Here is a 115,343-nt window from a genome sequence, read left to right on the forward strand (position 1 = left end):
ACCCGGTCGTACCGTCCGACGCGGACCGGGAGGCGTGAGCCGACCCGGGAAGGTGGCCCCGGCCCGGAGCGGCATCGTTCCCGGCCCCGCGACGGTGCGCCGGCCCGGGAAACGTAAAGGGAGAGGCCGCCACGGGGGGAGCGGCCTCTCCACGAGTTACGTTACTCCGTCCCGGGCTTCCTGTCCCCCCGGGACGGACGGATTTTCGCTTGACAGCGGAAAACTCGATGTTTCGCCATGGGTGTGGTGGGCCACCGGCACTGCGCCGGCTGGCCGGCGGCCCACCACCGCCCGACCGTGGGAATCGGGCGCCCCAGACGGACCGGGCCGCAGGTCCCCGTCGGCCCGGTCCGAGCCCGGCGGACGTGACACGTCACCGGGGTGACCGGTCGGGTGGACGTGGACACGCCCACCCGACCGGATCGGATCAGCCGTTCGGGAACAGGCGACCGTAGTCGGCGTACGCCATGGCCACGTCGACCTGCGCCCAGAACCGGTGGTAGGTGAACGTCGGCTCGGGACCGCCGTCCAGGTAGGCCTGGACCTTGGGCCAGTCCGGGTCGTTCTTGTAGAAGGAGCGGATGTCGAGGAAGCTCTTGCCCGGGGCGATGGTGTCACCGTTGGCCATCTTGCCGGTCCACCCCTGCGGGATGTAGAGGCCCTGACCGGTGCTGGCGTTGTAGACGTCGTCGAACCGCTGGTAGTCGCCGCGGGTCTCCGGCCGCGCCACGCCCTTGGCGTCGCTGGCCGCGTACAGCGCGTCCAGCAGGCCCTTGGCGGTGGTCTTCGCCGCCGCGTTGCCCGACTTGGCCGCGTAGGCGATCAGGGTCCGGGCGAGCGCGCCGGTGACGCCGACGTCCTGCCCCTTGCCGATCACCTCGACGTGCAGGTTGGTGTTCGGCTGCGGGCTGGTCGGGTTCCAGTTGGCCGGCTGTCCGGTCCACTTCAGCTCGGACGGGACGGACCAGTTGGCGCCCAGGGTGGTGTTGGCGATGGCCCACGGCACCCACTTGTCCAGCAGCGCCTTGGCTCGGGTGTTGCCGGTCTCCTGGTACAGCTCGGCGATCCGCTGCATCGACCAGACCTGCATGCCGAACCACTGGTTCGACGGCGGGTCGTTGTAGACCGGGTCGACGTCGTAGAACATGCCGTAGAAGGTGGCGGTGCCGGCCGGCGGGGTGCCGTAGTTGCCGCCCCAGCTGTTGGTGGCACCACCGGCGATGCCGCCCTCGGCGGACTGGAGCCAGGTGTAGAACTCCAGCTGCCGCTCGAAGCTCTTGGTCCAGTCGGCGACCGCGGTCGGCGACTTGGGCTTGAGCTCGTTGACGCTGGTCAGCGCCCAGGCCGCGAACGGGTTCTGGTAGCCGAAGTGGCTGTGGCTGGAGCCGATCCGCCACGACCAGTTCTGGTTGGCCTCGTACGCGCCACCCCAGGCGTAGTACCAGGACATCAGGTAGTGCGCGGAGTCCTTGCCGGTGGCGGCCGGGCAGGCGGTGGCCCCGACGCAGTTACCGATCTTCTTGAAGTACTTGTCGAACATGGCGTACCGCAGGTAGTCGCCCATCTTGGCGGCCTTGGCCACGGTGGCCGCCACGTCGGCCTGCTTGTTCTGGGCCTTGGCCCAGGTCAGCGCCCAGTAGGCGGCCTGCACGGCACGGGCGTCGGCGTCCGGCGCGTTGGTGTACTTCCACTGCTTGGCCGGGGCGTTGGCCTCCTTGACGAACAGGTCGAGGAAGCCGTTGGTGCCGCCGTGCTTGAAGGTGTCGCAGGACGGCTGCGGGACGGTCTCCCAGACCGACTCCTGGGTGCCGCGCTGGAAGGTGTTGATGTACGCCGGCCGGGTGGTGCCGTCGCCGCAGCGGCCGTAGCCGTAGACGTTGTCCACGTCGAGCAGCCAGTGCATGCCGTAGATGTCACCGGTGCCGTAGGTGGACTGGAGTTCGCTGCGCAGCGGGTCCTGGCCGACCGGCACGTTCGCGTCGAGCTGCGACGGGTACTGGCTGGGCAGGTCGTGCTCGGCGGCGTACTGCGGGGTGCCGGGCGCGCCGGCGGTGGCCTGGTCGGCGTGCGACGGGATGATGTACTTCTCCATCACCGTCCAGGCGTTGTTGAACGGGGCCCAGTTCTGGGTGGCCCGGCCGTAGGCGGCCTCCAGCCAGAGCCAGTAGCTGAACGCCTCGCTGGTGGTCTCGTGCCCGTGGTCGGGGGCCTCGACGATCAGCGTCTCGATGGAGTGGTACGGCACGCCCTCGGGGCTGAAGTACCCCGAGTTCTTGATCTTGCCGTAGAGCTCCAGGAAGCGGGCGTTCCAGACGTTGTCCCCGCCCGGGGTGTCGTTGTCCAGCTCGGTGGCGGTGATCGCCAGCGGCGCGTACCCGGTGGCCGACGCGGTGATGGTGGCAGTGCCACCGGCGGTGTCGGCGTCCTCGGCCGCGCTGACCGTGACGTTGACGCCGGTGTTCCAGTTGGTCGGCGTCAGCGTGACCGAGGTCGGGGCGACGGTGATGTCGGTGTCCCCGGTACGGGTCAGCGTCACCGGCACGTTGGCCGACGGCAGGCCGCTGAGCTTGAGGTTGAACGCGGAGCTGCCGCCCTCGGCGACGCTCACCGCGGACGGGGTGGCGACCAGCACCGGCCCGCTGGACGCGGAGACGGTGAACGCCTTCTCGGCGGTGGCGGTCAGGTTGGCGTTGTCGTACGCCTTGGCCTGCACCGTGTAGCTACCGGCCGGCAGGTCCTCGAGGGTGTACGCGTACGGCGCGCTGGTGTCGGTGTTGACCAGCAGGCCGTTGCGGTAGAACTCGACCTTGGCGATGGTGCCGTCCGGGTCGCTGGCGGTGGCGGTCAGCGGCACGTCCGCCGGGGCCTCGAACGGGCCGGCCGGCACGGACAGCGCGACCGTCGGCGGCTGCTGCGGGTTGGTGGTGCCGCCGCAGGTCACGCCGTTGACCGAGAAGGAGGTCGGCTTGGTGTTGGTGCCGGTGTGGCTGCCGTTGAAGCCGATCGTGGTGGACCCGCCGGTCGGGAGGGAGCCGTTGTAGGACTCGTTGACGGCGGTGACCTCGGTGCCGGACTGGCTCCACCTCGCCGACCAGCCCTGGACGAGCCGCTGGCCGGACGGGAAGTTGAACTTCAACGTCCAGCCGTTGACCGCGTCGCCCAGGTTCTTGATGGTGACGTTGGCGGTGAACCCGTTGCTCCAGTCGCTGGTCGCGTAGACCACGTCGCAGGCCGGGGCGGCCTGCGCGACGCCGGCCGGCAGGGCGACCCCGCCGATGGCCAGCGTGGTGGCGGCGAGCATCGCCAGTCGGCGACGTCTTGCCAGATGTCTCATGTGCGCGGTGTCTCCTCGGACCGGGCCGGGGCCGGTGGGCCCGCGGCGGGCGCCTCCACGCGACACGGCGCGGGGGGTTGGAGGCGCGGTGATGGGGTCGGCCCGCCTCAGGCGGGCTGCGGGTGACGACGACGAGCTGATGCCCGTCGGCCCGCTCGGGTGTGCCGTCCGGTCAGCGACCGGCTGCCCTCGGCGACCCGCACTCACGCGATCTGGCTCCGCGGTAGTCGCAGTGTGTCATGGGAGCGCTCCCGTAACAAGAGCGGGCGTGAACGCTACATGTCGGGCGCGTGTCGTCGCAGGTCAGAGCCCCGGAATGTTTCGATCTCATTTTGGGTCTTTCACAAACCCGTGACGGGCGTTACAGTCGGCAGCATCATCGATGGGAGCGCTTCCATCGATGATGCTCACGCAGTACTCGTCCACTCCGGATCGTCCTCCCGGAACGATCCGGCACACAGCCCGGAGGGCTGACGGCGGGCCAGCCCGGACTCCGCCGCCAGCCAGATCCCATCCACTGTGAAGGGAGGTGGAACCAGAGCCACTCGCGTGGCCCGGCTCCCGCGCGGCACGTACGACAGGACGCCCATTCCGCTCGTACGTGCACATGCACCAGATGTGGGGACGGGGGTTGCCCTCCCCGTCCCCACACACTAGACCTACACCCACCACGGGAAAAGAGGCCGACGGGACTGGCGTAACGCGCCTCCCGGCCGGCCTCGTTCGCTATCGGCACCCGGATTCGGCCCGGCCGAGCCGCCGACGGCAGCCGTCCCAGCCCCACCCCACCCCGCCGCGACCAGCCCCCGGAGCTGTCCGGGCGCAACGCGGCCGGCTCACCCTGCCCTATGCTGGGAGCGCTCCCGGCCGCCTGGTGGCGGGCCCCGCATCCACGAGGAGAACGTCCTATGTCGATAGTCACCCGGCGGCGCCTGCACCACCGCGCCGCCTCCGCCGGCGCCGCCACCACCGCCGGAGCCGACCTGACCGCGACCCCGGTCGCCCCGGCGGGCCCGGGCACCGCCCCGGACACCGCCGACCCGGCGGATCCGGCCAGCGCCACGGTCGACGACGCCGACCCCGACCGGCACAGCGACACCGACGGACGACTCGGACTGCGCTTCCCGCCCGACTTCGGCTGGGGCGCGGCGACCTCGGCCTACCAGGTCGAGGGCGCGGCCAAGGACGACGGGCGCGGCGAGTCCGTCTGGGACACCTTCAGCCGTACCCCCGGGCGCACCCACGGCGGCGACACCGGCGACGTGGCCGCCGACCACTACCACCGCTACCCCACCGACCTCGACCTGATGCGCGACATCGGGCTGCGCAGCTACCGCTTCTCCATCGCCTGGCCCCGGGTGCAGCCCGACGGCAGCGGCGCGCCGAACCAGCGCGGCCTGGACTTCTACCGCCGCCTGGTCGACGGCCTGCACGACCGCGGCATCACCCCGATGGCCACCCTGTTCCACTGGGACCTGCCGCAGGCCCTCCAGGACACCGGCGGCTGGGAGAACCGGGACACCGCGTACCGTTTCGCCGACTACGCCCGCGCCGTCTTCGACGCCCTCGGCGCGCAGGTGCCCGTCTGGCTCACCGTCAACGAACCCAAGACCGTGGTCCAGAACGGCTACATCATCGGCCACCACGCCCCCGGCCGGCAGGACCCGGACGCGGCGTACCTGGTCGCCCACCACCTGCATCTCGCCCACGGTCTCGCCGTCGCCCAACTGCGCGACACCGGCAGCACCAGCCGGATCGGCCCCGCCCTCAACCTGCACCCGTGCTACCCGGCCGACGACTCCCCCGCCAGCGTCGCCGCGGCCCGCCTCTACGACGGGTACGAGAACCGCCTCTACCTCGACCCGGTCTTCACCGGCAGCTACCCGGCCGACGTGCTGGCAGACCTCGGCCCGGACAGCCGCCTCGCCCGGGGCATCCACGACGGCGACCTGGAGACCATCTCCGCCCCGGTGGACCTGCTCGCGGTGCAGTACTACACCCCGATCTACGTCACCGCCACCGGCGGCACCGAGCGGCGCTGGCCCACCTCGGTCGCCACCTGGCAGCAGATCTTCCCGGAGGGGATGTACGACATCCTCACCCGGGTCACCCGCGACTACGGCCCGGTGCCGATCACCGTCACCGAGAACGGGCTGCCCACCCCCGACGCCCTCGCCGCCGACGGCACGGTCGACGACGCCGGCCGGGTCGCCTTCCTCCGCGACCACCTGGCCGCCGCGCACCGGGCGATCGCCGCCGGCGTGCCCCTGGAGAGCTACCACGTCTGGTCGCTGCTGGACAACTTCGAGTGGGAGCAGGGCTACGACCAGCGCTGGGGCCTCATCTACGTGGACTACCCCACCCAGCGGCGGGTGCTCAAGAGCAGCGCGCACTGGTACCGCCGGGTGATCGCCGACAACGCGATCTGAACGGCACGGTCGCGAACGGGCCCGGCGGAACACCGACGGGCCCGCTTCCGACCCGGCCACGCCACCTCGGCGGCGTGGCCGTCGGTCGGCACCGCCGCCTCAGCGCGGCAGCGCCTGCTGCAACTCCGCCCGCAACGCGGGGGTCAGCATCTCGCCGGCCTGCTTCGCCAACCGGGCCATCTCGTACCCGACCACGCCGATGTCCGCGTCGCCCGCCGCCAGGGTCGCCAGGATCGAGCCGTCGCGGATCTGCATGACGAGGAAGTAGCCCCGCCCCATCTCCACCACCGTCTGCTTGACGATGTCGCCGTCGAACATCTGCGCCGCACCGGCGGTGATGCTCATCAGCCCGGAGGTCACCGCGGCCAGCTTGTCCGCGTGATCGCGCGGCAGGTGGTCGGAGATCGCCACCAGCAGCCCGTCGGACGAGACCACGATGGCGTGCGCGACACCCGGTACCCGCTCGGTGAACGCGCTGACCAGCCAGCTCAGGTCCCGCGCCTCTTGACTCAGCGTCATCAATGTTTGTCCCCTTCGCTGCGCACCCCGGTCGGTGGCACGGGCATTTCCCTGGTGTCATCCGACAGGGAGATCTCCCTGGTGTCGTCCTCCGCCTCGGCGCGGCGCACCCCCCGGTAGAGCCGGGACAGCATGCCTCCGACGGCCTCCGGGTCCGGGTCGTGCCGGGGCGACGGCGCGGCCGGTCGCGCCGACTGGGTCACCGCCGCCAACTGCGCCATCGGCACCCGCACCGGCAGCCCGCGCTCGTTCACGCCCCCGGTGACCGGAGTGGCCGGCGGCGTCGGCGCGGCCGGCACCGGACCGGCCGCCGACGGCGACGGGCCCTTCCGCGACCACCAGGTGCTGCCCGCCGCGGCCGGCGGTTCCCCGGACGCCGGGGCGAGCACGTCCTCGGCCCGCGTCGGCACCGGTCGCGGTCCACCCGGCCGCCGACCGGCCACCGGCAGTCCCAGCGCACCGCCGTCCGGGGCCGGCGGGCCCACCGCACCGCCCGGACCCGGCCGGACCGTGGCACCCGCCGGACCCGGCCGTCCGGCCGGGCCGGCACCGTTCGGCACGCTTCCCGGGGCGGCACCGTCCGGCACCCCCGCCGGACCGGCGGCGGTCGACGGACGGACCGCCGCGGTCGACGGCGGACCCACCGGGGCGGTCGGCGAACCAGCCGGAACGGTGGGCGGGCCGGCCGGCGAACCACCACCGGCGCGGCGGGCCACCTGGGCGGTGCCGGTGGCCCCACCCCGGGATGCCACCGCGGCCCGACCGGCGGCACCGGCCAGCGCGGCGGTCAACATCCGCCGCGACGCCGGGGCCCGCAGCTCCCGCTCCGGGGCCGCCGCCAGCAGCGCCGCCGGCAGGGTCACCCGGGCCACCACCCCGTCCTGCCCGCCGTGCAGCCGCACCTCGATCGCGTGCCGGGCCGCCAGGTGCCCCACCACGAACAGACCCATCCGCTCGGACGCCGCCACGTCGGCAGCCGGCGGGCTCGCCAGCAACCGGTTGGTCTGCTCCAGTGCCGCGGGGCTCATCCCCAACCCCTGGTCGGCGATCTCGATGACCGCGCCACCGTCGGCCGCCCGGGCCGTCACCCGCACCACCGTGTCCGGCCGGGAGAAGGCGGTGGCGTTCTCCAGCAGCTCGGCCAGCAGGTGCACCAGCTCACCCACCGCGTGCCCGACGACGTACAGGTCGGCCACCGAGTCGTGCCGTACCCGCTGGTACTGCTCGATCTCGGCGCCGGCGGCGAGCAGCACCGAGGACAGGCCGATCGGCCGGTTCCACCGGCGGCTGGACTCCGAACCGGACAGCACCAGCAGGCTCTCGTCGTTGCGGCGCATCCGGGCGGCGAGGTGGTCCAGCTTGAACAGGTTCTCCAGCTGGTCCGGGTCGCTCTCGTCCCGCTCCAGGTCGTCCAGCAGCTCCAGCTGCCGCTCGACCAGCACCTGGCTGCGCCGGGCCAGGTTGACGAACATCAGGTTGACGTTGCGGCGCATCGTCGCCTGCTCCACCGCGACGCTGACCGCACTGCGGTGCACCGCGACGAACGCCTCGGCCAGCTCGCCGATCTCGTCCAGCGACCGGACCACCGCCGGCGCGACCTCGATCTCCGGAACCCCGCCGGTCACCGTACGGAGCCGGTCCAGGGTGTCGGGGAGTTCGAGTTGCGCGATCCGCAACGCCTGCCCGCGCAGCAGCCGCATCGACCGGGCGATCGACCGGCCGATCAGCACCGAGATCAGCAACGCCACCAGCAGCACCGCGACGATGCCGCCGACCACCAGCAGGGTCTGCCGCAGCTGCGCGCCCCGCGCCTGGTCGGCCTGGGTGACCGCGTCGGCGAGCACCCCCGCCTCGACCTGCCGCAGCAACTCGTGCCGCTGCTCGCTGGCCGCCCACCACTGGGTCGCGGGCAGCACCGCCGGCTCGGCCCCGCCCACCGGCAGGCTCTGCTCCTCCAGTTTGGTCGCCGACACGAACGCCGGGTCCACCGTGGTCCGGTCGTAGCGGCGGATCTGGTCGGCGGTGGCCGCGATCCGGAACGCGCCCAGGGCGGTCAACTGCTGCGCCCGCAGGTCGGTCAGCAGGACCTGGTCCTCCACCCCGTACCGGCCGGTGCGGGCGGCCACGTAGAGCTGGGCCCGGATCCGGGACGACAACTCCTTCACCCGGGCCAGCTGCACGTACCGCAGCACCGCGTCACTGAGCGCCGGCGCGTCCGGACCCGGGGACGGCTCGGCCAGCAGGTTGAGCAGCTCGTCGATGAGCCGGTGGTAGTTGGTCAGCACCGCGTCGCTGCTCAACACCCCCGGCCCGACCGCCGAACGGATGTAGACGACCTGGTCGTACGCCTCCAGCACCTCCGAGTACGACACCCGCCAGGCGGCGTCCGAGTCGGCCAGCGGCTCGGCCGCCTGCCGCAGCCGCTGCATCGCCTCGTCGGTGGCGGTCTGCAACGGCTTCAGCGCCACCACCGGGTCGGTCCGGACCGTCTCCCCGGACCCGGTACGCAGCCCGGCCAGTTCCCCGGCGGACCGGTCCCGTTCCTGCTGGAGCTGGTGCACCGCGGCGGTGATCTCCCGGCCGATCGCGACCTGCTGGGCGAAGTCGTTGAGCACCCCCGCCTGACCGACCAGCCCCCGGGCCTGCACGCCGGCCAGCACCAGGAACGCCACCGACGGGATGATCAGGACAGCCGCCAGCTTGGTCCGCATCCGCCAGTCCCGCAGCCGGAACGGGGACCGTCGGCGGTGCGGCACCACCCGGACGTCGAGCCGGCGCCGACGGTGCCCGGACACCGCGCCCCCCGATGGGTCCGGACCGGTCCCCACACACGCCTCCCAGGTGTCTCGCGTCCGCCGCGAGACCGGGGAGCGGAGTCCATCCAACCAGGCCAGAACATACTGTCAACGGGTCCGGCTGACGAGACGCTCAGGGGTGCGTTCCTCCTACCGGACCGGTGACCATCGATCAGCCGTCCGGCCGATGCCGGGTCACGCCCCCGCCCCGGCGGTCCTACCCAGCGCGACGAGCGCGGCACCCGTCGCACCGATCTCCGGGTTCGGCTGGTGCCGGACCGACCGGGGGGCCAGCGCCGCGGCGAACGCCCCCCGCCACCAGGCCGACGCGGTCACCGCTCCCCCACCGAGCACCACCTCCACCGGATGCGCCACGGTCGACTCGATCACGGCGAGATCGTCGGCCACCCGGGCGCAGACCCCGGCCATCAGCCCGGCCAGGATCTCCACCGCGGAGGTGGACAGGCTCAGCCCGTCCAGCCGTCCCGACCCGGCGGGCGCGCGGCCCGGCGGACGGTCCCCACCGAACCGGGGATCGGCCGGCACCCCGCCGTCCGGCGGCACCTCGGCCAGCGCGGCGTCCAGCTCCGCGCCCGACGGCAGCCGCAGCTCCCGGTTGGCCCAGGCGAACAGGTTGCCCCCGGAGGAGTACGCCGCTCCGGTCACCACGTGGTCGTGGTCGACCCGGTACCGCCACAGCCGCTGCGGCAGCGGCGGCAGCGGCGCGCCCGCCGGGGCCGGCTGGAGCAGCCGTACCGCCGAGGAGGTGCCGACGGTCACCGCGGCCCGGCGGGCGTCGACGCACCCCGAGCCGACGTTGGAGGCCGCGCCGTCGCCGATCGGGGCGGTCCACGCCGCCCCGGCCAGCCCCGGCCAGCGGCGGGCGAACTCCGGCAGCAGCCGGCCCCGCCAGTCGGGCGGGGCCAGCGCCGGCAGTTCCCCGGCCCGTACCCCGGCCAGCTCGCACGCCTCGGCGTCCCAGTCCAGGGTGCGCAGGTCGAGCAGGCCGGTACCGGACGCCTGGGACACCGACATCGGGACCGTGCCGAGCAGCGCGCCCAGCACGTACTCGGCCAGCCCGACGAACCGGGCCGCCGGCACCCGCGCCCGCAGCCAGGGTAGCCGCGCCGACCAGTAGCAGCGGTGCCACCAGGTGCCGGTGCGCTGGTGGAAGGCGTCCGGGTCGGCCGGGCCGGGATGGTCGTCGGACGGCTCGGGCCGGGTGTCCAGCCAGGTCAGCACCGGACCGAGCGGGGTACCGGCGGCGTCGACCGGCAGCACCGAGTGCCACTGGGCCGAGATGGCCACCAGCGTCACGTCCCGCAGGTGCCCGGCGGCGGCCAGCTCGTCCAGGCACTCGACGAGGCAGGCCAGGTAGCCGGGGCCGTCCAGGGTGCCGGCCCCGTCGTCACCGACCGCCAGCCGCATCTTGCGCCGGGCCAGGGCGCCGGGCAGCGGCACGGTCCGCTCGTCCAGCACCAGCCCACGCACCGACGAGGTGCCCAGGTCGAGAGCGAGAATCTTCATCGCCGGTCACCGTACCCGGCCGTCGGCGTGATCAAGCCCCGCACCGGGTCCCGCGTACCGGACGGTGCCTTCCGCGCTCCCCGGCCGGTGGGTAGGCTGCCGGTATGCCCACGCGCCCGTGCTTCTGGTGGCCCGCCGACCCGGCGGACCCCCTGCGCGTGTAGCTTCCCTGACGCGGCCGCCCATCGAGGCGGCCACCGGTCCCCGTACCGGCCGTGGACGCCCACCCGGCGGCCCTCGGCCCGAGGAGACCGCACCGATGACCGACCTGACCGCCCTGACCGCCGTGGTGTCCGCCGGCGGTGATCCCGGCCCGTTCGTGCTGCTGCGCCGCGAGGGCGCCGACCACCTGGAACTGTTCACCGGCCCGGTACGCCCGGTCGACCGGCTCGCCGACGTCCCGCTGCCGGCCGACGGTCCGGGTCCCCGCACGCTCGCCGTGGTGCCGTACCGGCAGGTGACCGAGCGCGGGTTCGCCTGCGTGGACGACGGGATGCCGCTGGAGTGCCTGGAGATCACCGGTCAGGGCCGGACCGGGCTGGCCGAGGCGTTACGGGTCCTGCCCGACACGTCGGTGGTGACCACCGGGGCGGCGTTCGACCTCGACGACGACGCGTACGCCGGAATCGTCGAACGGGTGCTGCGCGAGGAGATCGGCCGCGGCGCGGGCGCGAACTTCGTCATCCACCGCACCCTGCGGGCCCGGGTGCAGGGGTCGCCGCTGGCGGCGGCGCTGGCCGCGTTGCGCCGGCTGCTGGTCGCCGAGCGGGGCGCGTACTGGACGTTCTGCGTGCACACCGGCACCCGGACGCTGGTCGGGGCGAGCCCGGAACGGCACGTCAGCGTCGAGGACGGGCTGGTGATGATGAACCCGATCAGCGGTACGTTCCGGCACCCCGGCGGGCCCGCCGACCGGGACGCGCTGCTGCGGTTCCTGACCGACCCCAAGGAGATCGACGAGCTGTACATGGTGCTCGACGAGGAGCTGAAGATGATGGCCACCGTCGCCACCGCCGGCGGGCAGGTGGTCGGGCCGTACCTGAAGGAGATGTCCCAGCTCGCGCACACCGAGTACCTGCTGGCCGGGCGGAGCACCCGGGACGTCCGGGAGGTGCTGCGGGAGACGATGTTCGCGCCGACCGTCACCGGCAGCCCGATGGAGAACGCCTGCCGGGTCATCGCCCGGCACGAGCGCACCGGCCGCCGCTACTACGCCGGGGTGCTGGCGCTGCTGGGCCGGGACGCGGCGGGCCGGCAGACCCTGGACGCGCCGATCCTGATCCGCACCGCCGAGTTCACCCCCGACGGGGAGCTGCGGGTGCCGGTCGGGGCGACCCTGGTCCGGCACTCCACCACGGCCGGGGAGGTGGCCGAGACGCACGCCAAGGCCGCCGGGGTGCTCGCCGCGCTCGGGCTGCGCCCGGACGCGCCGCCGCCCGGCCCGGGGCCGGTGACCCGGCTCGCCGACGACCCGGACGTCCGCGCCGCGCTGGCCGCGCGCAACGACGGGCTGGCCCGGTTCTGGCTCGACCAGCGCCCGCCGGTACCGGCCGGCCCGCCCCGGCACCGGGCGCTGATCGTCGACGGGGAGGACACCTTCACCGGCATGCTCGCCCACCAGCTCGGCGCGCTGGGCCTGGGCGTGGACGTCCGGCCGTGGCACCGGCCCGGCCCGGTCGACCGGTACGACCTGGTGGTGGTCGGTCCCGGGCCCGGCGATCCGCGGGCCACCGACGACGCCAAGATGGTGGCCCTGCGCGGCCTGCTGCGGACCCTGCTGGCCGAGGGGCGACCGACGCTGGCGGTCTGTCTCGGTCACCAGCTCCTGGCCGGGCTGCTCGGGCTGCGGCTGCACCGACGGGACGCCCCGTACCAGGGGCTGCAACGGGACGTGCCGCTGTTCGGGGCCGTCCGGCGGGTCGGGTTCTACTCGACGTTCACCGCGTTGGCCGACACCGACGTCCTGGACAGCCGGTACGGCCCGGTGGAGGTGGCCCGCGACGGCGGGGACGCGACGGTGCACGCGCTGCGCGGGCCGGGTTTCGCCGGGGTGCAGTTCCACCCGGAGTCGGTGCTCAGCCGGGACGGGACGACGGTCCTGGCCGACCTGCTCGGGCACCTGCTGCCGGCGGCGGCCCGACCGGCGGATCCGACGGACCGGCCGGCCCACCAGGCAGCGGCGGCAGCGGCACAGCCGGCGGCAGCAGCGGCAGCGGGGCAGCCGGCGGCGGCCCGGGCGGAACGCCCGGCGACGGGTGCGCATACTTCCCCGGATCGGGGGTAGTGCAGCGGGCGACCGGTGGTCCGGACGGGTCGAGAGCCCCCGCCCGCACCACCGGTCACCCGTTCGTCACGCGGGGGCCGGGGCGCGCCGCAGCCGGCTGGCGAGCTGCACCGCCCGCTTGGCGGTCAGCGCGGTCGCGGCCAGCGCGACGTGGTCCGGGGCGATCTCCCCGTTGTTGCTGGTGTGCGAGGCGCCGTAGGGGTTACCGGCGACGAACTGGCTGGGGTCGGTGTAACCGGGGGTCACCACGATGCCACCCCAGTGATAGAAGACGGTGTACAGCGACAGCAGGGTGGCCTCCTGACCGCCGTGCGCGGTCGCCGTCGAGCAGAAGGCGGTGTAGACCTTGTCGGCCAGCGCGCCCTGCGCCCACAGTGGCCCGCTGCTGTCGATGAACTGCTTGAGCTGGGCGGAGATCATCCCGTACCGGGTGGGCGAACCCATGATGACCACGTCCGCCCAGGACAGGTCGTCCAGTTCCACCTCCGGGACGTCCTGGGTCTCCAGCACGTGCGCGTGCCAGCCGGAGTTGGACCGGATCGCCTCCTCGGGGGCCAGTTCGCGTACCTTGCGCAGCCGCACCTCCGCCCCGGCCTCCCCGGCGGCCTCGCAGGCGGCCTGCGCCATCTGGTAGGTGATGCCGGTCGCGCTGTAGTAGATCACCGCGACCTTGGTCCGATCGTCCATCGGCTGTTCCCCTCCCTTGATCGGTCAACTCAGGCGACTACCCGATGCTTGCGTCGGCAAACATCGGCGGGCTCCGGCCTCTGGCATGCTCGACGCCATGTTGATCAGAGACGCCGTAGCCGGGGACTGGGCGCGCATCTGGCCCTTCCTCCGCGGGATCGTCGCGGCCGGGGACACCTACACCTGGCCCCGGGACGTCGACGAGGAGCAGGCCAGAGGGCTGTGGCTGCCGCCGGCACCGGCCCGTACCGTCGTCGCGGTCGACCCGGACGGCACCGTGCTCGGTTCGGCGAAGCTGCTGCCCAACCAGGCCGGTCCGGGCGCGCACGTCGCCAACGCCAGCTTCATGGTCGCCCCGGCCGCCGCCGGGCGGGGCGTCGGCCGGGCCCTCGGGGCGCACGTGCTCGACCTGGCCCGCGCCGAGGGCTACCGGGCCATGCAGTTCAACGCGGTGGTGGAGACCAACACCCGGGCGGTCGGGCTGTGGCGGTCGCTCGGTTTCGAGGTCGTCGGACGGATCCCGGAGGGCTTCCGGCTCCCCGACGGCCGGTACGTCGACCTGCTGGTGATGTACCGGCGGCTCTGAGCACCGCCGGCCACGGATCGACAGCTTTGACCAGCATCGATGGATTTGTGCTCAAGTTTTCCGCAAGTTCCATCCCGCACGGCCACCGCCCCGCCGTCCCGGCGCGATGCTGCTCTCAGCGGCACCAGGTGGGGGTAAGCCACCGCCGACGAACCTGAACGGGGGATCGCGCTCCGCCGGCTGTCCCGCCGCCGGAGCGCGATCAGGGGGCAGAGCGGGCCGGAAGCCCGGCCGGCCGCCGGACCCGGTGGCCGTGGCGCGTCAGCTGTTCAGCTTGTCACGCAGGTCGGAGACCCGCCGTTCGAGCCGGTTCACCGCGTCCTCGTTGTTGACGAAGGTGCTGATCCCGGCGGCCAACGCCAGGCCGAGCAGCACGGCCAGGATGCTCAGCACCAGCCCGCCGATCGCCACCCCACGTCCGGTCACCCCGGGTCGGGCGGCCATCCGCAGCCCGACCACGGCCAGCACGATGCCGATGATGCCGAGCACCAGGCCGACCGAGGCCAGGATCGCGGTCAACACGCTGAGCAGGGCGGCCACCCCGAAGACCAGACCGAACGCGGCGGCGGCGCTGGTCTTGGCGGTGGCGGGTCGGGCGTGCAGCGGGTGGTCCGGTGACGCGGTGGAACCGGATCGCTTCGACGTGGTCATGGCGGTCCTCTCTCGGCTATCCACGGGTCTCTCGGCGGTCGGCATCCCCGTTGCGTCGGCACCCATGCCTCGCGGACGCCGCACCCCGGCCCGGCCGCCTCCGTCCGGGCCGGTACGCCGCAGGCCGACCGGGCCGTGCCGGTACGCCGCAGGCCGACCGGGCCGTGCCGGTACCACGCAGGCCGGACGGTGGGCACGGCGCGGAGCCCGCGTTCGGGCCGGGCGGGCCGGAACCGGGCGGCCCGCCGTCATCCGGCGGGCCCGGTGGGTGTGTGCCCCGGCCGGCCGGGTACCCGGGCCGTTGACACGCGGAAGGAGGACGACCAGTGAATCTCACCGAACAGCAGATCCGTTCGCTGTACGGCCAGGACGTCCAGGACCGGTCGGGTGCCCGGATCGGCAGCGTGGGCCAGGTGTGGGCCGACGCCGCCGGGGAGCCGACCTGGGTGAGCGTGAAGACGGGCGTGATGGGCCACCACGAGTCGATGGCACCGCTCACCACCGCCCGGATGCAGGAGGGCCGGCTGACGATGCCGTACGACAAGGCGACCGTCAAGAGCGCGCCCACCATCGACGCCGGCACCGACGAGCCGCTCGGCGCGGACCAGATCACCCAGCTGTACGCGCACTACGGCATGTCGCAGCAGCCGACGCCGAAGCCCGGCCCGCCGCCCGGTGGCCCGCGTCCGGGGCCGCGTCCCGGCCAGCAGGAGCGGCGTACCCCGCAGGACCAGCAGGAACTGGTGCGCTCCGAGGAGCGGCTGCGGGTCGGCACGCAGAGCGAGCCGGCGGGCACCGCCCGACTGCGCAAGTACGTGGTCACCGAGGACGTGCACACCACCGTGCCGGTCGAGCACGACGAGGTACGGGTGGAGCGTTCGCCCGTCACCTCCGCCGACGCCGGCGACGTCCGCCCGGACATCGGCGAGGCGGAGCGGGAGCTGACGCTGCGGCGTGAGCGTCCGGTGGTGCGCAAGGACCAGGTGCCGGTCGAGCGGGTCCGGCTGGCCCGCGACGAGGTGGTCGAGGACCAGCCCGTCGACGAGCGGGTCCGCCGGGAGCGGATCGACGCCGACGTGCCGGAGCCGAGCCGCCGCCGCGCCTGAGCCGACGGCGACACACCGAAGGGCACCCTGTCCACGCCCCGTGCGTGGGCAGGGTGCCCCTGCGGTCGCCCTCAGTCGGCCAGCGCGCCGGCCGCCCGGCCCTCGTGCAGGGTGAGGTTGCGCCCGTTCGACGGGTCGAACAGGTGGATCTTCTCCAGGTTGAACCAGACCCGCCGGTTCTCCCCCTCGGCCACGGTCGACTCGGCGGAGAGCCGGGTCACCAGGTTGCCGCCCGCCCCGGCGAAGTCCGCGCCGGTGTCGGCGGCCAGTTCCTCCAGCTCGGCGGCGCTGGCCCGCTCCCCCTCCACGGTGAAGTAGACGTACTTGTCCGATCCCATCGACTCGACGATGTCGACCGGCGCCTCGAACTCCATGCCCCGTCGGCGGGTGTCGTCGTCGACCAGTTCGGCGTCCTCGAAGTGCTCCGGCCGGATGCCGAGGATCAGTTCCCGGGGCGCGTCGCCGGCCTCCAGTTCGCGGCGCAGCCGGTCGCCGAGCGGCACGTCACCCAGGGCGGTCCGCAGGGTTCCGCCCTCGACGGCGGCGTGCAGGAAGTTCATCGACGGCGAGCCGATGAACCCGGCCACGAACAGGTTGCGCGGGTGGTCGTACAGCTCCTGCGGCGGGCCGACCTGCTGGATCGCGCCACCCCGCATGATCACCACCCGGTCGCCGAGGGTCATCGCCTCGGTCTGGTCGTGGGTGACGTAGACGGTGGTGGTGCCGAGCTGCTTCTGCAGGCGGGACACCACGGTACGCATCTGCACCCGCAGCTTGGCGTCCAGGTTGGACAGCGGCTCGTCCATCAGGAACGCCTTCGGCTGCCGGACGATGGCCCGTCCCATCGCCACCCTCTGCCGCTGACCGCCGGAGAGGTTGGCCGGTTTGCGGTCCAGCAGCGCGGTCAGCTCCAGAACCTTCGCCGCGTCGTCGACCTTCTTGTCGATGGTCGCCTTGTCCAGCTTCGCCAGCCGCAGCGGGAACGCCATGTTCTCCCGGACGGTCATGTTCGGGTACAGCGCGTACGACTGGAACACCATCGCGATGTCCCGGTCCCGGGGTGCCTTGTCGTTGACCCGCTGGCCGCCGATGCGCAGCTCACCGGAGCTGATGTCCTCCAGGCCGGCGATCATGTTGAGGGTGGTGGACTTCCCGCACCCGGACGGGCCGACCAGGATGACGAACTCGCCGTCGGCGATCTCCAGGTCGACCTCGGAGACGGCCACGGTGCCGTCGGGGAACTTCTTGCTCACCTTGTCGAGCACGATGTCTGCCACGAGAGTTCACCTATCCCTTGACGGCGCCGGAGGTCAGCCCGGACACGATGCGGCGCTGGAAGAAGAGGACGAAGAGGATGATCGGAATGGTGATCATCACGGCGGCGGCGCAGATCGCCCCGGTGGGGTCCTCGAACTGCGACTCGCCGGTGAAGAACGACAACGCGACCGGCACCGTGCGGGACCGCTCGGTGGAGGTCAGCGAGATGGCGAAGAGGAAGTCGTTCCAGCAGAAGATGAAGACCAGGATCGCCGTGGTGAACAGCCCCGGCGCGGCCAGCGGGGCGATGACCCGCCGGAACGCCTGGCCCTGGGTCGCGCCGTCCATCTTCGCCGCCTTCTCCAGGTCCCACGGGATCTGCTTGAAGAACGCCGACAGCGTGTAGATCGCGAGCGGCAGCGCGAACGTGATGTACGGCAGGATCAGCCCCGGCCAGGTGTCGAAGATGCCGAGCTGTCGCTCGATCTCGAACAGCGGCGACACCAGGGACACCTGCGGGAACATCGCGATCAGCAGGGAGACCCCGACCAGCAGCTTCTTGCCCGGGAAGTCCAGCCGGGAGATCGCGTACGCGGCCATCGCGCCGAGAACCACCGCGATGAACGTGGCGATCAGGGCGATCCCGATCGAGTTGACCAGGGCCCGGACGAACTGGTCGGTCTGGAAGATCGTCCGGTAGTTCTCCAGGGTCCACTCCCGGGGGATGAACTTCCCGTCGGTGAGCGTGGCCGGGGTCTTCAGCGACAGCGAGACGATCCACAGCACCGGGATCAGCGCGAAGACGACCACGATGACGTCCAGCAGGCCCCAGCGCAGCTTCGCGCGGGTGGTGGTTTCGGCCATCTCAGCGCCTCTCCCCATCGTCGCTGCCCGGGGCAGCGGTACCGAACAGCTTCACGAAGACGAAGGCGATGAGCGCCACGGTGAGGAAGATCAGCACCGACATCGTCGACCCGATGCCGAGGTTCAGGCCCCGGATCAGGTTGTTGTAGGCGAGCATCGACACCGACGACGTCTCGTTGCCCCCGGCGGTCAGCACGTAGATGTTGTCGAACACCCGGAACGCGTCCAGGGTGCGGAACAGCAGCGCCACCAGGATCGCCGGCTTCATCACCGGCAGCATCACCTTGGTGAACCGCTGCCAGGCGGTCGCCCCGTCGGTGGAGGCCGCCTTCAGCAGGTCCTCCGGCACCAGGGCCAGCCCGGCCATCAGCAGCAGCGCCATGAACGGGGTGGTCTTCCAGATCTCGGCGAGCATGATGATCGCCAGCGAGCTGGCCCGCTCGGTCAGCGGGGCCCCGTCGCTGAACAGGTTCGCCAGGTAGCCGGTGCCGGGCGTCCAGGCGTACCGCCAGGAGAACGCGGCGACCACCGTGACGATCCCGTACGGGATCAGCGCGGCGGTGCGGACGATGCCGCGACCGACCAGCGTCCGGTGCATGATGATCGCCAGTCCCATGCCGAGCACCAGCTCGACGGCGACCGTGACCACCGTGATCAGCATGGTCACCCCGAACGCCGTCCACCAGAACTCGTTGGTCAGCACGGTGGCGTAGTTCTCCAGGCCGACGAACTGCCGCTCGTCGGGGAACCGCAGGTCGAACCGCTGCAACGACAGCCAGACCGAGTAGATGATCGGGTACGCGGTCACCGCCAGCATGACCAGCGCGGCCGGCGCGCAGAGCAGCCAACCGAGCTTCCGTTCGGCCTTCTTGTTCTCGCTGAGCGGGGCCTTGCGCCCGCTCGGCCGGGACCGCTGGGCGGGCACCCCGGTCCGCCGGTCGTTCGCCTGCCCGGTCTGTTCGGCGGCGACGTCCGCCCCGGTGGGCGTGGCGTTGACGCTCATGCGGTCACCTCCCGGTTCCGGCCGGTGCGCTCGGTCACGGCAGGACCCCCTTCGACTCGAGGGCGTCGGAGATCGCCCCACGCAGTTCCTCCGCGGTCCGCTCCGGGTCGATGCCCGACGGCGGGGAGAGGATCGCCGACATCACCGTCGAGATGCTCTGGTACGCCGGGGTGAGCGGCCGGGTCGACGGCTCCTTCAGCTCCTCGAGGATCGTCTCCTTCATCGGGTACGCCTCGGTCATCTCCGGGTCGCCGTAGATCGCCTCGATGGTCGGCGGCACCCCGTCGTTGATCGCGGAGAACTTCTGGTTCTTCTCGTTGCGGATGCACTTCGCCGCGTCGAAGGACTCCTGCGGGTACTTCGAGTAGCTGCTGACCGCCATGTTGACCCCGCCGATGGTCGCCCGGCTCGGGGTGTCCGCGTCGACCGCCGGGTACCGGGCCCACTTGACCTGCTTGGCCAGCTCCGGGTCGGCCTCCTGCAGGGCCGGGTAGACGAACGGCCAGTTGACCTGGAAGGCGCCGTTGCCGGACTGGAACTCCAGCCGGACCGGATCCTCGGTGGCGTTGCTGAACGACGGGGAGACCACCCCGGACGTCGCCAGCCGCTTGAGCTGGTCGAGCGCCCGGACCGCGCCGTCGTCGACGGTGGCCTTCTCGCCGTCGGAGCTGACCAGCTCGCCGCCGGCGCTGGCGACCATCGCGTTGTACAGGACGACCAGGCCCTCGTACTGCGCGCCCATGGTGAGCACCTGGTGCGGCTTGCCCTGGTCCTTCAGCGCGCGGGCCTGCTCGATCATCTCGTCCCAGGTCACCGGCGGCTCGGGCACCAGGTCGGCGCGGTACCACAGCAGCTGCACGTTGGTGTTCTTCGGCGCGGCGTAGAGCTTGTCCTGGTAGCGGGCGGTCTCCAGCGGGCCCTCCAGGGTGCCCTGCTCGACCTCGGCGGCGTCCTCGCCGGTCCACTCCCGGATCCAGTCGGCGCTGGCGAACTCCTGGGTCCAGGTCACGTCCAGGCCGAGCACGTCCATGCCGGTGTCCTGCGCGGCGAGCCGACGGACCATCTGCACCCGCTGCTCGTCGGCCTGCCGGGGCAGCACCCGGTAGGCGATCCGGTACCGCCCCTGCGCCTGGGCGTTGCAGTCGTCGACCACCTTCTGCAGGTTCTGCTCCGGCGGGTAGTACAGGTTGATCGTCGGCGGTCCGTCGTCCCCACCCGAACTACACGCGGCGGTCGGTGCCAGCAGCGTCAACGCGGCAGCCACCGCCACCGCGCGGGCCCGTGGCCGACGCCGGACGCCGGCACCGTCTGGCTCGCTCATCGCCCCTCCCCTCTCCTACGGCGAACAACCGGGGAGGGGACCGCGCCCCGGCGCGCGGCGGAACGATGCGGGACGTCACCTGGTCGCGGATCAGGCGTGGTCCCGGGCGTTTCGTGGCCCCTCACTGCCCGTAACGTCCGACGGCGAAACCTGGCGCTGACCGGCCGGCCACGAACCGGACACCTGGGCACGGAATCCTCCCCGCTGCGAACCGGTCGGCAGGTGACTACGCTCGGTCGATGGATGTCACCTTCTTCTTCGATCCGGCCTGTCCGCACACCTGGCGCACCTCCCGCTGGCTGGTGACGGTCAGTCAGGCCAGGGGCCTGCGCGTCCAGTGGCGGGCGTTCAGTCTCGCCATCCTCAACGAGGGGCGGGTCGCGCCGGAGTTCGCCGACATGCTGGCCGCCTCCACCCGGGCGCTCCGGCTGGTCGAGGCGTTGCGCGCCGACGGCCGGGGGGACGACGCCGGCCGCTTCTACACCGAACTGGGTGTCCGCACCCACGACGCCGGCGACCCGCTGTCCGACAAGGCGGTCGACGCGGCCGTCGAGGCGACCGGCCTCGGCGACGCCGCGCCGGCCCTGGACGACGACCGCTGGGACGAGGCGGTACGCGGGTCGCACGCGCTGGCGTACGCCTCCGCCGGCCCGGACATCGGCTCCCCGGTGCTGATGGTCCCGGACGCCGAACGCGGCGTGCACGGGCCGATCGTCACCGAGGTGCCGGACCGCGACGACGCCCTGCTGCTCTGGGACTCCCTGCTGCCGCTGGTCCGGATGTCGACCTTCCACGAGGTCAAACGCGGCCGGCGCTGACCGCGCGGCGCACCGGTACGGCCGGCCGCCCGTACCGACGGAGGGCGTCACCATCGTCCGATGGTGGCGCTTTCCCACCTCATGGGGGAGCCGGGCGGCTACCGAGCGCAGCGGTTCTGCACTAGCGTTTCTTCCCACCGCCGCCGGGGTGTCGCCGTCGTCGTCGACCCGTCTCCGGCCGGTCCACCGTTGCGCCCGATCGGTGGGTTGTCGTGGGAACGCCTCACTTCCACGCGTCCGGTTGGGCAGCATCGACCCACGAGGAGGTGCCGTCGTGCAGGAGACCCGCGCTCTCGCCCTGACGTTCGAGGTGAGCGGCCTGCCCCCGGTCAAGACCGAAGCCCTGTCGATCTTCGCCGCCGGTCACCGGCAGGCCACCCGGGTACGCGCCCTGCTCCAGGCGGCGCTGGTCGCGGCGCAGCGTACCGGCTGGACCCCGCTGACCGGGCCGGTGGAGATCGACCTGACGCTGCGCTGTCCGCCCGGGCACCGCACCTCGGACGCCAGCACCCTGCTCGGCGGGATCTGCGCCGTCCTCGCGGACAAGAAGCGGGTCTCCACCATCGGCCTCGCCCACCTCGGCGTGCTCGTGGACGTGGCCCTCTACACCGACGACCGGCAGATCCGCCGCCTGTCGTACCTGGAGGAGCCAGCCGAGGAGTTCTCCTACCAGGTGCGGGTCGCGGAGGTGTCGACCGCGGTTTGACCGACGCCCGCGGTGGGGTACCGCGGACGCCGACGAAGGGAGCGCCGATGTCGGAACCACACGTCACCCTCGACCCGAGGGGACTGGACCCGGTACAGCAGAAACTACGCGGCCCGCTGGAGGACCAGCTCACCTCGGCGTTGCGGGCCGCCACCGACCGGGTCCGCGCCGACTACTCGGGCGAGCCGGTCGAGCAGGTCTGCCAGCGGCTGCTGGACGAGACCCGCTCGGGTCTGCATCCCGACATCGCCGCCGGTTTCACCCCCGACATGGACGAGTTCTGCCGGGTCGCCGTGGCCATCGTCCGCGGCGACGCCGGCTGACCCCGCGACCGCGGCGGGCCGTCGGCGTCAGCCCGCCCCCGGGTACGCCACCAGGGTCGCCTCGGCGCGCCGTCGCGGCCACCGCTGGCCGGGTGTGGCGGCCAGCTCGGCGGCGTAGTCGCGGACCAGGGGCGGCAGCACGTACCCGTCCGCCCCGGCCCGGCCGGCGAGGTGCCCGTCGACCAGTTCCTCCAGCGCCCGGCGGGCCGTGGCCGGCGCGACACCGAGCCGAGTCGCCGCCCGTTCCGGCGCCACCGGGCCGTCCGGCGTGCCGCCCAGCAGCACGAACAGCCGGGCGGCGACCTCGTCGGCGGCCCGCAGCGCGGCGTAGGAGTCGGCCAGCCGCTCCCGTACCGACAGGCCGTCGTAGGTCAGCCAGTCCAGCCGGTACCGGTCGTCGCGGAGCTGCTCGACCAGCGCGCCCACCGCGAGGCCGGGCCGGGCCGCCAGCCGCGACCCGACGATCCGTACCGCCAGCGGTGATCCGGCGCAGATCCCCAGCAGTTCGGCGGTCGCGGCCCGGTCCCGGGCCAGCCGGCCGTCGCCGACCAGCGCGGCGAGCAGGGCCAGCGACTCCTCCGGGCGCAGGCCCGGCACGGTCACCCGGGTAACGCCGTCCAGGCTGGGCAGGTGCCGTTGGGCGACCACCAGCAGGGCCGGGCCGGGGCCGGCGGGCAGCAGCGGGCGCACCTGCGCGGCGTGGGTGACCCCGTCGACGACCAGCAGGACCCGACGGTCGGCGAACAGGGAGCGCAGCCGCCCGGCCTGCTCGTCCACCTCCCTCGGCACCTCGGTCGACGGGACCCCGAGCGCCCGCAGCACCCGCCCGAGCACCTCGTCGGCACCGGCGGTCGGGTGGTATGCCAGGTCGACGAAGACCTGTCCGTCCGGGAAGTCGGCGGCCACCGTGTGCGCCGCGCGTACCGCCAGGGCCGATTTGCCGCAGCCGGTGGCCCCGGAGACGACCACGGCGGCGGGCGGCCCGCCGGTCACCGCGGCGGTCACGGCGGCCAGCTGCGGGGTGCGCGCGACGAAGGTGACCAGGTCGGCGGGGAGTTCCCGGGGCACCGACCGGCCCGCGCCGCCCGCTGGCCACCGACCGCCCGCCGGGACGGCCGGGCCGGGTGCCGGTACCGTCAGGCCGGGCGTCCGGTCCAGGATCTCCCGGTGCAGCGCCACCAGTTCGTCGCCCGGTTCGATGCCGAGCTGCTCGTCGAGGGCCGACCGGGCGTGCTGGTAGGCGGCCAGCGCCGCCGGGACGTCCCCGCACCGGTACAGCGCGAGCATCAGCTGGGACCAGCCGCGTTCCCGCAGCGGATGCGCGGACAGGTGCTGGCGCAGCCCGTCGAGCAGGTCACCGGACTCACCGAGGTCCAGTCGGGCCTGGGTCAGCTCCTCGAACACCTGCAACCGTTGCTCCTCCAGGCTCGCCCACCGGCCGTGGAGGATCGTCCCGGTGGGCAACCCGGACCCGGCCGGCCCCCGCCAGCAGGCGAGCGCCCCGGTGAGCGCCGGAACGGCGGCCGAGGCGTCACCCGCCGCCAGCAGGGCCCGCCCCTCCCCGGCGAGTCGCTGGAACTCGGTCACGTCCAGTTCGGGTGGCGCGATCCGCAGCTCGTAGGCGTGCAGATGGGCGACGATCCGGTCACCGACGGCGGCCCGGAGGGCGAACACGTGCGACCGCAGGTTCGCCACCGCCGAGGTGGGCGGCTGGGCGCCCCACACCATCCGGGCCAACCGGTCCAGCGGGACCGGTCGGTTGGCCTCCAGTGCCAGGCCCGCCAGCACCGCCCGCCGCTTGGCCGCTCCCACCGTGACCGGTTGGCCGTCGACGCTCAGCTCCACGGTGCCCAGCAGCTTGATCTGAAGTTGCACGTCACCGCTCCCCCGTTGAACCCCTGAGCGTGCACCTCAGGTTAGGCGGGTCGACAGAACGGAACAAGCGACCGGACAATATATGCATGTGACCAACATCTATCTGATTGGACGGCACGTCGAGGTAACGTATCCGCCCGGACGAACGCTGTCGACGACCCCGACCGGGCAATGGGAATGGTGGGCCGCTCGCTTTCCCACCTGGACGGGAGGCCGGTCAGGACCGGGTCCGCAACTCCCCGGTCCTGACCTCCAGCCGTCCGGCGTGGCAGCGGTTCTCACCGCCCGGACCCGCGAGCGTGGCACGTCGCCCGGTACCGGGTCCGCAGGTGGCGAGCCGGCCCGCATGCACTCAGCTCCACGGTGCTCCACCACCGGACTTTCGGTCGCGTCTGACGGTTCACCCCGACGAATCGTCAACGCCGGCCAAGGCTAAGCGCGTGTCGACCCGGCGGACAAGGCATTCCGCCATTCCGGAAAGGTGAGCAATCTCAACGCTGTTCCACGGCATGTCGGTGTAACACCGTGAACGCCGTCGACGCTGTTTCTCAGAAGTGGTGCAGCAGGTCCGGGAAGGCGCTGATCCGCAGCACCTGCGGATCGGTCGGGTCCAGTTCCTCGTGCTCCAGCACCCAGGTGTTGTCGTTCGGGATGAACACGGCGTTCATGCCGGCGGCCCGGGCCGGGAGGATGTCCGACTTCGGGGAGTTGCCGATCATCCAGGCCACCTCCGGGTCGAAGGCGTGCTCCCGGGCCAACCACCGGTAGGTGTCGGCGTTCTTCTCCATCACGATGTGCGCGGCCCGGAAGTGGTGCAGCAGCCCACAGGCGTCCAGCTTACGCTGCTGCTCCTCGCGGTCCCCCTTGGTGAGCAGCAGCAACCGGTGCCGGGTGGCCAGCAGGTCGAGGGTGTCGGCGACGCCGGGCATCAGCTCGACCCGGTGCTCGACCAGCGCCACCGCCAGGTCGTCGATCTCCCGGCGTTCCCGGGCGGTCGCCGGGCGTTCCCGCAGCTTCTCCAGGCACTCGCCGAGGCTACGCAGGAAGACCCGGCTGCCGTAGCCGTGCACCGCCGCGTTGGCCCGCTCGATGTCGTCGAGGATGGCCCGGATCTCGGCCCGGTCCAGGGTGGGATGGTCCAGCCAGCCCAGGAAGTCGTCGATCACCCGCTCGAACAGGACGTTGTTCTCCCAGAGCGTGTCGTCGGCGTCGAAGACCAGCACCCTGCCGTGCTGCCGTTGCCCCTGATCCACCGTGCCTGGCTCCTTCCTTGACGCGGACCGGCACACCGTACTGGGCGGGGGCGACGACGGCCCACTCCTTATCGGCGGGGTCAGCGGCGCAGGGTGAGGATCAGGTCGGCCACCAGCGCGGTCCAGCCGGTCTGGTGCCACGCGCCGAGCCCGGCCCCGTTGTCGCCGTGGAAGTACTCCGGGAACGCGATCAGGTCCCGCCAGTCCGGGTGGGTCTGGAAGAGCTGGCAGGCCCCGTAGATCGGCCGGCGACCCCAGCCGTCCCGGGTGAACAGGGCGATCAGCCGGGCGGAGAGGTCGTCGGCGATCCCGTCCAGGGTGCGCTTCACCCCGGACCGGGTCGGGTACTCCACCTGGAGGTCGTCACCGAAGAACGCCGCGTAGTCGCGCAGCGCGCTGATCAGCAGGAAGTTCGTCGGCATCCAGATCGGACCGCGCCAGTTGGAGTTGCCGCCGAACAGCCCGCTGGTCGACTCGGCCGGCTCGTAGCCGACGCTGAACTCCTGCCCGCCGAGGGTCACCGAGAACGGCCGGTCCAGGTGCGCGCGGGACAGCGTGCGCAGGCCGTACTCGGAGAGGAACTCGTCGGTGTCGAGCATCCGGGCCAGCAGCCGGACCACCTGCTCCGGGCCGACCATGGACAGCAGCCGCTGGTTGCGGCCGTCCGGGCCGATCCGGCGGGTGCCGACCACCCCGGCGTACTCGGGGCGGTGGGTGAGGAACCAGCGCAGCCGGGCGTTCAGCTCGGGCAGCCGGTGCAGGGTCCGCGCGGTGAGCCGGGTGGTCGCCGCCAGGGGCAGCAGCCCGACCACCGAGCGGACCTTCAGCGGCACCTTCGTGCCGTCGGCCAGCCGCAGCACGTCGTAGAAGAACGCGTCCTCGGTGTCCCACAGGCCCTGGTCGTACGCGGCGGCGGCGATGTACGCGAAGTGCTCGAAGAACTTGGTGGCGACGTCCACGTACGCCCGGTCCCGTTCGGCCAGCACGACCGCCATGTCCAGCAGGTTCAGCGCGTACATCGCCATCCAGCCGGTGCCGTCGGACTGCTCCAGCACCCCGGCCACCGGCAGCGCCGCCGACCGGTCGAACGGGCCGACGTTGTCCAGCCCGAGGAAGCCGCCCTCGAAGACGTTGTTGCCGCCGGTGTCCTTGCGGTTCACCCACCAGGTGAAGTTGAGCAGCAGCTTGTGCATCACCCGGGCGAGGAACTCGTGGTCCCGGCTGCCGTCGATCTCGAACACCTTCAGCGCCGCCCAGGCGTGCACCGGCGGGTTGACGTCCCCGAACGCCCACTCGTACGCCGGGATCTGCCCGTTGGGGTGCAGGTACCACTCGCGCAGCAGCAGCAGGATCTGCTCCTTGGCGAACCCGGGGTCGACCCGGGCGATGGTGACACAGTGGAACGCCAGGTCCCAGGCGGCGTACCAGGGGTACTCCCACGGGTCCGGCATGGAGATCACGTCGAAGCTGTTCATGTGCCACCAGGCGCTGTTGCGCCCGTGCCGCCGACCGGCCGGCGGGGGCGTCGACCCGGGGTCGCCGTCCAGCCAGCGCTGCACGTCGAAGTGGTAGAACTGCTTGCCCCACATCAGGCCGGCGATGGCCTGCCGGGCCACCAGCGCCTCGTCGTCGCTGGCGGCGGCCGGGATCACGTCGGCGAAGTAGCGGTCCGCCTCGTACCGGCGGGCCCGCAGCACCCCTTCCCAGCCGGCGGTCAGGTCGAGCGCGGGGGCGGGGGTGCCGCCGGGCGGCGGGGCGGTGCGGGTCAGCCGCAGCCGGATCTCGTACTCCCCGCCGGCCGGCACCTCGAGGACGTAGTGCAGGGCCCCCTTGGTGCCGACCCGGTCCGGGTTGACGGTGTCCGCCCCGGCCACCACGTGGTCGTTGATGCCGTCCTTCGGGTACGCCGACCGGCCGGGCAGCCCCCACAGCCGTTCGGCGTTGGTCTCGTTGTCGCAGAGCAGCGGGGTGGGGGTGCCGTCGCCCTCGAGGACGAGCTGGCCGAGCACCCGGTGCTCGCCGACCAGCCGGGTCGAACCGGCCTGCCGGCCGGAGCCGGACGGCCGGGCCGAGCCGTCCGGTCGGGTCTCCTCGCCGACCAGGGTCGGTACCCGGTCGCTGCCGGGCAGCCCCCACGACCAGGTGTTGCGGAACCACAGGGTGGGCAGCACGTGCAGGGTGGCCGGCTGGTCACCCCGGTTGGCGACGGTGATCCGCACACACAGGTCGGTCGGGGACGCCTTGGCGTAGTCGACGGTCACCGCCCAGTACCGGTCGTCGTCGAAGATCCCGGTGTCGACCAGCTCGTACTCGGTGTCGTCCCGACCGCGCAGCGCGTTCACGGCGACCAGTTCGTCGTACGGGAAGGCGGCCTGCGGGTAGTGGTAGCGCCAGGTCATCCAGGAGTGGGTGGGGGTGGAGTCCAGGTACCACCAGTAGTCCTTGGCGTCCTCGCCGTGGTTGCCGCCGTCGCCGCCGAGGCCGAACATCCGTTCCTTGAGGATCGGGTCGCGGCCGTTCCACAGCGCCAGCGCGAAGCAGAACGTCTGTCGGTCGTCGCACACGCCCGCCATGCCGTCCTCGCTCCACCGGTAGGCTCGGGACCGCGCGTGGTCGTGGGGGAAGTAGTCCCAGGCCGTGCCGTGTTCGCTGTAGTCCTCCCGTACCGTCCCCCACGCCCGTTCGGACAGATAGGGACCCCATGCACGCCAGTCCTGCTCCCCCGAGTCGGCTTGGGCGAGACGGATCCGCTCGGCGTCGGGAGCCGGCGCGATGGGAGGCGACACGTCAGTGATCACTCGCACATCTTTCACGCCGCGCGGTCACTTGACCACTGCGGCCACCGTCGTCGTGGCGTGTTGCACGTCGCTGCTGGAGGAGAGTTGATCGAGATCGGTTTCGGTCCGCAGGTCTGTGGCGAGCTCAGCGGCGGGGCGACCCGCGAGTGGCTGGTCCCCGACGGCCTGGGCGGGTACGCCATGGGCACCGTCAGCGGGCTGCGCACGCGCCGCTACCACGGGTTGCTGGTGGTGGCCGGCGAGACCCCGGCGACCCGCCGGGTGGGGCTGGCCAGCCTGGACCCGGCGGTGCTGTTGCCGTCCGGGGCCCAGGTCCGGCTCGGTGCCCACCAGTGGGCCTCCGGGGACCTCGACCCGCGCGGGTACGAGCTGCTGGAGCACTTCGCCATCATCGACGGTCTGCCGCGCTGGCGGTGGCGGATCGGCGACACCGTCATCGAGCGGGAACTGGCGATGCTGCCCGGCCGGTCCTGCGTGGCGGTGCTGCACCGGCTGGTCTCCGGTGGGCCGGTGACGCTGGAGCTGGCGGCGGTCTGCACCTGGCGGGACGCGCACGGGGAGCGGCGCGCGGACGGGCCGACGCCCCGGCTGGAGCCGGTCGACGGCGGGGCGGTGGTCGAGGGCGCGTTCCGGCTGGCCGGCCCGGACTGGACGCCCGAGGGGCAGTGGTGGCTGGGCGTGCACCACCGGGAGGAGGCGGCCCGTGGCCTGGCCGCCGAGGAGGACCTCTGGTACGCGGGACGCTTCACCGGCCGGCTGGAGCACCCCGGCGACACGGTGTCGGTGCGGGCCTGGGCCGGGCAGCTCGACCAGGAGCCGCCCCCGGCGACCGAGGTGGTGGCGACCGCCCGGCGGCGCAACCGGCAGGTGGTGGCCGCCGCGAAGCCGGCCGACCCGGTCGAGGCGACGCTGGCGCTGGCCGCCGACGCGTTCGTGGTACGCACCGCCGCCGGCCCGGACGTGGTGGCCGGGTACCCGTGGTTCGGCGCGTGGTCGCGGGACACGATGATCTCGTACGAGGGGTTGTTCCTCTGCACCAACCGCGCCGAGGAGGGGCGGGAGCTGCTGCGGTCGTACGCGGCGACGCTGTCGGAGGGGATGCTGGCGAACACCGCCGACACCGGCCGGGTGGAGTACAACACCGTCGACGGCACGCTGTGGTTCCTGCACGCGGTGAACCGGCACGTCACCGTCACCGGGGACACCGACCTCGGTGACGAGCTGGTGCCGGCGCTGCGCGCGGTGGTCGACGCGCACCTGGCCGGTACCCGGTACGGCATCGCGGTCGACCCGGCCGACGGGCTGCTCACCCAGGGTGGCACCCCGGGTGCCGCGCTGACCTGGATGGACGCCCGGGTGTACGGGGTGCCGGTGACGCCGCGTACCGGCAAGCCGGTGGAGGTCAACGCGCTGTGGGTCAACGGGTTGGCCGGGCTCGCCGAGCTGACCGAGCTGGCCGGTGGGGACGCCGCCGAGCTGTGGCGGCTGCACGGCCGGGCGGTCGGGTCGTTCCGGGAGCGTTTCCCGGCCCCGACGGGCTGGCTGTACGACGTGGTGGACGGGCCGGCCCCGGCGTACCCGCTGGGTGGCGCGCCGCACCACGACGACGACCTGCTCCGGCCGAACCAGCTGCTGGCCTGGTCGCTGCCGTACGCGCCGCTGGAGCCGGACGAGGCGACGCTGCGCCGGGTGGCCGCCGGGCTGCTCACCCCGCTCGGGCCGCGCAGCCTCTCCCCGGACTCCCCCGGTTTCGCCGGGCGGCACCGGGGCGGGCCGGCCGAGCGGGACAGCGGCTACCACCAGGGCACGGTGTGGCCGTGGCTGCTCGGCCCGTACGTGGACGCCTGCCGGCGGGGCAAGATTTCAGTTGATGAGCTGTTCAGGGGCATTGAAGCTCATTTGACCGAGTATGGCCTAGGGTCGGTCAGTGAGACGGCCGACGGCCTGCCGCCACACACGGCGACCGGATGCCCGTTCCAGGCGTGGTCCGTCGCCGAGCTACTCCGCTGCCGCCGGATCCGATAGGCCCGCTTTACACAGCCGCAACGGTGATGTCTCCGCCGGTTATCCCGGCGACGGCAGGATGGGCCCCGACCAGGGCGCGGCGGCGGGTATCCGGGGCAACGGGTGCCGGCCGCCGCGCGCAGGGGGACAACTCAAAGGGGGCCGCCGCATGTCACCGAACGCGGACGTGATCGACATCCACCCCGCCCGGAGCCAGCGGGTGCTGATGCTCTCGTGGGAGTACCCACCGGTGCTGGTGGGTGGGCTGGGCCGGCACGTACACGCCCTCTCCGTCGCCCTGGTCCGGGCCGGCCACCAGGTCACCGTGGTCACCCGGCACGCCGAGGGCGCGCCCCTGGAGGAGTACGCCGACGGGGTCCGGATCCTGCGCGCCCCCGAGGACCCGGTGGCCTTCCCCCTGGCCACCCCGGCCCTGCTCGCCTGGACGATGGCGTTCAACCACACGCTGACCCGGACCGCGCTGCGCGCCGCCGAGTCCGGCGAGTACGACGTGGTGCACGCCCACGACTGGCTGGTCGCGCACACCGCCGTCACCATCAGCGAGCACCTCGACCTGCCCCTGGTCACCACGATCCACGCCACCGAGGCCGGCCGGCACCAGGGCTGGCTGCCGGAGGAGATGAACCGCACCATCCACGGCGTCGAACACTGGCTGAGCAACGCCTCGACCCGGGTGATCACCTGCTCCGGGTACATGCGCGACCAGGTCGCCACCCTGTTCGACGTCTCCGCCGGCCGGGTCGACGTGGTCCCCAACGGGGTGGACGGCCGGGCCTGGCAGGCCCGCCCCCGTGCGGTCGCCGCCGCCCGCAACCGGTACGCCGCCGACGGCCCGCTGGTCGGCTTCGCCGGCCGGCTGGTCTACGAGAAGGGCGTCCAGCACCTCGTCCGGGCCGTGCCGTACCTGCGCCGCCGGCACCCCGACCTGCGGGTGGTGATCGCCGGCGACGGCCCGTACCGGCACGAGTTGCAGGACGAGATCCGCCGGCTCGACCTGGCCGACACCGTCCGGTTCACCGGTTTCCTCACCGAGTCGCAGCTCCCGGCGGTGCTCGGGGCGACCGACGCCACCGTCGTGCCCAGCCTGTACGAGCCGTTCGGCATGGTCGCCCTGGAGGCGGCGGCGGCCGGCGCTCCCCTCGCGGTCGCCGCCACCGGCGGCCTCGCCGAGATCGTCGAACCGGGCGTGACCGGGGTGACCTTCCCGCACAGCGACCCGGACGCCCTGGCGCACGCCGTCGACCGGCTCGTCGGCGACGAGGTGTTCGCCCGCCGGGTCGCCCGCCGGGCCCGCACGATGGTGGGCGAACGGTACGCCTGGGCCACCATCGCCGCGTCCACTGCCGCCAGCTACGCCACCGCCGGCCGCGACCACGTGCCGCACCGGGTACGCCGGGCCGCCGCGCCGACGACCGTCGTCCGCCAGAAGATCGCCATCCCGGACGGCAACCTGCTCGCCGTGTAGTGGCCCTCAACCCCTGCACGGGCGAGGTGAAGGCATGGCGGCCCCTTACCGCTTGGAAAGCCGGCGGTTGACCGCCCCGCCTTGCTCCCTGCTTGAGGGTCTGCTCAGCGAGTTGAGGCCCCAGTGGCGGGCACGGGACCGTGACCGGCCCGTCTTGCGGACACGCCGTCGCGGATCGGAGCAGGAGCCAAGCACCAGTTCGGGTTCGTTGATCGACTGCTCGCCACCCTGGTCCGTTGATGTCACGGGCTGACCCATGACGTCGTCGCCTGGTTCGGGGTTCATCGCTCGACGATCAGCCCGCTCTTGGCCGGCAACGGCTGCCGGGTGAACGACGGAGTCCGGCGCTGTACTCTCCCTATCGTCGAGCGTCATCGCCGCGCAGCCCGCAAACGGCACTCCCAGCGCATCCGCGAGGAGCATGCTTTCGGATACCTCGGGAACTGACGGACCCTCGGCCGCCACCACGGTTGAAGCGAGTCCTTGGGAACCACCGTCCGCCCGATCACCAGGCTCCTGTCCGATCACCAGCGGGCTGACCGCATCGAGCACAACACCCCGCGAAGCTGAGCCCTCCCCCGCCCGCCACACCTGTTCGACGAGCCGACGCTGCTCCAGCTATGCACGGGGCCGCAGGTAGCCACCTGTCACTCGTCGGCACCAAAGCCGGAACGACGCAGGTATATGCTCCCTGACCGCTGGGCTAAGCCTCTCAAGCGAGTTCACTCTTCTCGGCTACGGCCTGACGCAGCAGACCAAGCACCTCATCACGAAAATGGGGTGCCCCGTCAGGAGTGACGATGGTGAGTACCGAACAACCATCACCTAAGAGCAACGCATCGAACGGAGAGAATCCGTATTGAGGTTCTCGCCGGTACGGCTCCTCCTGCATGACGGTCTTGATCAGGCCCTTTTCGCAAGGCTCATAGTAGATGGCTAGCGGGCCCCGCCCTGTCCGATCGGTGAAGTATCCATGTTCATCCCATGCATCACGGAGCGCCGAGTCGCGCGCTACCATCACATCCCCCCGCGACTCCGGCAGCGCGCCAGCACCGGCTCGCCACCGGGAAAACTCGTGCTGCCGCTCGCCATCGTTGATCGACACCAGCATCGCTGGCCAACGCCTTTTCAGGGCGTCAAGCATCCGACCGACCACGGGTGCCAGGTCTGCTAGCCCTACGACGACAACCGTGTCCTCGCCGGTAATCATCTCTCATTCCCACTTACTGGTAAACCCGGAGAATCTGACCCGGGATCTCGGTACTTGAATTCCGCCGCGAATCTCGAAGACGTGCTGACCTCTTCCTCCACGTAGCCGCGTCAGAGAAGACTTCGGCACCAGAAACTCCATCACATACACAGTCTTTTCGGAGGTCAGACCGAGCTGACTCTTGAAGGCACCCCTTCCGGCAAGCTTGATGTCCGCCGGGCTCATATTGGTAAAGAAAGGACCCGCCCCGTTTTTGGAATCGCCGCTCTTAATGTGGTATGGGTTACCGGCCCTGATCCCGTTGTATCCCTTCTTGTGGGTGTAGTGGAACATCGTGACGAGGTCATCGTCGTCGCCGCAGTTGTGCACCAAGAGCGGGACGTCCTCGGCTAGCACATAGTACGTGTGGAGGTTGGCGACGGTGAGGTCGTGCATGGTGGCGACGCCGACGAAGTTGCGGACCTTGGCGATCGACACCACCTCGCCGGTCGCGGTCCTGAGCACCTCGGTCGGACGCAGCTCGCTGGCGTCGACCCACTCCTGACGGCTGTCGCTCCAGAACGGATGGTTCTGGGTGGTCTCGAGGGTGACGAACTCACCGTCCTCGGTCCGAACGGCCAGATCGGTCAGTTCGACGTCCTGGTTGACGTGCAGGTCGGTGACCGGCTCGACCCGGGATCGACCGGTCTCCGGGTCCTGCGCGACAACCTGGTCGCCCTCGGCAACCTCGTCGATGCGTCGACTGCTGCCGTCGGCCAGGAGCACCCCGGTCTCCAGCGCGAAGCTATGCTCGTAAGACTGGCCGCCCGAGATCTCGTCCTTGACGGTTTCCTTGATCTCCTCGCGGTGTAGGTTCAGCCGCGTTCGACATCAAGCCCTACCAGCTCTGGCCGCTTCTCATGTGCCCCCCACTCCAAGATCTCTCGAAGTTTCTCGGACAAGGTCACACGCTCGACTCCAGATTCCGTCAGCGCCACCTGGATGGGAGTAGCGACTCCAAGCGCATCCGCATCCTCGTCCACCAACTCGAGCGTCAGCCGCGACGCAGTGAGTTCCACTCTCCGCAGGCAACCATAGACAGTGAGGCCCCGTTCAGTTGAAACGCTGTACGAGTCCATCCCGGACCGGACTTCCTGATCGTCGGGCTCGTAGGTGGATCTCTGGACGGACAACGACCGATGAACGCCAGCATCATCGACGCCCGCTACTCCTACTTCTAGGACCTCTTCACCTTCGTAGTCCTCAAAGAATCCGATCTCAGTAGCAGCCAGTATCATTCTTGACGCCTCCTACCCGCCACCCAGGTTCCAGCGCCCTTGACTCCGGGCAGAGAGAATCTATCTGCGCGTGGTCACCAGGTCACGTCGGTTCAACGAACAGGAGAAGCAGAAGACCCACCACGGCCCGTGGTCGACATGCCGGGCCACGCCACGCCGTCGGTGCGGGTACGCCGGTGAGCGAGGGCGGAAGTCGTCGCCCCACCGCCCACCGATCGACACGGCACGCATCGCCGTTGATCACCCAAAGTGACATACATTGACGGTACTCGTTGAGCGATTGGTGATGTTTGTCGTGAGAGTCCGTTCGGTGATCGTGGCAGCGGTGACGATGGGCCCGGAGAGCGCTTGGGATGTGGTGCTGTCAGGCGTGCCGCACGACGGTGCGATCGAAACCTAGGCTCGGCCGGCAGACGAGTACAAAGACGGCGGCTCCCGTTGAGTTGACCGACATGTCTCAGCCGATCGGAGCCCGGGAGCGACAGGGCCTGCAACGGAATCGCGTAGCCGTTGTTCACTCTCCGCCACTAGACCGAGACCTCGCGACCGATGGCCTTTGCGTACTGTCTGGCCCAGCGCTTTGCAGAGCTCGCGATATCCACCTCTTGCCCCCCGGGCAAAAAAAGCGTACCGAACCTTAGCTTTTCCTGGATCTCCGCTTCAAGCTCGATCGAAACCCATATCGCGGGCAAGGATCAGTGCCTGGACAAGTCGTGCGGGATAGTTGGCTGCGGGAAGCCAGGTAGTCAAATCCCCCCGTCGCACGTCAGACTCTGACGCGAGCAACTGTGCAAGATCGAGACGGTCCACGACAAACCTTCGGGCAGCACCAATGCCACCACGCAAGAATTTCTCAATAGATCCCGCCGAGCCGCCCGCCCGTGGCCAATCAACCGCATCATCCACTAAAGGATCGATCGCGACCGACAGACCGCCAAAGCTGGACAATGCCGGACCGAGCTTTAGGTCGCCAACGAAAGCATGCCAGCCAAGCCAACCGTCGGGTCGCCGCTCCAGCATTGCCACCAGCGCAAGCTCACCCGAAGACCAGGCAGCACGGCCCTTACGATCCACCACCGCAGACTCTGGGATTACACCAAGATCCATGGCGATCTTGAAAACTTCACGTACCGAAATCTGCTTAACCATGCACACTTACCATTTCATCCATCGGAACGGACTCTTTGGCACCGCCGTAAGCCGGAAGGCAACATTCCCGCCACTGCCGATCTTGTAGGTCCACAACTCGCCGTAGCCTACACCCATCTGGTTCATGTAGCGCCTCAGTTGACGGGTGCCCGCGCGAATTCCACTTCTAGAATCCGGCTTCAGTTCAACAGGGAATCCGTTGTCGGTGAACCCATCAGGCACGTCACCACTGGCCAGCGGCCGTCCACGCCGATAGCCCAGCGCATAGCCTCATGCACTGCATCGAGCCGCCCTCGCCACGTCCAGCCGATCGAGTGACCACGCCACTGCGGCCACTGTCTACAGCTGCAACAACTGAGCCAGCGCGCCAAAGCTGGGCGCAACCTCGCGCCATCCGTCCAGCCCGAGGTAGATGACGCGAGGATTGTCTGGATTAGAGCGGTAGTCTAGCGCTATAGGCATGTCCGCACCCAGGTCTCCAATTACGACACACCAACCCGGATCAATATCCGATTGATTTCCGCCAACTAGGGCGGCGTAATCATCGGAATCCATTGCACGGAACAATTCATTCTGACGCACCATCGTCGCAAAGTCGTAGAAATGAGGATCATCGGGATCATCCATAAACACCTCCCGCAGCACTTGCTCTGCAGGCGGGAGCCAACTACCTCGCTCTACGATCTCGACAAGTTCGGGCGGGACCGCGAAACCGCCGATCGACAGATTTAGAGTAGCCATCTAACCAACCACCTTAAGTCCAGTGGCGCGCCTGATCGAATCCATGATCCGACCTCGCCAGACTTCCGGCGCCGCGCGCTGCCCGAAGTTTCGCACATTCACGCTAGCCGAGTTCCACCGCATATTGATGACTCCATCGCCACCCCTGATGGCGACGAATCCGATTGCATTACGCGACCCACCAAAGACCTCTCTGTTGATTTGCCCGTGGCCACCGGCGCGGCTGACTAGAGCACCATCGCCACCACTCTGCCGCGCATGGAACGTGTCCGTTGCTGGATCACAAAGCCCGCTAAATCCATTGTGGCCGTTCTCCTCGAATGCTGCAGCGTTATGGGCTCTCCCCTGGTCGCTGCTAGCAATTCGCGTATCGCAGTTGTGAACAAGAACCGGGGTGGTGCCGGCGAGCACATAGTACGTGTGGAGGTTGGTGACGGTGAGGTCGTGCATGGTGGCGACGCCGACGAAGTTGTGGACCTTGGCGACCGACACCACCTCGCCGGTCGCGGTCCTGAGCGCGAACCCGCCGCCCAGAGAACTCGTACCTCCCGGGCCACCGCCTCCGCCGCTACCGCCATGCTCGATGCGGCGCAGGCCGTCCGGGTCGGAGAACCGGACCGGGTTGTTGCCGGCGTACGCGTAGGCGTTCAGGCTCTGCGGGTCACCCGGGTCGACGAGCGGGTCCACGGAGAGGAACCGGCCGGTCGACGGGTCGTACTCGCGGGCCCCCAGGTGCGTATAGCCGGTCGGGTCGACGGTGCCGCCGACGAAACCCTTGTCGTCGGGCCACGGACCCGTACTGGTGGCCCGGTTCTCGCCGAACGGGGTGAGACGTCGGCGGGAGACACTCAGGTCACCGGAGTCGATGGCGAGCTGGGTGGTGCCGTGGTGGTTGGCGGCCATCCAGGTCAGACCGTCGGTGGTGGTCCGCACCGCGTTCGGGTAGTAACGGGTCGCGGTGACCTGGCCGGTGGTGTGACTGAGCCGGTACTCGCTCTCCCCCAGGTAGAGGATCTTCTCGGTGCCGGGGTTGTCGACGATGAGCCGCCCGCCGTCGGCGGCGTACAGGTAGGTGTGCACGGTGCTGCCGTTGGCGAGCTGCGCGAGCAGCCCCTCGGCGTCGTAGGTGAACGTCTGGCCGGGCGCCCCGGTGTGGGTGCGGGTCTGCTGGTAGCCGCCGTTGTCGTAGGTGAAGGTGCTGGTGGGTCCGCCACCGCTGGTGGTGATGCCGGTGACGGCGTGCGGGCGGGCCGAACCGGCCGCCGGGTAGCTGTAGGTGCGGGTGGTGTCGCCCCCGGCGGCGTGCCGCGTCTCGGTGGCCCGGTTACCGACCGCGTCGAAGGTGTACGAATGCCAGTACGGGTCGGCCCCGCCGACGACGGCCTGGCTGGGCGTGGCCTGGCAGGTACCGGCGGTGGTGGTCCACGCCTCGGTCAGCCGTTGCAGGTGGTCGTACCCGAAACACTGGTTCGCCACCACGGTCGCGCCGCTGGTCTCGGCGATGCCGGTGATGTTGCCGTCCGGGTCGTACGTGTACTGCTCGGTGAGCCGCTCGTCCCAGGTGCCGGGGGTGGTCTGGTTCTCGGTGTGCACCTCGGACCTGGTGAGCCGGCCGGTGGCGTCCTCGATGGTGGTGGTGATCCGGGCGCGCTTGGTGCCGGCCCCGATGGTCTGCTGCCTGAGCGCGCCGTGCCAGGAGTACTCGGCGCTGGCCAGGTAGGTGACCAGGCCGGTCACCCCGGACAGGTAGCCCTGGTTGGTGTAACTGGTGGTGACCGTCTCGGCGGCCAGGCCACCCTTGGCCGGCAGCGTGCTGCTGGCCGGGGTGCCGTCCGGGTGGTAGGTGTAGCCGGTGGTGTAGGTGCCGGCGAGCAGGCCCTGGCTGGTCGGGATGGTGTCGGTGACGCCGGTCGGCTGGTACCGGTCGGTGTAGCCGTTCACCTGCCGGACGTAGTCGCCGGTGGCGTGGTGCCGGGTCGCCGAGGTGGGCAGGCCGGCGGCCAGGGTGTCGTACAGCCAGGAGGCGCGCAGCGCGCCGGAGGCGTTGTCGTCGCGGAGCGCGGTCAGCCGGCCCAGCTCGTCGTACGTGCGGTGCAGCACCTCACCCCGGCCGTCGGTGGAGGTGACCACCTGGTCGTTGGCGTCGTACGTGTAGCCGCGCTGGCCGGCGTCGGGGTCGGTGGCGCTGGTGAGCCGGTCCAGCCGGTCGTAGGTGTGGGTCCAGGTGTTGCCGGCGTCGGTGACGGTGGTCAGCCGGTCCAGCCGGTCGTACCCGTAGCTGGTCTCGGTGTACGTGCCGGTCGGGCCGCTGCCCTGGTAGCGCCGCAGCGCGACGGTACGGCCGTTGGCGTCCTCGATCGTGGTGGTGGGGATGCCGCCGGCCGGGGGGTCGACGTTGACCCGGTCGCCGTCGTACGTGACCGCGGTGTGCCACTTCTCCCCGTTCAGCGACCACAGGGCGTCGCGGACCAGGTCCTCGGTGCCGTCGTAGACGTACCGCCGCTGGGCGGCCACGTCGGCGTCGGCGAAGGTGACCAGGGTGCCGGTCGGGCCGCTGGCGTTGTTGTAGAACGCCGACTCCTTGACGACCAGCCCCCGTGAGTCGTAGCGGACGTCGGCGATCACCCGTTTGCCGTCCGGTGCGGTGGCCTGGGTCTGCCGCAGCCGCAGGTGCCCGTCGTAGATCTCGAACGAGCTGATCTGGTTGCCGTTCGGTCCGATTGCCTTGGTCTGCACGTAGTTGGCGACGGTGTGGCTGTCGGTGCCGTAGACGTACTCGATGTCGGGGGTGCCGCTGGTGGGCGTACCCGGCTGCCACGACTTCAACGCCCGGCCGAGCGGGTCGTAGCTGCTGGTGGTGACCTTGCCGTTGGCGTCGGTGACGGTGACCGGGAGCCCGCGCAGGTTCAGGCTGGCCGTGGTGGTCTGCGACTTCGGGTTGGTCTCGCTGACGCTGGTGACGCGGCCACCCGCCGCCGGGGTGTACGCGAGCGTCGTGGTCTGGTCCAGGGCGTCGCTCTCGGTGAGCATGCGGCCCAGGGCGTCGTACGTGGCGGTGGAGCGCTTCAGGTAGCTGGGCGTGCTGCCGCTCGCGCCGGACATCTCGTCCGACCGGGTGGGCAGGCCCCGGCTCCCGATGGAGCCGAGGGTGGTGCTGCCGTCGTAGTAGATCCGGCTGCCGGAGAGGATGTCGGCCGGGCCGGGCGTGGCGGCGCAGTTGGTGGTGGTCGTCTCGGACGGGAAGTCGATCAGCCAGGCCGTGGGGTTCCGGGCGTACTCGATGGTGGTGCAGGTGTCGTCGGTGGTGACGGCGACGTCACCGAGGTCCTCGGTCCGGGTGAGGCTGCCGTACGTGGTCTCGTAGGTGTTGACGGCCCGGGTGGTCCGCCAGCTCGACGACGCGGCCAGCCAGGTCAGGTCCCGGGTGGTGGCCGATCCGGTGTAGTAGGCGTACGTGTTGGACGGTTGGGCGACGTCGGTGGTCGACTGCCGGTGCGCGGTCTGGTGCTGCCACGGCGTGGTGATCGACTTGTGGACCGGGATGCCGTCCGCGCCGTCGTACTCGATCTCCTCGTGCAGCATGCCCGCCAGGTGGGAGTGGTCCTCGGTGACCTCACCCAGCGAGTTTGTGATCTTGGCGTCGCGGAGGCCCTCACCGGCGTCGGTGCGGTCCTCGTCCATGCCCCGGAAGTACAGCGACCGGGTCTGGGACCGGGTCTGCCCGGCGACGCCGGTGGTGACGGTGACCGTGGGCCAGCCCCGGAAGTCCGACCAGGACCGCTTCTCCAGGGGGGTGGACCAGGTCGCCGCGCCGTCGTTGTGGTGCCACAACACGGTGGAGGACGACCCGCTGGTGGCGTAGGCGTAGCTCTCCTCGACGTCCGGGCTGCCGCCGACAAGATCCTTCTCGACGACCTTGGTCACCCGGTACTTGTTCCACCAGGACCAGCCCGGCGCGGGGGCCAGCGGCGGGTAGTAGTACTGCGGGAAGCACCGCTTGGGGTTCGCGGACGGAGCGGCCTGGGAGGAGACCGTGCAGTCGGAGCCCTCGTAGGTGACGGTGGTCTCGCCACCGTGCTCGTCGCTGACCCGGGTGATCCGGTAGCGGTTCACCAGCGGGACCCCGGTGGAGACGTTGTGGTCGGTCCGGTTGGCGTACCGGGTGCCGCCGAACTCGATGCGGGGCAGGGCCTTGCTGCCGCCGTCCTTTCCGGTCCGGACGATGTTCGCCAGCCAGAGGGCCGGGCTGACCGAGGTTTCACCGGTGGCCGGGAACTGGTGGGTGAGCACCCATTCGTCGATCGGGGTGTGGCTGCTGCCGTTCCACACCTGGGTGGTCACCTTGGCCAGCCTCTTCGTCGTGAAGAAGGACGGGCTGACGTTGCCGGCACAGGAGGTCGCGGTCGTGGCGCAGTGCAGGTCCCAGGGGGTGTCGGGCCAGTTCGCGGCGACCGGCGTCGACCCGGACCAGCACGAGGCCAGGCACCGGTCGGCGGGGTCGAACACCACCCGGGCCGCGGGCGTGCCGGTGATCTCCTGGCCGACGCGGAGGCCGTACTCGATCTGGGTGACGTAGCCGCCGCGTTCGTAGATCGCGGTGCTGCTGGCGTTGTTGGCCAGACCGGTGCGGGCCTGTTCCCTGGTGTACCAGTACGTCATGGCGTTCTGGTGCGGGTCGACGACGTGGTCGAGGTTCCAGCGCCAGGCCTGGACACAGCGGGAGGCGGTGAATCCGCTGCTGCGGTAGCAGGGCTCCCCGAAGCTGTTGCCGAAGACCGGCACGGTCCAGACCGAGTTGGTCTCCCGGTTGGTGGCGGCCCAGCCGGGCAGCCGGTCCCGGCCGAAGTAGTACTGCACGCCGTCGGGCGTGGTCAACCGCCAGTGCTCGCCGTTGTCGTCGCCGTTGTCGTGCCGCAGGGCGGTCGTGACGTCGGCCGAGGTGCCGTTCTTCCAGCCCCCGGTGCCGTTACCGGTCAGCAGGTAGAGGTCCTTGCTGCTGCCGTGCCGCCACAGCACGTCGGCCTTGCCGTCGCCGTCGTGGTCACCGCCGGAGAAGACCACGTCGGCGGGGGATGGCCCGGTGGCGATCTGGGTGCCGGCCCCCGACACCCAGCCGCTGGCACCGTTACCGGCGTACAGCCTCAGGTTCTTGGTGGTGGCGTCCCGGGTGATGACGTCGACGTGGCCGTCACCGTTGAAGTCACCCGGCGAGAGCAACTGGTCCTGGCTGTTGAAGCCGGTACCCACCTGGATGCTGCCGCTGGCCCAGCCGCCCGTGCCGTTGCCCTGCAACATGAACAGCACTCCGTCGGAGGCGCGACGCCACAGCACGTCGGCCTTACCGTCGCCGCTGAAGTCGCCCGGACCGAAGATGGCGTTGGCGGCGGCGATCGCCCCGATCTGCTCGGCGCTACCGGTGATCCACCCACCCGCGCCGTTACCGCGCAGCAGCCAGATGGTGCCGTCGGAACCGCGCCGGAACATGACGTCGGCGTTGCCGTCGCCGGTGAAGTCACCGGGCGACCAGACCAGGTCGGCGCTGGACATCGAGGCGATCCGGGTGGCCTGTCCGCCGTTGAGGAAGCCACCGGCGCCGTCGCCCCGGACGAGGTAGAGGTTGCCGTTGGACGCGTACCGGAGCAGGACGTCGCTGTGCCCGTCACCGTCGAAGTCCCCCGGCGAGAGGGCGTTGAGGACGTCGTTCCAGTCGGCGCCGTCCCGGAGAAGTTCGATGCGGCTGCCGTCGTCGTCGGCGAGCCGCCAGGTGGCGGTCGGCGTGTCACGTACCAGTTCGGTCGAACGACCGGCGAAGAAGAGAGTGGCGTTCTCCTGCCGCCAGCACAGGTCCCCCGTCGCGTTGGTGTGGGTCGGGACGGGAAGCTGGTCATCCTTGCACGACCGGTAGGACCGTTCGATGTAGCCGGGCTCGTGCCCCCAGCCCTCGCCGAGCCAGGAGGTCTGTCCGCTCTCCGCGTTGGTCCGGCCGTCCACCGCGCCGGACGAGTAACCGAAGGAGACCTCAGGTTCCAGTTCGCTGGGGGCCGGCGGCAGGTCCAGCGGGTACGAGTAGCTGAAGTCACCCGACGACTGTCCCGCCTGCCAGGCGGACGACTCGGTCAGAGATGTCTTCGCGAACGAGCCGGTCTCGGTGTCGGTGCCCGCCGACAGGGCGAGCATGGCATCGGCCACCGCCTCGTTGCCGCCCTCGTTCCGGGAGCTGAAACCGCCGGCTTCCAGTGGTGCGAGGTCGACGCTCGCCGACACGACACCGGACGCCACGTCGTTGGTCGACGGCAGAACGGCCTCGACGCCGCACGCGGCGGTGGCGGCCGCCTCGCCGCCCAGGCAGGGCTTCATCCGCACCAACCTGAGCCGCGCGGCCCAGTCCGCTCCGTAGGCCGCCCGGAAGCCCGAGTACTCGAGCTCGACGCGGACCCGGCTGCGGTCCAGACCGTCGTCCAGCCGGTCGAGTCGCAGGAGGACCGGAACCCCGGCTTCCCCGGCCTCGCTCTCACCGGCGACGCCGACCTCGAGCTGCTCGGGCGCCGGCAACGAGGAGGACGGGTCGGCGGTCAACCGAATCGGCAGGGTGCCCACCCGGGTCCGCTCCGCGTCGCCTCCGGGGGACGGGGTCTGGTCGACCGGCACGACAGCGGTTGCCTCCGTCGGCAGGGACGTCTGCTGCGTCGACCAGTGCTGGGTGTCGGAGGGGGACACTGCCCGCTGCTGCGGGGCCAGCCGGGTGACCGGCACCGTGCGGTCCTTCGCCGCCCCGGGCGAGGACGGTCGGGCCGCGGCCGGCAGCCCGGCTGGCAGCAGGGTCACCGTCAGCAGGAGCACCCAGAAGAGACACAGCCGCCGGATCGTCCCCGTCAGGGACGCGAACACCGACGACGCGCCTGAACCATCGACCACCTGAGGCCTCCCACCACGCGACACGTGATCGCGAACGTTAGAGATCAAGAGAACCCAAGGTCAATGATCGGTCACAGGTTGCTACCACAGAAGCCGCGAACGGCGTGGATGGCGGCGGCCCCACCACGGCCCGTGGTCGACACGCCGGGCTGCGCCACGCCGTCGGAGCCGGACACGCCAGCCGCCAGGGGCGGGAGCCGCCGAACCGGAGTGATCGCCACCGACACGGTACGCATCGATGTTGATCACCCAACGTGATATACATTGACGGAATTCGCTGAGTGATTGGTGGTGTTTGTCGTGAGAGTCCGTTCGGTGATCGTGACAGCGGTGACGGTGGGCCTGGTGGCCGCCGGCGGGGCGGTGCCCACCCCGGCCCAGGCGACGCAGGAAGCGCCGCAGCCACCTCCGGGCCCCGTGGCCCTCGGCGACTTCGACTTCACCCGGCCGCAGGTCGCGGCGAGCAACCTGACCGTGCCGTGGGGGATGGACTTCCTGCCCGACGGCTCCGCCCTGGTGGCGCTGCGCAACTCCGGCCAGGTGATCCAGGTACGCCCCGGCCAGGCGCCCACCACCGTCGCCCAGATCGCCGGGGTGAACGCCACCGGCGAGGGCGGGCTGCTCGGCCTGGCCGTCTCCCCCACGTACGCGCAGGACAGCTACGTCTACGTCTACCTGACCACCGCGACCGACAACCGGATCGTCCGGTTCCGGCTCAGCGCACCGCAGACCCAGACGCCGATCCTGACCGGGCTGGCCCGGTCCAGCATCCACAACGGCGGCCGGATCGCCTTCGGGCCGGACGGCATGCTCTACGCCGGGGTCGGCGACGCCGGACAGACGTCCACCTCGCAGAACCTCGCCAGCCGCAACGGCAAGATCCTGCGCATGCGGCCGGACGGCACCGTGCCGACCGGCAACCCGTTCGCCAACTCCCTGGTCTACAGCCTCGGCCACCGCAACGTGCAGGGGCTGACCTGGGACGCGCAGGGCCGGCTGCTGGCCAGCGAGTTCGGCCAGAACACCTGGGACGAGGTCAACGTGATCGTGGCCGGCGGCAACTACGGCTGGCCGACCGTCGAGGGCCGGGCCAACGACCCCCGGTTCCGGGACCCGCTGGTGGTCTGGTCGACGTCGCAGGCGTCCCCGAGCGGCGCGGCGGTCGCCGGTAACCGGCTCTACGTGGCCGCGCTGCGCGGCACCCGGCTGTGGAACGTACCGCTGACCACCTCCGGCGGCGCGGGCACCCCGGTGGCCGAGCTGGTCGGCACGTACGGGCGGCTGCGCACGGTGGAGTACGGCCCGGACGGCTGGCTCTGGGTGACCACCAGCAACCGGGACGGGCGCGGCAGCCCCGCCGCCACCGACGACCGCATCCTGCGGTTCCCGCCGCGCTGACCCGGCCCCAGCAGGGCCACCAGGAGGGGCGACCCGCCCGCGCAGGGACCACCTGGGACGGGCGGGCCGCCCGTGGTCTCCACACCGGACGACGTGAACCCGACAGACGGAATGTCACAGGCGTGCCGTAACTTGTCGATCACGATCTCCGGGGAGGATGACCGACATGATGGGACCGTCGCACGCGCTGTCCGGCGCGGCGGTGTGGCTGAGCGGATCGTTGGCGCTGCAACACTTCGCCGACTACGAACAGTCCCCCCTGGCGATCGCGGTCGGCACGGCGGTCTGCGCGGGCGGCGCGCTCTTCCCGGACCTGGACCTCTCCGGCAAGGTGACCCGCAACCAGGGCGGGGCAACCGTCGCCCGGACGTTCGGCGTCTTCTCGCTCTTCGTCGCCGAGGTGATCGAGAAGGTGTCGCTCGGCGTCTACTACGCCACCAAACTCAGCAGGGACCCGAAGCGCAACAACGGCCACCGGACGCTGACCCACACCATCCCGTTCACCGTGCTGGTCGGTTGGGGCACCACCGCGCTGTGCACCGCGTACGGCAAGTGGGCCGTGGTGGGCATCCTGTTCTTCATGATCGGCCTGGCGCTGCGCGGCCTGTTCGACCGGTGGGCCGAGCGGGCCGGCTGGGTGATCGTCACGCTCACCTCGGCCGCCGCCGCCTGGTACACGTTCGCCAACCTGCCCGGCGACCGGGGTTACCCGATGATCGGCCTGGCGATGGGGGTGGGCTGCTTCGTGCACATCATCGGCGACATGATCACCAAGGCCGGGGTGCCGATCCTCTGGCCCATCCCGATCAAACGACGGATGTGGACACCGATCGGCCTGCCCAACAGCATCGCGTTGCGCGCCGGCGGCAAGACCGAGGTGGTGGTGGTCCGCTCGGTGCTCACCGTGGTCTCCGTGCTGGCCGCGCTCGGCCTGCTCGCCCCCTCGGTGCTGCAACGCTTCAACATCGACGGCTGACCGGCCGGCTCACCCGGCCGTGCTGAAGTGCTGGTAGTCCGGGTTGGACCACACCCCGCCCCACGACCAGCCGACCGCCGCGAACGCCCGGACCAGCACCCCGTCCGGCACCGCCATGCCCGGCCGCTGGTCGCCACGGTCGACGTACCCGGCCCCGGCGGGCGGGAGCACCCGCCCGGCGAACAGGTACGGATTCTCCACCGGGTTGACGTCGATGGCCCGCCCGTACGCGTGGGTGGACCAGCTCGCCGCCCCTTCGGTGACCGCCCGGCGGCAGTTGAACCCGGAGGTGTTGTCGGCGGCCATCGAGGCGGCGTCGTCCCCGCCGTAGGCGTCCACCGTCCGCATCGACCGGATCGGGAACCGCTGCCGGTACAGGTCGGCGAAGACCGTCACCACCTCGGCGGCGACCTGCTCGTGCACGACCAGGCTGCCGGTGTGGACCTGGCCGGCGAAGTCGACGTGGTCCAGTCGCAGCAGCCGTAGCCGCTCCGGGCCGACCGGGCAGCCCGGCCGCCAGCTCGCGCCCAGGTCCGCCGTGCTGACCGACCGCACCTCGCTGCGGAACGGCGGCGGCGTGGGCGGTGCGGGCGGTACGGGCGGCGACGGCCGGGGGCAGGCCGCCAGCACCAGCGTGCACGCCAGTGCCAGCGAGACCCGCCCCCGGTTGGTCACCTGTCGAGCCGTCCCCCTACGACGCCGGCTTGATGGCGGAGTAGCCGACCCAGCGGCCGGCGTGGTCGCCGCCGGCCAGCCGGTAGTGCTCGACGCCGTTGAGCACCGCGCGCATGTCGAAGCTGACCGGGTCGCCGGCCACCAGCCCGGTCGCGCCCGAGACCATCGTGCCGTTGCTGTCGATCGTGTACGAGGTGAGCGACGCCGGCACCACCGTGCCGAGCCGGGGCAGCAGGTAGGTCATCCCGGCGTTCACCCCGATCGCGAAGCGCGCCCCCCGGGTCTCCTGGAGGTGGTAGCCGGCGAAGGTGCCCGCGCTGATCGCGTACCAGATGCCGCTGCGGCCACTGATCCGCAGCCGGTCGGTGCACGGCGCGGTGCTGTTGCGGGTCAGGGTCATCGAACGGCTGCCCAGCGCCGACCCGGTGCTGGAGAACTTGTACGCGGTGTGCGTACCGGCGGTCATCCGCACGTTGGCCTTGACCCCGATCGGCGGGAAGTCGGTGTAGTAGACGTCGGCGATCCGGGCGAAGTACTCGTCGCCGGTGATCGCGTAGAGCTGGGTGTGCTGGATGCTGTGCGTGGTGTGGTAGTTACCCGAGTCCTTGGCGTGCAGGAGGCAGTACTTGCTGCGCCACGAACGGTTGCGGATCGCGGCGTAGACGTCCCGGGCGGTGGTCAGCGCCCCTTGGAGGAGGATCTTGGCGTCGGCGCTGCCGGTCAGCCGCCAGTAGTCCCACAGGCCGTACGCGGCGAACGTGTGACCGTTGTAGGTGCGGTCCCCGCGCACGATCTCGGGATGCGGGTACTCCTCGAGCCAGAGCAGCCCGTCGACCACCCAGACCCCCCACGGCTTGCCGGCCACCGGCGGCAGCAGGAACGACGCGAAGGTGGCGTCGGCGGCGGTACGCCAGGCGGAGTTGCCGGTGACCTCGTGCAGCCGGACGAAGAGGCTGAGCGCCTGCCCCTGGGCCATGCCCGAATACCACGGGGGGCGGAACAGGTCGTGCACGGCGTGCAGGGCGTAGTTGAAGTCGTACGGGAAGAACCAGGCGGTGCCCCGCAGCGTGCGACGGTTGACCAGGCGCTCGGCCTGCTTGATCGCCCGCTGGAGGTACTCGACGTTGCCGGTCAGCCGGTGGCTCTCCAGCAGCGCGATGCCGTACTGGGCCTGGGCCACCGGGTGGTCGTACATCTTGCCACCGGTGATCATCATCCGGACGCCGGAGGTGTCGCGGGTGCCGGTGTCCTCCAGTGGCAGCGGGCTGCTGCGGTAGTACGGCCGCAGCTCGACCGGCAGGTCCCGGACCGCGAAGTCGTCGTAGCGGAAGCTGAACGGGATGGTCGAGGAGGGACTGAACTGCCGCCCCTCCCCGGGGGAGGACGACTCCACCTCGGACCGGCGGTCCGGGGTGAGGGCCCGCAGGCGGGACCCGCTGACCCGGGGCGCCCGGCCGATCAGGTCGTCCGGCAGCGGCGGGCTGAGCTCGTGGCGCGGGTCGATGATCGACCCGGTGGGGGTCACCCACTGTGCCGCCGAGCCGGAGGGCGCGGCGGCGGCCTGCCCGGCGGCGAGCACCGGTACCGCCCCGGCGACGAGGCCGGTGCCCGCCACCAGACCGGTCCCCAGGACCGACCGGCGGGACCAGGCCGGCGAGCGGCCCTCGTCGGGCGTGGTGTCGTCGATCTTCATTTGTTCCCCCGCGTGAACCGTCTTTATCAGCGTCTCCTTATAGCAGAGCGCGATGGACGTCGGCCGCCCCGAACGGGCCCACGCCGCAGACTCCGACCGATCGGCCGGCGGGAACGACGCGCAGGTACGGTCAGGCACCCACCCGTTGGGGTGGCACGGTCAGCCCGTACAGGGTCATCAGCTCCGGGCTGTCCACCCGGCTGCCGTCGGCCACGGTGTCGCAGGCGATGTCGACGATCAGGTCCTTGTGCGCCAACAGGTACGGCCGGGCACCGACGTCCGCGCTGGCCAGGGTGGCGATGCCGGGCCAGTGCCGGCGGCCGAACAGCATCGGGTAGCCGCGCAGGCCGCCGTAGGTGGCGCAGACCAGCGCGTCCGGGTACGGCAGCGCGGCGACCCGGCGGACCGCCGCGACGGTGAGACCGGGCATGTCGACCGGCACCACCACGACCGCCTCGATGGTGTCGTCGGCGAGGGCGGCCAGGCCGGCGCGGATGGACGAGCCGACCCCGGTACCCCAGGCCTGGTTGACCACCACCGTCGCCCCGGCCAGCTCGGCGGTCCGCCGGACCTCGGCGGCCGCCGCGCCCAGCACCACCACGTTCTGCGTACAGCCCGCCTCGGTGAGCACGTCGATCATCTGATCAACCAGCGGTCGTTCGCCCAGGTGCAGCAGAGCCTCGGGGCCGCCGATGCGGCGTCCCCCGCCCGCCGCAATGATCATTCCTGCGATCAGCACACCGGGTGCAACGAGCGCCCCCGCCCGTAGTGTCGGGTAAATCCGGATAATCAACGCAGAGGGAACAGGGTTCACCGGGGGTCAGGTGGCGTCGGCGTAACAGTCCACCACGGACAGGTCCAGCGGGAACCGGACCGGTGTCGCGCCGAACAGCAGCTCCGCCGCCCGCGCCCCGCAGCGGGTCACCGCCTCGGCCGCCGCGTCGGCCTGGCCGGCCGGGCAGTGCACGATCACCTCGTCGTGCTGGAAGAAGACCAGCTCCGCGTCGGTGCCGGCCAGCGCCGTCCGCAACGTCGCCAGCAGGGTGGACGCCCACTCCGCGGCGGTCGCCTGGATGACGAAGTTACGGGTGAACCGCCCCCGGGACCGGGCCGCCCGCGCCCGGGGCCCCTGCGGGTCGAACCCGCCGTCCACGGTCTCCGCGTCCGGGTCGGCGACGCCACCCGGCGGGCAGGTCCGCCCCAACCAGGACCGGACCAGCCCGCCCGCCTCGCCGGTGCGGGCCGCCGCCTCCACGTACCCGAACGCGGTCGGATAGTGCTGCCGCAGCACCGCCAGGGCCGGCAGCGCCGACCCACCCGTCTGCCCGTACATCGCGCCGAGCAGGGCCAGCTTGGCGCGCGCCCGGTCACCGCCGAACGACTCCCGGGCCAACGCGGCGTACAGGTCACCCGCACCACCGGCGGCGGCCAGCCGGGCGTCCCCGGAGACCGCGGCGAGCACCCGGGGCTCCAGTTGGCCGGCGTCGGCCACCACGAACCGCCAGCCCGGATCGGCCACCACCGCCCGCCGGATCACCTTCGGAATCTGCAACGCGCCACCGCCCCGGGTCGCCCACCGGCCGGAGACCACCCCGCCGGGCACGTACTCCGGACGGAACCGGCCGTCGCGCACCCAGGCGTCCCGCCAGGCCCAACCGTGCGCCGTCCAGATCCGGTACAGCTCCTTGTACTCCAGGACCAGCGGCACCGCCGGATGATCCACCCCGCGCAGCACCCACGACCGGGTGTTCGGCAGCTCGATGCCGGCGCGGGCGAACGCGCGCAGCAGCTCCGCCGGGGAGTCGGCGTGCAGTTGCCGCAGCCCGAACGCGTCGGCGATCCGGGCCGCCAGCCCGGCGAGCCGGCGCGGTGGCCCACCCACCGGGGACGCCTCGCCGAGCAGCTCGGTCAGGATCGTGTCGTGCACGTCGGCCCGCCAGGGCAGGCCCACCGCCGCCATCTCCACCGCGACCAACGCGCCGGCCGACTCGGCGGCCACCAGCAACCGGAACCGGCCGGGATGGGCGGTGCCGGCGATCCGGGCGAGCTGGTCGGCGTACACCCGGGTCAACGCCTCGATGCCCGGACCGGGCGGCCCGGGCGGCGCGTCGAAGAGCGCGCCCTGGCCGTCACCCGGCGGCGCGGCCGGCCGGGGCGGCGGGTCCGCCGGCACCGGCGCGCCGGTCAGCCGGGCCCAGGCGGCGGCCAGCGAGCGCGGCTCACCCCACCGGCCGGCGTACCCGAGCAGCAGCGCCTCGGTCAGCTCCACGTCGTGGCAGCGCTCCACCCGGACCCCGGCGCGCAGCAACGCCGGGTAGAGCGTCGCGCCGGACGCCCACACCCAGCGGGGCCGGTCGGCGGCCTCCCGGGCGGCGACGGCGGCGGCCAGGTCGGTGGCCGGCTCGGGCGGACCGGCCGGTCGCCCGTCCGGGTGCAGTGGGCAGAGCGCACCCCCGCCGCCCTCCCCCGCCACCACCGCGACCAGCACGCCCCCATCCTGCCCCCACCCACCGACACGCCGACGGCGTGCCGGGCAGGTGCCGGCGGAGGATCAGCAGGTACGCGGCTGCCAGCTCAGCTTGGTCACGTACATGGGCACGTAGAGGTTGCCCTCGCCGGGGGGCGCGCACACCGTGCCGGAGAGGTCCGACCCGAGGTAGTTGTAGGACCAGGTGAGCTCGGCGTTCCGGGAGGTGCGGTTGTAGTAGTTGAACGCCGGGACGCGACCGGACCAGTCGCTGTCGGTCACCAGGGACGGAGTCTCCGTGGGGCCCTCCGGCGGATGGTTCCAGTTGGGCCAGACGCAGAACATGCCCTGCGGGCAGTTCCCGGGCCCCCAGAAATCACCTGACGCCTGGGGGGTTGCCGCCGAGGCGGCGGGGGCGGTGGCCAGCACGCCTATGACGGAGGCGGCGAGGGCGACGGACTTCAGCAGCACGACTCACCCATTCGAGATACGTCGATGGATAGGCTCCCAAGCTAGCGCGGAAAGGTTGACCGGTCAAACACCTGGCTGGGGTGCTGCACACCGTCCGACGTTTACCGGCCCGGCGGACAGCGAAGCTAGAAGCCGCGGAAGACCCCGTCCGGGTCGGCTGACCGCGCGAACTCGAAGAAGTCCATGTTCGCGATGGACAAGTTGTTCTGAATCGCCTGGACCTGCCGGGGCAGCGCCCGGAACGATCTTTCCTGGCCCGTCTCGTTCAGATTGACGACCAGCAGCGGGTGCCCCACCGTCGACACCGCGACCGCGTCGACGACGAACGCGACCGGATGCCGGTAGTGCTCGGGATACGCGCGGGGGTAACCGGCCACGACGGCCGCCTCGTCGAGGCCGACCAGCGCCCGATCCTCGACGAACTCAACGCATGCTCCGAAGCCCTCGGCGGTGAGGCTGAGGATCTCGTACTGGAGTCGTTCCCACAAACCGTCGTCGCGGAAGTCCCCCCGCACGACGGGAACGTCTCTCGTATCCGGCAGAGTGATCATGAGGGTCGCCTCCTACCCAAACGGTCTTGACGCTGAGCTTCCCGCCTGGCACTGCGTCACGCCTCGACCGGCATGGTGCGTGCTCCACCCGAGGACCTGCACCGTCTACACCGTGACGGCCGGGTCAGGGGGCGGTCTTCCCGCCCGGCGGCGTCCACGGGTCGACGGGGACCTCGTAGATCAGCCGGTACCGGTCGCCGGGGAACACGATGTCCGCGGTCTCCACGGCGGTCTGTCCGGCGTAGTAGGTACGTTCGACCGCGATCACCCACCGGCCGCCGCGCCGGTCTAGTTCGAGAGCGTCGACCTCCTCGGGTAACGCCGGCCGGGTGGTGACCTCCTCAGTGAACCGGTCGATGGACACGCCGATGAAGTCCATCCGGGCGACGACGCCGACGACCGGCCCTCGCTCCGGATACTCCACCCGCGTGCCGCCCGTGACGGCCAACGGCTCGTACGAGTCGGCGAGCTGAATCGGGGACTCGTCGGCGAGGTACCGGTACCGGGTGTGCATGACCAAGGCGCCGGGCTGGATGCCCAGGCGGGCCGCCACATGGGACGGGGCGGGGACCTTCCGGCTGTCCGCCTCCCATCTCGGTTGCTTGCCGGCGGCTTCGCTGTCCCGGGCGAAAGGTGACGTGCTGCCGGCACGATTGCGCAGGTCCCGGGAGTGCGCGCGGCGGACGAGTCGAGTCCGGTCGCGTACGTAGTTGCCGGAACCGCGACGGCCCTCGATGAGCCCTTCGCTGCGCAAGAGGGTGAGCGCGTGCTTGATGATCGTGGTGGAGAAGCCCCACCGCTGCTGGAGTTCCCGCTCGGTGGGCAGCTTGTCACCGGAAGCCAGTTCACCGGAGAGGATCCGGGAGCGCAGGTCGTCCACGACGCGCTGATAGCTGGGCGGCTCCTTGCCGGTCATGGGTGGTCCCTCCGAGGTTGACGCACGCACTCGCACCAAGTCGACCATGGGCACTCAGGCGTAGCAACCAGGGTTCGTCTTCACACTCCGCAATTTAGTGCCCTTGATCTTGCCAGTAAGCAGAGTAAGTGCGCTAACTTACCGCCTATCGAGGTTCATAACCCTCAACCCGCACGCCCCCCTTGGACGTTTCGTCAGAAGGTGAGTCTTTCGTGGCTTCCGAGATGATCGTGTCGATCGTGTTCGGTGGCCTGGTGCCGGGTTCCTGCTGGGGCTCCTCGCGTTCCGGGTCAAGTCGCGGTGGTGTCCGCGCTGCGGGCAGTCCACCGACGTCCTGCACCGTACGGGAGCACGCCGGTGAACAAGGCGAACCGTCCGGACCACTACCGGGACCTGCCCATCGGCCGCCGAATCGCTCAACTCCGTGTCCGACGGGGCATGAACCAGCAGGTCTTCGCCGACCGGATCGGCAAGTCCAAGAGCTGGGTCGACAAGGTCGAACGCGGCGTCCGCCGACTCGACCGGCTCCCCACCATCGACACCGTCGCCGCCGCCCTCGGCGTGTCACCCACCGTCCTGCTCGGTCGCGACACCCGACACCCACCCGCCACCAGCGGCACCACCGCCAGCGCCCTCGAACGTGTCCGCGAGGCCCTCGCCAGCTACGGCCCACCGACCGGCCGCGACTGGCCGCCGTCAACGGCGGAGCTGCACCGGCAGGTCACCTACGCCCTCACCGCCTACCGCCACGCCCATCACCACCACGTCCTACGCATCCTCCCCGGTCTGATCACCGCCGCCCGGCACGCCAGTCGCCCCGAAGCGACGGCCGCCGCGGCCCGCCCCGCCGGGGACCTACTCGTCCAGGTGTACCGACTCACCGCCCACACTTTGGTCAAGCTCGGCGACCCACGAACGGCCTGGCTCGCCGCTGACCGCGCTCACACCGTCGCCGCCGGAGATCCCTGCCTCACCGCCCACGCCGCCATCGCCCTGGCACAGGCGTTACGGGCACTCAACCGGGCACACCTCGCCCTGAGCGCCGCCACCGCCGCCGTACACCCGATCGACCCCACCCCGCACCGCCCGTCCCCACCCGACCAACTCGCCCTGGCCGGCATCCTCCTCACCGAAGCCGCCATCGCCGCCGCCACCCACGACCCCGACACCGCCCACGACCTCCTCCACCGCGCCGGACAGCTCGCCGCCCGCTGGACCGCCGGACACCGCCCGGACGACCAAGGCTTCGGACCCGTCACCGTCACACTCGCCCGCGCCCTCGTCGCCGCCCACCTCGGCGACCACCACACCGCCCTCACCCACCACCACCAAGCCAGCCGCGACCCCGGCTGGCAGCGACTACCCGCCGAACACCGCGCCGCCCACCTCATCGACATCACCCGCGCTCACCTCGACGTGGGCGACCACCACACCGCCGGCCGCACCATCGTCACCGCCGACCAGACCGCCCCGCACGAAGTACGCCTCCGACCCGTCACCCGCACCCTGCTCGCCGTGATCCTCCGCGCCGGCCCGACCCCCGCCGACGTCACCCGACTCGCCAACACCGTCGGCCTGACCAGGAACGCCTGACGGCCCGGTACGGCAGGACCGTCACCGCTCGTGGCATCGCCTCCAGATGGGGGGGGTGACGGTGAGCGCGACGGCCCGGTCCCGTCACGGGTCGGCTCGGCAGGGGCCCGGGACGCCACGGTTCCCGCGGATCCGGTGGGAGCGAAATGCATTGCCGGCTGCCGGATCGGCACGAATCCTTGGCGCACGGGGGCGGCCAGCGTCCACTCTGGCCGGACCAGCAGGTGCCGGTGCGAGCCGGTCCACGGAAGGAGAGGGTGATGCGTAAGTGGGTGGGGCCGACGTTCCGGTAGGCAGAAGAACCCAGCAGCCGCCGAGACGCCACGACAGGCCCGGCCGGGTGCGTACCCGGATGGAGGCCGGCGGGCGGCGGGCCGCGCCGCGCGGGACCACCTCGACCCCTCCTCGGGTGGTGGTCCCGCGCGGCAGTGGCTACTTGACCGCGCCGGCGGTCAGACCGGACTGGATCTGCCGCTGGAACAGGGCGTACACCAGGATCATCGGCAGGATCGACAGGGTGAGCGCGGCGAACAGGGCCGCCCAGTCGGCCTGGTAGCCGGCCGAGGTGGAGATGCTGGCGATGCCCTGGGTGAGCACCCATTTCCGGTCGGCGCCCTCGCCCTGCATCAGCGCCACCGGCAGCAGGTACTGGTTCCACTGCCCGATGATGTTGAAGATCGCGATGGAGACCAGAGCGGGTCGGGCCATCGGCATCATCACCTGGAAGAACAGCCGGGAGTGCGAGGCCCCGTCCATCATGGCGGCCTCGGCCACCGACTGCGGCAGCGTCTTGAAGAACGCGGCCAGGAAGAACACCGTGAACGGCAGCGAGTACGCGATGTAGACCAGGATCAGCCCGGTGTACGTGTTGAGCAGCCCCAGGTTGTTGACCACCAGGAACAGCGGCACCAGGGCGAGGAACACCGGGAACGCCAGCCCGGAGACGAACAGGTAGTAGATGACCCGGTTGCCGGGGAACGGATAGCGGGCCAGCACGTACGCGGCCATCGCGCCGAGCAGCATGGTGCCGGTGGTGCTCAGGGTCACCACGAAGACGCTGTTGAGGAAGTACCGGCCGACGTTCGCCTCGCTCCACGCCCGGGCGTAGCTGTCGAAGTTGAAGGTGCCGGGCAGGGCGAACGGGTTACCGAGGAAGATCTCGGTGTTGCTCTTGAACGAGGCGAGGATGGTCCAGAGCAGCGGGGCGATCACCAGGATCGCCCAGACCAGCAGGGCGAGGTGGCCGAGGGTGGTGAGCACGCCCACCTCGGACCGCTGGCGGCGGGCGGCGGAGGCGGGCCGCCGGCCCGGCCCGGCGGCTCCGGCCGGGGCGGCCGGGGCGCTGGATGCGATCTCCGTGGTCATCGGTGTCCGCCTCTACAGCTCGATCGTGTCACGCTTGCTGACGCGCAGGGTGAGCGCCGCGAACGTGATCGTCAGGAAGAACAGCGCCACGCCCATCGCGGAGGCGTAGCCGAACTGGGAGTAGCTGAACGCGTTGCGGTAGATCTCCATGCCGAGCACGGTGGTGGCCCCGTCCGGGCCACCCTGGTCGACGGAGAGCACCTGCACGATGGCGAACGCGTCGAAGGCGGCGATGCCCAGGTACACCCAGGCCACCTGGAGGGTGTCCCAGAGCAGCGGCAGGGTGACCCGGAAGAACATCGCCGCCCGGCCGGCGCCGTCGATGGTGGCCGCCTCGTAGATCTCCTTGGGCACCGAGGACATGCCGGCGGAGAAGAGCACCACGTAGAAGCCGACCGCCTGCCAGACCAGCACCGCGATGATCGACCAGAGGGCGATGTCCGGGTCGGCCATGAACAGCACCGGATCGAGGCCGACAGTGGCCAGCGCGCCGTTGAGCAGGCCACTGTCGTCCGGGGCGTACACCCGGCTGAAGATGACGCCGACGATGACGACGGCCAGGACCTGGGGGAAGAAGAACACCACCCGGTAGAACCTCGACCCCCGGACCCCGGCCATCGCGCCGCCCCGGCTCCCCCCGCCCACGTTGAGCATGAAGGCGAAGAAGAGCGCGAGGACGATCGTGAGCAGCGGCAGGGCGAGCAGCAGGAGCCCGTGGTGCCGGATCGCCTTCCAGAAGACGTCGTCGGAGAAGAGCTTGGTGAAGTTCTCCAGTCCGACGAACTCCGGGTTGGCGCTGACCCCCCGCCAGTTGGTGGTGGCGAGGTAGAAGGCCTGGGCGTACGGCCCGAGGACGAAGGTCACGTAGATCGCGACCGGCGCCGCCAGGAAGCCGATGATGAACGGGTACCTGCCATGCCGCATGGTCGTCTCGTCTCCGTCCTCGACCTAGCGCTTGAACTTCTCGATGGAGGAGTCCTTCTTGACCGCGTCGGCCACCTTCTGCATCCGGTCGCAGAACTTCTGCGCGGTGCCGCCGGAGAACATCAGCTCGTTGGTGGCGGCGCGGGCCTCGTCGTCGAGCTTCTTGTACCAGGTGTCGAAGCGGTAGGCGAAGTAGTCCTTGCCGGCGGCGGTGAGCATGGCGTTGCCGCTGGTCAGGCCGGGCGAGATGTCGAGGCCGTCGACCGCGCCCTGGACCACGGTGAGCACCTTGGTCAGCTCGGTGAAGCCCTTCGCGCCGGCCTTGGAGAGCATGTGCCGCAGGTACTCCATGCCACCGCGGGCGTTCTTGCCCTTCGACGGGACGAAGTACATCTCACCGGCCGCCGCGTAGATGGCGGTCGGCGGCAGCGCGTCCGAGGCGGTCACGCTGGGCACCGGCATGACGGCGTACTTGAAGCCGGGCGGGGTGTCCTTGGCCTGCTCGTTCTCCAGCCAGGAACCGCTGGGGTAGATCGCCACCTTGCCCTGGTTCTGCTGGAGCTGCACCTCGGTGTGCTTGAGACCCAGGTGCGCCCGGTTGCCGTACTTGGCACCGATCTCGGCCCAGGCGGCGGCGGCCTGCTTGACCGGCTCGGCCTGCCAGGCACCGTCCTCCAGGTTGTCGATGTTCTTCAGCACGTCCGGGCCGCCGATCTTGGCGGCGCTGGTGAGCAGGACCAGGTACTGGTAGTAGGCGGCGTTCGCCCCGGCGTACGAGTACGGGGTGATGCCGGCCGCCTTGATCTTGTCGCAGAGGGCGGTGAACTCGGCCCAGGTCTTCGGCGCGGTCCAGCCGTTCTTGGCGAACAGGGCGCTGTCGTACCAGAGACCGAAGACGGTGAACGCGTAGTTCAGCACGTACGGCTTGCCGTTGAAGGTGCCCTGCTCGACGGTGCCCGGGACGAGCAGGTCGCGGACCTTCTTCGACGGGTCGTCCAGCGACGGGGCGTCGAACAGCTCGGTGAGGTCCTGCACCTGGCCGGCCTGGACCAGCGCGCCCTGGTCGAGCAGCTTCGAGCCGGCGTTGTTGACCATGTCCGGCGGGGTGTTGCTGGTGAACCGGGGCTGCAGGACGGTGCCGACCTCCTCGGTGGAGGAGAACTTCACCTCGGCCTTCGGGAACGCCTTCTTGTACGACGGGACGTGCACGTCGGTGGCGTACTTGGTGCCGAGTCCACCGGCGAAGATGGTCAGTTCCAGCGGGGCGTCCTCCTTGACGCCCAACGGGTTGGCCTCGGACTTGTCACCGGCGGCCTGCTCGACCGGCTCGTCGTCGCCGCCGCCGACGCAGCCGCTGAGCAGACCGGCGGCCGGGGTGGCCAGCAGGCCCACGGCGGCGGCGCGGCGCAGCACGGTGCGGCGGCTCAGGTCGGCCGGGCTCTCGGGGGTAACGGACATCGTCGTCTCTCCTTGGAAGTGGGATCTGGCCTGGTGGGAAAGGTCGGGGTGGGCCGGTCGGTGGGTGTGGCGGGACGCCCGGTGGGTGCCGGACGTCGGGTCAGGGCAGGGCGGCACGGGCGGCCTTGTGCCCGTCGACGGCCTGGGCGGTGCGTTGAAAGGCGGCGTGGGCGCGGGCGTGGGTGCGCTGCGCGACCGCCACGTACAGCAGGTCGAGCACCACGAGTTGGGGGTGGCGGGCGGAGAGCGCGTCGGGGCGGAAGGTGGTGGCCTGGCTGGCGGTGAGCAGCACGACGTCGGCCAGCTCGGCCAGCGGTGAGCGGGGGAAGCCGGTCAGCGCGACGGTGGTCGCGCCCCGGCTGCCCGCCTCGGCGAGGGTCTCGATGGTCTCCCGGGTCTGCCCGGTGTGCGAGATGCCCAGCGCCACGTCACCGGGGCGCAGTAGCGCGGCGCTGGCCAGACCCTCGTGCACGTCGTTCCAGGCCCACGCGGCCACCCCGATGCGGTGCAGGCTGACCTGCATCTCCTCGCCGACCAGGGCGCTGCCGCCGGCCCCGAAGATGGTCACCCGGTCGGCGCCGGCGATGGCGACGGCGGCCCGTTCCACCTCGGCCAGGTCGAGCAGCGCGGCGGTGTCGTGCATGGCCCGGGTGTCCGCGGCCATGATCTGCCCGAGCACCCGTTCGAGGGGGTCACCGGGCTGGATCTCCCGGCCGATGTCGACGGTCCAGCCGGCCGAGCGGGCCCGCCCGGTCTCGGCGGCGATGCCGAGCCGCAGGTCGGCGTACCCGTCGAAGCCCATCGCCCGGCAGAACCGGGTGACCGTGGCCGGCGAGGTGCCGCTGCGCTCGGCGAGTTCCACGATGGTGGCGCGGGCCGCCCCCTCCGGGTCGCTGAGCACGTGCTCGGCGACCCGGCGCAGTGCCCCGGTCAGTTCGTCGGTGCCGGCCCGGACCCGGGCCAGCACGCCCTCGGAGGCGACCCCGAGCGGGTCCCGGCGGTCGGACCCGTCGGTGTCGACCACCGCGGCGGCGATGGCGTCCACCCCGTGATCGACCATCGAGGCCCACCTTTCGGAAAAGAGTGTTAACTGTTAGTGGTAAAAGTTCTTACTGAAGGGCCCTCCGTGTCAAGTCCGTGGGCGAAGTTTTCAAACTGTTACCTGGACCACACCGTGCGTGGCGCTCCCGCCCCTTGCCAGCCGCACCCGGGTCGACCAGCATGAACCCGCCCCACGGGACGATCATCGGGAGGTTCGCGGCATGTCCGGCAACACCCTGGGCGACCGGGCCACCGGCGACGGCGAGCCGGGCGACCGGGCCACCGGCGACGGCGAGCCGGACGGCCGGGCCAGCGGCGGCAGCGTGGTGGTCGGGCTGGACGTCGGCGGTACCTCCACCCGGGCCGCCGTGGTGACCACCGCCGGGACACGACTGGGCACCGGTCGGGCCGGCGGCGGCAACCCGACCAGCCACGGGGCCGACCGGGCGGCCGACGAACTCCGTACCGCGCTGCGCGCCGCGCTGGCCGGGACCGATCCGGGCCGGGTCGTCGGCGGGGTGATCGGGCTCGCCGGGGCCGGCCGGCTGCGCGCCGACCCGGCCGGGCGGGCGGCCTTCGACCGGGCCTGGCACGACGCCGGACTGCGCTGCCCGTACACCGTGCACAGCGACGCGCTGATCGCGTACGCCTCCGGCAGCGCGGCCCCCGACGGCACCGTCCTCATCGCCGGCACCGGGGCCATCGCCGCCCAGGTACGCGACCTGCGCCTGGACCGGGTCGCCGACGGACACGGCTGGTTGCTCGGCGACGCCGGATCCGGCTTCTGGCTGGGGCGGGAGGCGGTCCGCCGGGTCCTGGCCGACCTGGACCGGCACCGCGCACCCGATCCGCTCGGCGAACAGGTCCTCACCGCGTTGCTCGGCCGGGCCACCGTCGCGCCCCGCCCCCGGGACACGGTGGACGCGCTGGTCCAGACGGTCACCCGGGCCACCCCGGTGGAACTGGCCCGGCTGGCTCCGCTGGTGGCGGACGCCGCCCGCCGGGCCGAGCCGGGCGGCTCCGCACTGATCGGGCAGGCCGCCGCGCACCTGGCCGAGAGCGCCACCCGGATCCGCCCACCGGGAACCACCGAACCGATCGTCCTCGCCGGTGGGCTGCTCACCGGGGGGACCCCGCTCGCCGACGCGCTCCGTGCGGAACTGGCCCGCCGCTGGCCGGACGCCCCGCTGCGCCGGGCCGGCGACGGTGCCGCCGCCGCGGCCTGGCTCGCCGCCCGCGATCTGCCCGAGGTCACCGACCCGGTCGCCCTGCACACCCGGCTGCTGGCCGATCGGCCGTAGCGCGCCGGCGTCGGCCGGCACGGTGTGCGGCAGACCGGCCGTTGCCCACCCGGCCACCGCTCGCCGGGCATAGCCTGACGGTATGCGCCGGCTGCGGCAGCTCGCCGAGCGGACGCCGGCCGACCGGGAACGGTACGTCGACCTGCTCCGCGCGGCGGCGATCACCATGGTCGTGATCGGTCACTGGAGCGTCACCGTCATCGGTCACGACGCCGCCGGCCGGCCGACCGGCCGGTCCGCGCTGCCGGACCTGCCGTGGGCGTACCCGCTGACCTGGGTGGCCCAGGTGATACCGGTGTTCTTCCTGGTCGGCGGGTACGCCAACGCCGCCTCGCTGACCTCCCGACGCCGCCGGGGCGGGGACACCGCCGGCTGGCTGCTCGACCGCAGCGCCCGGCTGGTCCGGCCGACCACCGTGCTGGTGCTGGTGCTCACCGCCGGCGCGCTGGCCGCCCGGCTGGCCGGGGTCGAACCGGCCCAGGTCCGTACCGTGGTCTGGTTCGCCACCGTGCCGCTGTGGTTCCTCGCCGCGTACCTGCTGGTGGTGCCGCTGACCCCGGTGACGTACGCCCTGCACGAGCGCTTCGGGCTGGCCGTGCCGGTGGTGCTGGCGGCCCTGGTCGGGCTCGGCGACCTGGGCCGGCTCACCGGTCCGGCCAGCCTCGCCCTGGGCAACTACCTGTTCGGCTGGCTCGCCCTCCACCAGCTCGGCTACGGCTGGTACGACGCCCAGCACGGGGTGTCCCGACGGATCCGCCGGCTGCCACCGACCCGGCGGACGGGCTGGCCGCTGCTGCTGGGCGGAGCCACCGTGCTGGTGCTGGCGACCACCGTCGGGCCGTACCCGGTCAGCATGCTGAGCGTGCCCGGCCTGCGGCTGGACAACGCCGCCCCGCCGAGCCTGGCGCTGCTCGCCCTGGCCACCGCGCAGCTCGGGCTGATCCTGGTGCTGCGGGAACCGGCCGAGCGGTGGCTGCGCCGGCCCGGCCCGTGGCAGGCGGTGATCGCGGTGAACGCGGTGGTGCTGACCATCTTCCTCTGGCACCTGAGCGCGGCGGTCCTGCTGATCGGCGGGCTCGACGCGGTGGGCCTGCTACCCACCCCGTCGGTGCACTCCCCGGCCTGGCTGGCCTGGCGGGTGCCCTGGCTGCTCATGCTGACGGTGGTGCTCGCGGCGCTGGTCGCCGTCTTCGGCCCGGTGGAGGCCCGCACCGGCCACCGGTCCCCGACCGGACCGTCCACCCGGAACGACCGGGCACGCGGCGCGCTGGCGGTGGTCGGGTACGGCGCGGTGGTCGCCGCCCTGGTGGTCAACGCGGTCACCCCGAAGGACGCGCCGGAGCCGTGGGGCCTGCCGGTCGCCGCGCTGGTGGCGTACCTGGTGGGGGCGGGTCTGCTGCGGCTGCTCCGCGCCCACCCGACGCAGCAGACGGACATGAGGTGAGCAGGCGCAGCAGCGAGTGGACGGACGCCCGGTGCGCAGGCGCAGCACCGGGCGGAGGTCAGGTGAGCAGGCGCAGTAGTGCGGCGGTGCCGGCGCCCAGGGCCACCACCAGCAGGAACGGCGCACGCAGCAGCACCGCCAGGGCGGCCACCGCGACGCCGGCCGCCCGGGCGTCCAGCACCAGCTGGTGGCCCGCGCCGAAGGTCTGCACCGCGACCAGGGCGGCGAGCAGCGCCACCGGCAGCAGCGCGGCCACCTCCTCGACGCGCGGCTGTTCCAGCACCGATCTGGGCACCAGCAGGCCGACGAGTTTCAGCAGGTAGACCCCGAGCGCGCCGAGCAGGATCGCCGTCCACATCACCGGCCACCACCGTCCGCGCCGACCCCGTCCCGGTCGCCGCCGACCCCGCCGGCCGCGCCCCGGGCGGCCCCGTCACCCGCGACGGCCCCGCTCCGGGCGGCCCCGTCGTTCCCGCCGGCCGGACTTCGGTCGGTGCCGCCGGTCGCGCCCCGGTTGGTGCCCCGCCCGCCGCCGAGCAGGGCCGCGACCACCGCGACCAAACCGGCCACCAGGATCGGCAGGCCGCTGGGCAGCAGCGGGACGGCGACCAGGGCAGTCGCCGCAGCGGCCACCGCCACCGCCCACAGCCGCCGGTTCCGCAGCCGGGGCGCCAGCAGGGCGAGGAACGCCGCCGGCGCGGCCACGTCCAAGCCGAGGGCCTCCGGGTCGGGCAGCACCCGAGCCCCCAGCGCCCCGGCCAGGGTGGCCACATTCCAGCAGACGAAGACCGCGACCCCGGTGGCCCAGAACGCCAGCCGGGCCTGCCGGGGCTCGTCCCGGACCAGGGCCATCGCCGCGCTCTCGTCGATGACGAGCTGCGCGCCGCCCAGCCGGCCCGGTCCACGTACCCGCAGCAGGGACGACAGGTTCAGCCCGTAGAGGGCGTTGCGGACCCCCAGCAGGGTGGCGGTGGCCGCGGCGGTGAGCGCGCCACCGCCGGCCGCCAGTACCCCGACCACCGCGAACTGGGAGGCCCCGGAGAACATCAGCAGCGACAGTGCGCAGGTCTGGAGCACCGACAGACCGGCCAGCACGGCGAGCGCCCCGAAGGAGAGGCCGAGCGCGCCGACGGCCACCCCGACCCCGGCCGCGTCGGACAGCACCGCCCGCCGGGTCCGCCGCCAATCCTGATCGGTCACCGCGACGCCCACACCGTTCCCCTCCCCCGCCGACCCACCGGTCCGCCCCATTCTGCCGGGCGGGCCGGTGGCGCAGCTCAGGCGGTGTCCCGGACGGCCTGGGCGAACACCTCGGAGCGGTGCTCGAAGTTACGGAACCGGCCGTAGCTGGGCGCGGCCGGCGACAGCAGCACCACCCCGCCGGGAGGGGTGAGCTTGCGGGCCAGCCGGACCGCCGCGACCAGGTCGTCGGCGAGTTCGGTACGCACCCGGGGCAGCCCGGCCAGGGCGTCGACGATCCGCGGCCCGCTGTCCGGAATGCCGATCACGGTGATCTCCCGGTCGGCCAGGTGCGCCCGCAGCGGCGCGTAGTCCAACCCCCGGTCAGTACCGCCGACGATCACCGTCAACGGCCGGGCGTCGTACGCGTCGATCGCGTGCATCGCCGCGTACGGGCTGGTGGCGAGGGTGTCGTCGACGAAGGTGAGCCCGGACGGGTCGGCGATCTCGGTGAGCCGGTGGGCCAGCCCCTGGAACCCGGCGACCGCCGCCCCGATCTCGGCGGACCGGCCCGGCACGTCCACGCCGAGCGCGTCGAGCACGGCGAGCGCCACGCACAGGTTCCCCGCGTTGTGCGCGCCGACCAGCGGCAACGTGGTACGCGGGAAGAGCGGCCGGTCGGCGGCGTGGAACCAGGGCGTGCCGTCCGGGCCGGACGCGACGTGGAAGCCGCCGGGCAGGCCGGCCCGGACCGCCGGGTGGTCGCCCAGCTCGGCGGCGAGCCGCTCGTCGGTGCCGTTGACCACGGTGGTCTCCGGGCCGTGGGCGAGCAGGTTCAGCTTGTCCCGGTAGTACTCGCGTTCGCCGCCGTGCGCGTCCAGGTGCTCCGGGAACAGCGCGGTGACCACCGCCACCCGGGGCGAGTCGGTCAGGTCGGCGCACTGGTAGCTGGACAGTTCCAGCACGTACAGCTCGGCGTCGGGCAGGTCGAGCAGGGGTACGCCGATGTTGCCGCCGAAGACGTTGGGCCGGCCGACGGCGGTGAGCAGGTGGCTGATCAGGCTGGAGGTGGTGCTCTTGCCCTTGCTGCCGGTGACCCCGACGGTGCGGGCGGCGTGGTCGGCCATCCACAGCGCGCTGCCACCGGTGACGGTGACGCCCCGGCGACGCAGCTCGACCAGCCACGGGTGGGTCTGCGGCACGCCCGGCGAGCGGACCACCACGTCGGCGGCGGCCAGCGCCGGGAACGCCCCGTCACCGGTGACCAGCGGCGCGGCCTCGGCCAACGGGCCGGACCAGTCCAGCGAGAGGAAGTTCGCGCTGTCGTCGACGGCGACCAGATTGGCCGGACCGTGCGCGGCCACCGCGGTCACCGCCGCCCGGCCCTCCCGCCCGGTGCCCCAGACGGCCACGGTACGTCCGTGCAGGTCAGACAGGCGCACAGGTGATCTCCTCCAGCCGGGTACGGGCTCATTTGTCACGGCCTAGTATGGCGTGTGCCCAACGAACAGCTCCGGCGGATGGACGCCTTCACCTTCCCGTCCCGCACGATCGACCTGTCCACCGGCGAGGTGCGGCTGGACTACGCGCTCACCGGCCCGGACGGCGACCTGCGGTTCACCGAGGTGGTCACCCTGCCGCTGCCGGCCCAGCCGCCGTCGGCGGCCACCGTCGCCACCCTCGACCGGGTGCTGGAGCTGCTGCACCTGGCCGCCGGGGTGAGCTACTACAAGGCCGCCGCGCCGCCCCGGCTGGTGACGCCGGCACCGCTGGGCCCGGCCGCCGTGGCCTGGCTCACCGCCGTCTACACCAGCGGCCTGGCCGAGTACGCGTACCGCAACCAGCTCCCGTACGTGCTGGAACTGACCCCCGAGGTGCCGGCCGGTTCGGTGCCACCGGCGACCGTGGTCGACACCAGCGAGCGGCGTCCCCTCTCGGCGGTCGGCGGCGGCAAGGACTCCATCGTCAGCCTGGAGGCGCTGCGGCGGGCCGGCATGGACCCGGTGCCCTTCTCGGTCAACCCGAACCACGTGATCGTGTCGGTGAACGAGGCGTCCGGGCTGGCCGCGCTGGCCGCCCGGCGGCAGCTGGACCCGGCGCTGTTCGCGCTGAACAAGGCAGGCGCCCGCAACGGGCACATCCCGGTCACCGCGATCAACTCGCTGATCGCGGTCGCGACCGCCGTGCTGCACGGGCTCGGTCCGGTGGTGATGTCCAACGAGCGGTCCGCGTCCGACCCGAACCTGATCTGGAACGGACACGAGATCAACCACCAGTGGTCCAAGGGCGTCGAGGCGGAGGAGCTGATCCGGGGCGCGCTGACCGAGCACGCCGGCCTCACCGAGCCGTACTTCTCGCTGTTGCGCAGCCTGTCGGAGCTGCACATCGCCCGGTTGTTCGCCGGGTTCACCCGGTACGACGACGTGGTGACCAGCTGCAACGCCGCGTTCAAGCTGCACGACCCGAGCGCCCGCTGGTGCCGGGACTGCCCGAAGTGCCGGTTCGTCTTCCTGGCGCTGGCCCCGTTCATGCCCCGCGAGCGGATCACCCACGTCTTCGGCGGGGACCTGCTCGCCGACCCCGCCCAGCTCCCCGGCTACCGGGAGCTGCTCGGGGTCGACGGGCACAAGCCGTTCGAGTGCGTCGGCGAGGTCGAGGAGTCCGTGGTGGCGTTGAGCCTGCTCGCCGAGCAGGACCAGTGGCGGGACGCGCCGGTGGTCCGGGCGCTGGTCGAGGCGGTGCCGCCGCAGGCGTGGACGGCGGCGGCCGGCTCCGACGTGTTCACCCCGGGCGGGCCGAACTTCGTCCCGCCCGCGTACGCGAAGGCCCTGGCGGCGCTGACCTGAGGCCGGGTCAGCGGTACCAGGGCCCGGCGGGTTGGCACGGGTCCGCCGAGGCCGGTCGGACGTGCATCTTCTCGGACAGGCCGAGCGGGGCCAGGTGGGTGCGGAACGAATCCGACCAGTTGTAGGTGAGGAAGTCGTTGACGACCTTGGTGAGTTCGGCGCAGAGCCGGGGCATGTTGTTCGGGATCGCCACGCCGTACTTCTCCGCGCCGTAGTTCAACGGGACCGGCGGCGACAACCCGAGCCTCTTGGCGAATCCGGCAACCAGTGACCGGTCGTTGGAGACGGCGTCGACCCGGTCGCCCTGGAACTCCGCCACGCAGGCGGCCAGCGAGTTCTCCCGGACCGGGTTCCAGCCGATCTGGGTGAGTTTCTCGTCGCTGCGGGAGTTCCGCACCACGCACACCCGTCCCCGGGCGATCTGCGAGATGCTGGTGACCTTCGGGTCCCGGGCGAGGAAGCCCTGGCTGTCGACGAAGTACGGTCCGACGAAGTCGACCCGCTCCGCCCGCTCCGGCGTCATGCTGAAGTTGGACACGACGAGCTTCACCGGCTTCTGTTCCACGCCCGCGCCGTCCTTGCTCCACTCGCCCCGCAGCGCCGCGAACCGGTTCTCCAGGGTGCCCAGGTCCACCCAGGTGACCCGGGACGAGGAGAAGTACGCCTGGATCTCGTTGACCAGGTCGACGTCGAACCCCTCCGGGTTGCCGCTGCCGGTGTCGGTGTGCCAGCCCTGGTACTCGAAGGCGACGTACCCGACCCGGATGTCGCCCGACATGTAGTCGAACGGGTCCGACTCGCGGCGGATCCACCAGACGGCGACCGTACCCAGCATCACGATCACGATGAACGCCGCCGCCGACTTGAAGGTGCGTCGCCGGTCCCGGGGCACCTTCAGGAAGGGCGCCTTGAACGCACCCCGGTCGATGAGGATGGTCACGATGATCGCCAGCACACTGAGCGGGAACCCGATGATGGCCGCCGCGTCCGCGCCCCAGGCCCGGTTGGACAGCAGGAAGACGGTGGCACCGCCGACGGCGATCACCGCCGGCACCACCCAGAACAGCTCCCGGGTCAGGGACGTCGCCGGGCCGGGCTGCGAGACCCGTCCACCCTCCGAGTCGTTCATGCCGGCACCTCGCCTTCACCCGGTTGATGCGTGGGTTCTGCAGTGTGCGGCCGAAAGGTCATACCTGTCGACGAACTGTCATCCGTTTGTCACAAGGAGGAAGAAGTCCGTCCGTCAGCAGGCGCGGACAGCGGACGCAGACGGCGCGCGGACGGCGCGCGGACGGCGGACGGACGGCGGTCAGCGGGCGCGGACGGCGTCGAGGGCGAGCAGGGCGACGTGCAGGGACAGGCACACGTCGACCGAGTCCAGGTCGGCGTCGAGGATGCGGGCGATCCGGGCCAGCCGTTCGTAGAAGGCCGGTCGGGACAGGTGTGCCGCGCCGGCCGCCGCCGACTTGTTACGCCCCTGCTCCAGGTACGCGCGCAGGGTGCCGAGCAGCCGGTCCCGGGGGTGCTGGGCGTCGTACGCCAGCAGCGGGCCGAGTTCCCGCTCCACGAACGTCTGCACCCGGGGGTCGTCGCGCAGCAGGTGCAGCAGCCCGGCCAGTCCGACGTGCGGCAACCGGAACACCGGCAACTCCCGCCGGTCCCGGCGTGCCGCGTCGGCGACCTGCCGGGCCTCCACCAACGACCGGCGGGCCTCCCGGATGCTGTCCACCCCGGAACCGGCGGCGACGATCACCGCTGCCGGGGCGTCCGGGGCGGGCCGGGCGTCGACGCGTACCCGACGCAGTGCGGTGGCGAACGCGGTCAGCGCCCTCGGTTCGGCGGCCGGGTCGGGCAGGGCCAGCAGCGCGCCCACCGCGTGGTCGTCGACCGCGCTGGTCAACGCGGTCAGTTTCGCCTCCCGTAACGCCTGGCCGACCGCCTCGGCCAGGTCCCGCAGTCGGGCCGGTCCGGTCTCCGGGCCGTCGTCGGGCTCCTCGTCCCGGTACCGGACCACCACCCCGACCAGGTGCCGCCGGTCCAGCACCACGCCGAGCGCACGCGCCCGCAGCGCCACCTCGTCGACCGGCCGGGAGTGGTCCAGCAGGGCGGTGAGCAGGGTACGGTGCAGTTGCCGTTCCAGCCCCTCGGCGTCCCGCCGGATCAGCCGCCCGAGCGCGAGGGTGGAGGCGGCCCGTTCCACCAGGATGGTCAACCGGGTCGGTGGGGTGGCGTCGTGCGGGGTGAGTTCGCCGCCCGGCCAGCGCAGCAGCAGCCGGCCCCAGTCCTGTCCGCGTGCACCGACGGTGGTGACCAGCCAGCCGCTGTCGGTGTCGTACGCGGTCCGGCCGGCCGGCCGGATCCGCCGCGAGTGCTGTTCCCAGCCGTCGAGCAGCAGTTCGGCGCTCTCCCCCGCCGGGTCGTAGGCGAGCACCTGGCGGGACAGATTCTCCAGCACCACCGGGCAGCCGGCCAGCTCGGCGGCCTGCCGGACCACCTCCTGCGGCCCCGCGCCGGAGACGGACAGCTCGGTGAACCGCTGGTGGATCTCCTCGGTGGCGCGCAGTTCGTGCAGTTGGGCGTCGACGATGAGCGCGTGCACCGCCTCGGTGACCCGGACGAACGGGGTGGCCCGGCGCAGCTCCACCAGGGGCAGGTCACGGCGGGCGGCGGCGGCCGCCATCGCCCGGGGCACGCCGCCGAAGTACCGGCGGCCCAGCTCGACGACGAGACCGGAGACCTCGACGTCGGCCAGGGCGGCGATGAAGGCGCGCAACCCGGGATCGTCGGCGGGCAGCCCGATGCCGGTGGTGAGGACCAGCTCGCCGCCGCGCAGCAGGGTGGCGATGTCCGGCACCTCGGCGACGTGTACCCAGCGCACCCGCCGGTCCAGCCCGGTCTCGCCGGCGACCAGGCGCGGCGCGCCGTGCCGGACCGGGTCCAGCGCCAGCACCTCACGGACGGTAGGGAACACGGGCGACACGCTACCCGGGCGGGACAGCCGTACCGGGCGGGGCAGAGCCGTACCGGCCGGGGGCCGACGGGGACCGGAAAGGTCGGGGCCGGCGGGACCGGAACGGGTCGGGAGCCGGCCGGACCGACCGGAACGGGCCGGGGCCGGCGGTTGGCGCACCGACCCGTTCCGGGGAGGTCGGTCAGTCGACGCCGAACTCCATCGCGGCGCGGTCGAGGGCCTCGTCGTCGACGGAGGCGACGCCCCGGGAGGCGATGGCTTCCGCGCCGCCCTCGGGCATCGCGCCGATCAGTCCGGTCGAGGCCGCCTGCGCGGCGCCGACCATCCGCTGCGGCGTCGCGCCGCCGACCATGCCGAGGGAGGCGTACTGCTCCAGCTTGGCCCGCGAGTCGGCGATGTCGAGGTTACGCATGGTGAGCTGGCCGATCCGGTCCGACGGGCCGAACGCCGAGTCCTCGGTACGTTCCATCGACAGCTTGTCCGGGTGGTAGCTGAACGCCGGGCCGGTGGTGTCCAGGATCGAGTAGTCCTCGCCCCGGCGCAGCCGCAACGTCACCTCGCCGGTGACCGCGGTGCCGACCCAGCGCTGCAACGACTCGCGCAGCATCAGCGCCTGCGGGTCCAGCCAGCGGCCCTCGTACATCAGCCGACCGAGGCGGCGGCCCTCGTTGTGGTAGTTCGCCAGGGTGTCCTCGTTGTGGATGGCGTTGACCAGCCGCTCGTACGCGGCGTGCAGCAGCGCCATGCCGGGTGCCTCGTAGATGCCCCGGCTCTTCGCCTCGATGATCCGGTTCTCGATCTGGTCCGACATGCCCATACCGTGCCGGCCGCCGATGGCGTTGGCCTCCAGCACCAGGTCGACCGGGCTGCCGAACTCCTTGCCGTTGATGGTGACCGGGCGGCCCTGGTCGAAGCCGATCGTGACGTCCTCGGTGGGGATCTCCACCGTCGGGTCCCAGAACCGCACGCCCATGATCGGGACGACCGTCTCGATGCCGGTGTCGAGGTGTTCGAGGGTCTTCGCCTCGTGGGTGGCACCCCAGATGTTGGCGTCGGTGGAGTACGCCTTCTCGGTGCTGTCCCGGTACGGCAGGCCGCGTTCGAGCAGCCACTCCGACATCTCCTTGCGCCCACCCAGCTCGGTGACGAAGTCGGTGTCGAGCCACGGCTTGTAGATCCGCAGCTGCGGGTTGGCCAGCAGGCCGTACCGGTAGAACCGCTCGATGTCGTTGCCCTTGAAGGTCGAGCCGTCGCCCCAGATCTGGACATCGTCGGAGATCATCGCCCGGACCAGCAGGGTCCCGGTCACCGCCCGACCCAGCGGGGTGGTGTTGAAGTAGACCCGGCCACCCGACCGGATGTGGAAGGCCCCGCAGGTCAGCGCGGCCAGGCCCTCCTCGACCAGGGCGGCCCGGCAGTCGACCAGACGGGCGACCTCGGCGCCGTAGCTGAGCGCGCGGCCGGGCACCGAGGCGATGTCGGGCTCGTCGTACTGGCCGATGTCGGCGGTGTAGGCACAGGGAACGGCACCCTTGTCGCGCATCCACGCGACCGCGACCGAGGTGTCGAGACCGCCGGAGAAGGCGATGCCGACCCGTTCGCCGATGGGCAGGGACGTGAGAACCTTGGACACGGGGAAGATTATTCATCAGAACGCATGGTCATGCAAGCTGACTGGTCGACGGCGCGTCGTCACCGGCGGAACCGGCCCGTGCCGGAGTACGCCGTCGGCGACGCCTACCCGCCGCCGAACGGGGGATCGTCCCGGCCCAGCTCCCAGAACGCCACCGCCGCCGCAGCGGCCACGTTCAACGAGTCCACCCCGCGCCGCATCGGGATCACCACCCGTACGTCGCTGGCCGACTGGGCCGCCGCGGTCAGGCCGGGACCCTCGGCACCCAACAGCAGCGCCGCCCGCTCCCGCTGCGCCGGAGTCAACCGCTGGATCGGTACGGCGTCCGGGGCCGGCGTCAGGGCGAGCACCGTGAAGCCCGCCTCCCGTACCTGGTCCAGCCCCACCGGCCAGCGGTCCAGCCGGGCGTACGGCACCGCGAAGACCTCCCCCATGCTGACCCGCACGCTGCGCCGGTACAGCGGGTCGGCGCAGGACGGCGAGAGCAGCACCGCTTCGACGCCGAGCGCGGCGGCCCCCCGGAACACCGCGCCCAGGTTGGTGTGGTTGTTCACGTCCTCGAGGATCACCACCCGGCGGGCGGCGGCCAGCAACTCGGTGACAGCCGGTAACGGGGTGCGGTGGAACGAGGCGAGCACCCCCCGGTGCACGTGGAACCCGGTGGCCCGCTCCAGCACGTCCGGCGTGGCCGCGTACACCGGGGCGTCGGCGGTGTCCAGGTCGGCGAGCTGGTCGGTCCGCTTGGCGTCGACCAGGAACGACCGGGGCGGATAGCCGGCCCGCAGCGCCCGGCGCAGCACCAGCTCGCCCTCGGCGATGAACAGGCCGTGCGGCGGCTCCCACCGGGTCCGCAGCTCCACGTCGGTCAACGCACGGTAGTCGGCGATCCGGGGGTCGTCGGGGTCGGTGATCTCATGGACGGGCACCGGGGGATTCTCCCCGGTCACCCGGGCACGGCCCCGGCCGGCCCCGCCGACCGGTGTCCGAGTTTCATCGCGGCATTGAAATGTATACGCCACCCCGGCATCATTGCGGGCTACGCGCATCGGGGGGCGGGCGGGTCTTGGGGAAACCAGCAGGGGTGGACCAGTCGTGGCGTGAGCTACGGCTCGTCGCCGCCGCGCACGCCGTGTCGACCTTCGGCAGCTTCCTCAACCTGGTGGCGCTCGGCCTGTTCGTCCTGCACCTGACCGGCTCCCCGATGCGGACCGGGGTGTTCCTGGCCGTCCGGCTGGCCGCCGGGTTCGTGACGGGTCCGGTCGCCGGTCGGCTCGCCGGCCGGTACCGCCGCCCGCACCTGATGATCGGCGCGGACCTGTGCTCCGCCGGCATGCTGGTCCTGCTGGTCGCCGCCCCCGTCGGGGCGCGGCCCGTCGTGCTGTACGGGCTCGCGGTGGTGCTCGGCGCGGGACAGACCCTGTGGGGCGTGGCCATGCGGTCGCACCTGCCCACGCTGGTCGGCCCGGAGCAGCGGACCCGGGCCAACGGCCTGGTCGTCACGGTCCGTTCGGTGGCGATGCTGCTCGGCTTCGCCTCGGCCGGCGTACTCGTCGGGTGGCTCGGCTACCACGTGGCGTTCCTGCTCGACGCCGCCACCTACCTCACCTCCGCGCTGCTCCTGCTGCCGGTGGCCCGGCGGACCGCCGCCGGCACACCGCCGGCCGCCGGCGCCGGACCGGCCGGTCCGGGCGGCGGCCACCCCGGCCGGCTCGGCCTGCTGCGGGTGGTCGCCCCGGTGGTGCTGGCGATGATCGCGGTACGCGCCGCCGACGCGTTCGGCTCGGCCTCGCACAACGTCGGGCTACCGGTGTACGCGACCCTGGTCCGCCCCGACGCGCCGGCCACCTTCGCCGCCACCTTCACCACCGCCTGGGCGGCCGGGAGCCTGGTCGCCGGCCGCTGGGCCGCCCGGCGGGCCGGTCGGGGTGACCGGACCGGCCGGGGCGGAACGGACGGCGGGCCCGCCCCCGCAGGCCGGGGCGGAACGGACGGCGGCCCGGCCCCGGCCCGACAGGGCGGGACGGAACTGCCGTTCGCCGTGGCGACCTGCCTGATGTCGGTCTGTTTCGTCCTGGCCTTCACCGGGCTGCCGCTGTGGCTGCTGGCACCGGTGACCCTGGCGGCCGGCGCGGCGGACGGGTACGCCGAGATCACCTACACCACCCGCCTCCAGGCCGTCGACGACGACCTGCGGGCCCGGCTGTTCGGCTTCGCCAGCGCCGCCCAGAACGCCGGCTTCGGGCTCGGCATGATCATCTGCGCCGGGCTGTTGGAGCGGTTCACGCCGTTGACCGTGGTCGGGGCCGCGCACGGGCTGGCCCTGGCCGCCGCGCTCACCTTCCTGCTCGTCCACGTCCGGCTCCGGGCCGCAGCACGCCGTCAACCAGCCGAGGTAACCCTGTGACCAACCCGTTCCCGTCCGACCGCCGACCCGCCGTCAGCTACGGGGGTGACCTGCCCGACGACCCGGAACACCCGCGCACCCTGGGGGCCGCCCTGACCCGCGCGGCCCGGCGGTTCCCGCACGCCGGCATCCACGTGGTCGCCGCCGACGGCACGGAGTCGTTCCTCGACCATCCGACCCTGCTCGGCCGGGCCCGGACGGTACGCGACGGGCTGCGCGCCCGGGGCGTCCCGGCCGGCGGGTACGCCATCCTGCGGATCGGTTCCGCCGTCGACTACTGGCCGGCGTTCTTCGGTTGCCTGCTCGCCGGGGTGGCCCCGCTGACCACCGCCGCCCCGCCCACGTACGACGCGCAGTCCCCGGTGCTCGACGCGCTCACGCACGCCTGGCGGGCGCTCGACCGGCCGATCGTGCTCGGCGGGACGGCCGACGTGGCCGGGTTGCGCCGCCTGCCGCTGGCCGACCGGGTGGTCGACCTGGCCGACCTGCCCCCCGCGGAGGCGGTGGGGTCGGGCGACGACCACCGGGCCGCGCCGGAGGACGTGGCGGTGCTGCAACTGTCGTCGGGCAGCACCGGCACCCCGAAGATCATCCCGCTGACCCACCTCGGCCTGTCCCAGTACGCCGTCGGCGCGCGGGAGATGCTCGACATCCGCCCCGACGACGTGCTGCTCAACTGGCTGCCGGTGGACCACGTCGCCGGCCTGCTCCTCTACCACCTGGCCGGGGTGTTCCTCGGCGCGCCCAGCGTGCACGTCGACACCGAACGGGTACTGGCCGACCCGCTGCGCTGGCTGGAGCTGATGCACCGGCACCGGGTGACCCACAGCTGGTCGCCGAACTTCGGGCTGCGACTGGTCGCCGACGCGGTGGCCCGGGAACCGGACCGTCGGTGGCGGCTCGGGCAGGTGCGGCGGATGGTCAGCGGCGGCGAGCAGTGCCTGCCGGAGACCTTCGACGCGTTCGTGGCGGCCACCGGGGTGCCGGCCGCCGCGCTCACCCCCGCCTGGGGAATGTCCGAGACGACCACCGCGATCACCTTCATGTCGTACGCCGAGCCGGGCTGCCGGCAACGGGTCCGTACGGCCAGCCTCGACGGGGACCTCGAGTGGGCCACCGCCGACGACGATCCGCGAACCTGGGTGGAGTTCGTCTCGCTGGGCCGGCCCGCCCCGGGCGCCGCCGTACGCGTCGTCGACCGGGACGACCGGGTGCTGCCGGAGGGCCGGATCGGCCGGCTCCAGGTGCGCTCACCCCGGATGACCCCGGGTTACCTGAACGACCCGGAGGCGACCCGGGCCGCCGTCCGGCCGGGCGGCTGGTGGGACACCGGTGACCTGGCGTACCTGGTGGACGGGCGGATCACCATGACCGGCCGGGAGAAGGACCTGATCATCCTCAACGGACACAACCTGCCGTGCCACGAGGTCGAGCAGGTGGCCGGACGGGTGCCCGGGGTGGCCGCCGGGCTGGTCGCCGCCTGCGGGGTGCCGGACCCGCGTACCGGCAGCGAGGCGCTGGTGCTGTTCCACGTACCCGATCCGGAGCTGCCCCGTCCGCCGCAGGAGGTGACACGGGAGATCGCCGCCGCCGTCGCCCGCCGCTGGCAGGTCGCCCCGGCCCGGGTGGTGGCGGTGCCGGCCGACGAGTTTCCCCGTACCACCGGGGGCAAGATCCAGCGCGCGGAGCTGCGGCGACGGTTAACCGCCGGCGGTTTCGACCCGCCACAGCCGGCCGCCGCGCGGACGCCGACGCCGGCTCCGCGGCCGGCGGTGGGCGGCGTGCGGGCGGCGGTACACGACGCGCTCACCGAACTGCTGGACGGACCGGCCGAACCGGACCGGCCGTTCTGGGAACTCGGCCTCGGCTCGGTGGAGATCGTCCGGTTCCGGGCGGCCCTGGAACGGGCCCTCGGCCGGCCGGTCCCGCAGCCGGTGCTCTTCGCGCATCCGACCGTCGACGCACTCGCCCGGCACCTCACCGAGACCGCGCCCACCACCACCCTGCCCACCGGAGTCGAGCCGGGCGGGGCGGTGACACCGGACCGGCGGATCGCCGTGATCGGCATGGCGGCCCGCTTCCCCGGTGCCACCGACGTGGACGGGTACTGGGCGAACCTGCTCGCCGGGGTGGAGAGCATCCGCTTCTTCAGCCGCGAGGAACTGGCCGCCGCCGGGGTGCCGGACGCCGACAACCCGGATTTCGTCGCGGCCAGCGGCGTCCTCGACGACGTGACCGGCTTCGACGCGACCTTCTTCGGTATCAGCGCCCGGGAGGCCGAACTGCTCGACCCGCAGCACCGGCTGTTCCTGGAAACCTGCCAGCACGCCCTCGAGAACGCCGGGTACGCCGGCGAGGGCGACCGGGCCGGCGTCGGGTTGTTCGCCGGCGGCGGGATGAACCTGTACCCCCACCACACCTACCTGCGCCACCACTTGGACGCCCTGGTCGACGATCCCGACCCGGCCACCACACTGGGCGTGGCGTTGGGCAACCAGCCGGACTTCCTCACCACCCGGGTCGCGTACCGGCTGGGGCTGACCGGCCCGGCGATCACCGTGCAGACCGCCTGCTCCACCTCGCTGGTGGCGGTGCACCTGGCCGTCCGGGCGCTACTCGCCGGGGACGCCGACCTGACGGTGGCCGGGGCCGCCGCCGTGCACGTCCCGCAGGTCACCGGGTACCGGCACACGCCCGGGTCGATCCTGTCGCCGGACGGCCGGTGCCGGCCGTTCGACGCCGCCGCGGCCGGCACGGTCGGCGGCAACGGGGTCGCCGCCGTGGTGCTCAAGCGGTACGCGCAGGCGGTCGCCGACGGCGACCCGGTGCACGCGGTCATCATCGGCTCGGCGGTGAACAACGACGGCGCGGGCAAGGTCGGGTTCACCGCGCCGGGCGTCACCGGCCAGGTCGAGGTGATCCGCCGGGCGCTGCGGGACGCGGCCGTGCCGGCCGCCTCGATCGGGTACGTCGAGGCGCACGGCACCGGCACCGCCCTCGGCGACCCGGTGGAGCACCACGCTCTCGCGCAGGCGTACGCGTCGGCCCGGCCGTTCCTCGGCTCGGTCAAGGCCAACATCGGCCACCTGGACAGCTGTGCCGGCATGGCCGGGCTGATCAAGGCGGTCCTGGCGGTCCGTACCGGCCGGATCCCTCCACAGATCAACTTCACCCGTCCGGTGGTCGACCTGGCTCCCTTCGCCGTCACCACGAGCGGCACGGACTGGCCGGCCGGCGACGGCCCGCGCCGGGCGGCGGTGAGCGCCCTCGGCGTCGGCGGCACCAACGCCCACCTCATCGTCGAACAGCCCCCGGCCCCGGTCACCGCCCCGGCCCCGGTCAGCGGGCCGGCCGGCACCGCCCGACCGGCTCCCGGCCTGCTGCCGCTGTCGGCGGCCGACCCGGCGGCGCTCACCGCGCTGGCCGCCCGCCACCGCGACCACCTGCGTACCCACCCCGGGCTGCCGCTGGCGGACCTGGTCACCACGGCCGGACGGGGACGCCGGCACCTGCGGCACCGCCTCGTCGCGCTGGGCGACACCCCGGCCGGTCTCGCCGCCGCGCTGGACCGGTACGTCACCGGCACCGCCACCCCCGACGCCCTGGTGACCGGTTCGGGCCCGGCCGGTCCGCTCGCCCTGGCGTTCCCCGGCCAGGGTGACCTGCGGCCGGTGCTGCTCGCCCTCGCCGACCGCTTCCCGGTCGTCCGGGACGTCGTGGCGCAGGCCGCCACCGGATACCGGGACGCGGTCGGCGGGGACCTGCACGCCGTGCTGCGGGACGCCGCGCCCGGCACGCCGGAGCCGGGACGGGTGCCGGACCCGGTCGGGGTCCGCACCGACCTGGCGCAGCCGGTGCTGGTGACGGTCGGGCTGGCCCTGGCCGAACTGTGGCGCTCCTGGGGGGTGGAACCCGACCACCTGCTCGGCCACAGCGTCGGCGAGATCACCGCCCTCGCCGCCGCCGGGGCGCTGTCCACCGCCGACGCGGTCCGCCTCGCCGCCTGGCGCGGCCGGCTGATGCACGACGAACTCCCGCCGGGGGCCATGCTGGCGGTACTGGCCGACCGGGCCGCCGTCGAGGAGCTGATCGCCGGTACCGGCGTGGAGCTGGCCGTGGTCAACGGCCCGGACCGGCACGTGCTGGCCGGTACGCCGACCGGGGTGGCGGCCCTCGCCGACCGGGCCCGACGGACCGGCGTACCGGCCCGGCCGCTGGCGGTGGACCGGGCCTTCCACTCGGCGGCGGTGCGGCCGGTGCTGGACCGCCTCCGGGCGCTGGTCGGGCAGGTCGAGCTGCGGCCCGTCCGGCTGCCCGTGGTCAGCACCGTCGACGGGCGGATCCACCAGCCGGGTTGGCGGCCGGACGCCGATCACCTGTGCCGGCAGGCGCGCGGAACGGTCGAGTACCACGCCGCGGTCGCGGCCCTGGTCGGTCAGGGCTGCCGGACGGTCGTGGAGGCCGGACCGGACGCGGTGCTGACCCGGCTGGCCCGGGCCACCCGGTCGGCGGCGACCTGGGTACCGTCCCAACGGCGCGGACTCGACCCGGTGGCCGGGGTGTGGCGGGCCGTCGCGGAACTGTACTGCGCGGGCACGGCGGTGGACTGGGCGGCGGTCACCGGGGACTGCGGCGGACGCCGGGTGCCGATGCCCGGGTACCCGTTCCAGCGCCGCAGCTACTGGGTGCGGCCCCGGCCGACCCCGCTGGCCGACACCGCCGCCCCGACGCGGCGGGCCGGCGGCACACCTGTCCCCGGGTCACCGGCACCCGTGACCGAACCCGCGCCGGACGCCGGTACCGGAGCCGACGATGCCGTGCTGGCCAGGGTGTGTGCGTTGACCGCCGAGAAACTCGGCCTGGCCGCCGCCGGGGTCGACCCCGACGAGACCTTCTTCGCCCTGGGCGCGGACTCGCTGCTGTTGATCGGCATGGCCCGGGATCTCGACCGCGCGTACGGGGTGCGGGTCCCGATCCGGGACCTCTTCGACACCGTCGACACGCCCCGTCGCCTGGCCGAACGGGTCACCGCCGGCCGGCTGCCGACGCCGGCCGCGTCCGCCACCTCCCCGACGACCACACCGGAGCCGACCATGCCGGAGCCGAGCACGGCGGAACCGGCCGGGCCGGCACGGGCCCCGTCGGGACCGCAGCCGGGCGTGCCCGGCCCGACGGCGCCGGTGTCCTCCGAGATGAGCGCGGTCATCCACCGTCAGCTCGACCTGATGCAGCAGCAACTCGCCCTGCTCGGCGGCGCGTCCCCGGTTCCGCACCCCGCGACGGCCCCACCACCGGCTCCCGCAGCACCGCCGGCACCGGCTCCGGCGGCACCGCCGGTACCGGCTCCGGCCCCCGCCGCACCGCCAGTACCGGCTCCGGTGGCACCGGCCGGGGAGACCGTCGATGTCAGCCTGTACTTCTTCGGCGACTACCCGGACCAGCGCCAGGACGACCGGTACGGGCTGCTCCTGGACGCCGCCCAGTACGCCGACGCCCACGGGTTCCACGCCGTCTGGATCCCGGAACGGCACTTCCACTCCTTCGGCGGCATCTTCCCGAACCCGTCCGTGCTCGCCGCCGCGCTCGCCGTCCGGACCAGCCGGATCCGGCTGAACGCCGGGTCGGTGGTGCTGCCGCTGCACCACCCGATCCGGGTCGCCGAGGAGTGGTCCGTGGTGGACAACCTCTCCGGCGGCCGGGTCGGGCTCGGCTGCGCGCCCGGCTGGCACGCCAACGACTTCGTCCTCCAGCCGGACAACTTCGGCCAGCACAAACAGAAGATGTACGAGCACCTCGACACGGTGCGCCGACTGTGGCGGGGCGACGCGGTCACCGCCCGCTCCGGCAGCGGCGACCCCACCGACGTACGGATCTTCCCCCGGCCGGTACAGGAGATGCCGCCGTTCTTCACCGCCATCGTCGGCAACCCGGACAGCTACCGGGAGGCGGCACGCCGGGACGTCGGCGTGGTCACCAACCTGATGACCCAGGACGTCGCGCAGTTGGCCGAGAACGTGGCGTTGTACCGGCGGACCCGGGCCGAGCACGGCCTCGACCCGGCCGGCGGCCGGGTGGTGGTGCTGCTGCACACCTACCTCGGTGCCGACCTCGACCGGGTACGCGAGGCGGCGTTCGAGCCGTTCTGCGCGTACCTGCGGTCGTCGTTCAGCCTGCTCGGGCAGGTGGTGAACAGCCTCGGGATGAGCATCGACCTGGCCGACACCCCGGACGACGACGTCCGGTTCGTACTGTCCCGGGCGTACCAGCGGTACTGCGAGCAGCGGGCGCTGATCGGCACCCCGGACAGCGTCCGGGAGGTGCTGGACGCGGTGTTGGCCGCCGGGGCCGACGAGATCGCCTGCTTCGTCGACTTCGGACTGTCCGCGCCGGCGGTCCGCGCCGGCCTGCCGTTCATCGACGCGCTGCGGCGGGCCACACCGCGTCGCCGGCTGCTGCCGGTCGAGCCGGCACCGCCCGCACCGGTAGTGCCAGGCCGGACACCCACCGGGCCGACGGTGGACGACACGCCGGGCACGGAAGCGGCGGACGGCACACCGGGCGGGCCAGCGGCGGGCAGGCCGGGGGCGGACGGGCCGGGGGCGGACGGTGCCGAGGTGGCCCCGCTCGCGCCGGGACAACACCGGCTGTGGCTGGTCGAACACCTGCACCCGGGCACGCCCGCCTACACCGAGGCGGTGGCGGTACGCCTGCGCGGCCCGCTCGACCCCGTGGCGCTGCGCGGCGCGCTCGGTGACGTGGTGGCCCGGCACGCGCCGCTGCGTACCACCTACCGGGAGATCGACGGCGAACCCCGACAGGTGGTACGGGCGACGGTGCCGGTGGAGCTGCCGGTACGCGACCGCACCGGCCGTCCCGAGGGGTCGGCCGTCGCCGAGGCGATGGCCGGGGAGAGCCGGCGGGTCTTCGACCTGGCCGAAGGGCCGGTCTTCGCGTTCACGCTGCTGCGGTTCTCCGCCACCCACTACGTACTGGTGCTGGCGTTCCACCACCTCGCCACCGACGGCGGCTCGTACCAGGTGTTCACCCGGGAGGTGTCGGCCGCGTACCGGGCCCGGGTGACCGGCACGCCGCTGGCGCTGGCCGCGTTGCCGGTCAGCTACCCGGAGCTGGCGCGGGCCGCCGCGCGCCGACCGGACGCCGCCGACGACAAGGACCTGCGGTACTGGCTGGGCCGGTTCGACCCACCGCCACCCACCCTCGTCCTCCCCTCCGACCTGCCCCGGCCGGCGCTGCCGTCGCCGGCCGGCCGGAGCGTATTCGTCGAGGTTCCGGCCGGGTTGACCGCCCGGATCCAGCGGTTCAGCCGGGCCGAGCGGGTCACCCCGTTCACCACCCTGGTCAGCGCGTTCGGGGTGCTGCTGTTCCGGTACAGCGGCCAGCCGGACCTGGTGATCGGCACCGGGGTCAGCGGCCGGGACGAACGCAGCGCCGACCTGGTCGGCTTCTTCGTCGACACCCTGCCGTTGCGGCTGGACCTGACCGGCGATCCGACCTTCCGTGAGGTGCTCGCCCGCACCCGGGCCAGCGCCGCCGACGGGTACGAACACGCCACCGTGCCGTTCGACGCGCTGGTCCGCGCGCTCGCCCCGGTCCGGGAGCCCGGCCGGAATCCGCTCTTCGACGTGGTCGTCGAGTACGAGACCGGTACGGCGTTCGCCTTCGACCTGCCGGACGTGACCGCCGAGCTGCTGCCGGTGGGGTTGGACAAGGCCCCGGTCGACCTGATGGTCTACCTGTCGCACGGCGACACCGTCGGCTGCCACGTCGAGTACCGGACCGAGGTGTTCGACCCGGTGACGGTACGCCGGCTGCTCGACCACTGGGTCGGGCTGCTCGACCGGCTGACCCGGGAGCCCCGGGTGCCGCTGTCCGCGCTGGTCGACACGGTCGAGGTGACCGCCGGGCCGGCCACGGCACCGGCCGCCGACCGGCTGCACGACCTGGTGCTCCGGCAGGCCGACCGGACCCCGGACGCCCCGGCGGTGGTGGACGGCGCGACGCGCTGGACGTACCGGGAGCTGCGGACGCGGGCCGGGGCGGTGGCCCGCCAGGTGGCCGCCGTCGGCATCGGGCCGGACGACCTGGTCGCGGTGCTGCTGCCGCGCCGGCCGGAGCTGGTCGCGGCGCAGCTCGGGGTACTGCTGGCCGGGGCGGCCTTCCTCCCGCTCGACCCCGGCCTGCCGGCCGCCCGGCTGGCGGCGTTGCTCGCCGACAGCGGCGCGCGACTGTTGGTCACCTCGGCGGACGTCGACCACCCGACCGACCTGGCCGTGCTGCTGGTCGAGGAGACCGGCGAGCTGGGCACCGGTGACGACCTGCCCGCCCCGGTGGCGCGGCCCGGCCCGGAGCACCTGGCCTGGTGTGTCTACACCTCCGGCTCCACCGGCCGTCCGAAGGGGGTGCTGGTGCCGCACCGCAGCGCCGTGGAGGCGGTGGCCTGGCACGTCGGGGCGCTCGGACTGACCGCCTCGGACGCCGTCGGGCACGGCCTCGGGCTCGGCTTCGACGCGAACCTCGCCGAGATCTGGCCGGCGCTGGCCGCCGGGGCTGCCGTCCATCTGGTACCGGACGGGGTGCGCGCCGATCCGGCAGCGCTGCGCGCCTGGTGGGTGCGGCAGGGCGTCACCGTGGCGTTGCTGCCGGCTCCTCTCGCCGAGCTGGTCTTCGCGCTGCCATCGCCGCCCGCCGCCGGTCTGCGGACCCTGGTGGTCGGGGGCAGCCAGCTCCGTCGCCGGCCGCCGGCCGGGTTCGGGGCCACCGTGCTCAACGCGTACGGCCCGACCGAGGCGACCATCGTCACCACCGCCGGTCCGGTGTCCCCCGACGGCCCCGGCGTGATCGACATCGGTACCCCGGTCGACAACCGCCGGTGCTACCTGCTGGACGACCACGGCCGCCCGGTCCCGCCCGGCGCGGTCGGTGAGCTGTACGTGGGCGGGGGCGGGCTGGCCCGAGGCTATCTGGGTCGGCCGGCCGAGACCGCAGCCGCGTTCCCGCCCGACCCATGGTCCCCTGTGCCCGGGGCCCGGATGTACCGCACCGGGGACCGGGTCCGGCTACGCGGCGACGGGACGCTGGAGTTCCTGGGCCGCCTCGACGAGCAGGTCAAGATCGCCGGGCACCGGGTCGAGCCGGGCGAGGCCACCGCCGTGCTCAGCCGGCTCCCCGGGGTACGGCAGGCCGTCGTGGTGGCGCGACACGACCGGGGCGAGGAGCCGTACCTCGTCGGGTACGTGGTGCCGGCCGACCGCCCGGCACCGACCGGCGACACGGTACCGACCGACAGCCCGCGACCAGCCGACCACGCGGAGCCGGCCGGCATCCCGCAGCCAGCCGACGACGCGGAGCCGACGGGCGACGCGCGACCGGCCGGAGACGCGCGACCGGCCGGAGACGTGGAGTCGGCTGACGGCACGGCGTTGGCGACGGTGCTCACCGCCGCGCTGACGGAACGGCTGCCGGCCTACCTGGTGCCCCGGGTCTGGGTGCTGCTGGACGCGCTGCCCACCGGCGACACCGGCAAGGTCGACGTGTCCCGGCTACCCGCCCCGCCCGCCGTCCCGGCCGGTGCGCAGCACCCGGCACCGGGTGCCGAGCAGCTCGTCCACGACGCCTGGTGTGTCGAGCTGGGGGTGCCCCGGCTGCCGCTGGACGTGCCGTTCTTCGCCGCCGGTGGGCACTCGCTGGCCGCCGTCCGGCTCGCCAACCGGCTGACCGAACTGCTCGGTACCGAGGTCGGCGTGCACCGGGTGCTCCAGGCCCCCGGCATCCGGGCGATGACCGCCACCCTGGTCCCCGCGCCGACCGCCACCCTGGTCCCCGCGCCGGCCGGCGACCGGTCCCCCGTCGACGTGTCCGGCGCGCCCGACCCCGGCAGCCCGGAACCGGACCAGCCTGTCCCGATCGGCAGTCCGGCAGCGGACCGGGCCATTCCACCCGGCAGCCCGGCAACAGACCGGGCCGTCCCGGTCGGCGGCCCGGCAGCGGCCGGCCGGTCACCGGCCGTCGAGGAGACCGCGCCGGCCACGTACCAGCAGGAGCTGATGTGGCGCGGGCAGCGCCGGGCCCCCAACCCACCGGCGGTGCACATGCCGGTCCGGGTCACCCTCACCGGCCCGCTCGACGTGGCCGCCCTGCGGGGGGCGCTGGACCTCCTGGTCGCCCGGCATCCCGCCCTGCGTACCCGGCTGGTGGAACGGGACGGCACCGTGGTGCAGGAGGTGCTCGCCCACCGGCCGCTGGTGCTGCCGGTCGAGCAGGTGGCCGGGTCCGACCTGGACGCCTGGTGCGTGGCGGCCGGCCGGCAGCCGTTCCCGGACGACGGACCGTGGCTGCGCGGCCGGCTCGCCCGGCTGGCCGACGACCGGCACGTGCTGATGCTGGTGATCCACCACTGCAACGGTGACGGTTGGTCGATCACGAACCTGCTGGCCGAACTGGAGCAGGCGTACCCGGCGCTGCGGGCCGGGCGGCCGGTGGCGCTGGGGCCGGTGGCCGGGATCCCGTACCCGGAGCACGCCCGACGCCAGCGGGCCGCCGGCCCGTCCGGGGTGGTCCGACGGTACTGGCGGGAGCAGTTGGCCGGCGCACCGCGCGGCGTGGTGCTGCCGACCGACCGGCCCCGCCCGGCGGTGCTCAGCGGCGACGGCGAGGAGTACGCGTTCGACCTGCCCGTGGCGCTGAGCGGGCGGCTGCACCGGTTCGCCGAGGCCGCCGGCAGCAGCATCGTGCCGGTGCTGGCCAGCGGGTACGCGCTGCTGCTGAGCCGGCTCACCGGCAGCGACGACATCGTGCTCGCCACCTCGTACGTGCACCGGGACAGCCGGGACGTCGAACCGGTCGTCGGCCTGTTCACCAGCGTCATGCCGCTGCGGATACCGCTGGCCGGCGGGGGTTCCTTCGCCGACCTGGTGGCCCGTACCGACCGGGTGTTCCTGGGCGCGCTGCGGCACCAACCGGCCCCGGCCGCGGTGGTGTACTCCGCCGTCGACCCGGCGTGGCGGCCCGGGTCGGCGCCACCGTTCGGTACCGCGTTGTTCACCTGGAACCCGGGTGTTCCGACGCTGCGGCTGCCCGGCCTCGACGCCGAGGTGGTGGACCAGGGGCTGGGCTGTGCCCGCCGCGACTTCGGCGTGGTGCTCGCCCCGGCCGGAGCGACCATCAGGGGGGTGGTGGAGTACTCCACCGACCTGTACGACCCGGCCACCGTGGCCCGTTGGTGCGCCGACTACGTCGACCTGCTGGACCAGGCTGTCCCGGGAGCGACCGTCGACCTGCGGGACGAGCCCGATCCGGGAGTGACATCCGGCTGAGGTCCGGCGGGCGGGCAGGGCGGGTCGCATTCACACCTTGCGATGTTAGCGCTAACAGATTACGCTGCGGAGGCAGGAGCGATGGGCCGCTCCGCCTCCGCAGCCAGGCCGCCGGCCAGTTCGCACCGACCGCGCGACGTCCGCTGACGGGCCTCCCGCTCACCCGCCACTGACCTTCCTCGGGGTGATATCGGCGGCGGGCCCCCGGAGACCGCGCGCGGGCGGCTCCGGCGGGTCCGCCGCCGGCCCGTACGCCGGGACCGGTGGTCAGGGCGGGGTCATGTCGGCCCCGAGGCCGTCCCGGCTGACCAGGTAGGTGGTGGCCGGGAGAGTGCCGTCCGGCCGGCGCGGGCCCTCGGCGACGGCGGGGTCCGTCGACCGGAACGTGGTACGGGACCGCTCCGCGCCGTCCCAGGAGTTGCCACGGGACGAGACGTCGGCGCCCCGCCGTACCCCGTTGTCGACGGCGAGGTTGCCCCGGGCCGTACCGTTGGCGTCGGTCAGGTCGAAGCCGCTCGCGCCGTTGTCGAAGGCGGTGTTGTCGGTCAGGGCCAGGCCACCGGTGTTGGCCTCGGCGGCGAAGCCGTGGCCCAGGTTGCCCCAGGCCGCGTTCTGTCGTACCCGGTGCGCGCCCCGGGGCGTCGGGTCGCCGCCGCCGAACGAGAAGCCGGCCCCGTTGCCGGCCCAACTGTCGTCCCCCCACCGGCTGTGTCCGTTGCCGTACGACCAGTTGCGGTCGACGGCGATCGCGCCGTCGAACTCGCCGAAGTCGAAGCCGTCGTCGGCGTTGTGGAAGGCCCGGTTCCCCCGGACCACGTTCCCGTCGCCGTCGCCGAACTTCACGCCCAGCCCGATGCCGACGCTGCCGTTCGCGGCCGGGTCGTGGTTGCGGAAGAAGTCGCTGTCGAGCACCTGGTTGCGGACCGTGCCGGGGTCCCGCAGCAGCAGCCCGGACCGGACGTTGTCGTGCATGGACAACCGCTGGAAGACCGTGTCGGTGCAGGACCGGCAGACCCAGGCGTGGCTGCGCGAGCCGCGCATCTCGAGGTCCTGCACGGTCCAGAAACGGGTCCGCTGGGTGACGCCCCACTTGTCGGCGGGCACCGAGGTCGCGTCCAGCACCGCCCGCTCGTCCCGGTACCCGCTGAGCACGATCCGCCGGTCGGCGGTACCACTGGTGGTGATCTCCACCGGCCGGGTGAGTCGGTGGGTGCCGCCGCGCAGCGCGATGGTCTGGCCGGGCCGGACCACCTCGACCGCCCGGTTGAGGGTGGCGAACGGGCGGGCCAGGCTGCCGTCGCCGGCGTCGTCGCCGTCCGGGGCCACCACGATGTCGGCGCTGGTCACGCCGGTGCCGGCGGCCGGCGGCCGGGGCGTCGGGGTGACGCTGGCGGTCGGGCCACCCGGGCTCGCCGGGGCCGTCGGGGTCGCCGCCGCGCCACCGGCCGGGGCGGGCACGCTCGGGGCGGCGACCACCTCGCCCCCCGGACCCAGGGGCGACTCGCGTACCGCGAAAACGAGACCGCCGACGGCCAGCGCCACGACCAGCGTGGCCGTGACCGCCGCCTTGGGCGGGGACAGCCCCGTCGGCAGGTGGGTGACCTTCGGCAGGCCGGCGACGGCACCCTGGCCGGCGGTGAGTACGGCCGGTGCGGCCAGTTCCGCCTCGACCGCCGCCCGCAGGCCGGCGACCAGCGCGGCCGGCAGGGGCAGCACGGCCAAGCCGAGCAGCAGCCGCTCCGGGGGCACCAGCCCCTGCCGGTGCGCCACGCAGACCGCACAGTCGCGGACGTGCCGGGCGAGCCGCTTGCGCCACAGCGGCGAGACGGTGCCGTCCCAGGACCTGACCACCACGGTCAGCTCCGGGCAGCGGGGACGGTGACGCAGCGCCGCCACCACGGCCCGGGCGGTGTCGAGCTGGGTCCGCATCCGGTGCAGCCGGACGGCGGTGTGCCGCTCGTTCACGCCCAGGGCGGCAGCCACCTCGGCGCGGGTCAGCTGGCCGGTCGCCTCGTGCCACCACAGGCCCAGCAGGTTCCGGTCGTCGGCGTCGAGCCAGCGGGCCGCCGAGGCCAGGTCGCGGCGCTGGCCGCCGAGGACGAGTTCGGTGACGGTCTGCTCGGCGAAGTCACCGGCCGGGTCCGGCAGGTCGTCGGTCTGCTCCTGCCAGTGCACCGTCGCCGAGCGCCGTTGCCGCCAGTGTTCCTGGAGCTGACGGTAGGTGATCGACAGCACCCAGGACCGGAACCGGTCGGGGTCCCGCAGCCCGGGCAGGCCCCGGACCACCCGGAGCAGGCACTCCTGCACCACGTCGTCGGTGTCGGGGTGGCCGCCCAGGGCCCGGCCGACCACGTTGTAGACCAGCGGCAGGCAGGCCGAGACCAGCTCGCCGACCGCCGCCCGGTCGCCGGTCTGGGCGTCGGACACCAGGGCCCTGGTCGCCAGCACTCCGACGCCGCTGTCCGTCACCGCCCCGCTCTCCCCGTACGGCCGGGTGACGGCCACCGCCAGCCACCCCGACCACATCGACCAGCGTCATATGGTGGCACAACGGGGACGGCCTGTACATCAGCGCGGCGTGCCCAGACCCTGCCACCAGTCACCGAGTTCCAGGCCGGGGCGGGTCGGCGTCCGGGGCGGCTCCACCACGTTGCCGATGGCGAGTTGCCGGCTCGGCGGGGTGAAGGCGACCTTCGGGCTGCCCGCCGTGGCGGTGACGATGACCCGGGCCACCGCCGTCACCACCCCGGACTGCGCCGAGATGCCCACCCGGTCGGTCGGGTCGTCGGGGTTCGCGGCGATCCCCGCCACCGCCACCTGCGGGGTGTACCCGACGAAGGACTTGCTGGCGTCCTGGTCCGAGGTGCCCGACTTGCCGGCCACCGGTCGGTCGCCGAGGAGCCGACCGACCGTGGTGGCCGTGCCGCCGCCCCCGCAGCGACCGTACGCGGACTGCTGGCCGACCGGGCAACGGGCCGCGTCGGTGGCCGCGCGCGCCACGTCGGCGTCGAGCACCTGCCGGCAGGACGGGTCGGCCACCGGCAGTGCCCGGCCGTCCGGGCCGGTGACGGCGCGCACCGGCAGCGGCGCGCAGTACGTGCCCTCGGCGGCCACCGTGGCGTACGCGTTGGCCAGGTCGAGCGGGGTGGTGGCGGCGACGCCCAGGGTGAACGACCCCCAGTCGGCGGCGTCCTCCGCCGCGAACGCCCGGTCGGTGTCGGAGCGGAACGTGATGCCGAGCCGCTGCGCCATCTCCACCACCTTCGCCGGGCCGACCCGCTCGGAGAGCCAGACGAAGTAGGTGTTCACCGACCGGCCGAACCCGTCCCACATGGTCCGGTAGCCGTCCATGCTCGCCGGACTGGCGTTGGCCGGACACCAGCGCCCGCCGCAGGAGGCCGCGCCCTCGGCCGGGTAGCGGGTGGGCAGCCGGGTCGGCGCGTCGTACCCGGTGGCCAGCGGCAGCCCCGCCTCCAGGGCGGCGAGCATGGTGAACAGCTTGAACGTCGAACCGGCCTGGTAGCCGTCGATGGCACCGCCACCGGCCACCAGCTGGTTGACCGTGTTGGGGCGGTTGTCCTGCCCGGCCGGGTTGTCGGCGAGGCTGTAGTTGCGGTTCACCGCCATCGCCAGCACCCGCCCGGTGCCCGGCTCGACCGCCGCGATCGGCAGCGCCCGGGGCGAGTCGCGGTCGAAGACCGCCAGCGACTGGCGCAGCGCGGTCGCCTGGATCTCCGGGTCCAGCGAGGTGACGATGGTGTACCCGCCCCGACGCAACGCCTGGTCACGTTCCTCGACGGTGCTGCCGAACTCCGGCTGCGCCAGCCACCAGGTGCGCAGGTAGTCGCAGAAGAAGCCCCAGTCGGTGTGCCCGCCCGCGACGGCGGTGCACCCGTTGGGCTGCTCGACCGGGTCGAGCACCAGCTTCTCGGCGCGGGCCTGGTCGGCCTGGGCGGCGGTGATCACGCCGGTGGCGACCATCGAGTCGAGCACGTACGAGCGGCGGGCCAGGGCGGCGTTGCCGTCCCCGTCGATCGGGCTGTACTCGTTGGGCGACTGCACCAGCCCGGCCAACAGGGCCGCCTGGGCCAGGGTCAGCTCCGCCGGGGTGGTGTCGAAGTACCGTTCGCTGGCCGCCGCGATCCCGTACGCCCCGGAGCCGAAGTACGCGATGTTCAGGTAGCGGGCCAGGATCTCGTCCTTGTCGAGGGTCTGCTCCAGCGCCGCGGCGTACCGGATCTCCTGGAGCTTGCGCCCGACGCTGATCTCGGTGGCGCTCTGCCGCTGCTCGGCGGTGCGCTCCGGGTCGGTCTTGAGCACGTTGCGGACGTACTGCATGGTCAGCGTGGAGGCGCCCTGGGTGGTGCCCTCCCTGGCGTTGCTGACCAGGGCGCGGGCCAGCCCGCGCAGGTCCACCCCGCCGTGGGTGTAGAAGCGTCGGTCCTCGGCGGCCACGATCGCCTGGCGCATCACCGGGGCGATCTCGGCCAGCGGCACCTCCCGCCGGTTGAGGTCGTAGAAACTGGTGATCAGGGTGGTCCCGTCGTTGGCGTAGACGGTGGTGCGCTGGGCGGTGGCCGGGGTGCGCAGTTCCACCGGTAGCTGGCTCCAGGCGTCGCTGGCCGCCTTGACGGTCATGCCGAGCACCAGGTTGCCGGGCAGCACCGCGACCGCCAGCACAAGCCCCGCGAGGACACCGCAGACCACCACGGTGACCAGCCGGTTCACCACCGTACGCACACCCATCCGCCCAGGTTCGCTCGGGAATGCCCGTCCTGCCCACCCGGGCAGGCGTGCTGCCAGGAAACTCACGGCAAACTGCCAGCCCGCGCGCACCGGATCGTCCCGGCGGGGCGGTCGCTGTCCGGTTCGTCCCGACGACTCCCTGGTCATCGGGGGGCCGCCGGGGGCGCGGGGGTGGACAGGCTGGCCGCGGCGGCGTCCCGGACGATCTGCCGGGGCACCAGCCGGCCGGCCCGGTAGGCGATACCGATCCCGGCGACCAGGGCGAACAGCGCGCCGAAGGTCTGCAACGAGCCGATCAACGCGCCGCCGAGACCGAGCAGCGGCGCGGCGACGATCAGCAGCCCGCCGTCGCCCAGGCTGAACACCCCGGACCGGGCCACCGCCCAGCCGGTCAACGCCCAGCCGGCGCTGTAGCAGGTGGCCCCGACCAGGACCAGGCTGCGGGCGGTGGTGCCGAAGACCGGCGTCTGCTCGGCCAGCCCGGCGAACGGCAGCATCAGCACCGTGCCGGCCAGGCTGACCAGCAGGCCGCCGGCGGCGGCCCGGCGGCTGCGCGTGGTGACCAGCAGCCCGGCCAGGGCCAGCAGGGCGAGCAGGCCGATCCACACCGCGGCGACCCAGCCGACCAGGTAGAGCGGTCGCCCGTCGGCCGGGTACGGGTCGTTGCCCACGCCGCCGTCGCTGGCCAGGGCCACCGCGCCGTAGAGGATCGCGTACGCGGGCAGCAACCACACCGACCCGCGCGCGAACCGGCGCAGCGACCAGGCCCAGGTGGCGTCGGTGGCCGGGCCGGTCGGGGTGGGTTCGACGACGAAGGGCAGCACCCCGAAGCCACCCCCGGTACGGCGGGAGCCGAGCGGGCCGGCCGGGTCGTGTGCCCCCGGCACCGCGGCCCGGGAGCGTGCCGGTCTGGTCGGATCGTCCATGCGTCACCTCGCTGGCTCGGGGCCGGTCGGTGCGGGGCGTCGGCTCGACGCCGGGACCGGCCGGGCGGCACGGGACGCGTACGGCGCCCCGGCGCCTGGTCACCATCGGTCTGTCGAACCGATCGTGGCAGGCACCGGAGCGCCGTATGAGGGTTATTCGCTTTTTGCCCCGGCTTTCCGACGGTGCGGGGCGATTCGGTCGGTCAGGCGCGTTCGCGCTGCTCGGCGGGGTCCTGGAGCAGGCTGGCCGGGGAGACCGGCTCCGGCGCGGGCAGCCCCTGCGGCCCCCGACCGCCGGTGGCCTGCGCCTCGGCGACGCGTACCTCGTCGTGGATCTGCGCCGCGGCGGCCGCCGCGGCCTGCGCGGCCTCGGCCGCCTCCCGCTCGACCTCGCTGGCCCCGTCGGACGCCTCCGGGGACGGGGCGTCGCCGGCCATCCGGCTCAGCCCGCCGAGCGCGCCACCCATCCCCTCCAGCGCCTTGGTCAGCTCGGCCGGGACGATCCAGACCTTGTTGGCGGTGCCGTTGGCGATCTGCGGCAGGGCCTGGAGGTACTGGTAGGCGAGCACCTTCTGGCTGGGGTTGGCGGTGTGAATCGCGTCGAACACGGTCCGGATCGCCTTCGCCTGGCCCTCGGCCTGGAGGATCCGGGCCTGCCGGTCACCGTCGGCGCGCAGCACCGCGGCCTGCTTCTCACCCTCGGCGGTGAGGATCTGCGACTGCTTGTGCCCCTCGGCGTTGAGGATGGCGGCCCGCCGGTCCCGCTCGGCGCGCATCTGCTTCTCCATCGAGTCGCGGATGCTCGGCGGCGGCTCGATCGCCTTGATCTCCACCCGGGTCACCTTGATGCCCCACCGGCCGGTGGTCTCGTCCAGCACCCCGGACAGGTGCCGGTTGATCTCCTCCCGGCTGGTCAGCGCCCGCTCCAGGTCCAGCGAGCCGATCACGTTCCGCAGTGTGGTGACGGTGAGCTGCTCGATGGCCTGGAGGAAGTTCGAGATCTCGTAGGTGGCCCGGACCGAGTCGACCACCTTGAAGTAGAGCACCGTGTCGATCGAGACGACCAGGTTGTCCGAGGTGATCACCGGCTGCGGCGGGAAGCTGACCACCTGCTCCCGCATGTCGACCTTGGTCCGGACCGCGTCGACGAACGGGACCAGCAGGTTCAGCCCCGGGTTGAGGGTGCGCTTGTACCGGCCGAGCCGTTCGACCACGTCCTGACGCTGCTGCGGCACGATCCGCACCGACTTCGCCAGCGCGATCACCCCGATCAGCGCCACCGCGATGAACAGCACCGCGATCACCGTTTCCATACGCTCACCCTTCCACGTCGGGGAGCTCCCCCGAGGAGATGTCGTCCTGCCACACCAGGGCGGTCGCGCCCCGGACCTGGATCACGCGGACCCGCTGCCCCGGCACGAACACCTGCGTGGCGTCGTACGACCGGGCGGTCCACAGCTCTCCGTCGATCTTGACCATGCCGTGGTCGGCGTCGACCCGCTCCAGTACCAGGGCGGTCGATCCCTCGATCGCCTCCACCCCGAAGGGCTGGTCACCGCTCTCCACGGCCGAACGCCGGTGCCGCTGGATGGTGGGTCGCGCGGCGAACACGGTCAGCGCCGAGACGACCGCGAAGACCACCGCCTGGATGGCGACCGGCGCGCCGAGCGCCGCCGCACCCGCGGCGGCGAACGCGCCGACCGCGAACATGATCAGGAACAGCGTCGCCGTGAATATCTCGGCGACCGCCAGCACCACTCCCAGCACGATCCAGAACACCGCGTCCACCATTCGATACTTGCACGTCCGCGCACCTCCACCCACTTCTGAAGATCACGGTCTGACGAATTCGGAAACCGGTGGGACCTCGCGCCGGTGATCAGTAGGGTCGTCGCCGACGTCCGACACCACCGTCGTCGCCGACGCTCCGCACCACCGTCGCCGCCGCCGACGTCCCACACCGCCGCCGAGGAGTGCCATGCCCCTGTCACCGGAGACCGCCCGCCGGGTGGACCACCTCGTCGCCGACGCCCAGGCGACCGGCCGTACCCCCTCCCTGCTGATCGGCGTGGTCCGCGACGGCGCCCTGGCCCACCTCGCCGTCGCCGGGGACCACCCGCGCCCCGACGCCGACCTTCAGTACCGGCTCGGTTCGATCACCAAGACCATGACCGCCGTACTGGTCATGCAGCTGCGCGACGCCGGCCGGCTCGACCCGGCCGACCCCCTCGACCGGCATCTGCCCGGCACCCCGCTCGGCGCGCTCACCCTGCGGCAGCTCCTCGGCCATGCCAGCGGCCTGCAACGCGAACCGGACGGCGAGTGGTGGGAACGCAGCGCCGGCGGTGACCTGCCCGCCCTGCTCGCCGGGCTGAGCGCCGACAAGATCTCGTACCCGCCGCACCGCGGCTACCACTACTCGAACCTGGCGTACGGGCTGCTCGGCGGAGTGCTGGAGAAGATCACCGGCACGCCCTGGTACGCGCTGCTCCGGGACCGGATCCTCGACCCGCTCGGCATGCGCCGCACCACCTACCAGGCCACCGAGCCGTACGCCCGGGGCTACGTGGTGCACCCCTGGCACGACACGCTGCGGGAGGAACCCCGTACCGACACCGGCGCGATGGCCCCGGCCGGGCAGCTCTGGGCCACCGCCGGCGACCTGGCCCGGTGGGCGGCCTTCCTCGCCGACCCGGACCCGGCCGTGCTCGCCCCGGAGACGCTCACCGAGATGTGCGCCCCCGTGGTGATCAGCGACCTCGACTCCTGGAAGGGCGGGCACGGACTCGGCGTCGAGCTGTACCGCGACGGTGACCGGGTCTACGTCGGGCACGGCGGCTCGATGCCCGGGTACGTGGCCGCGCTGGCCGTGCACCGGCCCAGCCGGACCGGGGTGATCGGCTTCGCCAACTCGTACGGCTTCCGGACCGGCCACATCGGCGCGCTCGGCCAGCAGGTGCTCACCACCGTCCTGGACGCCGAACCGGCCCCGGCGACCCCGTGGCGGCCGGCCACCGCACCCCCGCCGGCCGGGATCGCCGAGCTGACCGGGCGCTGGTGGTGGATGGGGCACGCTCTCGACCTGGGCTGGGACGCCGACGCGGGCCTGCTGGTGGCGTACCAGCGGGGCCGGGAGGTGACCCGGTTCGCCCCGGAAGGACCGGACCGCTGGCGGGGTCGCGGCGGCAGCCAGGACGGCGAACCGCTCACCGTGCTCCGCGACGACGCCGGCCGGCCGACGGCCCTGGACATCGCCACCTTCGTGCACACCCGCGAGGTGTGAGGCGGGCGCGGCACCGACCACGTGTCGCCCCCGGACGGCCGGCCCGGCCAGTGAGCCCGGCCGGGCTAGTGAGCGCGGCCCGGCGGCCGGCCGGGCCAGTCGGCACGGCGCGGCAGTCGGCGCGGACCGGCGGCCCCGCCGGGCTAGTCGGCGCGGCCCGGCTCGGTGACGAAGTCGATCAGGCGTTCCATCGCGTTGATCAGCGGGGTCTCCACGTCGGCGAAGCTGTCCACCCGGGACAGGACGCGCCGCCACATGTCCGCCGGGTCGGCCACTCCGAGGGCCGCGCAGACGCCCTCCTTCCACGGCCGGCCCGGCGGCACCACCGGCCAGGCCGGGATCCCGAGGGCGGCCGGCTTCACCGCCTGCCAGACGTCCACGTACGGGTGCCCGGTCACCAGCACGTACGGCGAGTCGACCCGGGCCACGATCCGGCTCTCCTTGGAGCCGGGCACCAGATGGTCGACGAGCACGCCGAGCCGGCGGGCCGGGCCGGGCGCGAAGGCGCGTACCTCGGCGTCGAGCGCGTCGATGCCGTCCAACGGCTCCACCACCACACCCTCGATCCGCAGGTCGTCCCCCCAGATCCGCTCCACCAGCGCGGCGTCGTGCACCCCCTCCACCCAGATCCGGCTGGCCTTCGCCACCTGGGCGCGTACCCGGTCCACCGCGATCGAACCGGAGGCGGTACGCCGCCGGGCCGCCGGCACCGGGGCGCGGGTGGGCCGGCGCAACGTCACCGGCCGGCCGTCGAGCAGGAACGCCGCCGGCAGCAGCGGGAAGTTGCGCCGCCGGCCGTGCCGGTCCTCCAGCACCACCGCGCCCGACTCGAACCCGACCACCGCCCCGCAGAAGCCCGAGTCGGCGTCCTCGACCACCAGGTCGGGCTCGGCGTCCACCTCCGGGACCACCTTCCGCCGCCGCCAGTCTCCCGCCAGGACGTCCTCGCCGTATCGCCTCCCCATGGGCCGTGACGGTAGCCGTCCGGCCCGGCCGCAGAGCGCAGGCGCGCCGCCCGGACCCAGCGTCACACCGGGTCGAAAAGGGCAAGCCGGGGCAGGTGGTACGGCCCTGGCGACGGTCGAGACAGACCCGCCGTCAGCACGTACCCTTCTCTGCATGTCTCCCGCAACGGGCGCGGTCACTCTCGCTCCGCGCCGGTCGAGCCGGTTCGTGGCCTGGGTGCGCGCGTGGCGCGCCGGGCTGGTCCCCTACGACGAGGTCGCCGACGCCGTCGCCGGCGACGAGGAACACCTCGTCGCGGACGCCCCCGGCACCTGGACCGACGTGTCGCTGCGCGACGCCCTGCCCAGCCTGGCCAAGCTCTCGCCGGACGAGATCCGGCTGGTCCTGCCCGCGCCGGGTGACCCGCGCGGCCTGCCCGGCCCGGGTGACTTCGCCGGCGCGGCACTGCTGGCCGGGGAGGCGGTGGTGGCCGGCGGCCTCGGCGTCATCCCGGAGGTCCGCACGCACACCTCCGGCTCGGGAGTGACCTTCGAGACCGTGCTGTGGCGCTGCTACCCGCTGCCGCCGGACGCGCCGGCCGCGTCGCTGATCCTGCCCGGGGCCGCCGAGGCCGAGGCGGAGCTGTCCGTCGCGCTGGCCGAGACGACCGCCGCGCTGACCCGGCTGGACGTCGCCCAGTGGCGACCCGAGCTGGCCGGTGCGCTGGAGGCGCTGCGCCGGCCCGACGGCTCCACCGACCTGCCGCCCGGCTTCGACCCCCGCTCCCGGCGGCTGTTCGCCCGGGCCGCCGTCCTGGACCGGGTGCTGGCGCTGGCCGAGCACGCCGCCCCAGGCGGGGCGGTCAACGGGTACGAAGCCCAGCAGCGCGACGCCGCGCTGCGCCCGTTGACCACCGCGTGCCGGCGGGCCCTGGTCGCCGCCTGCAACGCCCCGCTGCGCCCCTGAACCCCACCCGGGGACGGTGTCAGAGCTCGTCGATCAGGTCGACGACGGAGTCGACGATCCGGGACGGCCGGTACGGGTAGCGTTCCGCCTCGGCACGGGTACTGATGCCGGTGAGCACCAGGATCGTCTCCAGCCCCGCCTCCAGCCCGCAGAGAATGTCGGTGTCCATCCGGTCACCGATCATCGCGGTGGTCTCGGAGTGCGCGTTGATGGTGTTCAACGCCGACCGCATCATCATCGGGTTCGGCTTGCCGACGAAGTACGGCTCCACCCCGGTCGCCTTGGAGATCATCGCGGCGACCGAGCCGGCCGCCGGCAGCGCCCCCTCCACCGACGGCCCGGTCACGTCCGGGTTGGTGCAGATGAACCGGGCCCCGTCGTTGATCAGCCGGACCGCCTTGGTGATCGCCTCGAAGCTGTAGGTGCGGGTCTCGCCGAGCACCACGTAGTCCGGCTCGAAGTCGGTCAGCACGTACCCGACCGCGTGCAGGGCGGTGGTCAGCCCGGCCTCACCGATCACGTACGCGGTGCCGCCCGGCCGCTGGTCGGCCAGGAACTGCGCGGTGGCCAGCGCCGCCGTCCAGATGGCGTGCTCGGGCACCTCGAAGCCCATCCGGTTGAGCCGGGCGCACAGGTCACGGGGGGTGTAGATGGAGTTGTTGGTGAGTACCAGGAAGGGTTTGCCGGACGCGCGCAACCGGTTGACGAACTCCGGGGCTCCCGGCACCGGCTGGCCCTCGTGCACCAGCACACCGTCCATGTCGGTGAGCCAACTGCACACCGGTTTCCGCTCGTGCATCTGTTTCCTCAGGGGGTGGTCGGGGCGTTTCCCGCCGGGTCACGGGCAGCGGGCATCGCACAGGGTCAAGGGCGGCGGGCCGGTACGCAGCACACCGTGGGGCAGGTGTCCCAGCAGGGCAGTTCGCCGAGGCGGCGACGGTCCGGCTCGGAGTCCCCGTCGAGCCGCTCCACGACCAGCTCCCGCACCATCGCCACGAACCGGGGGTCGGTGCCCGGGGTGCCGGCCCGGACGAAGTCCAGGCCGAGCTGCTTGGCGGTGGCGAGGGTCTCGGTGTCCAGGTCCCAGACCACCTCGAGGTGATCGGAGACGAACCCGATCGGGCTGACCACCACACCGGTGACGCCCGCCTCGGCCAGCGTGGCGAGATGGTCGTTGACGTCCGGTTCCAGCCACGGCACCTGCGGCGGGCCGGAGCGGCTCTGCCACACCAGGTCGTACCGCAGGTCGGGAGCTGCCGCGGCGGCCACCAGGCGGGCGGTCTCGTGCAGTTGGGCCTCGTACCGGCCGCCGTGCGGGCCGGCGGCGGCCGCCATCGAGGTGGGGATGGAGTGCGCGGTGAACACCAGCCGGGTGGTGTCCCGCCGGGCCGGGTCCAGTTGGCCCAGCGCGGCGCGTACCGCGTCGGCGTGCGGCTCGACGAACCCGGGATGGTCCCAGAACTGGCGCAGCTTGTCGATCACCGGGGCGTCCGGGCCGACCGCGGCCCGCGCCGCGGCGATGTCCTCCTGGTACTGCCGGCAGGAGGAGTACCCGCCGTAGGCGCTGGTGACGAAGGCCAACGCCCGGCGTACGCCGTCGTCGCGCATCTGGCCGACCGTGTCGGCGAGCATCGGGTCCCAGTTCCGGTTGCCCCAGTACACCGGCAGGTCGATCCCGTGCGCGGCGAAGTCGGCCCGGATCGCGGCGAGCAGCTCCCGGCACTGCTGGTTGATCGGGGAGACCCCGCCGAAGTGCTGGTAGTGCTCGGCGACCTCGGCCAGCCGCTCCGGCGGGACGCCCCGCCCCCGGGTCACGTTCTGCAGGAACGGCATCACGTCCTCGGGCCGTTCCGGGCCACCGAAGGAAACCAGCACCACCGCGTCGTACGCCATGGTCCCATTGTTCCCCGCCGCTGGTGGCTGGCCCGCGACGCCCCCCTCTGCCGGCGGCGGCCCGGGGTCATACGGCGGGGGTTCCGCCCGGCGGGAGCCCCGCCGGGCGGCGTCAGGGACCGGAACCCCCGGCCGCGCCGGGGTGTCGAACGTCAGGCGCCGAGGGCGTGGTAGCCACCGTCGACGTGCACGATCTCGCCGGTGGTGGCCGGGAACCAGTCCGACAGCAGGGCCAGGCAGGCGCGGGCGGCGGGCTCCTGGTCGGTGAGGTTCCAGCCCAGCGGGGCGCGCTGCATCCAGCTCTCCTCGAACTGCTCGAACCCGGGGATGGACTTCGCGGCGATGGTGCGCAGCGGGCCGGCGGCGACCAGGTTGCTGCGGATGCCCTTCGGGCCGAGGTGCATGGCCAGGTAGCGGGAGGCGGACTCCAGCCCGGCCTTGGCCACGCCCATCCAGTCGTAGACCGGCCACGCCTTGGTCGCGTCGAAGGTGAGGCCGACCACCGCGCCACCCGGCGACATCAGCGGCAGCGCCGCCATGGCCAGCGACTTGTACGAGTACGTGGAGACGTGCAGGGCGGTCGCCACGTCCTCCCACGGCGCGTCGAGGAAGCCACCGCCGAGGCAGCTCTGCGGGGCGAAGCCGATCGAGTGCACCACCCCGTCCAGGCCGTCGACGTGCTCCCGTACCTTGTCCGCCAGGCCGGCGAGGTGCTCGGCGTTGGTCACGTCCAGCTCGATCAGCGGGGCCGGCTCGGGCAGCCGCCGGGCGATCCGCTCGACCAGGGAGAGGCGACCGTACCCGGTGAGCACGACCTGCGCGCCGTTCTCCTGGGCGAGCTTCGCCACCGAGAAGGCGATCGAGGCGTCGGTGATGACGCCGGTGACCAGCAGCCGCTTACCGGCGAGCAGTCCGGACATGTGCGTTTCCTCCGTTGGGTCGTGGCCCGGGGGCCGGGCGGCCGTTGGGTCGTGGCCGGGGGCCCGGTCCGCGCCGGGCGACGGCGCGTCGGGCGTACGGCGGGGCACCGCGGTCGGGCGGGCGGAACGGGTTCAGGCGGCGGGCCGGTGGGGTCAGTGGCCCATGCCCAGGCCACCGTCGACCGGGATCACGGCACCGGAGATGTAGGCCGCCGTGTCGCCGGCCAGCCAGGTGACCACCCCGGCCACCTCCTCGGCGCTGGCGAACCGGCCGGCCGGGATGACCGACTGGTACTGCTCGCGCCGCTCCTGGGGGAGTTCGGCGGTCATGTCGGTGTCGATGAAGCCGGGCGCGACGACGTTCGCGGTGATGTTGCGGGAGGCCAGCTCACGGGTGATCGACCGGGCCACGCCGACCAGGCCGGCCTTGCTGGCGGCGTAGTTGACCTGGCCCTGGCCGCCGTAGAGGCCGACCACCGAGGAGATGAAGATCATCCGGCCCCACTTGTTGCGGAGCATCCGGCGGGAGGCCCGCTGGGCGCAGCGGAACGCGCCGGTCAGGTTGGTGTCCAGCACCCGGGTGAACTGCTCCTCGCTCATCCGCAGCAGCAGCGTGTCGTCGGTGATGCCGGCGTTGGCGACCAGCACCTCGACCGGCCCCAGCTCCGCCTCGACGGCGGTGAACGCGGCGTCGACCGAGGCGGAGTCGGTGACGTCGCACCGGACGCCGAACAGCCCTTCGGGGGCGTCACCGGAGCGGTGCGTGACCGCGACCCGGTCGCCCTGTTTCGCGAAGGCCTGCGCGACGGCCAGGCCGATCCCCCGGTTGCCACCGGTCACCAGCACGGTACGGGCCATCGGGTCCCCCTCGGGCGAGAAACGAGTGCACAGACGGGTTGGAGACTAGGGGTTACCGGCAGGTAAGGGCGAACCCGGGCACCCCGGCGCGCGTGGCGCGACCCCGGGGTGACCACACCGGACGCGGGTGTACGATGATCCGCGTTCCGGACCCCGCCGACCGCAGGAGGTGATCGCTGTGCGAGATAGCGATCCTCCGAGTCGTGGCCGGGCCGTCCGTCAGTTCCGCTGAGCCACGGCTCAGTCCCGTGAGCTGACCAGCTCCCGCTCCCCGCACGTCACCCGTACTCCGACCTCAGGTCGGGCCACCGGGTCACGCCGTCCGGCCGCCGGACGGTCGCGGGTCGAGCACCCCGGTCACGACCGCGTGCGCGTCCTGTCCCTCCCCTCGGTCCGCGTCCCGTCGCCGACCGTCGAGTCGCCACCCGGAGCCGTCATGAGCCGCTACGTCGCCCCGCTGGGCTTCACCCTCGCCGCCGTCTGGGTGGCCGTCCTCTTCGTCCTCACCAGCGGCACCCACTGACCGCGACCACCCCGGCCGGGCGTCGCCGGCCATCCGCCCGGCCGCGCGCACGACAGGGTGGCACGACCCCGGGCAGGGTCGTGCCACCCGACACGGAACGGACCGGCAGGGACCGGGTCAGAGGATGCGCGAGGTCCAGAGCAGGCTCGCGCCGGCCGCCGCCAGGGCGAACAGCAACGCCACCCCCGCGTACCACTGGGTGATCTCGCGCGGCTCGGTGCGGAACCCGATCGAACTGCCCATGTCCTGGTAGACCTGCTTCAGCTCGGTCACCGAGGCCGCCTCGTAGAAGTACCCCTGGGTGGTCTCCGCCAGGTCGGCCAGGGCCAGCCGGTCCACCGGCACCCGCTGGGCCTGACCGCCGATCTCCACCTGCCCGGTGTCGGTGCCGAACGCGATCGTGGAGACCGGCACGTTCGCCGCCTGCGCCGCCGCGGCGGCCTCCTCCACCGACCGGCCCGCCGTACGGAAACCGTCGGAGAGCAGCACGATCCGGGCCGGCGGGATGCCCGCCGCGCCGTCCGCCGGCACCGACCGGATCGCCTCCAGGCAGGTGAACACCGCCTCACCGGTCGCGGTCGCCTCGGCCAGCACCAGCCCGTCGATGGCGGCCACCACCGCCGACCGGTCCTTCGTCGGCGGGACCAGCACGTTCGCCGACTTGGCGAACGACACCAACCCCAGGTTGTACGTCTGCGGCAGCTCGCCGACGAACTGCTTGGCCGCCTCCTGCGCGGCCTCCAGCCGGTTCGGGGTCACGTCGTCGGCCTGCATGGACAGCGACACGTCGATGGCCAGCATGACGGTCGCCCGTTCCAGCGGCTCCCGGGTGTCGATCGCCGGCCGGGCGGTGGCCGCCGACAGCGCCAGCAGGCACAGCAACAGCGCCACCGCCGGGACGTGCCGCCGCCAGCCCAACCCCTTCGGCGCGAGGGTACGCAGCAGCTCCACATTGGTGAACCGCATCGCGTACGCCCGGCGGTTGCGTTGCCGCCACACGTAGAGCGCGGCGAGCGCGAGGACGGGCAGCAGGGTCAGCAGCCACCACGGTTGCAACAAACGGATCATCGAGTCGTCCCCCGGGTGCGGGCGTGCCGCTGCGCGGCCACGAAGCGCACCATCTCCAGCAGCCAGTCGGTGTCGGTACGTAGACGCAGGTGGGCGGTGCCGGCCGCGCGCAACTCCCGGGCGATCGCCGCCCGCTGCGCGGCGGCCGCCTCGGCGTACCGGCGACGCAGCCCCGGGTCGGCGGTCTGCACCTCGTGCACCTCACCGGTCTCCGGGTCCACCACCGGCAGCACGCCCACGTCGGGCAGTTCCAGCTCCCGCGGGTCGACCACCTCGATCGCCAGCACGTCGTGCCGGACCCGCAGTTTGCGGATCGGCCGCCCCCACTGCTGCGGCGGCGCGAGGAAATCGGAGATCACCACCGCCACGCCGCGCCGCCGGGGCGGCCGGTTGAGCAGGTCGACCAGCGCGCCGAGGTCACTGCGGCCGGGCCGGACCTCGGTGGCGGCGACCGCACGGACCAGGGTCTGCGCCTCCTTGCGGCCGGTCCGGGCCGGCAGCCGCACCAGCGACGGCCCGCCACCACCCCCGGACCGCGCCGACCCGGCCGACCCGGGCCGGGCCGGCGTGGTGCCGGGGCCGGCCGGGCCGCCGGTGCCGACCACCGCGCCGATCCGGTTCCCGCCGCGCACCGTCAGGTGGGCCAGCGCGGCCACCGCCGCGACCACCAGGTCCCGCTTGAGCCACTGCCCGGTACCGAAGTCGAGGCTCGCCGACAGGTCCACCGCGAGCCACGTCTCCAGCTCCCGGTCGGCCACCGTACGCCGCACGTGCGGCGTCGTGGTCCGCGCGGTGACCGGCCAGTCCATCCGCCGGACGTCGTCACCGGGGCGGTACTCGCGGGACTCCCCCGCCTCGCTGCCCGGCCCGGGCAGCAGCCCGGCGTAGTCGCCCTGGAGCAGGCCGTCGAGCTTGCGGGTGACCAGGAGCTGGAGCCGGGAGAGGACGGCCTCGCTGCGGGTGCCGGGGGTGGCGCCGGTGGGCCGGCGGACAGGTGGGGTCACGGCCGCTGCCCGGGCCAGCCGTTCCCGGGCTGCGCGCCGGGATGCGGCTGCGGGCCGGCCTGCTGCCGGGGTGCCACCGACGGCAGCGGGATGGTCGACATCACCCGGTGCACGATGTGGTCGGCCGGCACGTCGTCGGCGAGCGCGTCGTAGCTCAGCACCAGCCGGTGCCGCAGGATGTCCGGGGCGATGTCCTGCACGTCCTGCGGCAGCGCGTAGTCCCGGCCGCGCAGCAGGGCCAGCGCGCGGGTGGCCCGGACCAGGCCGAGCGACGCCCGTGGGCTCGCCCCGTACTGGATGAGCTGGGCCACGTCGGGCATGCCGTGCTCGGCCGGGGTACGGGTGGCGAGCACCAGCCGGACCGCGTAGTCGACCAGCGCGTTGTGCACGAAGACCTGGTCGGCCTTGCGCTGGAGGGCCAGCAGGTCGGTGGAGCTGAACACCGGCGTCGGCTCGGGCGGGGCCACCCCCATCCGGTACACGATCTCGCGCTCCTCGGCGTCGGTCGGGTAACCGACGACGATCTTCATCAGGAACCGGTCCCGCTGCGCCTCCGGCAGCGGGTAGACGCCCTCCTGCTCGATCGGGTTCTGGGTGGCCATCACCAGGAACGGGTCCGGCACCCGGTGGGTCTGGCCGCCGATCGACACCTGGCGCTCACTCATCACCTCCAGCAGCGCCGACTGGACCTTGGCCGGGGCCCGGTTGATCTCGTCGGCGAGCAGGAAGTTCACGAACACCGGACCCAGCTCCACGTCGAACTTCTCGCTGGACTGCCGGTAGATCCGGGTACCCATGATGTCGGCCGGAACCAGGTCCGGGGTGAACTGCACCCGGGCGAAGGACCCGCCGACGACCCGGGCGAGGGTCTCCACGGCGAGCGTCTTCGCCACCCCCGGGACCCCCTCCAGCAGGCAGTGCCCCCGGGCGAGCAGGGCGACGAACATCCGCTCGACCATCCGGTCCTGACCGACGATGACCCGCTTGATCTCGAACAGCGCCCGCTCCAGCAGGGTGGCGTCCTCCGCTGGTGTGCTGGGCGACGCGGGTGCGGCGTCGGTCGCGGTCGGGTCGGGTGTGGTCGGCTGGGCCACCGGTCCTCCACAGCGTGCTCGATTGTCGGCAACGAAGTGCGGGTCAAGCCTCGCATGCCCGGCTGATGGGTAGCTGGGCGAGAAGGCGATTCTCGCCGTACCGCCCTCCGGGTCGGAAACCGCTCGACCGGGGGTTCCCGAACATCGTCGCCACGTGTACGATTCAGCCGTCGCCGGGCGGCTCCCCCCGTGGCCGCCCGGCGCTCATCTCCTCCGGCGCGCCGCCTAGACTGGCCCCGATGACCGGACCCGCCACCACCGACACGCCGATCTGCTCGTCGCGCGGCTGCCGGGCACCGGCGGTGTGGGCGCTGCGGTGGAACAATCCCCGCCTGCACGACCCCGCCCGCCGCAAGACCTGGCTCGCCTGCGCCGACCACCGTACGACGCTCGGTGACTTTCTCGGCGCGCGGGGATTTCTCCGGGAGGTCGAACCGGCGTCCGGATCGTTACCCTCGACTGGTGACTGATCGCAGCGAGGCGTACCGGTGACCGCGGCGACCACCGGCGACCATGGTCCGGCCGATCCGCTCGAGCCGTGGCCGGATTCGGTGCGCTGGCAGCGGGTCTCGTCCGACCTGATCTGGGTGGAGCTGACCCGACTGGCGATCGGGGTGTCCGTGCTGCTCGTCGGGCTCGCGTTGGGCTGGGCGGTCAGCGGCCACTGGCTGTTCGGCGCGGCGCTGGGGCTGGTGGCGGTGCTCACCGCCTGGCGGGCGGTGGCGATCGTCCGCGCCGTGCACGCCTGGGGGTACGCCGAGCGCGACGACGACCTGCTGGTGCGGCACGGGTTGCTGGTGCGTCGGCTGTCCATCGTGCCGTACGCGCGGATGCAGTTCGTCGACGTCACCGCCGGCCCGTTGGAGCGGGCCTTCGGCCTGGCGACCGTGCAGTTGCACACCGCCGCCGCGGCGAGCGACGCCCGGGTGCCGGGGTTGCCGCCGGCCGAGGCGTCCCGGTTGCGGGACCGGCTCACCGCCCTGGGCGAGGTCCGGGCGGAGGGCCTGTGACCGGCGTCCCCACCGAACCGGAACCGGCGGCAGGCCCGCCGGCCGGCCCGGCGGGAAACCCGCAAACCGGCCCGACGGGAGACCTCGGAGCCGGCCCGGCAAACCACGGCCCGGCGGACATCCCGGCAAACCACGGCCCGGCGGGCATCCCGGCAAACCACGGCCCGGCGGGCATCCCGGCTAACCCCGGTTCGGCGGGCATCCCGGCTAACCCCGGTCCGGCGGCAGGCCCGGGAGCCGTTCCGGCCGGCGGCCCGGCCTGGGGTCCGGCAGCCGGGCCGGTGGGACCGCAGTCGCCGACCGGCGGCGGGCTGCCGCCCGCTCCCGCCTGGCCGGGCCCTCAGCACCCGTCGTACCCCGGGCCGGGTGCCCCCCACCCCGGGCCGGACATGGCGTACCCCGGGCCGACGCCGCCCTATCCCGGGCCGGGTGGGTGGCCGGTCGGGCCGGAGCAGGTGGAGCCGCGCCAACGGCTGCACCCGCTGAGTCCGGCGTTGCACGGGGCGAAGTCCCTGGTGGTGGTGATCGCCGGACTGTCCTGGTCGACGCTGTCCCGGGTCGGCTTCGGCACCTTCGCCGGCATGGTCGTCCTGCTGGCGCTCGGTGCCACCGTCCTCTCGGTGGTCAGCTGGTACAACACCGGCTACCACGTGGTCGGCCGAGAGTTGCGGGTCTACGAGGGGCTGCTGTGGCGACGCACCCGGGCCATCCCGTTGGAGCGGCTACAGGCCGTGGAGGTGGTCCGGCCGCTCCTCGCCCAGCTCACCGGCCTGGCCGAGCTGCGGCTGGAGGTGGTCGGCGGGGGCAAGACCGAGGCGCCGCTGGCGTTCCTGAGCGTGGCCGACGCGACGGCGCTGCGCGCCCGCCTGCTCGACCTGGCCGGACGCGCCCCGGGGCAGCCGCCGGCCCCGACCGTGGCGACCACCGGGCCGGCCGCGCCGAACAGCCCGCCGCTGCACACCGTCACCAACCGGGACCTGCTGGTCAGCCAGCTGCTCACCCCGCAGGCGTTCATGCTCCCGATCGGCCTGGCCTTCGTGGTGGCGCAGTTCCTCTCCGAGGACTCCTGGTCGTTCATCGCGGTCGCCAGCACGCTGACCGCGATGGCCGGAATCCTGCTGCAACCGGTCCGCCGGGTGCTCGACGACTGGAACTTCCGGCTGCACCGCGACAACGGCACCCTGCGCGTCCACAACGGCCTGCTGGAGACCCGGGTGCAGACCGTACCGCTGAGCCGGGTGCAGGCGGTCGGGGTGACCTGGCCGCTGCTGTGGCGGGCCAAGGGGTGGCTCCGGCTGCGGCTGGAGGTGGCCGGCTACTCGGCGGCCGAACCGGACGACCGCAACCGGCCGGACCGGCTGCTGCCCGTCGGGGACCGGGCCACCGGCGAGATGATCACCGGCGAGGTGCTGCCCGGGGTGACCATCGGCGAGCTGCCGTTGACCGCGCCGCCGGCCCGGGCCCGCTGGCTGCGCCCGCTGAGCCGGCGGGTGCTCGGCGCGGGCCTGGCCGAGCGGGTCTTCGCGGTACGGTCCGGGCTGCTGACCCGCCAGCTGGCGATCGTGCCGTACGCCCGGATCCAGAGCGTACGGGTGGTGCAGGGCCCGGTGCAGCGGCGGCTGCGGCTGGCCACGGTGCACGCCGACACGGCGGGCGGTGCCGGCGCGGCGGCGCTGCACCGGGACGTGACCGAGGCGTGGGCCCTGGCGGCCGAGCTGACCACCCGGGCCCAGGCCGCCCGGGTCAGCGGCTGACCGGCACCACCGATCCGGCTCGCCGGTCGACCCGCGCCGCCACCCGGGTCAGCGGCTGACCGGGACGGTCGACGGTTGCGTCGCGGTGGGGCCACCGTCTCCGGTGGCGTCGGTGTCGACGGTCGTGGCCGCCCCGGTCGGTTCGTCGGGCTGACCGTCCACCGGCTGGGCCGCACGGCGCGCCCGCCGGGCCGCCCACCACCGCTCGGCGAGGCCGACCACCAGGAACGTCATCCCCACGTACGCCCAGCCCACCAGCACGTCGATGATGTAGTGCTCACCGGAGTAGACCAGGGTGAACGTCATCGCCAGCGGGTACGCCAGCAGCAGCGGCCACCAGCGGCGGCGGGTCGAGGTGAGGAAGAACAGCACCACGAACAGGGCCCACGCGGTGTGCAGGGACGGCATCGCCGCCACCGGGTTCGAGGCGATCTGCCCGGCGTTGAGCATGTTGCCCGCGCCGTGCATGCCGAACTCCCGCCACCCCCGGGTGGAGATCCGGGCGACCTCGCCGAGCAGGCCGTTCTGCGCGGCCCACCACGGCGGCGCGGCCGGGTAGATGAAGTAGGTGGCCAGGCCGGCGGCGCAGAGGAAACCCCACCGCCGCATGTACCGGCCCCAGCGGGCCCGGTCCCGCATCCACAGCACGACCGCCGCGGCCAGGGTCACCACGAAGTGCGAGAAGTAGACCCAGGCCACCGCCACGTCCCACCACCGCACCTCGGGGCCGTACAACCGTTCCTGCAACCAGATGGTGGGCACCTCGCCCCCGGTCGCCCAACCGACCAGGAACCGGTCGGCCACGATCAGGTCGAACGAGTACGGGGTCGCGCCGTTGTCGGCGAAGCCCCGGGAGAGGTTGTACGCGGCGAGGAGCAGCACCACCGGCAGCCAGTCCCGGGCGAAGCCCAGGTGGCTGCGCCACGGGCGGCCCCAGTTCCAGGCGATGACGCCGGACCAGATCCAGACGAAGGCGTACGCCGGGTCTGTGGGCAGGCCGATCGTCAGCCAACCGGCGACGAACAGGGCACTCCAGATCGACATGGCGACCACGCGGCGACGTCCGCCCTCGGACGTCCCGGACGGGCCGGAGGGGGCGGGGGGCTGGGAATCAGTGACAACGGCCATCACCGTTCAGGTTAACGGCGCGCAGCGCATCGACGAACGCCGACCGGCGTCCGGACGGCCGGCGTAGGCTGTCGCCATGCCGGACCAGACTGTCACGCCGGGGTTGAGCGCCCGGGTCGAACTGACCGTAACCGATGCCGACACCGCGCAGGCGGTCGGCTCCGGTGACGTACCGGTGCTGGGCACCCCCCGGGTGGTCGCGTTGGCCGAGGCGGCCACCGTGGCGGCGACCGCGCGGCACCTGCCGCCGGGGTCGACAACGGTGGGCGTCCGGGTGGAGCTGGACCACCGCGCGCCCACCCCGGTCGGCCGTACCGTGATCGCCGAGGCCAGGCTGGACGAGGTGGACGGCCGCCGGTTGGTCTTCACGGTCGGGGTGACCGACGGCGGCGAGACGGTGGCCCAGGGGCGGGTGGAGCGGGTGCTGCTGGACCGGCAGCGTTTCGTCGAGCGTGCGGCCGGCACGCCGTGACCGGCCGGTCCGGCACGTCGGCCGGCTTCGTGGAGATCGCCGACCGGGTGCACGTGCTGCGGGAGCCGCTGCTCGACGTCAACGTCACCCTGGTCGTCGGCGACGGCGCGGCGCTGCTGGTGGACACCCTCTCCACGGCGGCGCAGGCGACCGCGCTGGCCGCCGCGGTCCGCGCGGTCACCCCGCACCCGTTGACCCTGGTGAACACCCATCAGCACTTCGACCACTGCTTCGGCAACGCCACCCTCGCCGCCGATCCGCCCCGCCCGGTGTACGCGCACGAGTTGACCGCGCAGTGGCTGCGTGAACGCCCGGACGCGCTGCGCCACCTGGCGTACGAGGAGATGCGGACCGAGCATCCGGCGCTCGCCGCCGAGCTGGCGCAGACCGCGCTGCTCGCCCCGACCGAGGTGGTGCACACCACGACGACGGTGGACGTGGGCGGCCGGGAAGTGGTGCTGCACCATCCCGGACGCGGGCACACCGCCGGTGACCTGGTGGTGCACGTACCGGACGCGGACGTGCTGGTGGCCGGTGACCTGGTCGAGCAGAGCGGTCCCCCGGCGTTCGAGGAGTCGTACCCGTTGCAGTGGCCGGAGGCGGTGGCCGGGCTGCTGCGGCTCACCACCGCGACCACCACGGTGGTGCCCGGACACGGTGACCTGGTCGACGTGGCGTTCGTCCGGGCCCAGCACGGGCAGCTCGCCGACCTGGCCTGGCTGATCCGGGCCGGACACACCGGTGGCGCGCCGCCGGAGCGGGTGGCCGCGGAGGCGCCGTTCGGGGCGCGGGCCGCGCTGGTCGCCGCCCGGCGCGGGTACGCCGAACTCGACGGCACGGCCTGACCCCCGGGCGGACGCCCCTGAGGTGGGCCCGGGAGGGGAGTCGGAATGGACTGCCCACATTCGTTCCGGACACTCCACCAAAGTCCGTTTAATAATTGTCGAAAGAATTCACGGCATTGACAGTCATAAAGTTGATCTGAAGAATTTACAAGTATGACTTCTCTTCGGGCGCGTGGACGACGTATGGCGGGAATGGTCGTGGCCGCGATCACGGTGACCGTCATGACCACAGGAATCGCGGCACCGGCCATGGCAGAGGCGCGAGGTGCGGGGAGTCCGAACGCCGCCACCGACAGCAGCCTGGGCGCCGGCTCGCCGGGGGTGCTCGCCGACACCGCGCCGCTCACCAGGTACTGGTGGCTGAAGAAGGACCACATGAGCTCCGTCTTCCACCCCGGTGAGGGCTACGCGGCCGAGTTCGTCCTCGGGCAGATCCACACCACGGCGCAGCCCGGCACCCACCCGCTCTTCCAGTGCACGAAAGGCTCCGACCGGTTCACCTCCCCACAGTTCAACTGCGAGGGATTCCCCAACATCGGGTTGATCGGATACGCGTACAGCACCCCGCCGGCAGCACCCAACCGCGCCTTCTACCGGTGCCTGGTGCGCAGCAACGGGGAACACTTCGACTCCAATGACCCGAACTGCGAGGGTCAGCGGCCCGAGGGACTCCAGGGCTACCTGCTCCTCTGACGGACACGGCCCCGGCGACCCTTACCGGACACAGGTCCACCTGGACGGTGCCGACCACGGCACGCGTCCGGCCGGGGCGGGGTCCGCAGCGTCGGCAAAGGGCAGTACCCACGTCGCCGGAGCGGCGGGCGCGTCGGGTACCGCCCCCGGCCCGCCTGGGTCAGGCGGGGAACCGGCGGGTGACCGCCTCGCGGGTGGGCATGGCGAGCGCGCCGCCGGGTGACTCGCAGACCAGGCCGGCCACCTGGAGCGCGAAGGTGACCCGGTCGGTCCAGCCGGCCGGCCCGGCGGGCGGACCGTCGGCCAGCAGGTCGGCGACGAGCGCCGCCATCACCGAGTCACCGGCCCCGGTGGCGTCGACCGCCCGGACCTCGGGGGCGGACACGGGTACCGGATCGGCTCCGGCCGCGACCAGCGCGCCGCGCGCGCCGAGGGTGACCACGACGGCCCCGGCGCCCAGCCCGCGCAGGTACGCCGCCACCTGGTCGACTGGCTGGCCGGGGTAGAGCAGTTCGGCGTCGGCGGCGCTGAGCTTGACCAGGTGCGCGCTGGCGGCGAACTCGGCGGTGGTGGCGCGCACCCCGTCGAGCGCGTCCGGCCCGGACAGCAGCCGGGGCCGCACGTTCGGGTCGAAGACCCGCAGACCGGTGGCGAGCGTCCAGGCCCGACGGGCGGCGGCCAGGGTGGACGGGTGCAGCAGCACGATCGAGCCGCAGTAGAGCACGTCCGCCCCCTCGACCAGCGCCACGTCGAGGTCGTCGGCGGTCAGCAGCGCCCAGGACGGCGGGTCGCCGTAGAAGCGGAACTCGGGCTCGGCTCCGGCGAAGGTCGCCACCGCGAGCGCGGTGGGCGCGGGCCGGGTCACCAGCCCGGCGGTACCGACGCCGACGTCGGTGAGGAGCCGACGGATCCGGCCGGCCAGCACGTCGTCGCCGAGCGAGCCGACGAACTGGACGGCCGCCCCGAGCCGGGCCACCCCGACCGCGACGTTGAGCGGCCCGCCGCCGACCGCCTGCCGGAACACCGGCTCCCCGTCGTGTTCGGCGTCCAGCAGGTCGACCAACGCCTCCCCGAGCACCACCGCGTAGCCCATCCTCGCCACCTCTCTCGCCGCCGCCCACCGGGCGTCCGGTACCAGGCTGGCACAACCGTCCGGACCAGGCCCGACGACCCACGACACACCTATCGAGTGCCGCCTATTGCCAACCGGGTCCTGAGCGTGATGTCATGACCCGTACCGGACGGCGTGGGGGCTGACACGCCGTCGGTGCCATGGAGCCTGAGCCACCCGAGGGGCCCCGGTCCGCGACAGACGGACCGGCGGCGGTACGCGCCTGCCCGGCCCTCCCGCGCCGACGCGCGTCACCGCGACCCTTTGGCACACCGCGTGGTCCCACCGTGGACCCCGCACGTAGGCCGGGTCGGGCGTTCGCCCCTCCCGGCGGGTCAGGAGAACCTGTGTCACGTTCCCGTACGGCCGCGATCTTCACCGCGGTCGCCTCCCTCGCCGCCGCCACGGCCTTCACCGTGGTGGCGCAGCCGGATCCGGCCGCCGCGCACGGCGCGGCGATGAAGCCGGGTAGCCGGACCTACCTGTGCTGGAAGGACGGCCTCAGCCAGACCGGCGAGATCAAGCCGAACAACCCGGCCTGTTCCGCCGCCGTCGCGCAGAGCGGCACCAACTCGCTCTACAACTGGTTCAGCGTGCTGCGCTCGGACGCCGGCGGCCGGACCGTCGGCTTCATCCCCGACGGCAAGCTGTGCAGCGGCGGCAACACCGGGTTCGCCGGCTACGACCTGGCGCGCAACGACTGGCCGCTGACCCACCTCACCGCCGGGCGGCAGATGGAGTTCAACTACTCCAACTGGGCGCACCACCCGGGCACGTTCTACTTCTACGTGACCAAGGACAGCTGGAGCCCGACCCGGCCGCTGGCCTGGAGCGACCTGGAGGAGCAGCCGTTCCTCCAGGTGACCAACCCGCCGCAGCGGGGCTCGGTGGGCAGCAACGAGGGGCACTACTACTTCACCGGCAACCTGCCGTCGAACAAGAGCGGGCGGCACATCATCTACTCCCGCTGGGTGCGCTCGGACAGCCAGGAGAACTTCTTCGGCTGCTCGGACGTGACCTTCGACGGTGGCAACGGTGAGGTCACCGGCATCGGCCCGGGTGGCAGCAACCCGCCCACCACGCCGCCGCCGACCACCCCGCCGCCCACCACGCCCCCGCCCACCACGCCCCCGCCGACCACTCCTCCGCCCACGACGCCGCCGCCGGCCGGTGGCTGCATGGCGGTCTTCAAGGTGGTCAGCACCTGGGGCGGCGGATTCCAGGGTGAGGTCGAGGTCATGAACCACAGCGCCTCGACCTACTCCGGCTGGACCGCCACCCTGAACTGGGGCGGCGGCCAGAGCGTCAGCCAGGTGTGGAACGGCACCGCCACCACGTCGGGCTCGACCCTGACCGTGACGAACGCCGCGTACAACGGCTCCATCCCGCCGGAGGGCAAGACGACCTTCGGCTTCACCGCGAACGGCACCGCCGGCGCGCCGCAGAGCATCAGCTGCTCCGGACGCTGAGCCAGCCAGCGACGGCCCCGGGTCGGAGTTCCGACCCGGGGCCGTCGTGGCTCTGTGCGTGCCGCCGGGCGTCCGGCGGTGGTCGCCGGATCGCGGGAGCGGGGGCGGTCAGCGGACCATGGAACCGACCACCGGCTTGGTCAGCAGGGCCGACTGGTTGCGCTGGATGCCCGGGTCGAGGGTCTTGGCGACGAAGATGGCGTGCCAGATGCAGAAGATCAGCACCGTCCACACCTTGCGGGAGTGGTCGAACTCCTCGCGCTTGTGCTCCTCCAGCAGCCGCATCGCGTACGACAGGTCGAGCAGGTCGCCGGCACCGGAGTTGCTGAACACCCAGCGGGCCCACTCGTACATCTCGCCGCGCAGCCAGACCCGGGTCGGGGTGGGGAAGCCGAGCTTCTTGCGGTTGACGATGGCCGGCGGCACCACGCCCTGCAACGCCTGGCGCATGGCGTACTTGGTGGCGTCGGAGCGGGGCGGCAGCTTCAGGTCGACCGGGATGCCGGCGGCCACCTCGAACACCTCCCGGTCCAGGAAGGGCACCCGGACCTCCAGCGAGTGCGCCATCGAGATCCGGTCCGCCTTGACCAGGATGTCGCCGCGCAGCCAGGTGTAGAGGTCGACGTACTGCATCTTGGTCACGTCGTCCAGCTCGGCGCACTCGGCGTAGATGGGCGCGGTGACGTCGGTGTAGCGCACCGAGGGGTCGTACCGGCGCAGCAGGTGCTGCTTCTCCTCCTCGGTGAACATCCGGGCGTTGCCGTAGTAGCGCTGCTCGATCGGGGTGGTGCCGCGCTCCAGGAAGCTCTTGCCCTTGACCCCCTGCGGGATGGCCTTGGACACCGCCCGCAGGCCCTTCTGCACCCCGCCGGGCAGGCCGTTGACGCTGCTCAGCGAGAGCGGCTCCCGGTAGATGGTGTACCCGCCGAAGAACTCGTCCGCGCCCTCGCCGGAGAGCACCACGGTGACGTGCTCGGCGGCCTTCTTGGCGACGAAGTACAGCGGCACCAGCGCCGGGTCGGCCACCGGGTCGTCCAGGTGCCAGACGATCTTCGGCAGCGCCTCGATCATGTCCTGCGGCCCGATCTTGGTCGGGATGGTGGTCACGTCCAGGTGCCGGGCCGACTCCTGGGCCACGTCGATCTCGGAGTAGCCGGGGACGTCGTAGCCGACGGTGAAGGTGAGGATGTTCGGGTTGAACTCGCGGGCCAGCGCCACCACGGCGGTGGAGTCGATGCCGCTGGACAGGAACGAGCCGACCGGCACGTCCGAGCGCATGTGCATCCGGACGCTCTCCCGCAGCGTCTCCCGGATCTGGTGGTAGAGGCGCTGCTCGTCGGCGACCGGGGCGGGCCGGAACACCGGCCGGTACCAGCGGCGCACGTCGATCCGCCCGCCGGGGCTCCAGGTGAGGTACTCGCCGGAGCCGATCCGGCTGATGCCCTGGTGCAGGGTGCCCGGCTCGGGGACGTACTGCAACGTCAGGTAGTGCGACAGGTTGGCGGTGTCCACCCCGGCGTCCCCGGCGTACGCGGACTGCGCGAACGGCAGCAGCGCCTTCTTCTCGGAGGCGAGGTAGAGGCCGTCGGTGGTCTCCAGGTAGTGCAGCGGCTTGATGCCGAAGTAGTCGCGGGCCCCGAAGGCACGCCGCTCCTGCCGGTCCCAGATGACGAAGGCGAACATGCCGCGCAGCCGGGTGAGCACCTGCTCACCCCAGTAGTGGTAGCCGGCGACGATCACCTCACCGTCACCGGCGGTGGCGAACTGCGCGCCGAAGTTGCGGATCAGCTCCTCGCGCAGCTCGATGTAGTTGTAGATCTCACCGTTGAAGGTGAGCAGGTACCGGCCGCCGGCGTAGGGCAGCGGCTCGTGGCTGGACGCCACGTCGATGATGGCCAGCCGCTTGTGGCCGAAGACCCCGTCCGCGTACCGGCCGGTGGCGTCACCGACCAGCTCGACACCCGTCTCGTCGGGCCCACGGTGGTGCAGGCATTCCAACGCTCCGGCGATGGCGTCGCGGTGTGCGCCGGCGTCGCCGCGCGCGCTGAAAAAGGCCAGGAGTCCGCACATGTGGGCCATCTTTCCACGCGCCCGGACCGCCCGTCGCGGCACCACGGGCACTCCCCCGGGGCCACCCGCGCGGTACCGTCTGGACCAGCGACGCACCGGAGGGAGCGGGAGCATGGCCGAGGAGCGGACCGACACGAAGCCGGCGGACGGCACCGAATCGCACGACCCGGATTTCCCGGAGGCGTACCTGGCCTTCATGCGGCAGGGCTGGCGGGACACCGAGCTGCCGGTCGGACCCCGCCCCGAGGTGCCGCACCACGCCAAACGGCGGGCCGCCCTGTCGGCGGCCTTCCCCGGCGAGACGCTGGTCATCCCGACCGGCGGGGAGAAGGTCCGCGCCAACGACACCGAGTACCGGTTCCGGCCCGGCAGTGACTTCGCGTACCTGACCGGCGACCACGACCCGGACAGCGTCCTGGTGATGCGGCCGAACGGCTCCGGGCACGACGCCGTCCTCTACATGCGCCCCCGCTCCTCGCGGCAGACCGACGAGTTCTTCCGCAGCCGGCACGGCGAGCTGTGGGTGGGCCGGCGGCACACGCTCACCGAGAAGTCGACCGAGCTGGGCCTGCCCACCGCCGACCTGACCGAACTGGAGCAGGCGCTGGCCGAGCTGGCCCCGGCGCGTACCCGGGTGCTGCGGGGTTTCGACGCCCGGGTGGACGCGGCGGTGCGGCCGTACGACGGGGTCCGCGAGGAGGGGCAGCCGGCCCGGGACCGGGAGCTGGCGATCGCCATCTCGGAGCTGAAGCTGGTCAAGGACGAGTGGGAGATCGCCCAGCTCCAGGACGCGATCGACGCCACCGTCCGGGGTTTCGAGGACGTGGCCCGGGTGCTGCCCGCCGACCGGGGGGTCTCCGAGCGGCTGCTGGAGGGGATCTTCGCGCTGCGGGCCCGGCACGACGGCAACGACGTGGGCTACGGCTCGATCGTCGGGGCCGGCGAGCACGCCACGATCCTGCACTGGGTCCGCAACCACGGCACCACCCGTCCGGGTGAGCTGCTGCTGATGGACATGGGCGTGGAGAACCGCAACCTCTACACCGCCGACGTGACCCGGGTACTGCCGGTGGACGGCCGGTTCACCCCGCTGCAACGCCAGGTCTACGACGTGGTGTACGCCTCGCAGCAGGCCGGCATCGAGTTCATCCGGCCGGGGGTGGCGTTCAGGGACGTCCACCTGACCTGCATGCGGGTGCTCGCGGAGGGGCTGGCCGACCTGGGTCTGCTGCCGGTGAGCGTGGACGAGGCGATGGACGAGAAGTCGACGATCTACCGGCGGTGGACGCTGCACGGGTTCGGGCACATGCTCGGCATCGACGTGCACGACTGTTCGCACGCGCGCAAGGAGACCTACCGGGACGGCACCCTCGGCGAGGGGTACGTGCTGACCGTCGAGCCGGGGCTGTACTTCCAGCCGGAGGACGACCTGGTCCCCGAGGAGCTGCGCGGCATCGGCATCCGGATCGAGGACGACGTGGTGGTGACCCCGACCGGTGCGGTGAACCTGTCGGCGGGGCTGCCCCGGCGTGCCGACGAGGTGGAGACCTGGCTGGCCGAGCAGCGCGAGGCGGGCCCGCGACTGCCGGGCTGACCGTCCGTACCGGCGACCCCGTCACCACGCCCGGCGTTCCCGGGTGCCGGTGGCGGGGTCGCGCCGTGTCTGCCGCCGGGCCGCGGCGTCTGCGACGTTTCCCGGTGAATCGGCCCGTCGCCGGGTTCGTTCCTCTAGCGTGGGCTCCGGAAAGTTCTTCCCGTTCGTCGGGGTCCGGGCTGATCGTCCCTGATCGGCCGGTCCGTACGACCCGCATCCCGGGCGGTACGCCGTCGCGGGCACCTGTGCCGGCACCCCCGGTGACCGGCTGATCCACATGGCGAGGGTGGCCCTTCTTCCACGTCTGGGGGAAGGGCCACCTGTCGTCCCGGTCCGGGGCGTTCCCGACGCCTGCCGGACCTGATGCGACAGATGCCCCGCTCTACTCGGATCCACCCCCAATGCGGGCAAAATTCGGATAACACCCCATAGCGAGGAAACTTCTCATACGGTGTGGTTCAGCAGCTACAACCGATTTGTAGCGAAGGACGCCTCGCCACGGCGGAGCGACCTTGTCTGGTACGAGGAGAGGGCAGAGAGCTCCGATGTCCAACTACCTATCGAACAACGAAGCCTCGGGGCGGGCGGCGGCCCGGAGGCGCCGTCGGCTCTGGCTCGCCAGCGGCGTGGCGGGTCTGACGGGTGTGGTCAGCATCGCCGCAGTGGGCGTCGCCGGCAGCGCCGGGGCGGTCGGAGTCGGCGGACTGAACTGGTCCAGCGCCCAGCAGGCCGCCGGCGACGGCGGACAGGGCCAGCACAAGGACCCGAAGCAAGCGGAGGGCAACCCCGACGACAAGGGCCGGACCTCCCCGGAGGACCCCGGATCAGAGAAGGAGCGCGGGAAGGAGGTGCCCTGCGACCCCGACCGGCTCATCCAGGCCATCGTGCACGCCAACGCCAACGACGGCGCGGTGCTGGAGCTGGCGAAGGGGTGCACCTACAACCTGAGCCGCAACCAGCGCGGCAGCGGCCTCCCCGAGATCACGGCGGACATCACCCTGCGGGGCGAGCACACCACGATCACCCGGGAGGCCACCGCCGACCGCTTCCGGATCCTCACCGTCGGACCCGGCGGTCACCTGACGCTCGAGGGCCTGACCGTCAAGGGCGGCCAGACCACCGAGTTCCACCGCGCCCTGGCTCCCGAACAGGTGTGGGGGATGTACTCGAACTCGGTCGAGATGAGCAAGGCGGCGGCGGCCGGCAGGCCGGTCACCGCGGCCGCCACCGGGGCGGACAAGATCACGGCGACGCCGCGGGCGACGGTCAAGGTCGCGCCGCGCGCCGACGTGGCGCAGCCGCTGGTGGAGGAGCCGGGCTACGCCGACGGCGCCGGTGTCCTGGTGGAGCCGGGCGGCAGTGCCGAGATCATCGACACCGCGATCGTCGACAACCAGTCCGGCGGCAACGGCGG

General features: G+C 72.7%; 83 protein-coding genes and 1 pseudogene (2 of these 84 only partly in view). 30 read left to right on the forward strand and 54 right to left on the reverse strand.

The genetic code is table 11. The features are described from left to right. Positions 1–38 carry the final stretch of a DUF3159 domain-containing protein gene (locus PVK37_RS26955; protein ID WP_275030623.1) on the forward strand. 655 nt of this gene lie to the left of the window's left edge, so the window shows 38 of its 693 coding nt (coding positions 656–693); its start codon lies beyond the left edge, outside the window; it ends in the stop codon at positions 36–38. Between the two features lie 389 nt (positions 39–427). Here PVK37_RS26955 and PVK37_RS26960 read toward each other — a convergent pair whose 3' ends face one another. Further along, positions 428–3,325, reverse strand: coding sequence for a glycoside hydrolase family 48 protein (locus PVK37_RS26960; RefSeq protein ID WP_275035239.1), 2,898 nt, complete (start codon positions 3,323–3,325; stop codon positions 428–430). A gap of 917 nt (positions 3,326–4,242) precedes the next feature. Here PVK37_RS26960 and PVK37_RS26965 point away from each other — a divergent pair. Then, positions 4,243–5,763 (forward strand): GH1 family beta-glucosidase, encoded by a 1,521-nt coding sequence (locus PVK37_RS26965; RefSeq protein ID WP_275030624.1) that lies wholly within the window; start codon positions 4,243–4,245, stop codon positions 5,761–5,763. Positions 5,764–5,862: 99 nt separating this feature from the next. Here the strand turns inward: PVK37_RS26965 and PVK37_RS26970 are convergent, their stop codons facing one another. From PVK37_RS26970 to PVK37_RS26980, 3 genes are all read right to left on the reverse strand, one after another. Next, on the reverse strand, positions 5,863–6,282 hold the full coding sequence (locus PVK37_RS26970; protein ID WP_275030625.1) for a roadblock/LC7 domain-containing protein: 420 nt from the start codon (positions 6,280–6,282) through the stop codon (positions 5,863–5,865). Further along, positions 6,282–9,077 carry a sensor histidine kinase gene (locus PVK37_RS26975; RefSeq protein ID WP_275030626.1) on the reverse strand — a complete coding sequence of 932 codons (2,796 nt, stop codon included), beginning with the start codon at positions 9,075–9,077 and terminating at the stop codon, positions 6,282–6,284. The genes PVK37_RS26970 and PVK37_RS26975 overlap by 1 nt, the downstream gene beginning before the upstream one ends. Before the next feature lie 195 nt (positions 9,078–9,272). Beyond that, positions 9,273–10,604, reverse strand: coding sequence for an FGGY family carbohydrate kinase (locus tag PVK37_RS26980; protein WP_275030627.1), 1,332 nt, complete (start codon positions 10,602–10,604; stop codon positions 9,273–9,275). 259 nt (positions 10,605–10,863) lie between these two features. On the opposite strand from PVK37_RS26980, the pseudogene PVK37_RS26985 reads away from it, so the two are divergent. Further along, positions 10,864–12,744, forward strand: a pseudogene (locus PVK37_RS26985) (anthranilate synthase family protein); the annotation flags it as partial. 210 nt (positions 12,745–12,954) lie between these two features. On the opposite strand, the gene wrbA reads toward PVK37_RS26985, so the two are convergent. Beyond that, complete coding sequence (wrbA, locus tag PVK37_RS26990; protein ID WP_275030629.1) at positions 12,955–13,575, reverse strand: NAD(P)H:quinone oxidoreductase; 621 nt, start codon at positions 13,573–13,575, stop codon at positions 12,955–12,957. A 97-nt stretch (positions 13,576–13,672) separates the two neighbouring features. Between wrbA and PVK37_RS26995 the strand changes: the two genes are divergently transcribed. Then, positions 13,673–14,161, forward strand: coding sequence for a GNAT family N-acetyltransferase (locus PVK37_RS26995; RefSeq protein ID WP_275030630.1), 489 nt, complete (start codon positions 13,673–13,675; stop codon positions 14,159–14,161). A 261-nt stretch (positions 14,162–14,422) separates the two neighbouring features. Here PVK37_RS26995 and PVK37_RS27000 read toward each other — a convergent pair whose 3' ends face one another. Beyond that, positions 14,423–14,812, reverse strand: coding sequence for a DUF4190 domain-containing protein (locus tag PVK37_RS27000; RefSeq protein WP_275030631.1), 390 nt, complete (start codon positions 14,810–14,812; stop codon positions 14,423–14,425). 326 nt (positions 14,813–15,138) lie between these two features. Here PVK37_RS27000 and PVK37_RS27005 point away from each other — a divergent pair, with 326 nt between their 5' ends. Next, the gene (locus tag PVK37_RS27005) at positions 15,139–15,918 is read left to right on the forward strand and encodes a YsnF/AvaK domain-containing protein (protein WP_275030632.1); all 780 of its coding nucleotides are present in this window, start codon (positions 15,139–15,141) and stop codon (positions 15,916–15,918) included. A 71-nt stretch (positions 15,919–15,989) separates the two neighbouring features. Here PVK37_RS27005 and PVK37_RS27010 read toward each other — a convergent pair whose 3' ends face one another. From PVK37_RS27010 to PVK37_RS27025, 4 genes are read right to left on the reverse strand one after another with little or no spacing between them, the layout of a single operon-like run. Then, on the reverse strand, positions 15,990–17,195 hold the full coding sequence (locus PVK37_RS27010) for an ABC transporter ATP-binding protein (protein ID WP_275030633.1): 1,206 nt from the start codon (positions 17,193–17,195) through the stop codon (positions 15,990–15,992). A gap of 10 nt (positions 17,196–17,205) precedes the next feature. Further along, complete coding sequence (locus PVK37_RS27015) at positions 17,206–18,039, reverse strand: carbohydrate ABC transporter permease (RefSeq protein ID WP_275030634.1); 834 nt, start codon at positions 18,037–18,039, stop codon at positions 17,206–17,208. A gap of 1 nt (position 18,040) precedes the next feature. Continuing rightward, complete coding sequence (locus PVK37_RS27020) at positions 18,041–19,042, reverse strand: carbohydrate ABC transporter permease (RefSeq protein WP_275030635.1); 1,002 nt, start codon at positions 19,040–19,042, stop codon at positions 18,041–18,043. A 34-nt stretch (positions 19,043–19,076) separates the two neighbouring features. Then, positions 19,077–20,363: an ABC transporter substrate-binding protein gene (locus PVK37_RS27025; protein ID WP_275030636.1), complete on the reverse strand. Its 1,287-nt coding sequence runs from the start codon at positions 20,361–20,363 to the stop codon at positions 19,077–19,079. 239 nt (positions 20,364–20,602) lie between these two features. Between PVK37_RS27025 and PVK37_RS27030 the strand changes: the two genes are divergently transcribed. From PVK37_RS27030 to PVK37_RS27040, 3 genes are all read left to right on the forward strand, one after another. Then, positions 20,603–21,181, forward strand: coding sequence for a mycothiol-dependent nitroreductase Rv2466c family protein (locus PVK37_RS27030; protein WP_275030637.1), 579 nt, complete (start codon positions 20,603–20,605; stop codon positions 21,179–21,181). A gap of 274 nt (positions 21,182–21,455) precedes the next feature. Then, positions 21,456–21,887: a RusA family crossover junction endodeoxyribonuclease gene (locus PVK37_RS27035; RefSeq protein WP_275030638.1), complete on the forward strand. Its 432-nt coding sequence runs from the start codon at positions 21,456–21,458 to the stop codon at positions 21,885–21,887. A gap of 47 nt (positions 21,888–21,934) precedes the next feature. Beyond that, complete coding sequence (locus PVK37_RS27040) at positions 21,935–22,210, forward strand: hypothetical protein (protein ID WP_275030639.1); 276 nt, start codon at positions 21,935–21,937, stop codon at positions 22,208–22,210. Between the two features lie 27 nt (positions 22,211–22,237). On the opposite strand, the gene PVK37_RS27045 is transcribed toward PVK37_RS27040, so the two are convergent. The 3 genes from PVK37_RS27045 to PVK37_RS27055 form a co-directional block, all read right to left on the reverse strand. Further along, positions 22,238–24,085: an AfsR/SARP family transcriptional regulator gene (locus PVK37_RS27045; protein WP_275030641.1), complete on the reverse strand. Its 1,848-nt coding sequence runs from the start codon at positions 24,083–24,085 to the stop codon at positions 22,238–22,240. Positions 24,086–24,633: 548 nt separating this feature from the next. Then, positions 24,634–25,308: an HAD family hydrolase gene (locus PVK37_RS27050; RefSeq protein ID WP_275035240.1), complete on the reverse strand. Its 675-nt coding sequence runs from the start codon at positions 25,306–25,308 to the stop codon at positions 24,634–24,636. Between the two features lie 110 nt (positions 25,309–25,418). Then, entirely contained in the window at positions 25,419–28,136 is a 2,718-nt protein-coding gene (locus PVK37_RS27055; RefSeq protein WP_423790919.1) for an MGH1-like glycoside hydrolase domain-containing protein, read from the reverse strand. An 84-nt stretch (positions 28,137–28,220) separates the two neighbouring features. Between PVK37_RS27055 and PVK37_RS27060 the strand changes: the two genes are divergently transcribed. After that, positions 28,221–30,161, forward strand: a complete 1,941-nt coding sequence (locus PVK37_RS27060; RefSeq protein WP_275030643.1) for an amylo-alpha-1,6-glucosidase — start codon at positions 28,221–28,223, stop codon at positions 30,159–30,161. A 148-nt stretch (positions 30,162–30,309) separates the two neighbouring features. Next, positions 30,310–31,626 carry a glycosyltransferase family 4 protein gene (locus tag PVK37_RS27065; RefSeq protein WP_275030644.1) on the forward strand — a complete coding sequence of 439 codons (1,317 nt, stop codon included), beginning with the start codon at positions 30,310–30,312 and terminating at the stop codon, positions 31,624–31,626. A gap of 712 nt (positions 31,627–32,338) precedes the next feature. Here the strand turns inward: PVK37_RS27065 and PVK37_RS27070 are convergent. The 7 genes from PVK37_RS27070 to PVK37_RS27095 all read right to left on the reverse strand — a co-directional run bounded on the left by PVK37_RS27070 (position 32,339) and on the right by PVK37_RS27095 (position 42,918). Continuing rightward, positions 32,339–32,770 (reverse strand): hypothetical protein, encoded by a 432-nt coding sequence (locus PVK37_RS27070; protein WP_275030645.1) that lies wholly within the window; start codon positions 32,768–32,770, stop codon positions 32,339–32,341. Positions 32,771–32,839: 69 nt separating this feature from the next. Beyond that, positions 32,840–33,601 carry a polymorphic toxin-type HINT domain-containing protein gene (locus PVK37_RS27075; RefSeq protein WP_275030646.1) on the reverse strand — a complete coding sequence of 254 codons (762 nt, stop codon included), beginning with the start codon at positions 33,599–33,601 and terminating at the stop codon, positions 32,840–32,842. Positions 33,602–33,690: 89 nt separating this feature from the next. Then, positions 33,691–34,113 carry an Imm10 family immunity protein gene (locus PVK37_RS27080; RefSeq protein ID WP_275030647.1) on the reverse strand — a complete coding sequence of 141 codons (423 nt, stop codon included), beginning with the start codon at positions 34,111–34,113 and terminating at the stop codon, positions 33,691–33,693. Between the two features lie 660 nt (positions 34,114–34,773). Further along, positions 34,774–35,262 carry a hypothetical protein gene (locus PVK37_RS27085; RefSeq protein WP_275030648.1) on the reverse strand — a complete coding sequence of 163 codons (489 nt, stop codon included), beginning with the start codon at positions 35,260–35,262 and terminating at the stop codon, positions 34,774–34,776. Between the two features lie 6 nt (positions 35,263–35,268). Then, a complete protein-coding gene (locus PVK37_RS31940; RefSeq protein WP_423791115.1) occupies positions 35,269–35,523 on the reverse strand; it encodes a hypothetical protein in 255 nt (84 codons plus the stop codon). Between the two features lie 78 nt (positions 35,524–35,601). After that, positions 35,602–36,003 (reverse strand): SMI1/KNR4 family protein, encoded by a 402-nt coding sequence (locus PVK37_RS27090; protein WP_275030649.1) that lies wholly within the window; start codon positions 36,001–36,003, stop codon positions 35,602–35,604. Next, a complete protein-coding gene (locus PVK37_RS27095; RefSeq protein ID WP_275030650.1) occupies positions 36,004–42,918 on the reverse strand; it encodes an FG-GAP-like repeat-containing protein in 6,915 nt (2,304 codons plus the stop codon). Between the two features lie 315 nt (positions 42,919–43,233). Between PVK37_RS27095 and PVK37_RS27100 the strand changes: the two genes are divergently transcribed. Next, the gene (locus tag PVK37_RS27100; RefSeq protein WP_275030651.1) at positions 43,234–44,316 is read left to right on the forward strand and encodes a PQQ-dependent sugar dehydrogenase; all 1,083 of its coding nucleotides are present in this window, start codon (positions 43,234–43,236) and stop codon (positions 44,314–44,316) included. A 166-nt stretch (positions 44,317–44,482) separates the two neighbouring features. After that, entirely contained in the window at positions 44,483–45,292 is an 810-nt protein-coding gene (locus PVK37_RS27105; protein WP_275030652.1) for a metal-dependent hydrolase, read from the forward strand. A 9-nt stretch (positions 45,293–45,301) separates the two neighbouring features. Here the strand turns inward: PVK37_RS27105 and PVK37_RS27110 are convergent, their stop codons facing one another. The 7 genes from PVK37_RS27110 to PVK37_RS27140 all read right to left on the reverse strand — a co-directional run bounded on the left by PVK37_RS27110 (position 45,302) and on the right by PVK37_RS27140 (position 52,065). After that, complete coding sequence (locus PVK37_RS27110) at positions 45,302–45,967, reverse strand: M15 family metallopeptidase (RefSeq protein WP_275030654.1); 666 nt, start codon at positions 45,965–45,967, stop codon at positions 45,302–45,304. A gap of 16 nt (positions 45,968–45,983) precedes the next feature. Beyond that, positions 45,984–47,660, reverse strand: a complete 1,677-nt coding sequence (locus tag PVK37_RS27115) for a D-glucuronyl C5-epimerase family protein (RefSeq protein ID WP_275030655.1) — start codon at positions 47,658–47,660, stop codon at positions 45,984–45,986. Positions 47,661–47,790: 130 nt separating this feature from the next. After that, positions 47,791–48,384, reverse strand: a complete 594-nt coding sequence (locus PVK37_RS27120; RefSeq protein WP_275030656.1) for a nucleotidyltransferase family protein — start codon at positions 48,382–48,384, stop codon at positions 47,791–47,793. 96 nt (positions 48,385–48,480) lie between these two features. Further along, complete coding sequence (locus tag PVK37_RS27125) at positions 48,481–50,148, reverse strand: bifunctional 3'-5' exonuclease/DNA polymerase (RefSeq protein WP_275030657.1); 1,668 nt, start codon at positions 50,146–50,148, stop codon at positions 48,481–48,483. Between the two features lie 63 nt (positions 50,149–50,211). Further along, a complete protein-coding gene (locus PVK37_RS27130; RefSeq protein WP_275030658.1) occupies positions 50,212–50,598 on the reverse strand; it encodes a hypothetical protein in 387 nt (128 codons plus the stop codon). A gap of 125 nt (positions 50,599–50,723) precedes the next feature. Then, positions 50,724–51,149 carry a DUF6924 domain-containing protein gene (locus tag PVK37_RS27135; protein ID WP_275030659.1) on the reverse strand — a complete coding sequence of 142 codons (426 nt, stop codon included), beginning with the start codon at positions 51,147–51,149 and terminating at the stop codon, positions 50,724–50,726. A 124-nt stretch (positions 51,150–51,273) separates the two neighbouring features. Beyond that, a complete protein-coding gene (locus PVK37_RS27140; RefSeq protein ID WP_275030660.1) occupies positions 51,274–52,065 on the reverse strand; it encodes a GntR family transcriptional regulator in 792 nt (263 codons plus the stop codon). A 357-nt stretch (positions 52,066–52,422) separates the two neighbouring features. Here PVK37_RS27140 and PVK37_RS27145 point away from each other — a divergent pair, with 357 nt between their 5' ends. Next, positions 52,423–53,658 carry a helix-turn-helix domain-containing protein gene (locus tag PVK37_RS27145; protein WP_275030661.1) on the forward strand — a complete coding sequence of 412 codons (1,236 nt, stop codon included), beginning with the start codon at positions 52,423–52,425 and terminating at the stop codon, positions 53,656–53,658. 432 nt (positions 53,659–54,090) lie between these two features. Here PVK37_RS27145 and PVK37_RS27150 read toward each other — a convergent pair whose 3' ends face one another. The 4 genes from PVK37_RS27150 to PVK37_RS27165 all read right to left on the reverse strand — a co-directional run bounded on the left by PVK37_RS27150 (position 54,091) and on the right by PVK37_RS27165 (position 58,465). Further along, a complete protein-coding gene (locus PVK37_RS27150) occupies positions 54,091–55,023 on the reverse strand; it encodes a carbohydrate ABC transporter permease (RefSeq protein ID WP_275030663.1) in 933 nt (310 codons plus the stop codon). 12 nt (positions 55,024–55,035) lie between these two features. Then, positions 55,036–55,947 (reverse strand): carbohydrate ABC transporter permease, encoded by a 912-nt coding sequence (locus PVK37_RS27155; protein ID WP_275030664.1) that lies wholly within the window; start codon positions 55,945–55,947, stop codon positions 55,036–55,038. A gap of 24 nt (positions 55,948–55,971) precedes the next feature. Beyond that, entirely contained in the window at positions 55,972–57,405 is a 1,434-nt protein-coding gene (gene ngcE, locus PVK37_RS27160) for an N-acetylglucosamine/diacetylchitobiose ABC transporter substrate-binding protein (RefSeq protein WP_275030665.1), read from the reverse strand. 100 nt (positions 57,406–57,505) lie between these two features. Continuing rightward, a complete protein-coding gene (locus PVK37_RS27165) occupies positions 57,506–58,465 on the reverse strand; it encodes a MurR/RpiR family transcriptional regulator (RefSeq protein WP_275030666.1) in 960 nt (319 codons plus the stop codon). 202 nt (positions 58,466–58,667) lie between these two features. On the opposite strand from PVK37_RS27165, the gene PVK37_RS27170 reads away from it, so the two are divergent. Both PVK37_RS27170 and PVK37_RS27175 read left to right on the forward strand, forming a co-directional pair. After that, the gene (locus PVK37_RS27170) at positions 58,668–59,747 is read left to right on the forward strand and encodes an N-acetylglucosamine kinase (RefSeq protein WP_275030667.1); all 1,080 of its coding nucleotides are present in this window, start codon (positions 58,668–58,670) and stop codon (positions 59,745–59,747) included. Positions 59,748–59,829: 82 nt separating this feature from the next. Beyond that, positions 59,830–61,191 carry an acyltransferase family protein gene (locus tag PVK37_RS27175; protein ID WP_275030668.1) on the forward strand — a complete coding sequence of 454 codons (1,362 nt, stop codon included), beginning with the start codon at positions 59,830–59,832 and terminating at the stop codon, positions 61,189–61,191. Between the two features lie 58 nt (positions 61,192–61,249). Here the strand turns inward: PVK37_RS27175 and PVK37_RS27180 are convergent, their stop codons facing one another. The 3 genes from PVK37_RS27180 to murD form a co-directional block, all read right to left on the reverse strand. Then, positions 61,250–61,549, reverse strand: a complete 300-nt coding sequence (locus tag PVK37_RS27180) for an AzlD domain-containing protein (protein ID WP_275030670.1) — start codon at positions 61,547–61,549, stop codon at positions 61,250–61,252. After that, positions 61,549–62,391 (reverse strand): AzlC family ABC transporter permease, encoded by an 843-nt coding sequence (locus PVK37_RS27185; RefSeq protein ID WP_275030672.1) that lies wholly within the window; start codon positions 62,389–62,391, stop codon positions 61,549–61,551. Before PVK37_RS27185 ends, PVK37_RS27180 begins: the two co-directional genes overlap by 1 nt. A 77-nt stretch (positions 62,392–62,468) precedes the next feature. Beyond that, complete coding sequence (murD, locus tag PVK37_RS27190; protein ID WP_275030673.1) at positions 62,469–63,812, reverse strand: UDP-N-acetylmuramoyl-L-alanine--D-glutamate ligase; 1,344 nt, start codon at positions 63,810–63,812, stop codon at positions 62,469–62,471. Positions 63,813–63,866: 54 nt separating this feature from the next. Here murD and PVK37_RS27195 point away from each other — a divergent pair, with 54 nt between their 5' ends. Next, positions 63,867–65,216 carry a MurL-like N-terminal domain-containing gene (locus PVK37_RS27195; RefSeq protein WP_275030674.1) on the forward strand — a complete coding sequence of 450 codons (1,350 nt, stop codon included), beginning with the start codon at positions 63,867–63,869 and terminating at the stop codon, positions 65,214–65,216. Positions 65,217–65,223: 7 nt separating this feature from the next. Here the strand turns inward: PVK37_RS27195 and PVK37_RS27200 are convergent, their stop codons facing one another. From PVK37_RS27200 to PVK37_RS27215, 4 genes are all read right to left on the reverse strand, one after another. Continuing rightward, on the reverse strand, positions 65,224–66,345 hold the full coding sequence (locus tag PVK37_RS27200) for a transporter substrate-binding domain-containing protein (RefSeq protein WP_275030675.1): 1,122 nt from the start codon (positions 66,343–66,345) through the stop codon (positions 65,224–65,226). Between the two features lie 180 nt (positions 66,346–66,525). Beyond that, positions 66,526–68,187 (reverse strand): PucR family transcriptional regulator, encoded by a 1,662-nt coding sequence (locus PVK37_RS27205; RefSeq protein ID WP_480212890.1) that lies wholly within the window; start codon positions 68,185–68,187, stop codon positions 66,526–66,528. Positions 68,188–68,368: 181 nt separating this feature from the next. Next, positions 68,369–69,820, reverse strand: coding sequence for an argininosuccinate synthase (argG, locus tag PVK37_RS27210; RefSeq protein WP_275030677.1), 1,452 nt, complete (start codon positions 69,818–69,820; stop codon positions 68,369–68,371). Positions 69,821–69,924: 104 nt separating this feature from the next. After that, positions 69,925–70,866, reverse strand: a complete 942-nt coding sequence (locus tag PVK37_RS27215; protein ID WP_423790927.1) for a TrmH family RNA methyltransferase — start codon at positions 70,864–70,866, stop codon at positions 69,925–69,927. Between the two features lie 35 nt (positions 70,867–70,901). Here PVK37_RS27215 and PVK37_RS27220 point away from each other — a divergent pair, with 35 nt between their 5' ends. Then, positions 70,902–72,224: an MFS transporter gene (locus PVK37_RS27220; RefSeq protein ID WP_275030679.1), complete on the forward strand. Its 1,323-nt coding sequence runs from the start codon at positions 70,902–70,904 to the stop codon at positions 72,222–72,224. Next, positions 72,221–83,557, forward strand: a complete 11,337-nt coding sequence (locus PVK37_RS27225) for a non-ribosomal peptide synthetase/type I polyketide synthase (RefSeq protein WP_275030680.1) — start codon at positions 72,221–72,223, stop codon at positions 83,555–83,557. Before PVK37_RS27220 ends, PVK37_RS27225 begins: the two co-directional genes overlap by 4 nt. A gap of 267 nt (positions 83,558–83,824) precedes the next feature. Here PVK37_RS27225 and PVK37_RS27230 read toward each other — a convergent pair whose 3' ends face one another. The 5 genes from PVK37_RS27230 to PVK37_RS27250 form a co-directional block, all read right to left on the reverse strand. Continuing rightward, a complete protein-coding gene (locus PVK37_RS27230; protein WP_275030681.1) occupies positions 83,825–86,062 on the reverse strand; it encodes a sigma-70 family RNA polymerase sigma factor in 2,238 nt (745 codons plus the stop codon). 63 nt (positions 86,063–86,125) lie between these two features. Continuing rightward, the gene (locus PVK37_RS27235; protein ID WP_275030682.1) at positions 86,126–88,303 is read right to left on the reverse strand and encodes a transglycosylase domain-containing protein; all 2,178 of its coding nucleotides are present in this window, start codon (positions 88,301–88,303) and stop codon (positions 86,126–86,128) included. A gap of 143 nt (positions 88,304–88,446) precedes the next feature. Beyond that, positions 88,447–89,229 (reverse strand): hypothetical protein, encoded by a 783-nt coding sequence (locus PVK37_RS27240; protein ID WP_275030683.1) that lies wholly within the window; start codon positions 89,227–89,229, stop codon positions 88,447–88,449. Positions 89,230–89,432: 203 nt separating this feature from the next. After that, the gene (locus tag PVK37_RS27245) at positions 89,433–90,542 is read right to left on the reverse strand and encodes an SPFH domain-containing protein (protein WP_275030684.1); all 1,110 of its coding nucleotides are present in this window, start codon (positions 90,540–90,542) and stop codon (positions 89,433–89,435) included. Between the two features lie 4 nt (positions 90,543–90,546). Next, a complete protein-coding gene (locus PVK37_RS27250) occupies positions 90,547–91,017 on the reverse strand; it encodes an NfeD family protein (RefSeq protein ID WP_275035241.1) in 471 nt (156 codons plus the stop codon). Positions 91,018–91,207: 190 nt separating this feature from the next. On the opposite strand from PVK37_RS27250, the gene PVK37_RS27255 reads away from it, so the two are divergent. Further along, complete coding sequence (locus PVK37_RS27255; RefSeq protein ID WP_275030685.1) at positions 91,208–92,512, forward strand: serine hydrolase domain-containing protein; 1,305 nt, start codon at positions 91,208–91,210, stop codon at positions 92,510–92,512. 143 nt (positions 92,513–92,655) lie between these two features. Here PVK37_RS27255 and PVK37_RS27260 read toward each other — a convergent pair whose 3' ends face one another. Then, a complete protein-coding gene (locus PVK37_RS27260; RefSeq protein ID WP_275030686.1) occupies positions 92,656–93,477 on the reverse strand; it encodes a DUF3097 domain-containing protein in 822 nt (273 codons plus the stop codon). A gap of 154 nt (positions 93,478–93,631) precedes the next feature. Between PVK37_RS27260 and PVK37_RS27265 the strand changes: the two genes are divergently transcribed. Next, positions 93,632–94,423 (forward strand): hypothetical protein, encoded by a 792-nt coding sequence (locus PVK37_RS27265; RefSeq protein ID WP_275030687.1) that lies wholly within the window; start codon positions 93,632–93,634, stop codon positions 94,421–94,423. Between the two features lie 19 nt (positions 94,424–94,442). On the opposite strand, the gene PVK37_RS27270 is transcribed toward PVK37_RS27265, so the two are convergent. The 4 genes from PVK37_RS27270 to fabG all read right to left on the reverse strand — a co-directional run bounded on the left by PVK37_RS27270 (position 94,443) and on the right by fabG (position 98,094). Next, the gene (locus tag PVK37_RS27270; protein ID WP_275030688.1) at positions 94,443–95,222 is read right to left on the reverse strand and encodes an HAD-IIA family hydrolase; all 780 of its coding nucleotides are present in this window, start codon (positions 95,220–95,222) and stop codon (positions 94,443–94,445) included. A 65-nt stretch (positions 95,223–95,287) separates the two neighbouring features. Continuing rightward, entirely contained in the window at positions 95,288–96,316 is a 1,029-nt protein-coding gene (locus PVK37_RS27275) for a ferrochelatase (RefSeq protein WP_275030689.1), read from the reverse strand. 152 nt (positions 96,317–96,468) lie between these two features. Further along, positions 96,469–97,236: an enoyl-ACP reductase FabI gene (gene fabI, locus PVK37_RS27280; protein ID WP_275030690.1), complete on the reverse strand. Its 768-nt coding sequence runs from the start codon at positions 97,234–97,236 to the stop codon at positions 96,469–96,471. 153 nt (positions 97,237–97,389) lie between these two features. After that, positions 97,390–98,094 carry a beta-ketoacyl-ACP reductase gene (gene fabG, locus PVK37_RS27285; RefSeq protein WP_275030691.1) on the reverse strand — a complete coding sequence of 235 codons (705 nt, stop codon included), beginning with the start codon at positions 98,092–98,094 and terminating at the stop codon, positions 97,390–97,392. A 367-nt stretch (positions 98,095–98,461) separates the two neighbouring features. Between fabG and PVK37_RS27290 the strand changes: the two genes are divergently transcribed. Further along, positions 98,462–98,617: a hypothetical protein gene (locus PVK37_RS27290; RefSeq protein WP_275030692.1), complete on the forward strand. Its 156-nt coding sequence runs from the start codon at positions 98,462–98,464 to the stop codon at positions 98,615–98,617. Between the two features lie 117 nt (positions 98,618–98,734). Here PVK37_RS27290 and PVK37_RS27295 read toward each other — a convergent pair whose 3' ends face one another. From PVK37_RS27295 to PVK37_RS27305, 3 genes are read right to left on the reverse strand one after another with little or no spacing between them, the layout of a single operon-like run. Further along, positions 98,735–99,685, reverse strand: a complete 951-nt coding sequence (locus PVK37_RS27295; protein WP_275030693.1) for a VWA domain-containing protein — start codon at positions 99,683–99,685, stop codon at positions 98,735–98,737. Next, on the reverse strand, positions 99,682–100,707 hold the full coding sequence (locus PVK37_RS27300; protein ID WP_275035242.1) for a DUF58 domain-containing protein: 1,026 nt from the start codon (positions 100,705–100,707) through the stop codon (positions 99,682–99,684). The genes PVK37_RS27295 and PVK37_RS27300 overlap by 4 nt, the downstream gene beginning before the upstream one ends. Then, positions 100,686–101,783 carry an AAA family ATPase gene (locus tag PVK37_RS27305; protein WP_275030694.1) on the reverse strand — a complete coding sequence of 366 codons (1,098 nt, stop codon included), beginning with the start codon at positions 101,781–101,783 and terminating at the stop codon, positions 100,686–100,688. Before PVK37_RS27305 ends, PVK37_RS27300 begins: the two co-directional genes overlap by 22 nt. 239 nt (positions 101,784–102,022) lie before the next feature. On the opposite strand from PVK37_RS27305, the gene PVK37_RS27310 reads away from it, so the two are divergent. From PVK37_RS27310 to PVK37_RS27320, 3 genes are all read left to right on the forward strand, one after another. Beyond that, the gene (locus tag PVK37_RS27310; protein ID WP_275030695.1) at positions 102,023–102,253 is read left to right on the forward strand and encodes a hypothetical protein; all 231 of its coding nucleotides are present in this window, start codon (positions 102,023–102,025) and stop codon (positions 102,251–102,253) included. Positions 102,254–102,271: 18 nt separating this feature from the next. Further along, the gene (locus tag PVK37_RS27315; protein WP_275030696.1) at positions 102,272–102,793 is read left to right on the forward strand and encodes a PH domain-containing protein; all 522 of its coding nucleotides are present in this window, start codon (positions 102,272–102,274) and stop codon (positions 102,791–102,793) included. Between the two features lie 389 nt (positions 102,794–103,182). After that, entirely contained in the window at positions 103,183–104,547 is a 1,365-nt protein-coding gene (locus PVK37_RS27320; RefSeq protein WP_275030697.1) for a PH domain-containing protein, read from the forward strand. 48 nt (positions 104,548–104,595) lie between these two features. Here the strand turns inward: PVK37_RS27320 and PVK37_RS27325 are convergent, their stop codons facing one another. After that, positions 104,596–105,675 (reverse strand): phosphatase PAP2 family protein, encoded by a 1,080-nt coding sequence (locus tag PVK37_RS27325; protein WP_275030698.1) that lies wholly within the window; start codon positions 105,673–105,675, stop codon positions 104,596–104,598. Between the two features lie 76 nt (positions 105,676–105,751). Here PVK37_RS27325 and PVK37_RS27330 point away from each other — a divergent pair, with 76 nt between their 5' ends. The 3 genes from PVK37_RS27330 to PVK37_RS27340 all read left to right on the forward strand — a co-directional run bounded on the left by PVK37_RS27330 (position 105,752) and on the right by PVK37_RS27340 (position 107,685). Continuing rightward, positions 105,752–106,147 carry a thioesterase family protein gene (locus PVK37_RS27330; protein WP_275030699.1) on the forward strand — a complete coding sequence of 132 codons (396 nt, stop codon included), beginning with the start codon at positions 105,752–105,754 and terminating at the stop codon, positions 106,145–106,147. Then, on the forward strand, positions 106,144–106,992 hold the full coding sequence (locus PVK37_RS27335) for an MBL fold metallo-hydrolase (protein WP_275030700.1): 849 nt from the start codon (positions 106,144–106,146) through the stop codon (positions 106,990–106,992). The genes PVK37_RS27330 and PVK37_RS27335 overlap by 4 nt, the downstream gene beginning before the upstream one ends. Before the next feature lie 222 nt (positions 106,993–107,214). Next, positions 107,215–107,685, forward strand: a complete 471-nt coding sequence (locus tag PVK37_RS27340; RefSeq protein WP_275030701.1) for a hypothetical protein — start codon at positions 107,215–107,217, stop codon at positions 107,683–107,685. 160 nt (positions 107,686–107,845) lie between these two features. Here PVK37_RS27340 and PVK37_RS27345 read toward each other — a convergent pair whose 3' ends face one another. Beyond that, complete coding sequence (locus PVK37_RS27345) at positions 107,846–108,778, reverse strand: carbohydrate kinase family protein (RefSeq protein WP_275030702.1); 933 nt, start codon at positions 108,776–108,778, stop codon at positions 107,846–107,848. Between the two features lie 365 nt (positions 108,779–109,143). Between PVK37_RS27345 and PVK37_RS27350 the strand changes: the two genes are divergently transcribed. Continuing rightward, positions 109,144–110,265: a lytic polysaccharide monooxygenase auxiliary activity family 9 protein gene (locus PVK37_RS27350; RefSeq protein WP_275030703.1), complete on the forward strand. Its 1,122-nt coding sequence runs from the start codon at positions 109,144–109,146 to the stop codon at positions 110,263–110,265. 108 nt (positions 110,266–110,373) lie between these two features. Here the strand turns inward: PVK37_RS27350 and asnB are convergent, their stop codons facing one another. Beyond that, entirely contained in the window at positions 110,374–112,335 is a 1,962-nt protein-coding gene (gene asnB, locus PVK37_RS27355; protein ID WP_275030704.1) for an asparagine synthase (glutamine-hydrolyzing), read from the reverse strand. Between the two features lie 112 nt (positions 112,336–112,447). Between asnB and PVK37_RS27360 the strand changes: the two genes are divergently transcribed. Continuing rightward, entirely contained in the window at positions 112,448–113,929 is a 1,482-nt protein-coding gene (locus tag PVK37_RS27360) for an aminopeptidase P family protein (protein ID WP_275030705.1), read from the forward strand. Between the two features lie 545 nt (positions 113,930–114,474). After that, positions 114,475–115,343 carry the 5' portion of a right-handed parallel beta-helix repeat-containing protein gene (locus PVK37_RS27365; RefSeq protein ID WP_275030706.1) on the forward strand. 769 nt of this gene lie beyond the right edge of the window, so the window shows 869 of its 1,638 coding nt (coding positions 1–869); its start codon is at positions 114,475–114,477; its stop codon lies beyond the right edge, outside the window.

The organism is Micromonospora cathayae, from assembly GCF_028993575.1.
Lineage (GTDB): Bacteria > Actinomycetota > Actinomycetes > Mycobacteriales > Micromonosporaceae > Micromonospora > Micromonospora cathayae.

Excerpts from the sequence above, each read along its gene's own strand:
- PVK37_RS27080 (WP_275030647.1), bottom strand. The coding sequence starts at position 34,113 with ATGATACTGGCTGCTACTGAGATCGGATTCTTTGAGGACTACGAAGGT.
- PVK37_RS27020 (WP_275030635.1), bottom strand. The coding sequence starts at position 19,042 with ATGAGCGTCAACGCCACGCCCACCGGGGCGGACGTCGCCGCCGAACAG.
- fabG (WP_275030691.1), bottom strand. The coding sequence starts at position 98,094 with ATGGCCCGTACCGTGCTGGTGACCGGTGGCAACCGGGGGATCGGCCTG.
- PVK37_RS27040 (WP_275030639.1), top strand. The coding sequence starts at position 21,935 with ATGTCGGAACCACACGTCACCCTCGACCCGAGGGGACTGGACCCGGTA.
- PVK37_RS27270 (WP_275030688.1), bottom strand. The coding sequence starts at position 95,222 with ATGCACGAGCGGAAACCGGTGTGCAGTTGGCTCACCGACATGGACGGT.
- PVK37_RS27025 (WP_275030636.1), bottom strand. The coding sequence starts at position 20,363 with ATGAGCGAGCCAGACGGTGCCGGCGTCCGGCGTCGGCCACGGGCCCGC.
- PVK37_RS27015 (WP_275030634.1), bottom strand. The coding sequence starts at position 18,039 with ATGGCCGAAACCACCACCCGCGCGAAGCTGCGCTGGGGCCTGCTGGAC.
- PVK37_RS27105 (WP_275030652.1), top strand. The coding sequence starts at position 44,483 with ATGATGGGACCGTCGCACGCGCTGTCCGGCGCGGCGGTGTGGCTGAGC.
- PVK37_RS27320 (WP_275030697.1), top strand. The coding sequence starts at position 103,183 with ATGGCGTACCCCGGGCCGACGCCGCCCTATCCCGGGCCGGGTGGGTGG.
- PVK37_RS27330 (WP_275030699.1), top strand. The coding sequence starts at position 105,752 with ATGCCGGACCAGACTGTCACGCCGGGGTTGAGCGCCCGGGTCGAACTG.
- PVK37_RS27180 (WP_275030670.1), bottom strand. The coding sequence starts at position 61,549 with ATGTGGACGGCGATCCTGCTCGGCGCGCTCGGGGTCTACCTGCTGAAA.
- PVK37_RS27295 (WP_275030693.1), bottom strand. The coding sequence starts at position 99,685 with ATGATCCGTTTGTTGCAACCGTGGTGGCTGCTGACCCTGCTGCCCGTC.
- PVK37_RS27255 (WP_275030685.1), top strand. The coding sequence starts at position 91,208 with ATGCCCCTGTCACCGGAGACCGCCCGCCGGGTGGACCACCTCGTCGCC.
- PVK37_RS27170 (WP_275030667.1), top strand. The coding sequence starts at position 58,668 with ATGTCCGGCAACACCCTGGGCGACCGGGCCACCGGCGACGGCGAGCCG.
- PVK37_RS26980 (WP_275030627.1), bottom strand. The coding sequence starts at position 10,604 with ATGAAGATTCTCGCTCTCGACCTGGGCACCTCGTCGGTGCGTGGGCTG.
- wrbA (WP_275030629.1), bottom strand. The coding sequence starts at position 13,575 with ATGGACGATCGGACCAAGGTCGCGGTGATCTACTACAGCGCGACCGGC.
- PVK37_RS27150 (WP_275030663.1), bottom strand. The coding sequence starts at position 55,023 with ATGACCACGGAGATCGCATCCAGCGCCCCGGCCGCCCCGGCCGGAGCC.
- PVK37_RS27140 (WP_275030660.1), bottom strand. The coding sequence starts at position 52,065 with ATGACCGGCAAGGAGCCGCCCAGCTATCAGCGCGTCGTGGACGACCTG.
- PVK37_RS27275 (WP_275030689.1), bottom strand. The coding sequence starts at position 96,316 with ATGGCGTACGACGCGGTGGTGCTGGTTTCCTTCGGTGGCCCGGAACGG.
- PVK37_RS27165 (WP_275030666.1), bottom strand. The coding sequence starts at position 58,465 with ATGGTCGATCACGGGGTGGACGCCATCGCCGCCGCGGTGGTCGACACC.
- PVK37_RS27245 (WP_275030684.1), bottom strand. The coding sequence starts at position 90,542 with ATGGAAACGGTGATCGCGGTGCTGTTCATCGCGGTGGCGCTGATCGGG.
- PVK37_RS27215 (WP_423790927.1), bottom strand. The coding sequence starts at position 70,866 with ATGCGCGTAGCCCGCAATGATGCCGGGGTGGCGTATACATTTCAATGC.
- PVK37_RS27085 (WP_275030648.1), bottom strand. The coding sequence starts at position 35,262 with ATGGTTAAGCAGATTTCGGTACGTGAAGTTTTCAAGATCGCCATGGAT.
- PVK37_RS27115 (WP_275030655.1), bottom strand. The coding sequence starts at position 47,660 with ATGAAGATCGACGACACCACGCCCGACGAGGGCCGCTCGCCGGCCTGG.
- PVK37_RS27340 (WP_275030701.1), top strand. The coding sequence starts at position 107,215 with ATGACCACAGGAATCGCGGCACCGGCCATGGCAGAGGCGCGAGGTGCG.
- PVK37_RS27070 (WP_275030645.1), bottom strand. The coding sequence starts at position 32,770 with ATGCTTGACGCCCTGAAAAGGCGTTGGCCAGCGATGCTGGTGTCGATC.
- asnB (WP_275030704.1), bottom strand. The coding sequence starts at position 112,335 with ATGTGCGGACTCCTGGCCTTTTTCAGCGCGCGCGGCGACGCCGGCGCA.
- PVK37_RS27135 (WP_275030659.1), bottom strand. The coding sequence starts at position 51,149 with ATGATCACTCTGCCGGATACGAGAGACGTTCCCGTCGTGCGGGGGGAC.
- PVK37_RS26965 (WP_275030624.1), top strand. The coding sequence starts at position 4,243 with ATGTCGATAGTCACCCGGCGGCGCCTGCACCACCGCGCCGCCTCCGCC.
- PVK37_RS27240 (WP_275030683.1), bottom strand. The coding sequence starts at position 89,229 with ATGGACGATCCGACCAGACCGGCACGCTCCCGGGCCGCGGTGCCGGGG.
- PVK37_RS27000 (WP_275030631.1), bottom strand. The coding sequence starts at position 14,812 with ATGACCACGTCGAAGCGATCCGGTTCCACCGCGTCACCGGACCACCCG.
- PVK37_RS27155 (WP_275030664.1), bottom strand. The coding sequence starts at position 55,947 with ATGCGGCATGGCAGGTACCCGTTCATCATCGGCTTCCTGGCGGCGCCG.
- PVK37_RS27175 (WP_275030668.1), top strand. The coding sequence starts at position 59,830 with ATGCGCCGGCTGCGGCAGCTCGCCGAGCGGACGCCGGCCGACCGGGAA.
- PVK37_RS27325 (WP_275030698.1), bottom strand. The coding sequence starts at position 105,675 with ATGGCCGTTGTCACTGATTCCCAGCCCCCCGCCCCCTCCGGCCCGTCC.
- PVK37_RS26995 (WP_275030630.1), top strand. The coding sequence starts at position 13,673 with ATGTTGATCAGAGACGCCGTAGCCGGGGACTGGGCGCGCATCTGGCCC.
- PVK37_RS27260 (WP_275030686.1), bottom strand. The coding sequence starts at position 93,477 with ATGGGGAGGCGATACGGCGAGGACGTCCTGGCGGGAGACTGGCGGCGG.
- ngcE (WP_275030665.1), bottom strand. The coding sequence starts at position 57,405 with ATGTCCGTTACCCCCGAGAGCCCGGCCGACCTGAGCCGCCGCACCGTG.
- PVK37_RS27235 (WP_275030682.1), bottom strand. The coding sequence starts at position 88,303 with ATGGGTGTGCGTACGGTGGTGAACCGGCTGGTCACCGTGGTGGTCTGC.
- PVK37_RS27265 (WP_275030687.1), top strand. The coding sequence starts at position 93,632 with ATGTCTCCCGCAACGGGCGCGGTCACTCTCGCTCCGCGCCGGTCGAGC.
- PVK37_RS27200 (WP_275030675.1), bottom strand. The coding sequence starts at position 66,345 with ATGAACGACTCGGAGGGTGGACGGGTCTCGCAGCCCGGCCCGGCGACG.
- PVK37_RS27120 (WP_275030656.1), bottom strand. The coding sequence starts at position 48,384 with ATGATCATTGCGGCGGGCGGGGGACGCCGCATCGGCGGCCCCGAGGCT.
- PVK37_RS26970 (WP_275030625.1), bottom strand. The coding sequence starts at position 6,282 with ATGACGCTGAGTCAAGAGGCGCGGGACCTGAGCTGGCTGGTCAGCGCG.
- fabI (WP_275030690.1), bottom strand. The coding sequence starts at position 97,236 with ATGTCCGGACTGCTCGCCGGTAAGCGGCTGCTGGTCACCGGCGTCATC.
- PVK37_RS27090 (WP_275030649.1), bottom strand. The coding sequence starts at position 36,003 with ATGGCTACTCTAAATCTGTCGATCGGCGGTTTCGCGGTCCCGCCCGAA.
- PVK37_RS27030 (WP_275030637.1), top strand. The coding sequence starts at position 20,603 with ATGGATGTCACCTTCTTCTTCGATCCGGCCTGTCCGCACACCTGGCGC.
- PVK37_RS27065 (WP_275030644.1), top strand. The coding sequence starts at position 30,310 with ATGTCACCGAACGCGGACGTGATCGACATCCACCCCGCCCGGAGCCAG.
- PVK37_RS27345 (WP_275030702.1), bottom strand. The coding sequence starts at position 108,778 with ATGGGCTACGCGGTGGTGCTCGGGGAGGCGTTGGTCGACCTGCTGGAC.
- PVK37_RS27360 (WP_275030705.1), top strand. The coding sequence starts at position 112,448 with ATGGCCGAGGAGCGGACCGACACGAAGCCGGCGGACGGCACCGAATCG.
- PVK37_RS27310 (WP_275030695.1), top strand. The coding sequence starts at position 102,023 with ATGACCGGACCCGCCACCACCGACACGCCGATCTGCTCGTCGCGCGGC.